Annotated in this window: 70 protein-coding genes, 1 tRNA gene and 1 pseudogene; 37 read left to right on the top strand and 35 right to left on the bottom strand. The window is 71.1% G+C overall.

The genetic code is table 11. The features are described from left to right. A partial coding sequence (locus ABZ434_RS25910; protein ID WP_359141464.1) for an HAD-IC family P-type ATPase occupies positions 1-938 on the top strand: 938 nt, incomplete at its 5' end. Between the two features lie 545 nt (positions 939-1,483). Here ABZ434_RS25910 and ABZ434_RS25905 read toward each other — a convergent pair. Beyond that, positions 1,484-2,782, bottom strand: a complete 1,299-nt coding sequence (locus ABZ434_RS25905) for a citrate synthase (protein ID WP_136325360.1) — start codon at positions 2,780-2,782, stop codon at positions 1,484-1,486. A gap of 366 nt (positions 2,783-3,148) precedes the next feature. Beyond that, positions 3,149-5,404 (bottom strand): ATP-dependent RecD-like DNA helicase, encoded by a 2,256-nt coding sequence (locus ABZ434_RS25900; protein WP_359141460.1) that lies wholly within the window; start codon positions 5,402-5,404, stop codon positions 3,149-3,151. Positions 5,405-5,608: 204 nt separating this feature from the next. On the opposite strand from ABZ434_RS25900, the gene ABZ434_RS25895 reads away from it, so the two are divergent. After that, on the top strand, positions 5,609-6,139 hold the full coding sequence (locus ABZ434_RS25895; protein ID WP_359141457.1) for a hypothetical protein: 531 nt from the start codon (positions 5,609-5,611) through the stop codon (positions 6,137-6,139). 146 nt (positions 6,140-6,285) lie between these two features. On the opposite strand, the gene ABZ434_RS25890 is transcribed toward ABZ434_RS25895, so the two are convergent. Next, complete coding sequence (locus ABZ434_RS25890) at positions 6,286-6,933, bottom strand: NAD(P)H-binding protein (RefSeq protein ID WP_359141454.1); 648 nt, start codon at positions 6,931-6,933, stop codon at positions 6,286-6,288. A gap of 101 nt (positions 6,934-7,034) precedes the next feature. Here ABZ434_RS25890 and ABZ434_RS25885 point away from each other — a divergent pair, with 101 nt between their 5' ends. After that, a complete protein-coding gene (locus ABZ434_RS25885) occupies positions 7,035-7,415 on the top strand; it encodes a helix-turn-helix domain-containing protein (protein WP_359141451.1) in 381 nt (126 codons plus the stop codon). A 31-nt stretch (positions 7,416-7,446) separates the two neighbouring features. Here the strand turns inward: ABZ434_RS25885 and ABZ434_RS25880 are convergent, their stop codons facing one another. Then, a complete protein-coding gene (locus ABZ434_RS25880; protein WP_359141449.1) occupies positions 7,447-7,845 on the bottom strand; it encodes a VOC family protein in 399 nt (132 codons plus the stop codon). 410 nt (positions 7,846-8,255) lie between these two features. Here ABZ434_RS25880 and ABZ434_RS25875 point away from each other — a divergent pair, with 410 nt between their 5' ends. After that, positions 8,256-9,299 (top strand): MarR family transcriptional regulator, encoded by a 1,044-nt coding sequence (locus ABZ434_RS25875; RefSeq protein ID WP_359141447.1) that lies wholly within the window; start codon positions 8,256-8,258, stop codon positions 9,297-9,299. Between the two features lie 505 nt (positions 9,300-9,804). Here the strand turns inward: ABZ434_RS25875 and ABZ434_RS25870 are convergent. The 4 genes from ABZ434_RS25870 to ABZ434_RS25855 all read right to left on the bottom strand — a co-directional run bounded on the left by ABZ434_RS25870 (position 9,805) and on the right by ABZ434_RS25855 (position 13,552). Then, positions 9,805-10,059 (bottom strand): hypothetical protein, encoded by a 255-nt coding sequence (locus tag ABZ434_RS25870; protein ID WP_359141444.1) that lies wholly within the window; start codon positions 10,057-10,059, stop codon positions 9,805-9,807. Between the two features lie 334 nt (positions 10,060-10,393). Further along, entirely contained in the window at positions 10,394-11,221 is an 828-nt protein-coding gene (locus ABZ434_RS25865; RefSeq protein ID WP_359141442.1) for a sugar phosphate isomerase/epimerase family protein, read from the bottom strand. Beyond that, a complete protein-coding gene (locus ABZ434_RS25860; protein ID WP_359141440.1) occupies positions 11,218-12,363 on the bottom strand; it encodes a dihydrodipicolinate synthase family protein in 1,146 nt (381 codons plus the stop codon). The genes ABZ434_RS25865 and ABZ434_RS25860 overlap by 4 nt, the downstream gene beginning before the upstream one ends. 37 nt (positions 12,364-12,400) lie before the next feature. Further along, entirely contained in the window at positions 12,401-13,552 is a 1,152-nt protein-coding gene (locus tag ABZ434_RS25855) for a Gfo/Idh/MocA family oxidoreductase (RefSeq protein WP_359141437.1), read from the bottom strand. 135 nt (positions 13,553-13,687) lie between these two features. Between ABZ434_RS25855 and ABZ434_RS25850 the strand changes: the two genes are divergently transcribed. Both ABZ434_RS25850 and ABZ434_RS25845 read left to right on the top strand, forming a co-directional pair. Then, positions 13,688-14,752, top strand: coding sequence for a LacI family DNA-binding transcriptional regulator (locus ABZ434_RS25850; protein ID WP_359141435.1), 1,065 nt, complete (start codon positions 13,688-13,690; stop codon positions 14,750-14,752). A gap of 85 nt (positions 14,753-14,837) precedes the next feature. Further along, entirely contained in the window at positions 14,838-15,626 is a 789-nt protein-coding gene (locus ABZ434_RS25845) for a sugar phosphate isomerase/epimerase family protein (RefSeq protein WP_359141432.1), read from the top strand. 21 nt (positions 15,627-15,647) lie between these two features. On the opposite strand, the gene ABZ434_RS25840 is transcribed toward ABZ434_RS25845, so the two are convergent. After that, a complete protein-coding gene (locus tag ABZ434_RS25840) occupies positions 15,648-16,544 on the bottom strand; it encodes an EamA family transporter (RefSeq protein ID WP_359141429.1) in 897 nt (298 codons plus the stop codon). A 100-nt stretch (positions 16,545-16,644) separates the two neighbouring features. Between ABZ434_RS25840 and ABZ434_RS25835 the strand changes: the two genes are divergently transcribed. Beyond that, a complete protein-coding gene (locus ABZ434_RS25835; RefSeq protein ID WP_359141427.1) occupies positions 16,645-17,553 on the top strand; it encodes a LysR substrate-binding domain-containing protein in 909 nt (302 codons plus the stop codon). 7 nt (positions 17,554-17,560) lie between these two features. Here the strand turns inward: ABZ434_RS25835 and ABZ434_RS25830 are convergent, their stop codons facing one another. Both ABZ434_RS25830 and ABZ434_RS25825 read right to left on the bottom strand, forming a co-directional pair. Next, positions 17,561-18,682 carry a hypothetical protein gene (locus ABZ434_RS25830; protein ID WP_359141424.1) on the bottom strand — a complete coding sequence of 374 codons (1,122 nt, stop codon included), beginning with the start codon at positions 18,680-18,682 and terminating at the stop codon, positions 17,561-17,563. 17 nt (positions 18,683-18,699) lie between these two features. After that, on the bottom strand, positions 18,700-21,117 hold the full coding sequence (locus ABZ434_RS25825) for a hypothetical protein (RefSeq protein ID WP_359141421.1): 2,418 nt from the start codon (positions 21,115-21,117) through the stop codon (positions 18,700-18,702). 403 nt (positions 21,118-21,520) lie between these two features. Between ABZ434_RS25825 and ABZ434_RS25820 the strand changes: the two genes are divergently transcribed. Together ABZ434_RS25820 and ABZ434_RS25815 are read left to right on the top strand one after the other, a co-directional pair. Beyond that, positions 21,521-23,365 (top strand): glycoside hydrolase family 3 protein, encoded by a 1,845-nt coding sequence (locus tag ABZ434_RS25820; RefSeq protein WP_359141418.1) that lies wholly within the window; start codon positions 21,521-21,523, stop codon positions 23,363-23,365. Positions 23,366-23,587: 222 nt separating this feature from the next. Further along, positions 23,588-25,915: a SpoIIE family protein phosphatase gene (locus tag ABZ434_RS25815; protein ID WP_359141415.1), complete on the top strand. Its 2,328-nt coding sequence runs from the start codon at positions 23,588-23,590 to the stop codon at positions 25,913-25,915. Positions 25,916-25,933: 18 nt separating this feature from the next. Here the strand turns inward: ABZ434_RS25815 and ABZ434_RS25810 are convergent, their stop codons facing one another. Together ABZ434_RS25810 and ABZ434_RS25805 are read right to left on the bottom strand one after the other, a co-directional pair. Beyond that, positions 25,934-27,409 (bottom strand): S28 family serine protease, encoded by a 1,476-nt coding sequence (locus ABZ434_RS25810; RefSeq protein ID WP_359141412.1) that lies wholly within the window; start codon positions 27,407-27,409, stop codon positions 25,934-25,936. Between the two features lie 101 nt (positions 27,410-27,510). Then, positions 27,511-27,870: a hypothetical protein gene (locus ABZ434_RS25805; RefSeq protein WP_359141473.1), complete on the bottom strand. Its 360-nt coding sequence runs from the start codon at positions 27,868-27,870 to the stop codon at positions 27,511-27,513. A gap of 242 nt (positions 27,871-28,112) precedes the next feature. Between ABZ434_RS25805 and ABZ434_RS25800 the strand changes: the two genes are divergently transcribed. Then, complete coding sequence (locus tag ABZ434_RS25800) at positions 28,113-28,601, top strand: hypothetical protein (protein WP_359141409.1); 489 nt, start codon at positions 28,113-28,115, stop codon at positions 28,599-28,601. Between the two features lie 188 nt (positions 28,602-28,789). Here the strand turns inward: ABZ434_RS25800 and ABZ434_RS25795 are convergent, their stop codons facing one another. From ABZ434_RS25795 to speB, 4 genes are all read right to left on the bottom strand, one after another. Next, positions 28,790-32,530 carry an ABC transporter ATP-binding protein gene (locus ABZ434_RS25795; RefSeq protein ID WP_359141406.1) on the bottom strand — a complete coding sequence of 1,247 codons (3,741 nt, stop codon included), beginning with the start codon at positions 32,528-32,530 and terminating at the stop codon, positions 28,790-28,792. Between the two features lie 112 nt (positions 32,531-32,642). Beyond that, on the bottom strand, positions 32,643-33,644 hold the full coding sequence (locus ABZ434_RS25790; protein ID WP_359141403.1) for a serine hydrolase: 1,002 nt from the start codon (positions 33,642-33,644) through the stop codon (positions 32,643-32,645). A 162-nt stretch (positions 33,645-33,806) separates the two neighbouring features. Continuing rightward, positions 33,807-35,492, bottom strand: coding sequence for a thiamine pyrophosphate-binding protein (locus tag ABZ434_RS25785; protein WP_359141401.1), 1,686 nt, complete (start codon positions 35,490-35,492; stop codon positions 33,807-33,809). Next, entirely contained in the window at positions 35,489-36,478 is a 990-nt protein-coding gene (gene speB, locus ABZ434_RS25780; protein ID WP_359141398.1) for an agmatinase, read from the bottom strand. Before speB ends, ABZ434_RS25785 begins: the two co-directional genes overlap by 4 nt. A 176-nt stretch (positions 36,479-36,654) precedes the next feature. Here speB and ABZ434_RS25775 point away from each other — a divergent pair, with 176 nt between their 5' ends. Continuing rightward, complete coding sequence (locus ABZ434_RS25775; RefSeq protein WP_359141395.1) at positions 36,655-38,100, top strand: PucR family transcriptional regulator; 1,446 nt, start codon at positions 36,655-36,657, stop codon at positions 38,098-38,100. Between the two features lie 100 nt (positions 38,101-38,200). Here the strand turns inward: ABZ434_RS25775 and ABZ434_RS25770 are convergent, their stop codons facing one another. Beyond that, on the bottom strand, positions 38,201-39,715 hold the full coding sequence (locus ABZ434_RS25770; RefSeq protein WP_359141392.1) for an MDR family MFS transporter: 1,515 nt from the start codon (positions 39,713-39,715) through the stop codon (positions 38,201-38,203). A gap of 27 nt (positions 39,716-39,742) precedes the next feature. Next, positions 39,743-40,339 (bottom strand): NAD(P)H-dependent oxidoreductase, encoded by a 597-nt coding sequence (locus tag ABZ434_RS25765; protein WP_359141389.1) that lies wholly within the window; start codon positions 40,337-40,339, stop codon positions 39,743-39,745. Between the two features lie 134 nt (positions 40,340-40,473). Here ABZ434_RS25765 and ABZ434_RS25760 point away from each other — a divergent pair, with 134 nt between their 5' ends. From ABZ434_RS25760 to ABZ434_RS25745, 4 genes are all read left to right on the top strand, one after another. Further along, complete coding sequence (locus ABZ434_RS25760) at positions 40,474-41,223, top strand: TetR/AcrR family transcriptional regulator (protein ID WP_359141386.1); 750 nt, start codon at positions 40,474-40,476, stop codon at positions 41,221-41,223. Positions 41,224-41,475: 252 nt separating this feature from the next. Next, positions 41,476-42,633, top strand: a complete 1,158-nt coding sequence (locus tag ABZ434_RS25755) for an acyl-CoA dehydrogenase family protein (RefSeq protein ID WP_359141383.1) — start codon at positions 41,476-41,478, stop codon at positions 42,631-42,633. Positions 42,634-42,651: 18 nt separating this feature from the next. Beyond that, a complete protein-coding gene (tesB, locus tag ABZ434_RS25750; RefSeq protein WP_359141380.1) occupies positions 42,652-43,539 on the top strand; it encodes an acyl-CoA thioesterase II in 888 nt (295 codons plus the stop codon). Positions 43,540-43,598: 59 nt separating this feature from the next. Next, entirely contained in the window at positions 43,599-44,636 is a 1,038-nt protein-coding gene (locus ABZ434_RS25745; protein ID WP_359141377.1) for a cation diffusion facilitator family transporter, read from the top strand. On the opposite strand, the gene ABZ434_RS25740 is transcribed toward ABZ434_RS25745, so the two are convergent. Then, complete coding sequence (locus ABZ434_RS25740; protein WP_359141374.1) at positions 44,633-45,805, bottom strand: epoxide hydrolase family protein; 1,173 nt, start codon at positions 45,803-45,805, stop codon at positions 44,633-44,635. The two genes, ABZ434_RS25745 and ABZ434_RS25740, sit on opposite strands and share 4 nt — an antisense overlap. Positions 45,806-45,868: 63 nt before the next feature. Here ABZ434_RS25740 and ABZ434_RS25735 point away from each other — a divergent pair, with 63 nt between their 5' ends. Next, a complete protein-coding gene (locus tag ABZ434_RS25735) occupies positions 45,869-46,843 on the top strand; it encodes a YafY family protein (RefSeq protein WP_359141371.1) in 975 nt (324 codons plus the stop codon). Positions 46,844-46,852: 9 nt separating this feature from the next. On the opposite strand, the gene ABZ434_RS25730 is transcribed toward ABZ434_RS25735, so the two are convergent. Continuing rightward, positions 46,853-47,632, bottom strand: a complete 780-nt coding sequence (locus ABZ434_RS25730) for a phosphatase (RefSeq protein ID WP_359141368.1) — start codon at positions 47,630-47,632, stop codon at positions 46,853-46,855. Positions 47,633-47,706: 74 nt separating this feature from the next. Then, positions 47,707-48,330: a TetR/AcrR family transcriptional regulator gene (locus ABZ434_RS25725; RefSeq protein ID WP_359141365.1), complete on the bottom strand. Its 624-nt coding sequence runs from the start codon at positions 48,328-48,330 to the stop codon at positions 47,707-47,709. A 132-nt stretch (positions 48,331-48,462) separates the two neighbouring features. Here ABZ434_RS25725 and ABZ434_RS25720 point away from each other — a divergent pair, with 132 nt between their 5' ends. From ABZ434_RS25720 to ABZ434_RS25705, 4 genes are read left to right on the top strand one after another with little or no spacing between them, the layout of a single operon-like run. After that, positions 48,463-50,070: a carboxyl transferase domain-containing protein gene (locus ABZ434_RS25720; RefSeq protein ID WP_359141362.1), complete on the top strand. Its 1,608-nt coding sequence runs from the start codon at positions 48,463-48,465 to the stop codon at positions 50,068-50,070. Positions 50,071-50,083: 13 nt separating this feature from the next. Next, a complete protein-coding gene (locus tag ABZ434_RS25715) occupies positions 50,084-52,162 on the top strand; it encodes an acetyl-CoA carboxylase biotin carboxylase subunit (RefSeq protein WP_359141470.1) in 2,079 nt (692 codons plus the stop codon). Beyond that, positions 52,159-53,112, top strand: coding sequence for a hydroxymethylglutaryl-CoA lyase (locus tag ABZ434_RS25710; protein WP_359141359.1), 954 nt, complete (start codon positions 52,159-52,161; stop codon positions 53,110-53,112). Before ABZ434_RS25715 ends, ABZ434_RS25710 begins: the two co-directional genes overlap by 4 nt. Positions 53,113-53,147: 35 nt before the next feature. Then, the gene (locus ABZ434_RS25705; protein WP_359141356.1) at positions 53,148-54,314 is read left to right on the top strand and encodes an acyl-CoA dehydrogenase family protein; all 1,167 of its coding nucleotides are present in this window, start codon (positions 53,148-53,150) and stop codon (positions 54,312-54,314) included. 64 nt (positions 54,315-54,378) lie between these two features. Here the strand turns inward: ABZ434_RS25705 and ABZ434_RS25700 are convergent, their stop codons facing one another. After that, positions 54,379-54,618: a hypothetical protein gene (locus ABZ434_RS25700; RefSeq protein WP_359141353.1), complete on the bottom strand. Its 240-nt coding sequence runs from the start codon at positions 54,616-54,618 to the stop codon at positions 54,379-54,381. 359 nt (positions 54,619-54,977) lie between these two features. Between ABZ434_RS25700 and ABZ434_RS25695 the strand changes: the two genes are divergently transcribed. The 4 genes from ABZ434_RS25695 to ABZ434_RS25680 all read left to right on the top strand — a co-directional run bounded on the left by ABZ434_RS25695 (position 54,978) and on the right by ABZ434_RS25680 (position 58,018). After that, positions 54,978-55,772 carry a GntR family transcriptional regulator gene (locus ABZ434_RS25695; protein WP_359141351.1) on the top strand — a complete coding sequence of 265 codons (795 nt, stop codon included), beginning with the start codon at positions 54,978-54,980 and terminating at the stop codon, positions 55,770-55,772. Continuing rightward, positions 55,769-56,437, top strand: coding sequence for a YdcF family protein (locus ABZ434_RS25690; protein ID WP_359141348.1), 669 nt, complete (start codon positions 55,769-55,771; stop codon positions 56,435-56,437). Before ABZ434_RS25695 ends, ABZ434_RS25690 begins: the two co-directional genes overlap by 4 nt. Positions 56,438-56,678: 241 nt before the next feature. Next, positions 56,679-57,236, top strand: a complete 558-nt coding sequence (locus ABZ434_RS25685; protein ID WP_359141345.1) for a hypothetical protein — start codon at positions 56,679-56,681, stop codon at positions 57,234-57,236. Between the two features lie 140 nt (positions 57,237-57,376). Then, on the top strand, positions 57,377-58,018 hold the full coding sequence (locus ABZ434_RS25680; RefSeq protein ID WP_359141342.1) for a GNAT family protein: 642 nt from the start codon (positions 57,377-57,379) through the stop codon (positions 58,016-58,018). Between the two features lie 168 nt (positions 58,019-58,186). On the opposite strand, the gene ABZ434_RS25675 is transcribed toward ABZ434_RS25680, so the two are convergent. After that, the gene (locus tag ABZ434_RS25675; protein ID WP_359141339.1) at positions 58,187-59,056 is read right to left on the bottom strand and encodes a helix-turn-helix transcriptional regulator; all 870 of its coding nucleotides are present in this window, start codon (positions 59,054-59,056) and stop codon (positions 58,187-58,189) included. Between the two features lie 79 nt (positions 59,057-59,135). Between ABZ434_RS25675 and ABZ434_RS25670 the strand changes: the two genes are divergently transcribed. The 4 genes from ABZ434_RS25670 (at position 59,136) to ABZ434_RS25655 (ending at position 62,515) form a co-directional block, all read left to right on the top strand. After that, positions 59,136-59,903: an SDR family oxidoreductase gene (locus ABZ434_RS25670; protein ID WP_359141336.1), complete on the top strand. Its 768-nt coding sequence runs from the start codon at positions 59,136-59,138 to the stop codon at positions 59,901-59,903. Between the two features lie 209 nt (positions 59,904-60,112). Continuing rightward, positions 60,113-60,325: a 4-oxalocrotonate tautomerase family protein gene (locus ABZ434_RS25665; RefSeq protein WP_359141333.1), complete on the top strand. Its 213-nt coding sequence runs from the start codon at positions 60,113-60,115 to the stop codon at positions 60,323-60,325. 263 nt (positions 60,326-60,588) lie between these two features. Further along, complete coding sequence (locus tag ABZ434_RS25660) at positions 60,589-61,620, top strand: ABC transporter substrate-binding protein (RefSeq protein WP_359141330.1); 1,032 nt, start codon at positions 60,589-60,591, stop codon at positions 61,618-61,620. Between the two features lies 1 nt (position 61,621). After that, positions 61,622-62,515 carry a siderophore-interacting protein gene (locus ABZ434_RS25655; RefSeq protein ID WP_359141327.1) on the top strand — a complete coding sequence of 298 codons (894 nt, stop codon included), beginning with the start codon at positions 61,622-61,624 and terminating at the stop codon, positions 62,513-62,515. 65 nt (positions 62,516-62,580) lie between these two features. Here the strand turns inward: ABZ434_RS25655 and ABZ434_RS25650 are convergent, their stop codons facing one another. Beyond that, positions 62,581-64,242: a beta-N-acetylhexosaminidase gene (locus tag ABZ434_RS25650; protein ID WP_359141324.1), complete on the bottom strand. Its 1,662-nt coding sequence runs from the start codon at positions 64,240-64,242 to the stop codon at positions 62,581-62,583. A gap of 329 nt (positions 64,243-64,571) precedes the next feature. Between ABZ434_RS25650 and ABZ434_RS25645 the strand changes: the two genes are divergently transcribed. Both ABZ434_RS25645 and glmS read left to right on the top strand, forming a co-directional pair. Then, entirely contained in the window at positions 64,572-64,847 is a 276-nt protein-coding gene (locus ABZ434_RS25645) for a hypothetical protein (protein ID WP_359141321.1), read from the top strand. A gap of 83 nt (positions 64,848-64,930) precedes the next feature. After that, entirely contained in the window at positions 64,931-66,760 is a 1,830-nt protein-coding gene (glmS, locus tag ABZ434_RS25640; protein WP_359141318.1) for a glutamine--fructose-6-phosphate transaminase (isomerizing), read from the top strand. 419 nt (positions 66,761-67,179) lie between these two features. Here glmS and ABZ434_RS25635 read toward each other — a convergent pair whose 3' ends face one another. Beyond that, positions 67,180-67,701 (bottom strand): universal stress protein, encoded by a 522-nt coding sequence (locus ABZ434_RS25635; protein ID WP_326662001.1) that lies wholly within the window; start codon positions 67,699-67,701, stop codon positions 67,180-67,182. Positions 67,702-68,114: 413 nt separating this feature from the next. On the opposite strand from ABZ434_RS25635, the gene ABZ434_RS25630 reads away from it, so the two are divergent. The 5 genes and pseudogenes from ABZ434_RS25630 to ABZ434_RS25610 form a co-directional block, all read left to right on the top strand. Then, positions 68,115-68,408, top strand: a complete 294-nt coding sequence (locus ABZ434_RS25630) for a hypothetical protein (RefSeq protein WP_359141315.1) — start codon at positions 68,115-68,117, stop codon at positions 68,406-68,408. 391 nt (positions 68,409-68,799) lie between these two features. Continuing rightward, positions 68,800-70,038 carry a helix-turn-helix domain-containing protein gene (locus ABZ434_RS25625; protein ID WP_359141312.1) on the top strand — a complete coding sequence of 413 codons (1,239 nt, stop codon included), beginning with the start codon at positions 68,800-68,802 and terminating at the stop codon, positions 70,036-70,038. A gap of 10 nt (positions 70,039-70,048) precedes the next feature. Then, positions 70,049-70,651, top strand: coding sequence for an oligoribonuclease (gene orn / locus ABZ434_RS25620; protein WP_359141309.1), 603 nt, complete (start codon positions 70,049-70,051; stop codon positions 70,649-70,651). Positions 70,652-70,777: 126 nt separating this feature from the next. Beyond that, positions 70,778-70,850, top strand: a tRNA-His gene (locus ABZ434_RS25615). Positions 70,851-71,646: 796 nt separating this feature from the next. Then, a pseudogene (locus ABZ434_RS25610) lies at positions 71,647-71,742 on the top strand (hypothetical protein); the annotation flags it as partial. Between the two features lie 237 nt (positions 71,743-71,979). Here ABZ434_RS25610 and ABZ434_RS25605 read toward each other — a convergent pair. The 6 genes from ABZ434_RS25605 to ABZ434_RS25580 form a co-directional block, all read right to left on the bottom strand. Further along, positions 71,980-73,011 carry a LacI family DNA-binding transcriptional regulator gene (locus ABZ434_RS25605; protein WP_359141306.1) on the bottom strand — a complete coding sequence of 344 codons (1,032 nt, stop codon included), beginning with the start codon at positions 73,009-73,011 and terminating at the stop codon, positions 71,980-71,982. A gap of 296 nt (positions 73,012-73,307) precedes the next feature. Further along, positions 73,308-74,768, bottom strand: a complete 1,461-nt coding sequence (locus ABZ434_RS25600) for a GH1 family beta-glucosidase (protein WP_359141303.1) — start codon at positions 74,766-74,768, stop codon at positions 73,308-73,310. A 125-nt stretch (positions 74,769-74,893) separates the two neighbouring features. After that, positions 74,894-75,814 (bottom strand): carbohydrate ABC transporter permease, encoded by a 921-nt coding sequence (locus ABZ434_RS25595; RefSeq protein ID WP_359141300.1) that lies wholly within the window; start codon positions 75,812-75,814, stop codon positions 74,894-74,896. Positions 75,815-75,829: 15 nt separating this feature from the next. Beyond that, positions 75,830-76,828 (bottom strand): sugar ABC transporter permease, encoded by a 999-nt coding sequence (locus tag ABZ434_RS25590; RefSeq protein WP_359141297.1) that lies wholly within the window; start codon positions 76,826-76,828, stop codon positions 75,830-75,832. Between the two features lie 383 nt (positions 76,829-77,211). Next, a complete protein-coding gene (locus ABZ434_RS25585) occupies positions 77,212-78,540 on the bottom strand; it encodes an extracellular solute-binding protein (RefSeq protein WP_359141294.1) in 1,329 nt (442 codons plus the stop codon). A 1,199-nt stretch (positions 78,541-79,739) separates the two neighbouring features. Then, positions 79,740-80,435 (bottom strand): FCD domain-containing protein, encoded by a 696-nt coding sequence (locus ABZ434_RS25580; protein WP_359141291.1) that lies wholly within the window; start codon positions 80,433-80,435, stop codon positions 79,740-79,742. Between the two features lie 219 nt (positions 80,436-80,654). Here ABZ434_RS25580 and ABZ434_RS25575 point away from each other — a divergent pair, with 219 nt between their 5' ends. After that, positions 80,655-82,394 (top strand): 2-isopropylmalate synthase, encoded by a 1,740-nt coding sequence (locus ABZ434_RS25575; protein WP_359141467.1) that lies wholly within the window; start codon positions 80,655-80,657, stop codon positions 82,392-82,394. Positions 82,395-82,605: 211 nt separating this feature from the next. Here the strand turns inward: ABZ434_RS25575 and ABZ434_RS25570 are convergent, their stop codons facing one another. The 3 genes from ABZ434_RS25570 to ABZ434_RS25560 form a co-directional block, all read right to left on the bottom strand. After that, the gene (locus tag ABZ434_RS25570) at positions 82,606-84,084 is read right to left on the bottom strand and encodes a cellulose binding domain-containing protein (protein WP_359141288.1); all 1,479 of its coding nucleotides are present in this window, start codon (positions 84,082-84,084) and stop codon (positions 82,606-82,608) included. A gap of 128 nt (positions 84,085-84,212) precedes the next feature. Next, the gene (locus tag ABZ434_RS25565) at positions 84,213-85,664 is read right to left on the bottom strand and encodes a HAMP domain-containing sensor histidine kinase (RefSeq protein ID WP_359141285.1); all 1,452 of its coding nucleotides are present in this window, start codon (positions 85,662-85,664) and stop codon (positions 84,213-84,215) included. Beyond that, positions 85,661-86,371: a response regulator transcription factor gene (locus ABZ434_RS25560; RefSeq protein ID WP_359141282.1), complete on the bottom strand. Its 711-nt coding sequence runs from the start codon at positions 86,369-86,371 to the stop codon at positions 85,661-85,663. Before ABZ434_RS25560 ends, ABZ434_RS25565 begins: the two co-directional genes overlap by 4 nt. Positions 86,372-86,461: 90 nt before the next feature. Here ABZ434_RS25560 and ABZ434_RS25555 point away from each other — a divergent pair, with 90 nt between their 5' ends. After that, complete coding sequence (locus tag ABZ434_RS25555) at positions 86,462-87,007, top strand: hypothetical protein (RefSeq protein WP_359141279.1); 546 nt, start codon at positions 86,462-86,464, stop codon at positions 87,005-87,007. Positions 87,008-87,117 lie beyond the last annotated feature (110 nt).

Here is an 87,117-nt window from a genome sequence, read left to right as displayed (position 1 = left end):
TCGACACCATCGTCCTCGACAAGACCGGCACCGTCACCACCGGAAAGATGACCCTCCACACCGTCCACACCACCCCCGGCACCACGGAGACCGACCTCCTGCGCCTCGCCGGAGCCCTGGAACACGCCTCCGAACACCCCATCGCCCAAGCCGTCGCCACCGGAGCCACCCACCGCACCACAACCCCCCTCCCCACCCCCGAGAACTTCACCAACATCCCCGGCCTCGGCGTCCAGGGCACCGTCGAGGGCCACACCGTCCTCGTCGGCCGCGAGACGCTGCTCACCGACGCCGGAATCGACATCCCCGAGGCTCTGGCCGCCGCGATGACGGAGGCGGCCGCCCGTGGCCGCACCGCGATCGCGGTCGCCTGGGACAAAGAGGCACGCGGTGCCCTCGAAGTCGCCGACGCGGTCAAGGAGACCAGCGCGGCCGCCGTCGCCGACCTCCGCGCGCTCGGCCTGACCCCGATCCTGCTGACCGGCGACAACCGGGCGGTGGCGGATTCCGTGGCCCGCGCGGTCGGGATCGACCACGTCCACGCCGAGGTGCTCCCCGAGGAGAAAGTGCACGTCATCGAGCGCCTGCAGGCACAGGGGCGGGCGGTCGCCATGGTGGGTGACGGGGTCAACGACGCGGCGGCACTGGCCACCGCGGACCTCGGACTGGCCATGGGCACGGGCACGGACGCCGCGATCGAGGCGAGCGATCTGACGCTCGTTCGTGGAGATCTCAAGGTGGCAGCCGATGCCATCCGGCTCTCCCGGCGCACCCTGGCCACCATCAAGGGCAACCTTTTCTGGGCATTCGGCTACAACGTTGTCGCCCTACCCCTTGCGGCATTTGGCCTGCTCAACCCTATGATTGCAGGAGCGGCGATGGCCTTCTCATCGGTCTTCGTCGTGACCAACAGCCTGCGCCTGCGGTCCTTCACGTAACTTCCACAAAGAGACTTAGATCACACCGGTTCAGGGGTAACCATTCGGTGGGTTCGCGAGTCTAAGAGTGCGATGCCAAAGGATGTCTTGGGGGACGTCCGACGGAGGGTCTTGGGGGACACTCCGGGCAAGCGTTGGCCGGGGCACGTGCACCGGGGAGCTTTGAGCGGCCCTCCCGTTTCGTACGTACCCCGGCAGACCGCAGGCGGCACGCGCAGGCGGCACGAGGAAAAGCGCAGGAAGCAGCAGTACCCGAGGAACCCAGGAGCTTCGGCTCCCACTGAACGCCCGGCCGGATCCCGTGGGGGGAATCCGCTCCGGGATATGGGAAGCGCCTCGTTGTCGGCCCGTGGGGGGATCGACGGCGAGGCGCTTCTCGCTTTCCGGCGGGAGCGCTCCCGTCCAACGGACACCGGGGCGCGGAGGGGGCCCGGCAAAGCAAATCGCCCCGGACACCGCGCTCTGTGCGAAAGCGCGGCAGTCGGGGCGAAGGCAACCGGCCGTCAGGCCGGGTCGTGCAGGGGTGGTGCGGGTCGGCCGGGGTGTCAGCGACCCTCGACCGGGACGAAGTCGCGCAGGACCTCGCCGGTGTAGATCTGGCGCGGACGGCCGATGCGGGAACCCGGCTCCTTGATCATCTCGTGCCACTGGGCGATCCAGCCCGGGAGCCGGCCGATGGCGAAGAGCACGGTGAACATCTCGCTCGGGAAGCCCATGGCCCGGTAGATCAGACCGGTGTAGAAGTCCACGTTGGGGTAGAGGTTGCGCGAGACGAAGTACTCGTCGTTGAGCGCGTGCTCCTCCAGCTTGAGCGCGATGTCGAGCAGCTCGTCGGACTTGCCGAGCGAGGACAGCACGTCATGGGCCGCGGCCTTGATGATCTTGGCGCGCGGGTCGAAGGACTTGTACACCCGGTGGCCGAAGCCCATCAGGCGGACGCCGTCCTCCTTGTTCTTCACCTTCTGGATGAAGCTGTCGACGTCGCCGCCGTTGGCCTGGATGCCCTCGAGCATCTCCAGCACCGACTGGTTGGCGCCACCGTGCAGCGGGCCCCACAGCGCCGAGATGCCGGCGGAGATCGAGGCGAACATGTTCGCCTGCGAGGAGCCGACCAGACGCACGGTGGAGGTCGAACAGTTCTGCTCGTGGTCCGCGTGCAGGATGAGCAGCTTCTCCAGCGCCGAGACGACGACCGGGTCCGGCACGTACTCCTGGGCGGGGACCGAGAAGGTCATGCGCAGGAAGTTCTCGACGTAGCCGAGGTCGTTGCGCGGGTAGACGAACGGGTGACCGATCGACTTCTTGTACGCGTACGCCGCGATGGTCGGCAGCTTGGCCAGCAGCCGGATCGTCGAGAGGTGACGCTGCTCCTCGTCGAACGGGTTGTGGCTGTCCTGGTAGAACGTGGACAGCGCGCTGACGACCGAGGACAGCATGGCCATCGGGTGGGCGTCACGCGGGAAGCCGTCGAAGAACCGCTTGACGTCCTCGTGCAGCAGCGTGTGCTGGGTGATCTCGTTCTTGAAGGCCGACAGCTCGTCGACCTTCGGAAGCTCACCGTTGATGAGCGTGTACGCGACTTCAAGGAACGTCGACTGCTCGGCGAGCTGCTCGATCGGGTAGCCGCGGTACCGCAGGATGCCCTGCTCGCCATCGAGGTAGGTGATGGCGGATTTATAGGCAGCGGTGTTGCCGTATCCGCTGTCCAGCGTCACCAGGCCGGTGTTCGCCCGGAGCTTCCCGATGTCGAAGCCCTTGTCGCCGACGGTGCTGTCGATCACCGGGTAGGTGTACTCGCCATCGCCGTACCGCAGTACTACAGCGTTGTTGGTGTGCTCGCTCACGTCATCCCTCACCGACGTAGTGCCTCTTCTTCGAGGTTCCCTGACTGTCTCCACCCTCCCCCATTTGGCTCAGGAGAGTGCACTCGGGGTCGTCCATTGGACCTACTCGCGGCACTGAGTGCCGCGAACTTATTCATCCTGCCCCCTTGACTGCGGTTGCGGAAGACCTCCGTGATGTTTCCCACCGATTTGATCGATCATTTTTTGGAGGGTCCGGCAATCGGGGGACGGATGAAGGAGCGGGGCTGGGTGCGTGCGGCTGCAAGGCGGAGGATTGAGGCATGGCGGAGCCATGGTGATTGACGACAACGCGGCAGATGTGCGTGCCCAGCCCCGCGACGCCGTACCCCGATTGCCGGACCCTCCTCAGGCGGATCCTCCTTCGGTGCCTCCACGCAGCCGGTAATCCAGCGCCGTACACCGTCTGCCTGCGGAAACCGTGCGGACCGCCTGACCGATCGCCTGGCGGGAGCCGACCAGCACGACCAGCTTCTTCGCCCTCGTCACGGCGGTGTACAGCAGGTTCCGCTGGAGCATCATCCAGGCGCTCTTCGTCACGGGGATGACGACGGCCGGGTACTCGCTGCCCTGGGAGCGATGGATCGTCATGGCGTACGCGTGGGACAGCTCGTCGAGCTCGTCGAAGTCGTAGGAGATCTCCTCGTCCTCGTCCGTCAGTACGCTCAGCCGCTGTTCGTCCAGGTCGAGAGCGGTGACGACGCCGACGGTCCCGTTGAAGACACCGTTCTCCCCCTTGTCATAGTTGTTGCGGATCTGGGTGACCTTGTCCCCTACGCGGAACACCCGGCCGCCGAACCTCTTCTCCGGCAGACCGGGGCGGCCCGGGGTGATGGCCTGCTGGAGCAGTCCGTTGAGATGCCCCGCCCCGGCAGGGCCGCGGTGCATCGGCGCGAGCACCTGCACGTCCCGGCGCGGGTTCAACCCGAACTTGGCCGGGATGCGGCGGGCCGCCACGTCCACCGCGAGCACCCCGGCGTCCTCCGTCTCGTCCTCCACGAAGAGGAAGAAGTCGCTGAGCCCCTGGGTGAGGGGCGGTACGCCGGAGTTGATCCGGTGGGCGTTGGTGACGACGCCGGACTGCTGGGCCTGGCGGAAGATCGTGGTCAGCCGGACCGCCGGCACCGGGCTGCCGTCGGCGAGCAGATCCCGCAGCACCTCCCCCGCGCCGACCGACGGCAGCTGGTCCACGTCGCCGACGAGCAGCAGATGGGCGCCGGGCGCCACGGCCTTGACCAGCTTGTTGGCGAGCAGGAGATCGAGCATGGACGCCTCGTCGACGACGACGAGATCGGCGTCGAGCGGACGGTCCCGGTCGTACGCCGCGTCGCCGCCCGGCTTGAGCTCCAGCAGCCGGTGCACGGTGGACGCCTCGGCCCCCGTCAGCTCGGAGAGCCGCTTGGCCGCCCGTCCGGTGGGCGCGGCAAGCACCACCTTCGCCTTCTTCGCACGGGCCAGCTCCACGATCGACCGGACCGTGAACGACTTCCCGCAGCCGGGCCCCCCGGTCAGCACGGCCACCTTCCGGCTGAGTGCCAGCCGCACGGCGGCCTCCTGCTCGGGCGCCAGCGTCGCGCCGGTACGGCCCGCGAGCCACTTCAGTGCCGCGTCCCAGTCCACGTCCCCGAAGGCCGGCATCCGCTCCTCCGGCGTCCGCAGCAGCCGTCGCACCTGGGCGGCCAGCGCGATCTCGGCCCGGTGGAAGGGCACCAGGTAGACGGCCGTGATCGGCTCACCGCCCTCGGGCGACGGCACCTTCTCCCGTACGACGCCCTCCGGCTCGGCGGCGAGCTCGGCCAGGCACTCGATGACGAGCCCGGTGTCGACCTGGAGGAGCTTGACCGCGTCCGCGATGAGCCGCTCCTCGGGCAGGAAGCAGTGCCCCTGATCGCTGGACTGCGACAGCGCGTACTGCAGCCCCGCCTTGACCCGCTCCGGGCTGTCGTGCGGAATGCCCACGGCCTGGGCGATCCGGTCCGCGGTGAGGAAGCCGATGCCCCAGACGTCGGCGGCCAGCCGGTAGGGCTGGTTCTTCACGACGGAGATCGAGGCGTCCTCGTACTTCTTGTAGATGCGGACGGCGATGGAGGTCGAGACGCCGACGCTCTGGAGGAAGATCATGACCTCCTTGATCGCCTTCTGTTCCTCCCACGCGGCGGCGATCATCTTCGTCCGCTTCGGCCCGAGCCCGGGGACCTCGACCAGGCGCTTCGGCTGCTGCTCGATGATGTCGAGGGTGTCCACGCCGAAGTGGGTGGTGATCCGGTCGGCCATGACGGGGCCGATGCCCTTGATCAGTCCCGAGCCGAGGTAGCGGCGGATGCCCTGGATGGTGGCGGGGAGGACCGTCGTGTAGTTCTCGACGGTGAACTGCTTGCCGTACTGCGAGTGGGAGCTCCAGCGCCCCTCCATCCGCAGCGACTCCCCGGGCTGCGCGCCGAGCAGCGAACCGACGACGGTGAGCAGGTCGTTGCTCCCCCGCCCGGTGTCGACGCGCGCGACCGTGTACCCGTTCTCCTCGTTGGCGTACGTGATCCGCTCGAGTACGCCTTCCAGGACGGCCAGGTTCGGCGTCGAGGAGGTCGTGGACGACGTGGTGGCCATGCCCGTGACGGTACCGGGCGGGGCTGACATCGGGTGGGCCGCTCCGGTGGCGGACACGATCGCCGCGTCGCCGTCATGTGCGGTGACGTACCCGGCGGACGAGGCATCGTCTCCGGAACCATCCCGCTGACCGGAAGAGGCGACGGAGAAGGCACCGAGGACGTTCGTGTCGGGCTTGTCAGAGGCGGTGGTTACGCTGCGGGCATGAACAGCAAGACGTGGGATGCCCTGGCGGCGACCCCCCTCCCGGAAGTCCGGCGCCGCGCGGCCGTCATGGACGAGCTCGCCCAGGTCGAACCGGTGACGGTGACCGGTGCACACCGTCTGGCCTGGAACGACCGCGGCGGCCAGTCCGCGGTCTGGTACTTCGCGGAGGACGGCCGCGTGCTGCTGCTGACGTTCGACCACGAGTCGGATCTGAATCTGTACGCCGAGGAAGATTTCGCCCTTCAGGAGTCCCTCTACGAGGGCGTCCCCGAGTCCCTGGTCGCCCTGGTCCGCGACCGTCCCGAGAACTACGAGTCGCTGAACCTCACGGACTCCGCGACGGGCCGGACGATTCACTACGCGGGCGGTGTCTTCTGGTACGACGGCACGCACTGGCACGTGTCCGACGGCCTGGCGGAACACTGCCGCCGCGAGGACGTGGACCTCTTCAACGAGTCAGGCTTCGACTACTGCCTGCGCGGCTACCTCTTCGGCGGTGACTTCGCCGCCCCGGAGGCCTCCTCGTAGGAGTCCGGGAGATACGAGGACGGCTCCGGACAAGGCACCAGGGCCGCTCCGACTGGCCGCTCTTACCTGGCCGCTCTTACCTGGCCGCTCCGACTGGCCTCTCCGACTGGCCTCTCTTGCCCGGCCGCTCTTACCTGGCCGCTCTGTCAGCCCGCCACCGCGGTGAGCGAGCGGTGGTGCTTCGGCGTCTCGATCTCGTCGATCAGGGCAACCGCCAGGTCCGCGTAGGAGAAGGACGGAGCGCCGTCGGCCAACACCTGCTCGCCACCCGTCCGGTACCGGCCGGTGCGCGGGGCCTTGTGGTCCAGCATCACGGGCGGCGGGGCGATGACCAGCCAGTCGATGTCCGTCTCGGCGGCGCGGAGCGCGTCGAGTTCCGCGGTGTGGCCGAGCGAGAAGGCCCGCGCCTCCGCCGGGAAGCCGGGGGCGTCATGGACCGCGACGCCGGGGGCGGTCTCCAGCGTGCTTCCGATCCCGATCAGGACCAGCCGGCCCACGCCCGCACGGGCCAGGCCGTCCAGCAGGGCGTGGGCGGCGCTCACGTAGAACTCGTCCGAGGGCATGTCCAGCCGGCCCGCGGCGCTGATCGCCGCGTCGTGCTCCGCAGCGACCTCGGCGACGCTGTCCGCCCGGGTGACGTCACCGGCGACCACGCTCACACCGGCGCCCAAGTCCCCGTACTTGTCCGGATCCCGCACCACCGCGGTCACTTGGTGCCCACGCGCCACAGCCTCCGCGACCGCCCGCCTGCCGGCCCGTCCGCCCGCTCCGAAAACGACGATTCTGCTGCTCATGGGGTTCCCCTCACCAAGGCCCGCGGACCGCCGGCCGATGCAGCGGACGCTAGCCCCGCACCCCATGGTTTCCGCAACGATAGTTACGTACGCTCACGAGGGTGAGCCAACCACTTGATCCCGAAATATTCACGGACTGTTCCCACGCCACCTCGCCGCTCCGACTCGGCGGCAAGTGGACCGCGAAGATCATCAGGTGCCTGGAGGACGGCCCCCGCCGCTTCTCCGAACTGGAGGTCCCGCTGCGCGGCATCACACCGAAGGTGCTGACCGAGACCCTGCGGTCGATGGAGCGCGACGGACTCCTCACCCGTACGGTCGGCGGCGGAGTCCCGCCCAGGGTGGACTACGAACTGAGCGTGCTCGGGCGGACGTTGCTCGCACCGATGGCGGCCTGTTGCGCGTGGGCGGCGGAGCATCTGCCCGAACTGGAGGGCGCGCGGGAGTCGTACGGGGGCCCCGCGCGCAGCTCCGCTTCGTGAGGGACTCCCCCTCGGGACGGTGCCGGGCGGATCAGACCGTCGGCCTGTCGCCACCGCTCGGCGCGTGACTCAGGTCCACGACGCAGAAGATGTTGCCGTCCGGATCGGCGAGCACCACGAAGTCGGGGTCGGGCGGGTAGTGGTCCCAGTCGACGGTTCGCGCGCCGAGACCGACCAGCCGCCGGACCTCCGCCTGCTGCTCCTCGGCCGTGTCCGTGAAGAGGTCGAGGTGGAGACGGGGGTGCGGCTCGACCGGGGAAGCGCTGCGCAACAGGCCAAGGGCTCGGGCGGAGCCGTCGGGGTGAACGAGCGTCCGCCAGGTCTCGCTCTTCCACTCCTCGGCGGCGACCAGGTTCAACGCCGCGGTCCAGAAGGCCACTGCGCGGGGAAGGTCCGTGACACCGATGACGGGGATTCCTAGTCTCAGCATGAGCGCGAGCCTAGTGGCTGCCCCGTACCCACCCTTGTTACGAGAGCAGTCGGCTGCGACCACCGCCGGAGCTCGGAGCTCGGAGCTCTCCGGCTTCGAACGCAGTGCGGACCTGTTCACTCTCTCGTGGGTACGGGAAGGAGCGCGGGCCCGACGCTTGAGCTCCGGGATTCGAGGGTCGAGGGGCAAGCTCCGAGATTCGAGCGGTCCAGTTACCCGGAAGGAAAAGAAGGGTTTGGGCAAACCCTCCCCACCTACCTGACCCGTAACGCTCAGCAAGTGTGACTATTCGTGATCAAGTTGCGGCGTGCTGTCACGGCTGCATACGTTGCCCTCAACAAATCGACCCCGACACGGTGTTGTTAGCGCCGGCCGGGGTCTCACCCCAAGATCGATCGGACCTCGACCCCGTGGCTACCGAGAAGCTTAGCCCTGCCCTGCGCGCACCCGCAGTTTCGCGCCCGTACACCAAAGCCAACCCCAGTTACGGCAAGCGCGCCGCACCCGACCAACGCCCGCCCGGCGCACACGACTTCGCGCTGCTCCCGGCACGGGAGCGGTACGTCGCCGGGTACGTCGACCGGCTTCCCGACGGAAGCGCCATGGACATCAAGTCGCTGGCCAAGGCGCTCCCCCTGTACGGCCAGATGGCCGTCGGCAGCGCCCTCCGAGCCCTGAGCACAGCCGGTCACCTGCGTCGCGTCCGCTGCCAGGTCGTCGACGCGGACAGCCAGAGCCGCTGGGTCACCCGAACCTTCTGGTCCCGTACCGCACGCGACAGCGAGTGGTGGAACGCCTTCGCCCATGCCGGGGCTGCCCCGCCGCCCCGGTCCGCCGCGCCATCGAATGAGCCCGCGGCTGAAGAGGTCCGGACAGGTCAAGCCGAGCCGGTGCGGCCACCCGAGCGCCCGCAGCCCGCTCCCGCTCCTGCCCCGCCTGCCACACCCCTCGTGCCCCAGCAGCGGTCCGTGACCGAGGGGAGCCCGGCCGCGCCCTCGCCCGCGTACCTCGCCCTGGCCCAACTCGGCCGCAGGGAGCCCCGGCTGACTCTGTCGGCCGCTGACTGCACGGTGCTCGAAGAGCTGGCTTCCGCATGGCTGGACCGGGGCGTGAACACGGACTACCTCACCCAGGCCCTCACCGCTGGACTCCCCGCGCAGGTCGACTCCCCCGTCGGCTTCGTACGCCGTCGACTCATCGACAAAGTCCCGCCCGCGCTGCCGGTGGCTGTGTCACATCGGGTACCGGACAACCCGGTTCGCCGCCTCATGATGGAGTGCACCGAATGCGGTGCACCCGGCCCGCCCGAAGCCCTCCCCGACGGCCTCTGCCGCGCCTGCCGGACGCCTGCCCAGGTCACCGCCGACGCCCCGGAGACCATCACCGAAGCACCCGTCGAGCGCGACATCAACGCGCTGGTCGGCAACCTCCGCAATCTGATGCGGGCACCCTGACTCTGCCCCCGTCTACTCGTCGAGTACGTGCGCGGCCCCGCAGAAGCCCGAGGGTTTCCCCCTCGCCATCGAAGAGCGGATCAGGCTGCCAGGTGGCCGGGTGGCCGGACTGACGGAACAGTGCGGCCAAGCCATGCGCAAGCGGCCGGTTCCAGGCGATCCGAACCCCCTGCGCCGCCTTGCTGTACTGGCCCCGATCTGCGGCGAAGCGCCACAACTCGACCGACTGCGGACGCGCCGTCGCTCGGTGGAGTGCGGCCACGGGCGTGCCGCCGCGCCCTTCCGATCCTCCTCGGAAGCCTGCTCCCCTTCCCGCGTGTACACCTTCCGCGGGAGGCGGACGAGGGACTCGACGGGAAGGCTCCTGCCGAGGGAGGAGCCGGGCGGTGGACGGGCGCCGTCCCGGCCCGGGCGCGGCGCGCCTCGGCGCCGCCCCGATGCCGGACCCTGACGGGCTGACGGATCCGCCGGCCCTCGACGGGGCGGGCGCGCCCGGTACGCGGTCTCAGTCGGTCCCGGCGGTGCGCAGTTCCTCGACGGCGGCCTGATAGGCGTCCGAAGCGCGGGCGAAGTAGTCGCACAGTACGGCGAGTTGCTCGGGCGTGTAGTCCGCCAGGAGCTCACCGATGCGCTGCCGGGCGGGCGCCATCGCCCTGTCCAGGCCCGCGGGTTTACCGACGGGCTCGACGATCACCTTGCGCCGGTCGTCGGGGGACGGCGCCCGACGCACGTCGTCGCGGCAGCCCTGCGCGCCCTGCACAAGAAGAGCGGTCCGACCACGGTGCCGGGCAGGGCCAACCGTCTCCTCACCCTGGCGGCCCGCTTCCTCCCCCGCCGCGGGACCCTCGCCCTGCTCGCCGACGACCGCCCGGCGCGGACCAGCCCCGCGTAGTGCCCCGGACAGCGAAACGGGGCCCGGTCTCCCGACCGGACCCCTCTCGCTCTCCCCCATGTCAGGGCTTCCCCATCCCCCCGGATACCCCCCGGAAGCTCCTGACTACAGATACGACCGCGCAGAGCCCGGAAGGGTTGCACGCCCGAACCAAGTTTTTTGCCCCGGGGGCCGGTTCGGCGGGATGCGCCTGCTCAGGGAGTCAGCAGGCGTGCTCCCCGTACCGCGCGGCGACCTCGGCCAGGACCTCGGCGCCGTCACGCGCCCACAGGTCCTCGTTGAAGATCTCCACCTCGATGGGGCCGTCGAAGCCGGTGGCCTCCACCGCCGTGCGGAAGGCACGGAAGTCCACGCTTCCGTCGCCCAGTTGACCGCGGCCCAGCAGGACGCCCGCCGGGAGCGGGGTGATCCAGTCCGCGAGCTGGAAGGAGTGGATCCGGCCCGCCGCGCCCGCGCGGGCGATCTGGGCGGGCGCCCGGTCGTCCCACCAGAGGTGGTACGTGTCGACGACCACACCGACCTGATCGGCCGGGAAGCGTTCCGCGATGTCCAGGGCCTGGGAGAGGGTGGAGACCACGCAGCGGTCCGAGGCGAACATCGGGTGCAGAGGCTCGATGGCCAGCCGTACACCCCGTTCGGCCGCGTACGGGGCCAGTTCGGCCAGGGCGTCCGCGATGCGTTCGCGGGCGCCGTACAGGTCCTTGCTGCCCTCCGGGAGGCCGCCCGAGACCAGGACCAGGGTGTCCGTGGACAGGCCCGCCGCCTCGTCGAGTGCCGCGCGGTTGTCGTCCAGGGCGCGGGCCCGCTCGGCCGGGTCGAGGGCGGTGAAGAAGCCGCCCCGGCAGAGGCTGGTGACCGACAGGCCGGAGTCGGAGAGGAGCCGGGCCGTGGCCTCGACGCCGTACTCCTGGACGGGGGCCCGCCACAGGCCGACCTTGTCGATGCCCGCCTTCACGCAGCCCTCGGCCAGTTCGGGCAGCGACCACTGCTTGATGGTCTCCTGGTTGATGGAAAGACGGCCGTCGCTCATCGGGTGCCTCCGTTGACCGTGAGGAACGCGCGCATCCGGGACTCGGCCCGTTCCGGATCGGGGAACAGACCGAGGCCGTCCGCCAGTTCGTACGCCTTCGCCAGGTGCGGCAGGGAGCGTGCCGACTGCAGGCCGCCCACCATCGTGAAGTGGTCCTGGTGACCGGCCAGCCAGGCGAGGAACACCACGCCCGTCTTGTAGTAGCGGGTCGGTGCCTGGAAGAGGTGCCGGGACAACTCGACCGTGGGGTCGAGGAGTTCGCGGAACCCCTTCGTGTCGCCCGTGTCCAGGACCCGCACCGCGTGCGCGGCCAGGGGCCCGAGCGGGTCGAAGATGCCGAGCAGCGCGTGACTGAAGCCGCGGTCGTCACCGGCGATCAGTTCGGGGTAGTTGAAGTCGTCCCCGGTGTAGCAGCGGACCCCGCTAGGGAGACGGCGGCGGACATCGATCTCGCGCTCCGCGTCGAGGAGGGACATCTTGATGCCGTCGACCTTGTCCGGGTGTTCCGCGATGACCTGGAGGAACGTGTCGGTGGCCGCGTCCAGGTCCGTGGAGCCCCAGTAGCCGTCCAGTGCCGGGTCGAACATCGGGCCCAGCCAGTGCAGGACGACCGGCTCGGTGGCCTGGCGCAGGAGGTGCGCGTACGTCTCCAGGTAGTCCTGCGGGCTCTTCGCCGCGGCGGCGAGCGCGCGGGAGGCCATCAGGATGGCCTGGGCGCCGCTCTCCTCGACGAGCGCGAGCTGCTCCTCGTACGCGGACCGCACCTCGGCGAGCGTGGCCGGGCCGGCGGGGAGCTGGTCGGTGCCGACGCCGCAGGCGATGCGGCCGCCGACCGACTTCGCCTCGGCGGCCGAGCGGCGGATGAGCTCGGCCGCGCCGGCCCAGTCCAGGCCCATGCCGCGCTGAGCGGTGTCCATCGCCTCGGCGACGCCCAGGCCGTGCGACCAGAGGTGGCGGCGGAAGGCGAGGGTGGCGTCCCAGTCGACGGCGGCCGGGGCGTCGGGGCTGATGTCGGCGTACGGGTCGGCGACGACATGCGCGGCGGAGAAGACCGTACGCGAGGCCAGGGGCGCCTCGCCGGGTGCGAGGGCGAGCGGGGTGGTGCGGGGCTCGTACGGGCCCTGGGGAAGGTGGATCGTCATGAGGTCAACTCCGGCGTCGCCTGCGACAGGTGGCTGGTCACAGGGTCAGCTCCGGGACCTCGAAGCGGCGGCCCTCGGCGGAGGACCTCAGGCCGAGCTCGGCGAGCTGGACACCGCGGGCACCGGCCATCAGGTCCCAGGTGTAGGGCTCGTCGAGCACGATGTGGCGCAGGAACAGTTCCCACTGGGCCTTGAAGCCGTTGTCGAAGACCGCGTTGTCCGGGACTTCCTGCCACTGGTCGCGGAAGGACTCGGTGACCGGCAGGTCCGGGTTCCAGACCGGCTTGGGGGTGGCCGAGCGGTGCTGGACGCGGCAGTTGCGCAGGCCCGCGACGGCAGAGCCGTGGGTGCCGTCGACCTGGAACTCGACGAGCTCGTCGCGGTTGACGCGGACCGTCCAGGAGGAGTTGATCTGTGCGACGGCGCCGCCCTCCAGCTGGAAGATGCCGTACGCGGCGTCGTCCGCGGTCGCGGCGTACGGCTTGCCGTGCTCGTCCCAGCGCTCGGGGACGTGCGTCTGGACGTGGGCCTGGACGGTGGTCACCCGGCCGAACAGCTCGTGGAGCACGTACTCCCAGTGCGGGAACATGTCGACGACGATGCCGCCGCCGTCCTCGGAGCGGTAGTTCCACGACGGGCGCTGGGCCTCCTGCCAGTCGCCTTCGAAGACCCAGTACCCGAACTCCCCGCGCACGGACAGGATCTCGCCGAAGAAGCCGCCGTCGATGAGGCGCTTCAGCTTCAGCAGGCCCGGCAGGAAGATCTTGTCCTGGACGACGCCGTGCTTGATGCCGGCGTCGCGGGCGAGGCGGGCGAGGTCGAGGGCGCCCTCGACGTCGGTGGCGGTGGGCTTCTCGGTGTAGATGTGCTTGCCGGCCGCGATGGCCTTCTTGATCGCCTCCACCCGGGCCGAGGTGACCTGGGCGTCGAAGTAGATGTCGATGGTGTCGTCGGCGAGGACCGCGTCCAGGTCGGTCGACCACTCGGTCAGGCCGTGCTGCTCGGCGAGTGCCTCCAGCGCGTGGGCGCGGCGGCCGACGAGGACCGGCTCGGGCCACAGCACATCGCCGTTGCCGAGATCGAGGCCGCCCTGCTCGCGGATCGCGAGGACCGAGCGCACCAGGTGCTGCCGGTATCCCATGCGACCCGTGACGCCGTTCATGGCGATGCGCACTGTCCTGCGTGTCACGAAAGTTCCTCCATACAGCCGTAGCAAGCGCTTTCTATGCGGTATGACGCTAGCCTGCCGACAGCGGCCTGGACAAGAGGGGGCGCGCTGATTGGTTTGGTCCACTCCCCCTCACCACTCCTCGGAGGAAATGCGATGACAGTCACCCTGGCGGACGTGGCGGCTCGCGCCCGGGTGTCCCCGGCCACCGTCTCCCGCGTGCTGAACGGCAACTACCCGGTGGCCGCGTCCACCCGGGAGCGGGTCCTGCGTGCGGTGGACGACCTGGACTACGTACTCAACGGGCCCGCGAGTTCGCTCGCCGCGGCCACGTCCGACCTGATCGGGATTCTGGTCAACGACATCGCCGACCCGTTCTTCGGGATCATGGCGGGCGCGGCCCAGACGGAGATCGGCGGCCCGGGCGACGGTTCGGGCCGGGCGGGCGGCGAGAAACTCGCGATCGTCTGCAACACCGGCGGCACCCCGGAGCGCGAGCTCACCTACCTGACCCTGCTCCAGCGCCAGCGCGCCGCCGCGGTCGTCCTCACCGGCGGCGCGGTCGAGGACCCGGCCCACCAGCTGGCGATGTCCGCGAAGTTGGCGAGGCTCGCGGACGCCGGCACCCGGGTGGTGCTGTGCGGGCGGCCCCCGCTGGCCGACAACACCTCCGTGGTGGCCGCGCTGGCCTTCGACAACCGGGGCGGCGGGCGGCGCCTCACGGAGCACCTGCTCTCGCTGGGCCACCGCGACATCGGCTACGTCGCGGGCCCGGTGGAGCGGACCACGACCCGTCACCGGCTGGAGGGCCACCGCGACGCGATGAAGGCCGTGGGGCTCGTGGGCGACGAGGAGCGGCTCACCGTGCACGGCTCGTACGACCGGCGCTCCGGCTACGACGCCACCGTCGAACTCCTGCGCCGCGAACCGGGGATCACCGCCGTGGTCGCGGCGAACGACACGGTCGCCCTGGGCGCCGCCGCGGCGATCCGCGACCGCGGACTGCGGATCCCCGAGGACATCTCGGTGGCCGGCTTCGACGACCTGCCGTTCTCCGTGGACGCGGTCCCGGCCCTGACGACCGTGCGGCTGCCGCTCTTCGAGGCGGGCGCCCGGGCGGGCCGGCTGGCGACGGGCAAGGAGGCACCGCCGCCGGGCGGCATCGCCACGATCGCCGCGGAGCTGATGGTGCGCGGGTCGACGGCGGCACCCCGGGGGTGATGCACACCCCGGACCGGGGTACGCGCTGTACGTGCCCCGGTCCGTACGGTGCAGGGGCACGAACCGACACGGAAGGGACACGCACGTGAAGCTCGCTTTCTCCACCCTCGGGGTTCCGGGGCTGCCGATGGCCGAGGTCGTCCGGCTGGCCGCCGAGCACGGCTACCAGGGGGTGGAGCTGCGCGCCCACCCCGAGGAGCCGGTGCACCCCGGGCTGTCGAAGGCCGAACGGGGCGATGTGGTCGCCGCGTTCGAGCGGGGCGGGGTCGAGATCCTGACCGTGGCCGGTTACGTACGGACCGCCGCCGAGGGGGACGACCAGCCGGTGCTGGACGAGCTCGCCGGGCTGGTCGAGCTGGCCCGGGACCTGGGGGCGCGGAACGTCCGGGTCTTTCCGGGCGGTGGCGACCAGAAGCCCGCCACCGCTGACGCGACCGCCGCCCGCCGGCTGGCCGCCGCAGCTCCCTACGCCGCCGACCTGGGTGTACGCATCCTGCTGGAGACCCACGACTCCCACCGCGCGGGGGCCGATGTGGCCCGGGTGGTCGGCACGGTGGGGCACGGGAGCATCGGCGCGCTGTGGGACGTCATGCACACCTGGCTGGCGGGTGAGGAACCGGTGGCGAGCCATGCGGTGCTGGCCCCGCACCTGGGATACGTACAGGTGAAGGACATCGCTTCCACCGAGGACACCACGCCGGTGGCACTCGGTGCGGGGGTGCTGCCGCTGCGGGCGTGCCTGGACACGCTCGACGCGGACGACTGGGTCTGCTGGGAGTACGAGAAGCGCTGGTACCCGCAGGCGGCGGAGCTGCCCGGGATGCTTGCCGCGGGGCGCGAGCACCTGTTGCGGCTGGGTGCGCCGAAACAGTAGGGCGGCCCGGGAGCCGGCCCCTCAGACGACGGGGGCCGGCTCCGGCACGGGCCCCCGGGTCCGCTGTGCCCCGGCGAACGAGGTGAGCGCCACCCCGCCCACCAGCAGCGCGGCCGCGCACCACCGCAGCGGACTCACCGACTCGTCGAGCAGCAGCGCGGCCGACGACATCCCGAAGACCGGCACGAGCAAGGTGAACGGGGCGACGGACGAGGCCTGGTAGCGGCTCAGCAGGAAGCCCCATGCCCCGAAGCCGAAGATCGTGACGACCCAGGCGACGTACACGATGATTCCGGCGCCGCTCCAGTCCAGAGCGCCGAGCGCCTCCCGGTCGCGGTCCCAGCCCTCGAAGACCAAGGAGAGGCCGAGGAGCGGCAGGACGGGCACGGTCGAGACCCACACCATGAAGTTGAGGGAGTCGGGCGGGGCGGCCCTGCGGGTCAGGACGTTCGACACGCCCCAGCAGGCCGCTGCGGCGATCACCAGGACGAAGGCGAGCACGGGCCCGCTCGCCCCCTCGTCGACGGCGGCCACCCCGATGCCGGCCAGGGCCACCGCCATCCCCGCCAGCTTCGCCTTCCCCGGCCGTTCCGCCAGCACGATCGCCGCGAAGAGCGCGGTGAAGACCGCCTGCACCTGGAGGACCAGGGAGGAGAGTCCGGCACCCATCCCCCGGTCCATCCCGATGAAGAGCAGGCCGAACTTGGCCACGCCCAGTGCCAGCCCCACCCCCACGATCCATTTCCACGCCACCTTGGGCCGGCCGACGAAGAACACCGCGGGCAGGGCCGCGACGAGGAAGCGCAGGGCGGAGAAGAGCAGCGGCGGGAAGTGGTCGAGCCCGAGCTCGATGACGACGAAGTTGACGCCCCAGAGGGCGGTCACCAGGACGGCCAGGGCGATGTGGAGGGGACGCATGCACCGAGGGTCGCGCGTGCGGACCATGTAGCACCAGCGCGGATTTCTTCATGGTGAAATTGAGCGTTGCTAATGAATCGACGGAACCCCGGAGGCTCCGGTGCTCGACCTCGCCCGGCTGCGCGCCCTGCACGCCATCTCCGTCCACGGCTCCGTCGCGCGTGCGGCCGCCGCGCTCGGCTACACGCCGTCGGCGGTCTCGCAGCAGATCACCAAGCTGGAGCGGGAGACCCGCACGACGCTGCTGGAGCGGCGCGGCCGAGGGGTCGCGCTCACCGAGGAGGCGGTTCGTCTGGCCTCCACCGCCCAGGAGTTGCTGGCGATCGTGGAGCGGGCCGAGACCTCACTGGAGGAGCGCCGGGGGCTGCCGACGGGCCGGCTGTCGATCGGCGCGTTCGCCTCGGCGGCGCGCGGGCTGCTGCCCGGGGTGCTGGCGGAGCTGGGCCGCGAGCACCCCGAGCTCGACGTGCGGCTGACCGAGGTCGACCCGCACCTCTCGGTGGACCTGGTGGCCAAGGGCGTGATCGACCTGGCCGTCGCGCACGACTGGGACATCGCCCCGCTGCCCGCTCCGGAGGGGGTGGCGCAGGCGGTGATCGGGGAGGACCGGTGCGATCTGCTGGTGCCCGCGGGCCACCGGCTGGCGGGGCGGGACGGGGTGCGGCGCGAGGAGCTCGCGAAGGAGCGGTGGATCTGCCAGCCGCCGGGGACGGTCTGCCACGACTGGCTCGTACGGACGCTGCGCACGGCGGGCTACGAGCCGGACATCCGCCACCAGGCGGAGGAGAACCACACCCAGCTCGCCCTGCTGGCAGCCGGTCTCGGGGTCGCGATGATCCCCCGCCTGGGGCGCGGGCCGCTGCCGGACGGGGTGGTGGCGGTGCGGATCGATCCCGTACCGGTGCGGCGGCTGTACGCGCTGTGGCGCACGGAGGCGGCCCGCCGCCCGGCGATCACAGCGGCCGTCTCGGCGCTTCAGGCGCATGGGGCGGGCGTGGGGCTGCGGTGACGTCCGCTCAGATCGCTCCCGACTCCCTGAGGCGGCCCAGCGCGGCCACGCTGCGCGGGTCGATGTCCGTGGAGAGGTCCAGGAAGCGCTCGGCGTCCTCGGCGGCGAATCCGCGGAGCACGTACTGCTCCGCGAGGTCCACGGCCCAGGGGGCGAGGTCGACCGGCTCCCGGCTCGCTGCGCAGAGCCAGGAGAACATCTGACCGGCGAGCCATGCGCCGATGCGCGTCGTCCACCGCTCGGCGAAGTCGACGCAGGTCTCCAGGCCCATGCGTTCGGCCTCACGGCGCACTTCGGCCAGGCGCTCCCGGGTGACGGTCCGCGGGTGCGGCGTGAGTGCCCGCAGCAGCATCCTCACGCGGACCCAGTCGGGCGGAACCTCCGGTTCCTCATCCCCCCTGGTCACCATCTCGGGCGGGGGCTCGGGGACGGCCGCCCGCCGGGCCGGCAGAAGCGCCTCCAGCGCGGCGCGGACAGCGGCGACGTTCTCCCGGTTGATCGCGGCCTGAACCCATCGGCCGTCCATTCCCCAGGCATCGGCCAGGCCGCGCACCGCCGGTGGCAGCAAGGGGGCCTCGTCCTCCTGGGGCTGTTGGCCCAGCGCGCGATTGCGCGGTTTGCGCAGCATCATGAGCGGTTCGCGGACGACCTGCCGGTCTTCACGGTCCAGCGTGTCGTCGACCACGAGACGAAGCAGCGCCGCCTCGCCGTGCGGCGCGCCGAGTTCGGACAACAAGCGCACCGCGGGATGGGCCGGCAAGGTCGTCCTCACCCAGCGTTCAGCCAGGTCGGCCGCGCGCGCGGGTTCCCGCAGCCCGGTGCTTTCCAGCCGCTCCCTCAGGGTTTCCAGCAGATGCTGCAGTGTGGAAGCCCGGCGTTCCCGGTCACGCTCCTGAGCGAAGAGCTCCTGCTGCTCCTGGGTCAGCGGCGCATGCGGTTCAGGAACCTCCGTGCTCCGGTACTGCTCCCACAGCTCGTCCGTCCAGTCGTCCGGTCTGGCGCGCAGCACATGCTCTTCCGCCTCTGTGCGCTCGTACAGGTCCCACAGTTCGTCCGTCCACTCGGCCGACGGCGGCTCGTACGCGTCGAGCGCTGCCGCCAAGGCCTCCAGATCCGACCGCTCACTCATGACTCCGCCGCCTTGCCTCACGAAACTCCCAAGTATTCCATCGCCGTCTTGGGATCCTTCAACTTGCCGGTCATGCGTGCCTCGTACTTCTCGCTGTCGCTCTTGGCGTTCCAGGCCTCGTCCATTCTCCTGAGCTGATCCGGGGAGAGGTCCTGGCCTGCGATACGCGCACCGACGTCGTTCTTGGCCATCTCGGTGGCAGGGGTGCCCTCGGGCCGCGACTTGTTCTTGTTGGACGGCTTGTTGAACCTGTCGAAGATCTTGTACCAGCCGTCGCGGCTCTCGATCTCGTAGCGGGCCTTCCTGCCGGGCTTCGCCTTCTGCCAGTCGCCGAGCCTCTGCACCTGGCCCGGGAGGGAGGGGGACGTCGTCGCCGTGCCGCGATTCTTCACTTCCACGATGTTCACCGTGCCGTCCTTCCCCCGGTACACGACGTCGGCGTCATCGATGCCCTCGATGTCGAACTCTCCACCGTTTCCGTCGTCGAGCTTCGTCTGCTTGAACTTGTCCCCGACAGCCGAGTAGACGACGGACCCTTCGGCTGCCTCGTGCCGAGCGACCCGGCCGACGGTGTTGGCCTCGGCCAGGTTCTCGGCAAGTTCATCGCTGCTCTTGGAGTTCAGCACCTTGGCGCCGAGCTTCTGGCGGCTCATTCCGTCGACGTTCTTCTGCCTCAGCAGCTCCGTCACGTCCTTGAGCGCGTCCGCCGCTTCCTTCTTGCCTATTTCCTTACGTGCCGGATCGGGATCGTCCTTGGCCCGGTCGAGGAGCCGCTTCAGCTCATCGTCCTGGAGGCGGACGCCCTCCCCCTTCGCCTGCTTCATCGCCTCGCGCAGCACTGCCTCCTGTGCGTCGAGGGCCTCCTGCTGGGCCTCCCGGGCGGACTTGACGGCCTCGTCGTCCGGACCGCACTCCGCGGCATTCGTACGGACGACGGTTCCGGTCCCGCCACCACGGAACACCGCTGGTGTGGCATGCAGCCCCTGGCCACCCGAGCGAACGCCTCCGCCGGCGGTCCGGGTGACAACTACGTGCCCCGGGGCCATCGCGATGTTCTTGCAGGCCTTCTTCTGGCTCTCACGCGCCTTCTCGGCCGCGTCGTCCGCGTGCTTCTGCGCCTCGTCGGCGAACTTCTGGGCCTCGCTCAGGTCCCCGCGCCTCGCCGCCTCGTCGGCCTTGCCGGCCGCTTCGGCTGCCCGTCCCACCGGCGTGTCCGGGAACTTCGGCTTCTTGATCTTGCCGAGCTTGGTGAACTTCTTGAAGGTCTTGGGGGAGAGAATGCCCACGACCCCGAGGATCGTGTTCCCGCCGGCCGCCCCGTAGTTGCCCTTCTTCCAGTTCTCCTTGTCGACGAACATGTCGATACCCAGGTCCTTGGCGAAGCCGAGCCCCTTCTTCGTGCCCTCCCAGGCGGCACCGAGCTTGTCCCCCTTCTTCCACTTCTCGGAGACGCCGCCGCCCTTCTTCTTCCACCAGTCCTTGGTGTAGCCCGTCAGGCCGTTCCAGCTGTCCGTGACCACCTTCTTGGGATTGGTGACCAGCGCGAACGTGTCATTGACGAGCCCGGTGAACGGAGCGACGAAGAAACCCCGGGTGTGATCCCACCAACTGCGGTCATGCCGCTCGTCGGGGATCAACGGCTCATCGGGGTCGTCCTTGAAGTCGTCGTTGTCGACCTCGCGCTCCAGCGGGCCGGGCGCGACCGGGCGGGTGCCACCGTCACTGCTCACCACGACTACATCGCCCGCATCACCCGAACCATCGGTGCCGCCCGAAGCGTCTGTGTCGCCCGAACCGCCACCGGAGCCGGTCCCGCCGCCCGCGTCACCGGTCTCCGCCGGATCCCCCGCTTCCACATCCGCGCCACCGCCACCCCCGCAGTCGCCGCCCCCGCCGATCCGGCACACCTGGGCGCCGATCTTCCCCGTCAGCTCCTGGCCGATCCCCGTCGCCACCAGCCCCCCGACGACCGCCACGACCACCAGGACGAGGCCCAGGTACTCCATGGCCGTCTGACCCAGATCACGCCGCCACAGAATCATCCGCTCGACACGGAAGGCCCTCGGCATCTCGCGCTGCCCGACCGGCAACGCCAACCAGTCGCGCAGCTCCGGCTTGCGCAGCAACACCAGCACCGCGACCGGAATGGCCGTCTGCGTGAACCCGCGGTAGTCCATGTGCAGCAGCGACACGAAAGACAGCCACAGCAACCAGCACTGCACCGCCACCAGGCCGCGCGCCACCCACACGCCGCCCCGCACCGCACGCCGGGCCAGCACCACGCCGACCACGCTCGGCAGCGAGTCGTACACCAGCACGCCGAGGAGCTCGCCGTTGACGTACGACACCATCGACAGCACGGTCATCACGTAGAGCAGGGTCAGCCCGGCCTGGACCCACTGCAGCCCCTGAACCCACAGCAAAGACCTCGGCAACGGGACGTACCCCGCACCCGACGGGCCGTCAGCCCCCGCCCCCGGCCCGCGATCTGCCCCACCTGCGGCAACAGATCTCACCCCCGCGTTCGCCGCGCGTTCGACGGACTCCGCCCAACCCCCACCCGCACCATTCATACTCGTACACTAATGCGAATATCGTGAGTTCCGCATGGGCCCCTGGGCCCAACGACCAGCAGATGTGCCCCAGTTCACGTGCGCGGCCGTCCCGCTCGCCGCAAGTGCGTCCCGGCCACCCCCTCAACCCCGGACCGGTTTCGGGTCCGGGGGCGCGCTCAAAACGGTCCGGACCCTTGACCGGAAGTTATTTTCTGGATATCCGTGATCCTTGGAAGTTTCTTTCACCACCCCCTCGTCATCGAGTACGGCCGAAGGAGCTCACGTGCACGACCGCACCTCCAGACGCACCCTCCTCACCGCCACCGCGGCGACCGCCGTCGCGGCGGCAGCGGGCATGGCAGTCGCCCCCGGCGCCGTCGCCGCCCAGAAGTCCGCAAGCAGCAGTCACACCTCCGCCGCCACCACCCGTCGGCTGAAGCGGCTCATCTCCCGGATGAGCCTGGAGGAGAAGGTCGGCCAGCTCTTCGTCATGCGGGTCTACGGGCACTCCGCGACCGAGCCCGACCAGGCGGACATCGACGCCAACCTCGCCGAGATCGGGGTGCGTACCGCCGCCGAGATGATCGCCAAGTACCACGTGGGCGGCATCATCTACTTCGCGTGGGCGCACAACACCCGTGACCCGCACCAGATCGCCGAGCTCTCCAACGGCATCCAGCGGGCCGCGCAGGCCGGGCCCAACTCCGTCCCGCTCCTCATCTCCACCGACCAGGAGCACGGCATCGTCTGCCGGGTCGGCGAGCCGGCCACCCTGATGCCGGGCGCGATGGCGCTGGGCGCGGGCGGGTCACGTTCCGACGCGCGGCAGGCCGGGCAGATCGCGGGCGCCGAACTGGCGGCGATCGGCATCCGGCAGAACTACGCGCCGGACGCGGACGTCAACGTCAATCCGGCCAACCCGGTGATCGGCGTGCGTTCCTTCGGCTCCGACCCGCAGTCCGTGGCCGGGATGGTCGCCGCCCAGGTGAAGGGGTATCAGAGCGCCGGAATCGCGTCCACGGCCAAGCACTTCCCGGGCCACGGCGACACCAGCACCGACAGCCACACGGGTCTCCCGGTGATCAACCACACCCGCGAGCAGTGGGCCGAGCTGGACGAGCCGCCGTTCCGGGCGGCGATCGCCGCAGGGATCGACTCGATCATGACGGCGCACATCGTGGTGCCCGCTCTCGACCCGGCGGAGGACCCGGCGACCCTGTCCAGGCCCATCCTCACCGGCATCCTGCGCGAGGAGCTCGGCTACGACGGCGTCGTGGTCACCGACTCGCTCGGCATGGAGGGCGTGCGGACGAAGTACGGCGACGAGCGGGTGCCGGTGCTGGCGCTGCAGGCGGGCGTGGACCAACTGCTCAACCCGCCGAGCCTGGAGGTGTCCTGGAACGCCCTCCTGGCGGCCGTCAAGAGCGGCGAGGTGAGTGAGGCCCGACTCGACGAATCGATCCTGCGCGTCCTGCGGCTGAAGACGAAGCTGGGGCTGTTCGACGACCCGTTCGTCAGTGAGCGGGGTGTGGACCGTACCGTCGGCACCCGGTCCCACCTCGCCGCCGCCGACCGGATCGCGGAGCACACCACCACTCTGCTGGCCAACACCGGTGGCCTGCTGCCGCTGTCGCGCCGCTCGCACAAGAACGTGCTGGTGGTGGGGGCCGATCCGGCCTCACCCTCCGGTACGACCGGGCCGCCGACCACCACCCTGGCCCAGGCATTCAACGAGCTGGGGTACGCGGCCACGGCCCTGTCCACCGGTACCGCCCCGACCAGGGCGGCCATCGACGCGGCGTTGGCGGCCGCGCAGGGCAAGGACGCGGTGGTCGTGGGGACGTACAACGTCTCGGCGACCAGTTCGCAGCGGACCCTGGTGAGCGAGCTGGCCGCGACCGGGGTCCCGGTGATCACGGTCGCGATCCGCAACCCCTACGACATCGCCAGGCTGACCGGGTACGCGGCAAGCCTGGCCTCGTACTCGTGGACCGATGTCGAGTTGCGGGCGGCCGTCCGGGTGATCGCCGGGCGGGCCGAGCCGGAGGGCAGGCTCCCGGTGCCGGTGCAGCGCGCGGACGATCCCACGCAGGTGCTGTATCCGGTGGGCTACGGGCTCACGTACTGACCAGCGGGTACTGACCGGCCGGTGAGGCCTCGGGCGGTGCGGGCGGCTCCGTGTCCGTACCGCCCGAAGGGCTGTTCCACGGGCGTCGGGCGAGCCGCCGTCCACCGGCCCGTGGGACGTCCCCGGTGGCGGACAGCCGGGGCAGGGCTGATTCTGGTGCCGTAGCCGTTGTCGCGCGGACGCCTGGCGCGGGTCCCGTCAGGGGGCGAAGGAGCTGGCGTGGTGGCTGATTCCCCCCTGATCGTCGTGGACGGCGGCGGCATCGTCACCGGCTGGAGCGCCGGCGCCGAGCAGCTCTTCGGGCTGCCGGCCGCCGATGCGACGGGGCGCCCCGTCGCGGACCTGCTGGCGGCCGGCGGGTGGCTGCGGAAGCGTGACGGGGCGGCAGGACTGTGGGTGCAGCCGCTGGCCGGGGCGGACTGGGGATGGGGGATCTGGGCGTCCGACGGGGACGTCGGAGCCGTCGGGCAGGCCCTCCTGGACATGATGTTCTCCCAGGCGTACGTCCCCGTCCGGGTGCTCGATCCGCACCTGCGTGTGATGCGCGCGAGCGTTCCGCCCACCGTCGGCGGGGACGGGCCCGAGGAGCTGCGGGGGCGGCTCTTCACCGAGTCGTGCGGCTTCGAGGAGCCCGATGCGGTGGACGCCTACCTGCGTGAGGTTCTGGAGACCGGTGTGCCCGGAATCCGCCGACTGTTCCACGCCCGCCCCGACACCGCGCCCGACGACGCCCCGGACCCCGGACCACGCCCAGCACCGGGCGGGCGACGCGCGCTGTCCGTCACGGCTCTCCGGCTCCAGCAGCGACCGGAGGACCCGGAGGGCGAGGCCGGCCCGGTCCTCGGAGTCGCCGTGTCCGTGACCGACGTGACCGAGGAGACCAGACACCGGCACCGGGAGGAAACCCTCACGGCGGTGCGCATCAACGTGGGCGCGACCCTCGACATCGAGGCCACCTGCCGGGAGCTCGTCGACACGCTGGTCCCCGCCTACGCCGATGTCGGCGTGGTCGAGGTCGTCGAGGCGCTCCTGCGCGGCGAGGCCCCCCAGCCCGGGCCGATGCGGGGCGACGTACCGATGCGGCGTGCCGCGTACAAGGGTCGGCCCGAACCGGTCCGCCAGGTGGGGGACGTCCGCACCCTCGTCCAGGGAACCCCCTATCTTCAGGCCCTGTCCGACCTGCGGGCGCGTCTGATCCCCCTGACGGGCGAACTCTGGGCCGACGTCGACCCGGAGCACGCGCGCGTCATCCGGGCCGCCGGTGCGCACTCGCTCCTGCTGGCGCCACTGACACTCCGCGGTGCGGCCCTCGGGCTGGTCAGCCTCTACCGGTACGGCGACTCGGAGCCGTTCACCGAGGAGGACATCCCGGTCGGGGCGGCGGTGGCCTCCCGGGCCGCGCTCGGTATCGACAACGCGCGCCGCTATGTGCACGAGTACACCGTCGTCAGCGCGCTCCGCAGAGCCCTGCTTCCGCAGCGGCAGGCGGAGCAGCCCGCCGTCCGGACGGAGCACCTGGTGCTGCCCGGACGCGACAGCACCAGCTGGTTCGACACGATCTCCCTGCCCGGGGCCCGGACCGCCCTGGTGATCGGGGAGGTGACCGAACACGGTATCCACGCGGCCACGGCCCTGGGTCAGTTGCGCACCGTCGTCCAGGCCCTCGCCGCGCTGGACCTGGAACCGGACGAGTTGATCGCCCGCGTGTACGACACCGCGTCGATGCTGGTGCAGGAGCGGAACCAGCTGCCGCCGGACCACCCGCTGCACCGCAGGCCGCTGTCCGCATCGTGCATGTACGCCGTCTACGACCCCTTCAGCGAGACGTGCGTCGTGGCCTCGGCCGGGCATCCCGCCCCGCTCGTCGTCGACCCGGAAGGCGCTGCCTGTCTCGCCGACGTGCCGGTGGGACCGCTTCTGGGCGCCGAGGACCGGGAGCTCGTGGCCGCTGCCACGGTGCCGCTGCGCGAGGGGAGCCTCCTCGCCCTGTACAGCAGCGCGTTGCGCGACTACGCCGAACCGTCCGCGGGGGTTCTGCGCGGGGCGCTCGCGCACCCGGACCGTCCGCTGTCGCGCCTGTGCGACGCGGCCGCGGACGCACTGCCCGACTCCCCCGAACTCCAGGGCTCCGTCCTGCTCCTGGCCCGGACCCGGACCATGCCCGCGGAGCGGTACGCCGTCTGGGAACTGCCGCACGACACGTCCGCACCGGCTGCCGCGCGCCGCCTGGTGTCCGAACGGCTGGCCGCCTGGAACGTCTCCGACGAAACCGGCGACGCGACCGAGCTGATCGTCAGCGAACTGGTGACCAACGCCGTGCGCTACGGAAGCCCGCCGGTGAGGCTTCGCCTCATCCTCGACCGCGGACTGACCTGCGAGATCTGGGACGGCAGCACCACCGCCCCGCACATGAAGTACGCCGGGGCGGTGGACGAGGGCGGGCGGGGGCTGTTCATCATCTCCCAGCTCGCCACCCTGTGGGGCACCCGTTACGCCCCACAGGGCAAGACCGTGTGGTCCGAGCAGACGCTGCCTCCCGACGGGGAGTGAGCGGCTGCGCCGGGTCCCCTACGGGCGCCTGGTGCCGAGCCGGTGCTCGGTCGTCAGGTCCTTCTTGTCGAGCCGCGCGTCGAACGTGGCGAGCGGCTTCGCCTTGGCCGGGTCCGCCTGGACCGCGGCCGGGGCGACGCCCGCCCAGCGCAGGATGGCCGCGGTGGCCTTGGCGTTCAGCGCAGGTGCCAGACCGGCGACGTTCGAGCCGTGGTTGCCTCCTGCCACCGTGAAGACGTAGCTGTCACGGGCGCCCGCGCCGAGCCGGAAGCGCTCGGCGCCCCACGGGTCGTTCTCCCCGTAGACGTACAGCATGTGGTTGGCGTGGTGCTTCACCCACGTGTCGACGTCCCGCATCACCGAGGGCTGGAACTTCATCGGGATGGAGCGTGGCACGAAGTTGCGCGGCGGCTGGTAGCCGTAGCGGCTCAGCTTGCCGAGCCAGGGCTGCTCGATGTCGGGCGAGCCGAGCTGGGTGCCGGCCTGGTAGTAGTACGGCGTGTAGTTCGCGAGCCCCTGGTCCGCGTAGGCGGAGAAGCCGGAGATCGAGTCGATCGAGTCCCAGATCGCCTGGTCGGGGGCGCTCTTCGCGTCGGCTGGAATGGAGTCGCAGTCCGCGAGCAGGCTGTACTGCCAGAACGCCCAGATGTAGTCCATGACCACGGCCTCGTAGGCCTTGTCCAGGGTGCCGACGGTGGTGAAGGTGTAGCCGTTGTCGGCGGCGTACTGCTCGTACTTCTTCTCCAGCGGCTCCCGGCGGACCAGCGCCTCGCGCTGTACGCCCTCCAGCCGGGTGCGGCACTCCTTGGTGCCGACGGTGGCGAAGAACCGGTCGTACGCCGAGTCCTCCTTGTTGACCACGTCGTTGGGCGCGACGTAGGCGACGACGCCGTCCATGTCCTTCGGGTAGAAGCGCTCGAAGTACGTGGCGGTCATGCCGCCCTTGGAACCGCCGGTGGTCAGCCAGTTCTTGGAGTAGATCCGCTTCAGCGCGGTGAAGACCCGGTGCTGGTCACTGGCCGCCTGCCAGATGTCGAGCTTGGACCAGTCGGCGGGCGACGGGCGCGACGGGGTGAAGAACCGGTACTCCAGCGAGACCTGGTTGCCGTCGATGATCCGGGTCGGCTCCGAGCGGCTGGGGTTGGTGGAGACGTTGTAGCCGCTGGTGTAGAAGACCGTCGGGCGGGACGTGTCCTTGTGCAGCAGGGTGATGCGCTGCTGGAACGTTCCCTTGGACGGGTGCCGGTGGTCGACCGGCTGGGTGTAGTTGAGTACGAAGTAGCGGTAACCCGCGTACGGCTTCTCCTCGATGAGACTCATGCCCGGGATGGCCAGGATGCGGTCCTTGATGTCCGTGCTCGTACCGCTGTCACCGACGGCGGAACGGACCGCGGCCGGTTCTGCGGCGGTGGCCGCTCCGGCCGAAGCACCCGTCGCACTCACTGTGCCGATCAGCACCGCGAGCGACAGGAACCCTCTGAGCGCCTTACGCATTCGCTGCCCTCCCCTTGATTCACAACAGACGTCGTGAACCTAGCGGGGCGATACCCGTACCACCAGACCCTGTTGCCCGTCCGTGCACTCGCGTCACCCGGTCAGCACAGGATCCAGCTCGTGGTCACGGTCCTTCCGGCGATCGTGCCCGAGGCCCGGACGCAGCGGTTCAGCGCATGGACGGTCACCGGCCCGGCCCGCTGGGTGAAGGTGCCGCTGTCGACGACGGGCCGGCCGCCGCGGGGCTGGATCTGTACGGACATCCGGCGGCGCTTGCCGGGCGCGGTGGCGACGGCGGTGGCGCAGGCGTAGTCGCGGGTCCGGTAGACGCGCAGCTCACCCGTCGCGAACTTCACCGTCTTCGCGGGCCGTCCGGCGCATACCGAGGCGGCCTCGGCGGTGCTCGCCTCCACACCGCCGACGAGGAGCCCGAGGGCCGTCGTCAGAGCAAGGGCGAACAGACGGAACGCGGCCCCGCGTCCCGTGCGCCCTCCGTGTCCTTCGGTCCCTCTGGTCACCAGCAGCCCCATCGCCTCATCGAACGCTCAAGCCCTTACCCGACACCTGTACGCACACACGTGTATCTGCCTACGACGCGGGAGGCCATCCGGAGGTTGCACCGGCGCGCTCCGCATTCCGCGCGGCCGGGTCGGCACACGATGGGCACCACAGGACAGAGCAGCACGAAAGGCAGGAACCGCACATGCCCCGACTCCGCACCCCTGGGCGCCCTCACGGCCGGCACCTCATCGGCCGCACGCTGCTCGCCGCCGCTCTCCTGACCGGCGCGGCCGCCGTGCCGGCCGCAGCCGTCGTGCCACCGGCCGCGGGGACCGCCCGCGGCGGGCTTGCGGCCCCGGCGCATCAGCAGCTCGCCCACTTCTACGGCGCCTACATCGACGCGGTCGCCGCCGAGGGAGGCGGTGGACTGGCCGCCTCGCTGCGGGAGTTCTACCTCACGCCGCGGCTGCGGGCCGAGCTGGGCGACTGGGAGGCGGCCAACCATGCCGACGGGGTGTTGCACGCCCAGAACACCCCGGCCGGCTTCCGGGTCACCGAGGGCGACAGCGGCGCCGGCCACACCTGGTCGACGGTCCGGCTCACCTGGGGACCGGCGGACGGCCCGACGTACACGTATCTGAAGGTGCGGTCGGACCTGGCGACAGGGAAGATCTCCGGCATCCGCGAGTAAGGGCTGTGCCGCCATTCCTGGTGGATCAGCGCGCGGCGTCGGATGCGGTGCATCGCAAGGCGGAGAGGCGCCCGCACACGGGATGTATTCGGGCGTTTCGACAACGCGGCCAGGTGGCGTAGCTGTCGTCGTGCGCCCGCCAGGAAGTGCGGGACAGCCCTTGGGGGAGCCGGCCGGGGCGCTGCCGCTCAGACGCCCGCGGGCTCGTCCTCCCCTATGAAGGTGCGCCACAGCACGGCGTAGTGCCCGTCCCTGGCGAGGAGTTCGTCGTGGGTGCCGTCCTCGACGACACGGCCGTGGTCCATCACCACGACCCGGTCCGCGCGGGCGGCGGTGGTGAGGCGGTGGGCGACGACGAGGGTGGTGCGCCGGCCCGCGAGGCGGTCCGTGGCCTGGTTGACCAGGGCTTCGCTGGCCAGGTCCAGGGACGCGGTGGCCTCGTCGAGCAGCAGGATGTCGGGGTCGACGAGTTCGGCTCGGGCGAGCGCGATCAGCTGGCGCTGGCCGGCCGAGAGGTTACGGCCCCGCTCGGCGACCTCGTGGAGGTAGCCGCCGTCCAGGGTGGCGATCATGTCGTGCGCACCGACCGCCCGGGCGGCCGACTCCACCTCGGCGTCGGTGGCCTCGGGCCGTCCGTACGCGATGGCGTCGCGCACCGTGCCGGCGAAGAGGTACGCCTCCTGGGGTACGACTCCGAGACGGTGCCGGTACGCGGTCATGTCCAGCGCACGCAGATCGGTGCCGTCCGCGGTGACCCGGCCGCCGGTCGGGTCGTAGAACCGGGCGACGAGCTTGACGAGGGTGGACTTCCCCGCACCGGTCTCGCCGACGAACGCGACCGTCTGCCCGGCCGGGATGCGCAGGTCGATGCCGGTGAGCGCGGCCTCCTCACCGCCGTACGCGAAGGACACGTCCTCGAAGGCGATGTCGCCGCGCAGCGACGGAACGGCCATCGGTTCGTCCCGGTCGGCGGTGGACGTCGGCTCCCGGAGGAGCTCCTGGATCCGGCCGAGGGAGACGGTGGCCTGCTGGTAGCCGTCGAAGACCTGGGAGAGCTGCTGCACGGGGGCGAAGAACAGGTCGATGTAGAGCAGGTAGGCGACCAGCGCACCCGTGGTGAGCGTGCCGTTGTCCACCCGGCCCGCTCCGACGATCAGTACGGCCGCCGCGGCCACCGACGACAGCAGCTGCACGAACGGGAAGTACACCGAGATCAGCCACTGGCCGCGGACCCGGGCCTCTCGGTAGTGGTCGCTCCGCGCGGCGAACCGGTCGGCACCGTCCCGTTCGCGGCGGAAGGCCTGCACGATACGCAGGCCGGAGACGGACTCCTGGAGGTCGGCGTTGACGACGCTGATGCGCTCACGGGCCAGCTCGTACGCCTTGACGCTCCTGCGGCGGAAGAAGAACGTACCGATGACCAGTACCGGCAGCGTCGCGAAGACGACCAGGGCCAGCTCCACGTCGAGGACCAGCAGGGCGACCATGATGCCGAAGAACGTGACGACGGAGACGAAGGCCGTGACCAGACCGGTCTGGAGGAACGTGGACAGGGCGTCCACGTCCGTCGTCATCCGGGTCATGATCCGGCCGGTCAGTTCGCGCTCGTAGTAGTCCAGACCGAGGCGCTGGAGCTGCGCGAAGATCTTCAGCCGCAGGGAGTAGAGCACGCGCTCGCCGGTGCGGCCCGTCATCCGGGTCTCACCGATCTGGGCAGCCCACTGCACGAGGACGACGACGAGGCCGAAGGCGGAGGCCGCCCAGACGGCGCCGAGCGCCAGCTGGGTGACGCCGTCGTCGATGCCGTTCCTGATCAGCACCGGGAGCAGGAGCCCCGCCCCGGCGTCCACGGCCACCAGCGCAAGGCTGACCAGCAGCGGCAGCCCGAAGCCGCGCAGCAGCCGGCGGAGCCCGTAGGACTCCTCGGCCTGCACGGCGCGGGCCTCGTCGATGTCGGGGGTGTCGGTCGCCGGGGGCAGGGCGTCGACCTGGGCGAGGAGCTCCGGGGTGGCGGGTGTGCCGGCCGCGTCGGTCTCGCGCGCCTCCTCCTTGCGCACCCACAGCTCGGGCGTGATGCCGCGCTCGGCGTCGAATTCGGCGTCGAGCTCCTCCTGGAGTGCGCGGTCGTCCTCGGGCTCCGTGGCGGCCGCCTTGGACAGATGGCCGGGCGAGGTGCCGCCCAGCTCGTCCGGGTCGGTGAGCAGGCGCCGGTAGAGCGCGGAGCGACGCTCCAGCTCCTCGTGGGTGCCGATGTCGGCGAGCCGGCCGTTCTCCAGGACGGCGATCCGGTCGGCGAGGCCCAGGGTGGAGCGGCGGTGGGCTATCAGCAGGGTGGTGCGGCCGGCCATGACCTGGCGCAGCGCGTCGTGGATCTCGTGCTCGACGCGGGCGTCGACGGCCGAGGTGGCGTCGTCGAGGAGGAGCAGCCGGGGGTCGGTGAGGATCGCGCGGGCGAGCGCGACGCGCTGGCGCTGGCCGCCGGAGAGGGTCAGACCGTGCTCGCCGACCTTGGTGTCGTAGCCCTCGGGCAGTTCGGCGATGAACCGGTCGGCCTGGGCGGAGCGGGCGGCCTGCCGGATCTGTTCGTCGGTGGCGTCCGGGAGCCCGTAGGCGATGTTGGCGCGGATGGTGTCGGAGAACAGGAAGCTGTCCTCCGGCACGAGGCCGATGGCGGCCCTCAGCGAGTCCAGGGTCAGTTCGCGTACGTCGTGTCCGCCGACGAGGACTGCGCCGTGCGACACGTCGTAGAACCGGGGCAGCAGCAGCGAGACGGTGGACTTCCCGCTGCCGGACGCGCCGACCACGGCGACGGTCTCGCCGGGTTCGATGGTGAGCGAGAAGCCGTCGAGGACGGGGCGGTCCTGGTCGTAGCCGAAGCGCACGTCGTCGAATTCGACGCTCGCGGGGGCGTCGGCGGGAAGTTCCTTGGTGCCGTCCCGCAGCGACGGTTCGGTGTCGATCAGTTCCAGTACGCGCTCCACACCGGCACGGGCCTGCTGGCCGACGGTGAGGACCATGGCGAGCATGCGGACCGGGCCGACGAGCTGGGCGAGGTAGGTCGAGAACGCGACGAACGTACCGAGGGTGATCTCGCCGCGGGTGGCGAGCCAGCCTCCGAGGGCCAGCATCGCGACCTGGCCGAGCGCGGGGACGGCCTGGAGCGCGGGGGTGTAACGGGAGTTCAGCCGGATGGTGCGCAGCCGGCCGGCGAAGAGCCTGCGCCCGACCTGGCGCAGTTTGCCGGTCTCCTGGTCCTCCTGTCCGAAGCCCTTGACGACGCGGACGCCGGAGACGGCCCCGTCGACGACTCCGGCGACGGCCGCGGCCTGCGACTGGGCGTACCAGGTGGCGGGGAAGAGGCGGGTGCGGGAGCGGCGGGCGATGAACCAGAGGGCGGGGGCGACGGCGACGGCCACGAGGGTCAGCAGCGGCGAGAGCCACGCCATGATCACCAGGGAGATGAGGAAGAGCAGGACGTTCCCGATGGTCATCGGGAGCATGAAGAGCAGGCCCTGGATCAGCTGCAGGTCGCTGGTGGCGCGGCCGACGACCTGTCCGGTGGAGAGCTCGTCCTGGCGTCTGCCGTCGAGACGGGTGATCGTCCCGTACATGTCGGTCCGCAGGTCGTGCTGGACGTCGAGGGCGAGCCGGCCGCCGTAGTAGCGGCGGATGTAGGTGGAGACGTACACGAGAGCGGCCGCGACGATCAGCAGTCCGGTCCAGACGGCCAGGGACCGGGTGTGGCCGACGACCACGTCGTCGATGATCACCTTGGTGACCAGCGGGACGAGCGCCATCACGGCCATTCCGGCGAGTGACGAGCCGAGCGCCAGCAGCACGTTGCGCCGGTAGCGCCACGCGTAGCCGCTCAGCCTCCGCGCCCAGCCGCGCGGCTGCTGCCCGCTCTCCTGCTGCCCTGCGTCCGACACGCGGTGCCTCCCGATCGACCTGCTCTACCGGAAGGCACCAACGCGGTGTGCTGCGGATTTCATCCCGCCGCAACAAATACGGGACCTTCGTCGTAGGTCCTGCGGACGGTCCCTACCGGGGTGTCACGGTGAGCATCCGGCCGGCCGGTGCCTCGGGCACCGGCGGGATCGCCTCCTGGAGGAGGGGCGTCTCGGTGGGGGCGTCCGCCCGGTGCAGGCTGCGGGCGGCCAGGTCGTGCATGATGCGCGGTGGCGCGGGCGGCAGGTTCAGGTCCTTGTGCACGGCCTTGGCGACGGCCTGGATGGTGTTCACGCCGTCCGTCATCGTCGCGTTGTCCTGGGTGAGCACCGTGAGCACGTAGTCGTGGCCCTTCCCCGTGAAGGCGCCGATGCTGTGCACCCGCCAGCCGTGGGTGGCGCGCTGCAGCCAGCCGTTCTTGACCTGCACGGTCACCGAGGCCGGGGCCCCGGCCGGCGTGCCCCAGCGCTGTGAGGAGACGACCTTGCGCATCAGGCCGAGCTCGTAGGAGCGGGCGCTGTCGGTGAGCACCGAGTTCTTCGCGGTGAGCAGCGTCAGCAGTCGCTGCTGGTCCTGGGCGGTGATCTGGGTGAGCCCCCAGTAGCCGCCGGACCCGGGCACGGTGTGTGTCATCCCGGCCGCCTTGAGGAAGCCGTTGACCTTGGTGACACCGAGCTGCTTCCACAGGGCGGTGGTCGCGTCGTTGTCGGACTTGGTGATCATCGCGGTGCTGAGGTCGGCCTCGCGCTGAGTGAGGTGGCGGCCCTGCTTGGCGTTGTCCCAGAGCAGCGTGGCCAGCACGGTCGCCTTCACGATGCTGGCGGAGTCGTACTTCGACGTGGCCCGGAGTGTGCACGTGGTCTTCGTGGTCCGGTCGTAGAGGGCCACCGCGGTGGTCGAGCTGCGCCCCTTGAGCGCGGCGGTGATGTCCTTCGACAGCTGGGCGGCGAGTCCGGCCCTAGCCGAGGTGCAGCTCGCCGTCGGTGTGGCGGCCGCGGCGGGCGCCGCTCCGACCGCCACGGGTGCGAGCACGCCGACAGCGAGCGCGGCACCGAGTGCGCCGCGGACGCGGCGGGATATGCGGGGTGTCGTCATGTGTGTGGTTCCCGTCCCCTGAGGTTCAGTGGGCGCGCCCCCCGGCGTGCCCACTGGGTTGACTCGCGGACGGGCGGAAAGTTGTACGGGGCAGCGTCCTGGAACTGCCACAACACGTCTGTGCCCGGGACCGCGGCGGTCCCGGGCACGGACGTGAGGCCGTCAGAGGTGCGTCGGCTCGAACATCCGCAGGAGCGCCGGGAGTACGACGACCGAGGGGCCGGGCTGTGCGAGGGCGCCGGCCAGGTCGTCGGTGAGCGCCTCCGGGCTCGTGCGGACCGCGGGGACGCCGAAGGACTCGGCGAGGGCGACGAAGTCCGGGCCGGTCAGTTCCGTCGCGCTGGTCTCACCGAAGGCGTCGTTCATGTACTCGCGCAGGATGCCGTAGCCGCCGTCGTCGACGATCAGCCAGGTGACCGGGAGGTCGTACTGGCGGGCGGTGGCGAGCTCCGCGAGGGAGTACATCGCGCCGCCGTCGCCGGAGACCGCCAGGACCGGTTTCGTCCGGTCGGCGGCGGCCGCGCCGATGGCCGCCGGGAAGGCGTAGCCGAGGCCGCCCGAGCCCTGGGCGGAGTGCATGGTGTTGGGGTGGCGGGCGTCGAAGGCGGCCCAGGCCCAGTAGGCGAGGATCGTCATGTCCCAGAAGCTGGGGGACGTGTCGGGCAGGGCGGTCCGGATTGCGGCGAGGAGGCGCTGTTCCAGGGTGAGTTCCTGGGCGGCGATCCGGTCCCGCACCCGGCCGAGCACCGCCGTGACGCGCTCGGCGGCGGCCGGGTCCTTGCGCGGGGTGACCGCTTCGAGGAGGTCGGAGAGTGCGTCGCGGGCGTCGGCGTGGAGGCCGAGGGCCGGGTGGTTGGCCTCCAGCTTCCCGGCGTCGGCCTCGATCTGTACGACGCGGCCGCGGGGGGCGAACGTGTAGTAGTTCGAGGAGAGTTCACCGAGGCCGGAGCCGACGACGAGCAGGACGTCCGCGTCCTCCAGGAAGTCCGTCGTGTGCCGGTCCTCCATCCAGGACCGGAGCGAGAGCGGGTGCTCCCACGGGAAGGCGCCCTTCCCGCCGTACGTGGTGACGACCGGGGCGCCGATCCTCTCGGCGAGGGCGCGCAGCTTGCCGGACGCGTCGGACCGTACGACGCCGCCGCCCGCGATGATCGCAGGACGCTCCGCGTTCGACAGCAGGTGCGCCGCCACCGCGATGAGTTCGGGGCGGGCGTGCAGCTCGCGCGGGGTGGCGTCCATCGCCGTGACGACGGGCAGCGTCGTCACGGTGCCGAGCACGTCCTGCGGGATCTCGATCCAGACCGGGCCGTGCGGGGCCGTGAGCGCCGACTCCCAGGCGGCCGCGATCGCGGACGGGATCTGCGAGGCGGTACGGACGGTGTGCACGGACTTCACGATGTCGCGGAACGACGCCTTCTGGTCGCGCAGTTCGTGCAGATAGCCGTGCCGGCCGCCGCCGAGGCCCGCGGTCGGGATCTGGCTGGAGATCGCCAGTACGGGGGCGGAGGCGGCTGCCGCCTCCTGGAGTGCGGCGAGCGAGGTGAGCGCACCGGGTCCGGTGGACAGGAGGAGCGGGGCGACCTCACCGGTGATGCGCCCGTAGGCGTCGGCGGCGAAGCCCGCGTTGTTCTCGACGCGCAGGCCGACGTAACCGAGGGACGAGCGGCGCAGCGCGTCGAACATGCCGAGGGCGTGCTGCCCGGGCAGACCGAAGACCGTGGTCGCGCCGAGGCCCTGAAGGGTCTCGACGACGAGGTCGCCGCCGTTGCGTCCGGGCGGAGGGTTCAGGGCGGCGGCGATCTGGGCGGGAGTGAGCTCGGGCCGCTCGTCGTGGTGGTCGTGGCTCACTTCTGTCCGGCCTCCGCGACCGGCTTCCGGGCCTCGGCGATCTGACGGGTCATGATCGTCGTCAGTTCGTACGCGGTGTGCGAGGCGGCGACGGAGGTGATCTCGGCGTGGTCGTACGCGGGGGCGACCTCGACCAGGTCGGCGGAGACCAGGTTGCAGGAGGACAGCCCGCGCACGATCTCCAGCAGCTCGCGGGAGGTGAGCCCGCCGGCCTCGGGAGTGCCGGTGCCGGGGGCGTGAGCCGGGTCCAGGACGTCGATGTCGATGGAGATGTAGAGCGGCCGGTCACCGATGCGCTGCCGCAGCTGGTCGGCGATCTCGTCGACGCCGCGCCGCATGACGTCGGCGGAGGTGACGATGCCGAAGCCCATCTTCGCGTCGTCGGTGAGGTCCTGCTTGCCGTACAGCGGGCCGCGGGTGCCGACGTGGGAGAGCGCCGAGGTGTCGAGGATGCCTTCCTCGACGGCGCGGCGGAACGGGGTGCCGTGGGTGTACGCGGCGCCGAAGTAGGTGTCCCAGGTGTCGAGGTGCGCGTCGAAGTGGAGGAGCGCGACGGGGCCGTGCTTCTTGGCGACGGAGCGCAGCAGCGGCAGCGCGATGGTGTGGTCGCCGCCGAGCGTCATCAGCCGGGCGCCGGTGCCGAGGAGATCGTCGGCCGCGGCCTCGATCGTCTCGACGGCCTCGTTGATGTTGAAGGGGTTCGCGGCGATGTCCCCGGCGTCGGCGACCTGCGCGAGGGCGAACGGCGAGGCGTCCTGCGCCGGGTTGTACGGGCGGAGCAGCCGCGAGGCCTCCCGGATCGCGTTGCCGCCGAAGCGGGCGCCGGGCCGGTAGGAGACGCCCGAGTCGAAGGGCACACCGACGACGGCGACCTCCGCCGTGCCGACCTCGTCGAGGCGGGGCAGCCGGGCGAACGTCGCGGGTCCGGCGTACCGCGGGACGCGGGACGAGTCGACGGGGCCGCGCGGCGTTTCGTTGCTGCTCATGGGGCGGGTGGCCTTTCCTTCGGTTCCATCACTGACGCGCTGCTTCGAGTGTGCCGGATCCCCCGGAACGGCACGGAATCAGGCGTACGGGTCCGCTGACGACGCTAGGCGGCGGTGCGCCGACCCTGAAGTGTATGTTTCCTCCATTTCTGACTCACGGAACGGATGAAACGTCCATGCCCGACTCTCCCGCGGGGCCACCCACCCCACCCGTCGCGCTGGCCGGGCTGCTGGCCCTGGAGGAGCTCGGGCTCCGCAGGATCGCGGGGCCGGCCGACGCCGAGCTGTTGTGGGTGCACACCTCGGAGATGGCGGACCCGTACCCCTACCTGCTCGGCGGAGAGCTGTTGCTGAGTGCCGGGGTGCTGCTCACGGACCCGGACACCTATGTGGCCCGGCTCGTGGAGGCGGGGGCCGCGGCGCTGGGCTTCGGGGTGCGGCCCGTGCACGAGACGGTGCCGCCTGCCCTGGTCGCGGCGTGCGACCGGCACGGGCTGCCGCTGGTGGAGGTGCCGCCCGAGACCCCGTTCACCGCGATCGCGCGGGCGGTGTGGGGGCTGATGGCCGCCGCCCGCCACCGTGAGCTGCGCCGGGTGACCCGGGCCCAGCAGGCCCTGGCCTCGGCGGCGGCCAGGCCTGATCCGATTCCCGCGGTGCTGCACCAGCTGGCGGTCCGGCTGTCCGGGCGGGCGGCCGTGCTGAGCGCCGACGGCGAGGCGCTGCACGCGGCGGGCCGCCCGCCGGCCCCGGAGGTGCGGGCGGCGCTGTCCCGGCTCGCCCGGGTGCTCGCCCCGACCGAGCGCCCCTCCCCCGCCTCGGCCACCGACACCCTGGGCGAGGCCCAGCTGTCGGCGTACGCCCTGGGCGGCGGGCAGGGGCTCGCCCTGACCCTGGCCACGGACCGACGCGAGCCGGGCGACCACACCATCGCCGGAATCGCGGTCGTCCTGCTCTCGCTCCTGGCCGCCCCGCACCAGGGCGCGGACGCGGCGAACCGCTCGGCGGCCCTGGTCCGGCTGCTGCTCGGCGCGGACCCGGCGGCCGTCGCGCCGATGCTGGACGGCGACGGGCGGTGGACGGTGGTGCACGCCCGCCGCAGCGACGGCGGTGCGCCGGACCCGCTCTCGGCGGGCGCTCTCGGTGCGGCCCTGGGCTCGGCGCTCGTGGACGTGGACGTGGACGGCGAGGCGGTGCGGGTCCTGGTCCCGGGCGGCGCCCGGGTCACCCCGCAGCCGGGCTGGACGCTCGGCGCCTCGGCCCCCGTACCGGCCGACGCCCTGGAGGCCGCGGGCACCCAGGCCGCGCGGGCACTCGGCCGCGCGACGGCCACCCGCACCCCGCTGGCGGTGGACGCGCCGCTTTCCGGCCTCGCCGCCCTGCTCCCGCCGGGCCCGGCTGCGGCCCGTGCCCACGAACTCCTCGCCCCGCTCAGCGCGCCGCTCGCGGAGACCCTGCGCTGCTGGCTCTCGCTGCACGGCAGCTGGGACCGCACGGCGGTGGCCCTGTCCGTCCACCGCAACACCGTCCGCCAGCGCATCGCGAGGTGCGGGGTGTTGCTGGGGGCGGACCTGGACGACATGGACGTGCGTACGGAGTTGTGGCTCGCCCTGCGGCAGGAGTGAGGCATGCCGGATCCGTGACCGTCTTCCTCTTCCGGTTCACCGCGATCCGGAACCCGGCCCCGGACCGGCGTCGCCGAGGGTCCGGCGCTCCCGCCCCCGGTCACTCCTTCCGCAGCGGCACCTCCCGCATCAGCCAGGCCGCCAGGAAGATCACGGCCCCCAGAAGCGCCGCCCCGGCCAGCACCCCGTGCAGGCCCTCCGTGACCGCTATCCGTACCGCGTCCCGGACCTCGTCCGGCATCCCTCGCACCGCTTCAGGCGTCCAGGCCGTAGCGCCGTCGGGCATCCCGCCCGCGTGGAGGCGGCTCGTGTAGACGGCGCCGAGCACCGCGATGCCCAGTGAGCTGCCGATCGTACGGACGAGGGTGGCGGTTCCCGTGGCCGCGCCCATGTCGCGTGGCGTCGCGCTGTTGATGGTGACGAGCAGGGTGCTCTGCATCAACAGGCCCATGCCCACGCCCGGTACGAAGGTCAGCGCGGAGGTCACCGCGGTGGGGGTGCCGGGGCCCACCGTCAGCAGGACGAGTGCGCCCACGGCCGTCAGCGCTCCGCCGATGACGGGGTACGGGCGGTAGCGGCCGCCGCCCGCGAGGAGCTTGCCCACCAGGAGTTGGGCGCCGAACATCCCCGCCATCAACGGGAGCAGCAGCATGCCGCTGGCCGTCGAGGACGCGCCGCGCACGAACTGCATGTACTGCGGCAGATAGGCGGACGCCCCGAGCATGGCGGCCCCCACCAGGAAGGTGAGGACCTGGGCGAGGGTGAAGTTGCGGTCGGCGAACAGGCGGGGCGGGATGATCGGTTCGGCGGCCCGCCGCTCGACCCGGGCGAACCACGCCAGGGTGAGGGCGCCCGTCGCCCCGAGGCCGATGATCTGCGGCGACGACCAGGCGTACCGCGTCCCGCCCCAGCTGCCCACCAGGGTGAGGGCCAGGATCGCGGCGCAGAGCAGGCCGGCGCCCGCGTAGTCGATCCGCGCCTTGACCCGCTCGGTGTGCAGGCGCAGGCGCAGCCCGACGACGAGCAGGGCGAGCGCGCCGACGGGGACGTTGACGTAGAAGACCCACCGCCAGCTCAGCTGGTCGGTGAGGAAGCCGCCGAGCAGCGGCCCGCCGACCAGCGCGACCGGCATCATGGCCCCGATCATCGCCTGCGAGCGGCCCGCCTGGGAGGGCGGCAGCATCACGCCGATGATGGAGATGGCGCCGACCATGAGGCCGCCCGCGCCGAGTCCCTGGACGGCTCGGAAGGCGATCAGCTGTCCCATGTCCTGGGCGAGTCCCGACAGTACGGAGCCCACGAGGAACACCGTGATCGACGAGAGGAAGCTGCCCTTGCGCCCGTACAGGTCGCCGAGCTTGCCCCAGAGGGGGGTGGAGAGGGACGCGGTGAGCAGGTAGGCGGTCACCACCCAGGACAGGTGGTCGAGGCCGCCCAGGTCGCCGACGATCGTGGGCAGGGCGGTGCCGACGATCGTGCCGTCGAGCAGGCCGAGCATCAGGCCCAGCAGGAGACCGAACAAAACGAGTTTCGAGGGGCCGCCGCCTTCGCCCGAGGTGGGTGGGGCGGTGCTGGGCCCCTGCTGGTCATGGGTGTCGTTCGCGTACTGGCTCATCGTCGTCCCCGGCTGCCCGAGGCGTTCTCAGGCGGCGTACGGGGCGGTGGCCCTGGCGTCCCGCAGCGCGTGCGCCCACCACGCGAGCTGGTCCAGCAGCGCCTTGGCGGCCGTGTCGACCTGGGCGTCGTCGACGGTGCCGTCCGTGCCGAACATGCCGTAGGCGTTGTGGAAGCTGACCGTGTTGCGAATGGTCGTGGCGTTCAGCTCGGCCATCACGACCCGGAGCTGTTCCACGGCGCGCAGACCGCCGGACAGGCCGCCGTAGGAGACGAAGGCGACCGGCTTGGCGTGCCACTGCTCGTTGTGCCAGTCGATGGCGTTCTTCAGGGACGCGGGAAAGCTGTGGTTGTACTCCGGCGTGACGAAGACGAACGCGTCGGCGGCCGCGAGGCGCGGTGACACCAGGGCGAGGGCCTCCTCCGTGCCCGGCGCCGGCGGCCGGCCGAACGCGGGCAGGGTCGTGGGGAGCGGGGTCTCGGCGAGGTCGACGACATCCGTGGTCATGTCGTCGCGCTGGGACAGGTGCCCCTTCAGCCACTGGGTGACGACGGGCGCGAACCGGCCCTCACGGGTGCTGCCGACGACTACGGCGACGCGGAGCTGCGGACGGGTGCTGGACATGGGATCCCCCTGGAAGCATGGAAGCGAGCGGCTGTGTACAACGTATTTCTGTGCGTACAACGTATCCGCCCATGTGTACGTTGTCTACTGCCGCATACGTTGTACGCTGGCTGCCCGTCGAGAGGAGCCCGTCCGTGGCCGGCCAGAAGAAGGACAGTGGCAAGAGCGGCAGCGCGGGGCCCGACACCTCCCTGTGGCAGCGCCTGGAGCGGCCCGCGGCCGCGCCCCGCACCTCGCTGACCCTGGAGCGGATCGGGGCCGTCGCCGTGGAGATCGCCGACGCGGAGGGCTTCGCCGCCGTCACCATGCGCAGGCTCGCCACGGAGCTGGGCGTCGCCCCCATGGCCGCCTACCGCCACGTCTCCGGCAAGGACGACCTGTGGGCGCTGATGGCGGAGCGGGTGACCACGGAGATGCGGATCCCCGACGAGGTGACCGGATGGCGCGAGGTGCTGCGCGCGTTCGGCCTGCTCACCCGGGACGTGATGCTGCGGCACCCCTGGGTGGGGCAGCTGCCGACCCACCTCTTCGTCCTCACCCCGGGCCGGCTGGCCGTCGCCGAAAGGCAATTGGCGGCGCTCGACGGACTCGGCCTCGACGAGGACGCGATGATGGTCGCGTTCCGCACGGTCAGCGCCTTCGCCCACGGCTCGGTGCAGTCCGAGGTGGCGGTGCGGGAGTGGACACGGTCCGCGGGCTGGTCCTCCGGCGACGAGACACGGCTGGGCCTGGCGCCGCAGATGATGTACCTGATGGACACCGGCCGCTATCCCACGTACCAGCGGTACGGACTGCGGGCGACCCGCAAGGACGACGCGACCTGGGCGTTCGAGACGGGACTGGACTGCGTACTCGACGGGATCGCGGCACGGTTCGGCATCTGAGGCGAGCCCCGGGACGGCGTTCGGCACCAGGGGGCCCGAGTCACGGGAAGAGCCGTCGGCACCCGGCGGCCCCGGGCTCTGCGTGACTGCCGGCACCTGGATACCTCAGCTCCGGGCGCAGTACCGGCGGCACCCTCCCCACCGGCGTGCTCAGCATCACCCTGGACAGCTCCGGTGACCGCCGGGTAACTTTTAACCAAGGCTGAGCAAGCGCTTAGCCAAGCCGAGCGAAGCCGACCAGGGAGGCACCCCGTGCGCCGTACGGTATTCAACGAGGACCACGAGGCGTTCCGGGAGACCATCCGCGCCTTCATCGCGGCCGAGGTCGTGCCCGTGTACGACGAGTGGTTCGCGGCCGGCCAGGCCCCGCGCGACTTCTACCTGAAGCTCGGCGAGCTGGGCGTCTTCGGCATCACCGTGGACGAGGAGTACGACGGCGCCGGCATCGAGTCGCACAAGTACGAGGCGCTCATCTACGAGGAGACCGCGCGCGCGGGCGTCTCCTTCGGTGGCTCCGGCGTGCACACGCTGCTCGGTCTGCCCTACGTGAAGATGCTCGCCACCGACGAGCAGAAGAAGCGCTGGCTGCCGAAGTTCGTCACCGGCGAGGAGATGTGGGCCCTCGCGATGACCGAGCCGGGCACCGGCTCCGACGTCGCGGGCATGAAGACCACCGCCAAGCTCTCCGAGGACGGTACGCACTACGTCCTCAACGGCTCCAAGACCTTCATCACCGGTGGCGTGCACGCCGACCGTGTGATCGTCTGCGCCCGTACCTCCGCCCCGCGCGAGGACGACCGCCGCTTCGGCATCTCCCTGTTCGCCGTCGACACCAAGTCCGAGGGCTACTCGATCGGCCGCAAGCTCGACAAGCTGGGCCTTCGGGTCTCCGACACCGCCGAGCTGGCGTTCGTCGACGTGAAGGTCCCGGTCGAGGACCTGCTCGGCGAGGAGAACAAGGGCTTCGGCTACCTCGGCACCAACCTTGCCTCCGAGCGCTGGGGCATCGCCTTCGGTGCGTACGCGCAGGCCGCTGCAGCCGTGCGGTTCGCCAAGGAGTACGTGCAGGACCGCACGGTCTTCGGCAAGACCGTCGCCTCGTTCCAGAACACCAAGTTCGAGCTGGCCGCCTGCCAGGCCGAGGTGGACGCGGCCCAGGCCGTCGCCGACCGCGCGCTGGAGGCGCTGGACGCCGGTGAGCTGACCGCCGCCGAGGCCGCCTCCGCGAAGCTGTTCTGCACCGAGGTCGCGCACCGCGTGATCGACCGCTGCCTCCAGCTGCACGGCGGCTACGGCTTCATGAACGAGTACCCGATCGCCCGCCTGTACGCGGACAACCGGGTCAACCGCATCTACGGCGGCACCAGCGAGGTCATGAAGTCGATCATCGCGAAGTCCATGGGCCTGTAGAGCGGCTACGTTCTCTCCATGAGCTCAGAACCGGACGCCCTGCTCGATCTGCTCGACCTGCTCGACCTGGAGCAGATCGAGCAGGACATCTTCCGGGGCACCAGCCGTTCGGCGATCGTGCCCCGCGTCTTCGGCGGACAGGTCGCGGCCCAGGCGCTCGTCGCCGCGGGCCGCACCGTCCCCGCGGACCGGCCCGCCCACTCCCTGCACTCGTACTTCCTGCGGGCGGGGGACCCGGGCGCGCCGATCGTCTACAGCGTCGACCGCATCCGGGACGGCCGCTCCTTCACCACCCGGCGGGTCGTCGCCGTCCAGCACGGGCAGCCGATCTTCCACCTCTCGGCGTCCTTCCAGACGCATGAGGAGGGGTTGGAGCACCAGGCCGGCATGCCGGCCGCGCCCGACCCCGACACGCTGCCCACGGCCGCCGAGATGCTGCCGCGGTACGCGGACCGGTTCAGCGACCCCACGGTCGTGGACCGGCTGATCGAGGCGCGCGCCGCGGTCGACCTGCGGTACGTGGACGCCCCGCCGTTCGGCACGGTCGGGGAGCCGCGCGAGCCCCGATCGCAGGTGTGGTTCCGCACCAACGGGAAGCTCGCCGACGACCCGCTGCTGCACGTCTGCATGGCGACGTACGTCTCCGACATGACGCTGCTCGACTCGGTGCTCCTCGCCCACGGGCGCGGCGGCTGGGCGGTCGGCGACGTGGTGGGCGCGAGCCTGGACCACGCGATGTGGTTCCACCGGCCGTTCCGGGCCGACGAATGGCTGCTGTACGACCAGGAGTCGCCGTCCGCGTCCGGTGGGCGCGGGCTCGGCCAGGCCCGTATCTACACCCAGGACGGCCGGCTGGCGATCACCGTCATCCAGGAGGGCGTCGTCCGGGTCCCCCGGCGGGACTGAACGGGACGCACGGCCGCGCGTCGGACATGCCTGTCGCGGCTGCGGACATACTCCCCACCATGAGTGACGAGAAATCTGCTGGTGGGGAGTCCACTTTCACCGTCATCGTCGCGGCGGCGGCCAACCTCGGCATCGCCGTGGCGAAGGCCGTCGCCGGGATGATCAGCGGATCGAGCGCGATGCTCTCCGAGGCGGCCCACTCCGTCGCCGACACGGTCACCGAGGTACTGCTGCTCACCTCGCTCAAGCGCAGCGAGAAGCCCGCCGACGAGGACCACCCGCTGGGCTACGGCCCCGAGCGGTACATCTGGGCCATGCTCGCCTCCGTCGCCACGTTCGTCGGCGGTGCCGTCTTCTCGCTGTACGACGGCATCCACACCCTGACGCAGGGCGAGGAACTCGGCGATCCGCTCATCTCGTACATCGTGCTGGGCGTCGCCTTCCTCCTGGAGGGCTACTCCCTGCGCACCGGGCTGCGGCAGGTGCGCGGTGAGGCCGCCCGGCTGGGCGCCGCCCCCGCCCGGTACCTGCGCCGCACGCCCGACACCGCGGTCAAGGCCGTGGTGATGGAGGACTCGGCGGCTCTGGTCGGACTGCTGCTGGCCGCGGGCGGGCTGCTCGGCGGCCAGCTGACGGGCTCCGGTGTCTGGGACGGCATCGCGTCGATCCTGATCGGCGTGCTGCTCGTGTACGTGGCCTGGGTGCTCGGCCGCTCCAACGCCCAGCTGCTGATCGGCCGTCCGGTGCCCCCGTCGATGCGGACGGGGGTGCGGGAGGAACTGCTCACGGTGCCGCACATCATCGACGTGCTGGAACTGACCACGCTCATCCAGGGACCGGCCGAGGTCCTGATCGCCGCGAAAGTCGACTTCCGGGACGTGGCCAGCGCCGAACAGGTCGAGTGGGCCTGCGAGGAGGCGGAGCAGCAGTTGCGGGAGCGGTACCCGTCGATCAAGCGGGTCTATCTCGACCCGACTCCGGGGGTGGCACAGCGGCGCCGGGCCCGGGCGGAAGGGAATCCGGTGGTCGGGCCCGGCGACGGGAAGGGCAACGGGGACGGCGGAGGGCTGTTCACCGACCGCCTGGACAACGGCTAGCCGAGGGTGCGGAAGAACTCGGTGACGTCCTTGACCAGCAGCTCCGGCTGTTCCAGCGAGAGGAAGTTGCCGCCGCGGTCGAGCTCGGTCCAGCGCACCACGTGGTGGTCGCGCTCGGCGAACCGGCGGATCGCGACGTCGGCCGGCAGCGCGACGGCCACGGCGGTCGGGACCGTGCCGCGGTCCTTCGGCGCCCACGCGGACGGGTCGTGTGCCATCTCGTAGTAGAGGTGCGCCGAGGAGCCCGCCGTACCGGTGAACCAGTACACGCTGATGTTGGTCAGCAGGTGGTCGCGGCCGACGGCGTCCTCGGGGAGCTCGCTCGCGGGGTCGGTCCACTCCTTGAACTTCTCGGTGATCCAGGCCAGCTGCCCCACCGGGGAGTCGTGCAGGCCGAAGGCCAGGGTCTCGGGGCGGGTCGACTGGATGGCGTTGAAGCCCATCTTGTCGTCGCGGAAGTTCTGCAGGCGCTCCAGCCGGGTCTGCTCGGACTCCGTGAGCCCGGCGAAGTCCGCCGGGTCCTCGGAGGGGAAGGTGACCAGGCCGTTCACATGGATGCCCGTGACGGCGTCGGGGGCCAGGCGGCCCATCTCCGCGGCGATCCAGGCACCGCCGCCGTTGCCCTGCACGCCGTAACGCCCGTAGCCGAGCCGGTCCATGAGGGTGGTGAAGGCCGCGGCGATCCGGCCGGTGCTCCAGCCGGTCGAGGTGAGCGGTCCGGAGAAGCCGACGCCCGGGGTGGAGGTGACGACGACGTCGAAGTCGCGCGAGAGCGGTTCGATGACGTCGATGAACTGGACGAACGAGCCCGGCCAGTCGTGGATCAGCAGCAGCGCCGGGGCGTCGGCCTTCGCCGAGCGGGTTCGGACGAAGTGGATGTCCTGGCCGTCGATCTCCGTGAGGAACTGCGGGAACTCGTTCAGCCGGGCCTCCGCCGCGCGCCAGTCGAAGCCGTCGGCCCAGTACGCGGCCAGGTCCTTCAGGTAGTCGGCGGGCACGCCCCGCGTCCAGCCCTCGACGCCCGGCAGACCGGTGTTCCAGCGGGTGCGGGCGAGACGGTGGCGCAGGTCGTCGACGTCCGCCTGCGGGATCTCGATGCGGAAGGGGCGGATCTCCGTGGCGGTGGCGTCCTGGACGGTGCGGGCTGCGGTGGCGCTGCTGTTCTCCATGGACAGAACTCTAGGATGGCATCAGGAAAGCTTCGTTCCTAATGAAGGGGCAGTGTTCGGACCATGCTGGAAACCTCCGCACGCCTGCTCAGACTGCTGTCCCTGCTCCAGTCGCCGCGCGAGTGGCCGGGCACCGAACTCGCCGAACGGCTGGGGGTGAGCGGCCGCACGGTGCGCAACGACATCGAGCGGCTGCGCACCCTCGGCTACCCGGTGGACGCCACCCGGGGCTCCACCGGCGGCTACCGGCTGGCCGCCGGCGCGGCGATGCCGCCCCTGCTGCTGGAGGACGACGAGGCGGTCGCGGTGACGATCGCCGTGCGCACGGTCGCACGGAACGCGATGCCGGGCATGGAGGAGACCTCGCTCCAGGCGCTGGCCAAGCTCGAGCAGGTGCTGCCGTCACGGCTGCGCCGGCGGGTGCGGGCCTTGCAGGAGTACACCCTGCCGGTGCCCGCCGACCGGCCCGATTCGGGCATCGGCACCGAGCTCCTGATGACACTGGCAACGGCCTGCCGGGACCGCGAACGCCTCCGGCTGGACTACCGGGACCATGCGGGGACCCCGACCCGCCGGCTGGTCGAACCCCAGCGCGTCGTCAACTGGGGGCGCCGCTGGTATCTCGTCGCCTGGGACGTGGACCGTGACGACTGGCGGATGTTCCGGGTGGACCGCATCACGCCGCGCACGCCGTCGGGCCCGCGCTTCGCGCCGCGCGAGGACCCGGAGGGGGACGCCGCCGTCTACGTGGCGGGCAAGGCGTCGGCGGCGGCCTGGCGCCACCGGGCGCGGGTCACGGTGCACGCGCCCGCGGCAGCCGTGCTGGAGCGGATCAACCCGGCGGTGGGCGTGGTGGAGGCCGTCGACGAGAGCACCTGCGTGCTGGCCACGGGGGCGGACTCACTGGACAGCCTCGCCGTCCATCTCGGGATGCTCGGCCATGACTTCACCGTGACGGAGCCCGCCGAGCTGGTCGCGCATCTGCGCGACCTGGCCGCGCGGTACGCCCGCGCCACCCCCGTACCGCCCGGGCCCTGAGCCGCCCGTTCAGAGCAGCCCGGCCGCGTCCAGCAGGTACTCGGTCAGCGGGTCGTAGAAGCGCGGGTCCAGCACGTGGTCGTCCAGTGGGACGGCCACCTGGAGGGTGCCCTCGGCCTCCCCCAGGAACAGTGCGGGGTCGTTGCAGTCCGCGTATCCGATGGCGTCCAGCCCGCGCTGCGCCGCGCATCCGGCCCAGCCGTGGTCGGCGACGACCAGGTCGGGCAGGGGGCGCCCCTCCCGCTCCAGGCCGTCCAGGATCGCCGCCATCGGGGCCGGGGAGTGGGTGTGCCAGAGGGTCGCGCCGCGCTCCTGCACGGCTACGTCGGCGAACTGGAAGACCATGCCCTCGTCGGCCGTGAGCCCGGACGGGATCCGCATGATCTCGCAGCCGGCCGCCCGCAGCGCGGCGGCGGTCTGCCGGTGGACGTCCAGGAGCCCACCCGGGTGACCGGTGGCGAAGAGCACCCGCTCCGTGCCGTCGGCCGCCTTGCGCAGTCGGGCCGCGGCCCGGTCCAGGGCGGCGACGGTGAGCTCGGGGTCGATGGTGTCCTGGCCGAACCGGTGCTCCGGGTCGTCGCTGACACCGCACCTCTCGGCCATCACCGCGAGGACGTCCTGTTCGTCGCGCCACCGGTCGCCGAGTTCCAGCCCCAGCCAGAAGTGGCGGTCACCGTTGGCCAGCTTGCGGTAGTGGGACAGGTTGTTGTCGCGCGGGGTCGCGACGTCTCCCGCTATGCGCGTACGGACGAGGTGGTCGACGAGGGCGGAGCGGCTGGGTATCGGCATGAACCCATTGTGCCGTGGGATGTGCGCAGCGTGCTGGCCGTATTGAGGGGTGGGCGACCCCGGTCCGGAGCCGCTCAGCCCTCTTGGCGGGCTCCCGCCGCGGCGAAGGCCCCCCGGGCCAGCCGGTGCAGCAGCGCCGCGGTGTCCGTGCGGCCGGGCAGCGCGCCGGGGCGACCGAGGTGGGGGGTGGAGTTCAGCAGGCCGAAGACCGCGTGGACGGTGGCGCGGGCCTCGTGCTCGGGGAGGGCCGGGTAGAGGTCGCGGACGACGGCGACCCACACCTCGACGTACTCACGCTGGAGGCGGCGCACCCGCTTGCGGTCGGCTTCCCGCAGGCGGTCCAGCTCGCGGTCGTGCAGGGTGATCAGGGGGCGGTCGTCGAGTGCGAAGTCGATGTGGCCCTCGATGAGCGCGTCCAGGAGCGCTTCGGGGGAGCTGTCCCCGGAGGCGTCCTCGGAGACCCGCAGCTGCCCGCCGGCCAGCAGCCGCTCACTGATGCCGACGAGCAGCTCGGCGAGCATCGCGTCCTTGCCGGGGAAGTGCCGGTAGAGGCCGGGGCCGCTGATGCCGACGGCGGCGCCTATCTCGTCGACGCCGACACCGTGGAAGCCGCGCTCGGCGAAGAGGCGGGCGGCCTCCTTGAGGATCTGCTCGCGGCGGGTGGGGGCCGCGACGCGGGCGGCGGCATGGGTGCTCATGTTGAGTCATTCTAGACAGGCGCGTTAGCGGTCGTTAACCTGTGAGGACGTTAACGCTCACTAACAACTTCTCCCGCTGACGATCACGGGTGAGGTCGTCACACTGCGGTACGGGCAAGGGGGCTCGACAGGATGCAGCAGGCACCGGTGCTGGCGAGCGCGGCCGATCCCGCCTCGGAGGCCTGGCAGGCCAACGAGGCGGCGCATCACGCGCTCGCCGACGAGCTGCGCAAGCGGCTCGCCACGGCCAGGCTCGGCGGGGGTGAGAAGGCCCGCGCCCGGCATGTGGCGCGCGGCAAGCTGTTGCCCCGGGAGCGGGTGGACACCCTGCTCGACGCGGGCTCGCCCTTCCTGGAGCTGGCCCCGCTGGCGGCCGAGGGGCTGTACGGGGGCGCCGCACCGGCCGCAGGGGTGATCGCAGGGATCGGCCGGGTCAGCGGCCGGGAGTGCGTGATCGTCGCCAACGACGCGACCGTCAAGGGCGGCACGTACTACCCGATGACCGTGAAGAAGCACCTGCGGGCCCAGGAGGTGGCGCTGGAGAACCGGCTGCCGTGCCTGTACCTGGTCGACTCGGGCGGCGCCTTCCTGCCGATGCAGGACGAGGTGTTCCCGGACCGCGAGCACTTCGGGCGGATCTTCTACAACCAGGCCCGGATGTCCGGGGCCGGTGTCCCGCAGATCGCGGCGGTGCTGGGGTCCTGCACGGCAGGCGGGGCGTACGTCCCGGCGATGAGCGACGAGGCCGTGATCGTCCGCAACCAGGGGACGATCTTCCTGGGCGGGCCGCCGCTGGTGAAGGCCGCGACCGGCGAGGTCGTCACCGCCGAGGAGCTGGGCGGCGGCGAGGTCCACTCCCGCACGTCGGGGGTCACCGACCACCTGGCGGAGGACGACGCGCACGCGCTGCGGATCGTGCGGAACATCGTGGCCACGCTTCCGGACCGGGGCGCGCTGCCCTGGTCCGTACAGGCGGTGGACGAGCCGAAGGTGGATCCCGCCGGTCTCTACGGGGCCGTGCCCGTCGACTCCCGGACTCCGTACGACGTGCGCGAGGTGATCGCCCGGGTCGTGGACGGCTCGCGGTTCGCCGAGTTCAAGGCGGAGTACGGGACGACGCTGATCACCGGTTTCGCGCACATCCACGGCCACCCGGTCGGCATCGTCGCCAACAACGGCATCCTGTTCTCCGAGTCCGCCCAGAAGGGCGCGCACTTCATCGAGCTGTGCGACCAGCGCGGCATCCCCCTGGTCTTCCTGCAGAACATCTCGGGCTTCATGGTCGGCCGCGACTACGAGGCCGGCGGCATCGCCAAGCACGGCGCCAAGATGGTCACCGCCGTCGCCTGCACCCGCGTGCCGAAGCTGACCGTGGTGGTCGGCGGGTCCTACGGGGCGGGCAACTACTCCATGTGCGGCCGGGCCTACAGCCCCCGCTTCCTGTGGATGTGGCCCAACGCGAAGATCTCCGTCATGGGCGGCGAGCAGGCCGCGTCCGTCCTCGCCACGGTCAAGCGCGACCAGCTGGGCGACGACTGGAGCGCCGAGGACGAGGAGTCGTTCAAGGCCCCGATCCGCGAGCAGTACGAGACCCAGGGCAACGCGTACTACGCCACCGCCCGGCTCTGGGACGACGGCGTGATCGACCCGATGGAGACCCGCCAGGTGCTGGGGCTCGCCCTGACCGCGTGCGCCAACGCCCCCTTGGGCGATGCCGGCTTCGGCGTCTTCCGGATGTGAGGAACAGATGACGATGTTCGACACGGTTCTCGTCGCCAACCGCGGCGAGATCGCGGTCCGGGTCATCCGGACCCTGCGCGAGCTGGGGGTGCGCTCGGTCGCGGTCTTCAGCGACGCGGACGCGGATGCCCGGCACGTACGGGAGGCCGACACGGCGGTACGGATCGGGCCCGCACCGGCGGCCGAGAGCTATCTGAGCGTGGACCGGCTGCTGGAGGCGGCCCGCCGCACCGGCGCGCAGGCCGTCCACCCCGGCTACGGCTTCCTCGCCGAGAACGCGGGCTTCGCGCGGGCGTGCGAGGACGCGGGGCTGGCCTTCATCGGGCCGCCCGCCGCCGCCATCTCGCTGATGGGCGACAAGATCCGGGCCAAGGAGACGGTCGCCGCGGCCGGTGTCCCGGTGGTGCCCGGCTCCTCGGGCAGTGAGCTGACCGACGGCCAGCTCGCCGAAGCAGCGCATGAGATCGGCATGCCGGTCCTGCTGAAGCCCTCGGCGGGCGGCGGCGGCAAGGGCATGCGGCTGGTCCGTGACCCGGCGCTGCTCGCGGACGAGATCGCCGCCGCGCGGCGTGAGGCGCGCGCCTCGTTCGGCGACGACACGCTGCTCGTGGAGCGGTGGATCGACCGGCCGCGCCACATCGAGATCCAGGTGCTGGCCGACGGACACGGCAACGTGGTGCACCTCGGCGAGCGCGAGTGCTCGCTCCAGCGCCGCCACCAGAAGATCATCGAGGAGGCGCCGTCGGTCCTGCTCGACGGGAAGACCCGCGCGGCGATGGGCGAGGCGGCCGTGCAGGCCGCCCGCTCCTGCGGGTACGTCGGCGCGGGAACGGTCGAGTTCATCGTCCCGGGCAACGACCCCGACTCGTACTACTTCATGGAGATGAACACCCGCCTCCAGGTGGAACACCCGGTGACTGAGCTGATCACCGGCCTCGACCTGGTCGAGTGGCAGCTGCGGGTCGCGGCAGGGGAGCAACTTGCCCACGGGCAGGACGACATCACCCTCACCGGTCATGCCGTCGAGGCCCGGATCTGCGCCGAGGACCCGGCGCGCGGCTTCCTGCCCTCGGGCGGCACGGTGCTGGCGCTGCACGAGCCGCAGGGCGGCGGGGTGCGGACGGACTCGGGGCTCGGCGAGGGCGGCGAGGTCGGCAGCCTGTACGACCCGATGCTGTCGAAGGTGATCGCGTACGGCCCCGACCGGGCGACGGCGCTGCGCCGGCTGCGGGCGGCGCTCGCGGACACGGTGGTCCTCGGCGTCCCGACCAACGCGGGCTTCCTGCGCAGGCTGCTCGGGCACCCCGCCGTGGTGGCGGGCGACCTGGACACCGGCCTGGTGGAGCGCGAGGTGGAGGCGCTGGTCCCGGAGGGGGTGCCGGAGGAGGTGTACGCGGCCGCCGCACTGCTGCGGCAGCACTCCCCCGCCGGCGCCCGTACACCCGGGACCTGGTCCGACCCGTTCTCGGCCGGTGACGGCTGGCGGCTCGGCGGCACCCCGGCGCGCACGGTGCGGCACTTCCGGATCCCGGGCCACGACCCGGTCCAGGTCGGCCTGCGGCCGCGCGGCGCGGGCGCGGAGCTGACGTTCGGACATGTCGGGGAGGGCGCGCAGCCGCCGGCCCCCGAATCGGGCGCCTGCGGTCCGCTGGGGCCGCTGCCCGGCAGCGCGGAGACGGCCAGGGCCCTGTCCGTCGACGAGAGCCGGATCACTCTCGAACTCGCCGGTGTCACGCACTCGTTCGCGTACGCCGTGGCCCCGGAGGGCCACTGGCTCGGCCGGGACGGCGACACCTGGCACGTCCGGGACCACGACCCGGTGGAGGCGTCACTGTCCGGCGCCGGCCGCTCCGGCGCGGACACGCTCGCCGCGCCCATGCCCGGGACGGTCACCGTGGTGAAGGTGGCCGTCGGGGACGAGGTCGTGGCCGGACAGAGCCTGCTGGTCGTGGAGGCGATGAAGATGGAGCACGTCATCTCCGCCCCGCACGCCGGCACGGTGACCGAACTCGACGTGACCGCCGGGACGACGGTGGCCATGGACCAGGTCCTGGCCGTGGTCACCCCCTCGGCCGCCGGGGAGGAAGCATGACCGCCACCGACCGCCCCCTGCCGATGACCGTGGCCGCGCCGGACCTGCCCGCCCGGGTCCGCATCCACGAGGTCGGCGCCCGCGACGGGCTGCAGAACGAGAAGACGGTCGTGCCGACCGAGGTGAAGGCGGAGTTCATCCGCCGGCTCGCGGTCGCCGGTCTGACCACGATCGAGGCGACGAGCTTCGTCCACCCCAAGTGGGTGCCCCAACTGGCGGACGCGGAGCAGCTCTTCCCGATGCTCGGCGACATCGCGGACGTGGGCGACGTCGCGCTCCCGGTCCTCGTACCGAACGAGCGGGGACTCGACCGGGCCCTGGCACTCGGGGCCCGGAGGATCGCCGTCTTCGGCTCGGCGACGGAGACGTTCGCGGCCCGCAACCTCAACCGCACCATCGACGAGTCACTCGCCATGTTCGAGCCCGTGGTGGCCCGCGCCAAGGCGGACAAGGTGCACGTGCGCGGCTACCTGTCGATGTGCTTCGGCGACCCGTGGGAGGGATCCGTCCCGGTCCACCAGGTCGTCCGGGTCGCCAAGGCGCTGATGGACCTCGGCTGCGACGAGCTCTCGCTCGGCGACACCATCGGGGTCGCGACCCCCGGCCACGTACAGACCCTGCTGTCCGGGCTGAACGAGGCGGGTGTGCACACCGACACGATCGGGGTGCACTTCCACGACACGTACGGGCAGGCCCTGTCCAACACCCTCGCCGCGCTCCAGCACGGCGTCTCCACCGTGGACGCCTCCGCGGGCGGCCTCGGCGGCTGCCCGTACGCGAAGAGCGCGACCGGCAATCTCGCCACCGAGGATCTCGTGTGGATGCTCGAGGGCCTCGGCATCGAGACCGGGGTCGATCTCGACGAGCTCACCGCCACGAGCGTGTGGCTCGCCGGGCACCTGGGCCGGCCCAGCCCGTCCCGTACCGTCCGCGCACTAGCGGCGCAGTGAACACCTTGAACACCCCACAAGGAGTGAACGTCCCCATGTCCCTGGACCACCGGCTGACCGCCGAGCACGAGGAACTGCGACGCACCGTCGAGGAGTTCGCCCACGACGTGGTCGCGCCGAAGATCGGCGACTTCTACGAGCGTCATGAGTTCCCGTACGAGATCGTGCGGGAGATGGGACGGATGGGCCTGTTCGGGCTGCCGTTCCCGGAGGAGTACGGCGGGATGGGCGGCGACTACCTCGCCCTCGGTATCGCCCTGGAGGAACTGGCCCGGGTCGACTCCTCGGTGGCGATCACCCTGGAGGCCGGGGTCTCCCTCGGCGCGATGCCGGTGTTCCGCTTCGGTACGGAGGAGCAGAAGCGGCAGTGGCTGCCGAAGCTCTGTTCCGGCGAGGCTCTCGGCGCCTTCGGCCTGACGGAGCCTGACGGCGGCTCGGACGCGGGCGGCACCCGCACGACCGCCGTGCGCGACGAGGCGACGGGCGAGTGGGTGATCAACGGCTCCAAGTGCTTCATCACCAACTCCGGTACGGACATCACGGAGTTGGTGACCGTCACGGCGGTGACGGGCCGCAAGGAGAACGGCGCGCCGCGCATCTCCTCGATCATCGTCCCGTCCGGCACCCCGGGCTTCACGGTCGCCGCCCCGTACTCCAAGGTCGGCTGGAACGCCTCGGACACCCGGGAGCTGTCCTTCACCGACGTGCGTGTCCCTCTGGAGAACCTGCTGGGCGAGGAGGGCCGGGGGTACGCGCAGTTCCTGCGGATCCTGGACGAGGGCCGTATCGCCATCTCGGCACTCTCGACGGGCCTGGCGCAGGGCTGTGTGGACGAGTCGGTGAAGTACGCCGCCGAACGGCACGCGTTCGGGAAGCCGATCGGATCCAACCAGGCGATCCAGTTCAAGATCGCGGACATGGAGATGCGGGCCCACATGGCCCGGATCGGCTGGCGGGACGCGGCGTCACGGCTGCTGGCGGGCGAGCCGTTCAAGAAGGAGGCGGCGATCGCCAAGCTGTACTCGTCGACCGTGGCCGTGGACAACGCCCGCGACGCGACCCAGATCCACGGCGGCTACGGCTTCATGAACGAGTACCCGGTGGCGCGGATGTGGCGCGACTCGAAGATCCTGGAGATCGGCGAGGGCACGAGCGAGGTGCAGCGGATGCTGATCGCGCGGGAGCTGGGCATGTCGGCCTGAGGGATTTCGGTACGGACGGGGCGGATCCGGATGCCGGGTCCGCCCCACCGGCTGTCGCGACCGGTCACCGGGCCAGGCTCTTGTGCTGCTGCTGCCACAGCGCGGCAATTGCACGCAGCTGCCTGTGCTCGTATGCCGTACCGGGCCGCAGGGAAGCGGACCGGCTCCGCCAGGAGACACCGGTAGGACGCGACAACGTGACGATCGGCCCGCCGAACGCGTCGACAACGCCGACCATGTCATGGGCTCGGTCGAAGACGACCATCCCGATCCGGATCGCCGGCGGGCTCGGCCGAACCCTCACGCCTCGCTCTCCGGAATTCTGTAATCGGGGCACAGCGAGTGCCCGCACTCACACGGTGGCCAGCGAAGCGCCGCGCCGGGCACGAGGTCGGCTCCCTCCGCCCCGGGCTCGGCCTTCGGAACGATGAGGACGCCATCCGTTCCGGACCTTCCCGTCAACAGGGAAAGACGCTGCCGCGCCTTGCTGGCACCTGTCATGCCACGACACCTCTCAGTTGACCCACGTCTGGAAGCCGCACATACGGAACCGCAGTCCTGGGACTGCCTCAACGGATCGTTGATGACTCACAGTCCTAGGACTGTCAACAGTCTTGGGACTGTGTTTGACTGCTCCTTGAGAGGTTGCGAGAGGAGTTACGCATGGCGCCCAAGTGGCGAGAACTGGCGGACAGGCTGGCCGGTCAGATCCGGAGCGGCGCCTACTCGCCGGGGGAGCAACTGCCGCACATCAGGGATCTCGTCGAGGCCGGCGAGGGCTCAAAGTCCACCGTCCATGCGGCGTACAAGGCCCTGGAAACGGAGGGGCTGGTCACCTCGTCACGCGGGCACGGCACCGTCGTACGGCAGACGCCCCCTCTCAAGCGCCTCGGCACCGATCGGTACGACAAGGCCAAGTGGCGCGACGGCGACGAGGTGGCCTTCATCGCCGACCGCGTGGCTTCCGGGCGTGGTCACAGCCGCGACGACCAGACGCAGACGGTGAAGCGTGTCGAGGCGCCACCGGCCGCCGCTGCCGCACACGGGCTGCCCCCCGGCTCCTTCGTGTACGCCCGCGCACGGCTCGTGAAGGAGGCCGGGCAGCCGACGCACGCACTGACCAGCTACTACCGTCCCGATCATGTCGAGGGCACGCGCCTCATCGATCCGGCCCCGGGCCCCGCGGGCCGCGGTGGCGGCTTCCGCGTGCTGTACGACGCGGGTTACGAGATCGACCACATGCGAGAGGAACTGTTCGCGCGCGCTTCGACGCCCGAGGAGTCGAAGCTGCTCATGCTGCCCAGCGGTGAACCAGTCGTCGAACTGCACAGGACCGCGTACACGGCCGACGGAACCGTCGTGGAGTTCGCGATAGGCGTGCACGCCGCCTCACGATTCAGATGGTCGTACGACTTCGACGTTCCGGACTCGTCCCACGGCAAAGGTGAGCCGCGTTGATCTCCGCTCAGTCCCGTTCGGACGCCCAACTCGTCTGGGACCACCACCTGATGCACCACGATCCACGCCCCTGCTCGGTCGCGATCGGGCTCGGAAGCCATGACCTCGGGGTCGCGGATGCGGCCGTGGATCTCTACCAGCGGGGCATGATGCCCCTCATCGTCTTCACCGGCGCCACCAGCCGCACCACCCGAGCACGCATGCCCCGTGGCGAAGCCGTGCACTACCGGGAACGGGCTCTCGAACTCGGCGTCCCCGACAGCGCCCTGCTCACCGAACCGCATGCCCGCAACACGGGCGAGAACATCAAGTTCTCCCGTGCGTTGCTCGACGAGGCCGGCGTCGTGGTCTCTACCGCGCTGCTCGTCAGCAAGCCATACGAGGAACGGCGCGTCAACGCCACCGCGCGCAAGCTGTGGCCGGGAGTCGAGTTCGTGAGCGCGTCGGCCCCTGTCACGTTCCAGGAGTACCTGGAATCCGTGAAGGACGACCGCATGGTCATCGACATGCTGGTCGGCGCATTGCAGCGCCTGATGATCTACCCGGCACAGGGCTTCATGGCATCCGACCCCGTGCCCGACGAGGTGGCTGCCGCGTACGAGCGGCTGCGCCGAGCGGGTTTCACGAGCCGGCTGGTCGCGGACGGCGCCGGTACGCCTTTCTGAGGCGTCCGTACATTCGACGGCTGCGCGCCCGGGATGGCAGAAAGCGAGGGGCGACCGCGAGGCACGGGCAGAACACGCAATCCCCGTGGACAGCCGCGATGCTGCGTCGTTCCGGCACCCTACGAACACGTACATTGCCGGAGTGCGGCATGCCGCGAGCCGGTGAACCCGCCTTAACGTGACCCGTGTTCGCCACCGACACCGGCCGGCCGGGCGAAAGCGCATCGGGAAGGGGGACCGTATGTTCTCGGTCGCTTGGGGGGTGTTCGCGACGGCTTTCGGCTGGATCATCGCGACCGATTTCCGGGGAGCCGCCCATCGCTTTCACGCGTACTCCCACGCCGCCACGCCGTTCAGCGGTGCGGTGGAGCCGCCGCTGGGCGTCGGCTTCTTCCGCGTACTGGCAGGGGTGTTCGGCCTGATCGGCCCGGTCGCCCTGGTCAGCGGACTCACGGACATGTGGCGCGGCAGGGCGGGTCCGGGCGATCTCCCACCGGCTCCCGCCTGGTTCGTTGCGGCAGAGGTGATGGTCCTCGGTGCCGTCCTGCTGAGTACCTGGCGGCGTTCCGGAGTGCTGCGCCGCGCGTGGGAAGCCGGCAACGTCCTGCAGCGTACGGCTCTTGCCGTTCTCACCTCATCGGCGGTCGCCTTCACCGTAACTTTGGGCTTCGGCTCGGACATGTGGATGATGGCCAGCTGGCTGGCCGGTGGCTTGTGCGGGCTGGTCCTCGTGACGAGCAGCCGGTCAGGCACCTCGCCGGAAACCGGATTCACCACCAGGGACTCGTCGGATTCCTGAACACGCGACACCGCTGCGTCGGCGCATCGAGCGGATACCGACGGCGTCGGCGCAACGACTCGGGAATCGGTCCCCCTACGGCCGGACCGGCCTCCGCAATTCGTTCGACAGCCGTCCTCCGTCCCCGGCAGAGTCGATCCATGAAGCCGCAGCACTGGCCCCTGTACGGGCTCCGCATCCGCACCCCTCGCCTGGAACTGCGTGTGCCGGACCTGGAGTTGCTCGACGAGCTGGCCTCGGTGGCCGCAGACGGGGTGCATGCCCCGGACGCCATGCCCTTCACCGTTCCCTGGACCGACGGCCCGCCCGCCGAACGCGGCCGGGCGGTGTTCCAGCATGTGCTGGGCACGGTCGCCAACTGGCAGGCGACGGACTGGTCGTTGAGCCTCGCCGTCCTGCACGAGGGCCGGGTGGCCGGCCGGCAGGACCTGATGGCGAGGAACTTCGCGGTGACCGGGGAGGTCAGCACCGGCTCCTGGCTGGGGCTCGCCCACCAGGGCCGGGGCATCGGCACCGAGATGCGGGCCGCCGCCCTGCAACTCGCCTTCGCCGGGCTCGGCGCCGGTGCGGCCGTCTCGTCGGCGATGACGGACAACCCACGCTCACTGGGCGTCTCGCGGCGGCTCGGCTACCTCCCGGACGGACTGACGGTCGCCGCACTGCGGGGCGAACGGGTCACGCTCCAGCGGCTGCGTCTGGAGCGGGACCGGTGGGAGAAGCACCGCACGAGCGGGATCACGGTCGAGGGGCTCGACGGCTGCCGGGAGATGTTCGGCGCATGACTCTCCCGGTGCATCCCTACGTACGGGGCCGGAGCGGCCAGGACCACTTCCTGGACGATCCCGACCACGGGCACACGCCGGCCGGGTCGGAGAGCAGCCGGACCAAGCCGTAAGGCTCGCAGCCCGTGCGCGGCGGGTACGTCGAACCGCTGCGCGGCGGAGCGGCTGTCAGCGTGCCGGTCCGGCGACTTCCTGGGTACCGAGGACGGCGAGCAGGTCCAGGAGCTCGGCGCTGTCCGTGCCGACTGCGGGGGTGAACCAGAGCAGCCGCTGCCGGCCGTCCTCGCTGAACAGGTTGAGGCAGTTGACCTCGATCAGGCCGAGTGCGGGGTGGTTGAGGCGTTTGCGGTCGTTGCGCCGGAACGCCACGTCGTGGTCGGCCCACAGGGCGGCGAACTCCGCGGAGGTGCCGAGCAGCGAGCTGATCATCGAGGCGGCTTCGGTGTCCTTGCCCTCTCGTCCGGCGGCGGCCGCCCGCAGGTCGGCGACGAAGGCCCGGGACTGGTGAGCATGGTCGGCTTCGGGATACAGCTGCCGGGCGTCGGGTTCGGTGAACCACCGGTGGACGAAGCTGGCCCGGGCGCCCCGGAAGCCGGACTGGTCCCCGAGCAGGGCCACCGCCAGGGGGTTCTGTACGAGGGTGACATGCAGGTCGGTGATGACCTGTGCGGGTGTGGACGTCAGACGGGTGAGCAGGTCGAGCATGCCGGGGTGGACGTGCGAGGCCGGGCCGCCGGGCGCGGGCACCGGGCGGTCGGCCAGGTGGTAGAGGTAGTCGCGCTCGTCGGCGGTCAGGCGCAGGGCTCTCGCCAGCGCGGCGATCATCTGTTCGGACGGCTGCGATCCGGCGCCGCGCTCGAGTTCGTTGTAGTAGTCCACCGACGCGCCGGCGAGCTGGGCGACCTCGTCGCGGCGCAGCCCAGGCACCCGGCGGCGCGGCCCGTGGGGAAGTCCCACGTCGGCCGGGCGGATGCGTGCACGCCGCGAACGCAGGAAAGCTCCCAGCTCGGCGTATTTCACAGAACCCATACCTGCCATTGTGCGTCCGGCCGGGATGGCGGACACAGGGGATGACATCCCCTGGTTCCGCCGGCCGGCGCCGCGCATCGTGGAGGGCATGACGACGAACCAACCCCCGACCACTCCCCCTCCGGCGGCCCTGCGGACCGCCGTCGTGACCGGCGGATCACGCGGCATCGGCCGGGCGGTCTCCCTCCAGCTCGCCCGGAACGGCCTCGCCGTCGTGGTGAACTACGCCCGCGACGCGGTCGCCGCCGAGGAGACGGTGGCGGCGATCACCGCCGCCGGCGGGCGGGCGGTCACCGCGCGGGCGGACGTGGCGGACGAGCACGCGGTCGCCGCCCTGTTCGACCGGGCGGAGCAGGAGTTCGGCGGCGTGGACGTCGTCGTGAACTGCGCCGGCCGGCTCGCTCTGTCGCCCATTGCCGACCTCGACCTCGCGGTGCTCGACGCGGTGCACCGCACCAACATCCGCGGCACCTTCGTCGTCGCCCAGCAGGCCGCCCGGCGGCTGCGCGCGGGCGGCTCGTTCGTGGCGTTCTCGACCTCCGTGGTCGGTACCCAGTTCCCTGCCTACGGTGCGTACGCGGCGAGCAAGGCGGCTGTCGAGTCGATCACGCTGATCCTCGCCCGCGAGCTGCGCGGGCGGGACATCACGGTGAACACCGTCGCCCCCGGCCCCACGGCGACGGACCTGTTCCTGGAGGGCAAGACGCCCGAGCAGATCGACCGGCTCGCCAAGAGCCCGCCCCTGGAGCGTCTGGGCACCCCGGAGGACATCGCCCGGGTGGTCGCCTTCCTCACCAGCCCGGCAGGGCACTGGGTGAACGGCCAGATCCTGCGGGCCAACGGGGGCATGGTGTGAGGACGCAGCCGAAGGCCATGCTGCTCACCGGCGCATCCGGTTGTTCCACGCGGCGTTCCTCCGCCGTGCCCGCACCAACCACCCTCTGACGCCGCCGCCCGGCCTCCGACCACGCCGGCCTCAGCCGGGGATCGGCCCCCGTGGGCCACACCTCCACGGACCTCTGCCTCCGCGTCGCGGAGAAACCCACTCAAGGAGACAAGACACCCATGCCCTTCGCCCATTTCAAGGTCCCCGCGGGCACCCTCACCGCCGAGGACAAGAAGAAGATCGTCGAGCGCACAACCGACCTGTACGCCGAGATCTACGGTGAGCGGGCCCGCCCCACCACCGTCGTACTGGTCGACGAGGTCCCCGACGGCGGCTGGGGCGTCGCCGGCAACGTCCTGACCGCCGCCATGCTCAACGGCGACAACGCCTGACCTCCGCCTGCTGGTTGGGCCCGGCGCCACGGCGCCGGGCCCCGGCATCATGATGGCCGCCGAGCCGGTGGCCGCAGGCGGGGCACGCATGCCCGGAGGCGATCGCCCAGCGGTTCCTGGAAGACGACGGCGTCATCGTCCGGTGAGCCCGGGTGTGCGGGCCCGGGGGGCATCCTGAAGCTCGACAGTTCGTGAGGTTAGGCTAACCTTCGCTCGAACTTGTCACCGGCCGGTCTCCGGCTCGTACGAAAGCGGACTCCGTCATGCGCACTGCCCGAGTGTCCCGTCCCACCCGTCGCGGCCTGCTGGCCATGGGCGGCGCCGTTGGTCTCGGCGCCGTGCTCGCGGCCTGCGGCGACGGCGACTCCAAGGACTCCGGTTCGACCGGCTCCAAGAGCGCCGACGCCGGGCCGTGGAGCTTCAAGGACGACCGCGGGCAGAGCGCCGAGGCCAAGTCCGTCCCGAAGAACATCGTCGCCTTCACCGGCGTCGCCGCCGCGCTCCACGACTACGGCGTCGAGGTCAAGGCCGTGTTCGGCCCGACGAAGACCAAGGACGGCAAGCCCGACGTGCAGGCCGGCGACCTGGACATCAGCAAGGTCGAGATCCTCGGCAACGTCTGGGGCGAGTTCAACGTCGAGAAGTACGCCGCACTCGGCCCGGACCTGCTGGTCACCGCGATGTGGGAGAAGGACGCCCTCTGGTACGTGCCGGACGCGTCCAAGGACAAGATCCTCAAGCTCGCCCCGAGCGTCGCCCTGTGGGCCGCCCAGACCACGATCCCCAAGGCGATCCAGCGCCACGAGGACCTCGCCGCCTCGCTCGGCGCCGACGTGAAGGCCAAGGCGGTCACCGACGCCAAGGCGCGCTTCGAGAAGGCCGCGGCCCGCCTGCGCGCCGCCGCGAAGTCCAAGCCGAACATCAAGGTGATGGTCGGCTCGGCCAGCCAGGACCTGTTCTACGTCTCGCTCGCCAAGACCTCCGCCGACACCCTGTACTTCCAGGAGCTGGGCGTGAAGTTCGTGGAGCCGAAGGTGAACGCGGCGGGCTTCTTCGAGGAGCTGAGCTGGGAGAACGTCGACAAGTACGAGGCCGACATCATCATGATGGACAACCGGTCCTCGGCCCTGCAGCCCGACGCCCTGACCTCCAAGCCCACCTGGGCGCAGCTGCCCGCGGTGAAGGCCGGCCAGGTCGTCCCGCGCACCACCGAGCCGATCTACAGCTACGACAAGTGCGCGCCGATCCTCGAAGACCTCGCGAAGGCCATCGAGGACGCGAAGAAGACCGCCTGACATGCCGACCGCGCCCGAGGCCGACCCCTTCCGGCTCTTCCGGCTGACCGTCCTGCGCACCCGGCGGCTGGGGCCGTCCATGCTGCGGGTCACCTTCGGCGGGCCGGGGCTCGACGGGTTCGCCTCCGGGGGCCGCGATCAGAGCCTGTCGCTGTTCCTGCCGCACCCGGGCCAGCCGGAACCAGTCGTTCCGGTCGATAACGAGGGCAACTGGTTCGAGCCCTGGCGGGCGCTTCCGGCCGAGGAGCGGGCGGTACTGCGCTCGTACACGGTGCGCGCACAGCGTCGTACGGAAGGCGGTTCGGCCACCGAGGTCGACATCGATTTCGCGCTCCACGAGGACGGCGGTCCGGCATGCCGCTGGGCCGCCGCGGCCTCCCCCGGTGACGTCCTGAAGGCGCTCGGACCGGCGGTCGAGGACAACACTGCCGTCCGTTTCCGTCCGCCCGAGGACACCGACTGGGTGCTGATCTGGGCCGACGAGACGGCACTGCCCGCCGCGACGGCCGCCCTGGAGTGGCTCCCGGCCCCGCTGCGGGCACGGGTCTGGCTGGAGGTCCCGCACGCCGGGGACCGCCAGGAGATCGACACCGCGGCCGACGCCCGGATCAGCTGGCTGGTGCGGGACGGGGCGGACACGCCGGATGTCGTGGCGGCCGTGCGGGCCACCGGACTGCCCGAGGGCACCCCGTACGTCTGGATCGCGGGCGAGGCGTCCACGGTGCGGGCACTGCGGCGGCACCTGGTGCGCGAGCGCGGCATCGACCGCAAGCGGGTGACGTTCGTGGGGTACTGGCGTCGCGGCCTGAGCGAGGACCGGCTCCGCGAGGAGGCCGCGTCGCCCCCGTCCGACTCAACAAGCCCGTCCGACTCAACAAGCCCGTCCGGCGATTGAGGACGACACCCGAGCCGCCCGGCGGCCAGGGGCCTCACACCCCCCACCGCCGGACGGCTGCACGCTCAGCCCGCCGCAGCCGGCTCAGCCGGCCACGGCACCTGGGGCGACCGGTAGTAGTCGATCCCCATCGCGGTGAACCGCGGCCCGAGCGCCGCGAGCCGCAGCTTGTACGTCTCCCAGTCGTGCGTCTCGGCCGGTGACCAGCCCAGCTCCGCCGCCCCGGGCAGCCGCGGGAACGCCATCACGTCGATGTCGTCGCTGTCCGTCAGGGTCTCGGCCCAGATCGGCGCCTCCACCCCTAGCACCGCGTCGGCCGGGGTGTCGGCGAGGTAGGTCGCCGGGTCCCAGTCGTACGAGCGCTGCACCTCGACCAGGCCGGCCCACTTCAGGCCCAGTTCGGTCTGCTCGTTGTACTTCATGTCGAGGTACACGCGGTCCGCCGGCGACAGCACGAGCTTGGTGCCGTTCTTCGCCGCGTCCGCCACCTGCTTACGGTCCGCGGCGCTCGTCTTGTCGTAGCCCCAGTACTGGGCGACGGCACCCTTGACCGGGGTGGCTCCGGTGAGCTGGTGCCAGCCCATGACGGTCTTGCCGTACGTGCCGACGACGGCCTGCGCCTTCTCCATGATCTTGGCGTAGTCCTCGTGGCTGGTGGAGTGCGCCTCGTCACCGCCGATGTGGATGTACCGCCCGGGGGTCAGCTCGGCGAGCTCACGGATGACGTCGTCGATGAAGCGGTACGTGACGTCCTTGGCGGCACACAGCGAACTGAAGCCGACCTTGGTCCCGGTGTAGAGCGGGGGTGCGACGCCGTCGCAGTTCAGCTCCGCGTACGAGGCGAGGGCCGCGTTGGTGTGGCCGGGCATGTCGATCTCCGGCACCAGCTCCAGATGGCGGGAGGCCGCGTACCGCACGATCTCCTTGTACTGGCCCTTGGTGTAGTAGCCGCCGGGCCCTCCTCCGACCTCCGTGGAGCCGCCGTACGTGGCCAGCCTGGGCCAGGAGTCGATGGCGAGGCGCCAGCCCTGGTCGTCGGAGAGGTGCAGGTGGAAGGTGTTCATCTTGTAGAGCGCGATCTGGTCGATGTAGCGCTTGACCTCGTCGACCGAGAAGAAGTGCCGCGAGACGTCCAGCATCGCGCCCCGGTAGGCGTAGCGCGGCGTGTCCGTGATGCTGCCGCCCGCGACCTTCCAGGGGCCCTTCTGGCGGCTGTCGCGCTCGACCTGGGCCGGCAGGAGCTGACGCAGCGTCTGGACGCCGTGGAAGAGCCCTGCGGGCTTGCGGGCGGTGATGGTGACCGAGCCGCGCCCGGAGGTCAGGGTGTAACCCTCGGCGCCCAGCTTGCTGTCGTGGGAGTGGAGCCGGAGCCGGATGCCGTCGGAACCGGCCCGTTCGGTGACCGGCAGGGCGTAGCCGGTGGAGGGGCGCAGCACGTCCGCCAGGTATTCGCCGACCTTTCGGGCCTCGCCGGACGAGCCGTCGACGCGGATCCGGGTGGCGCCGGTGATGGAGTACGGGGATCCGCCCGGCCTCACCGCGGCGGGGGCGGGCACGACCTGGCCCAGCGGCCGGGGCGCCGATGCGGCGGAGCCGCTGCCCGCAGCGGACGCCGTGGGGGCCGCGCAGGCGGTGGAGATGCCGGCCGCCGTGACGAGAAGCAGCGAGCCGAGAAGTCGGGGTAGAGCACGGGGAAGAGCACTGCGCTGCGTCGTGTGCAGTCTCACAGCCGGGTCCCTTTCTGCTGGTTCACACCTGGATCTCCTGACCATTCGCACCGTCGCCATGCGTACCGCGTGCCTCACGGATGGTCAAGGTTTAGACCACTTCCCCGCGCCGTCCGCGCCTCAACGTGGCCGACCGTCCGGGGCGTATGGCCGAATTCATCCCGTCGGCCCGCACCGCTCCTCCGCGTCCGGGCGACTTGGGGCCCTACACGGCACCAAGGCGCTCCGGAATCGCCCAGAACGGAAAAACAAGCGCCACTCGACCCCATATCTGCCCGATATCGGGCAGGATTGTTGCGCCGGGGCGCCTTCCGCCGCAATATCGACGGGTGCTCGAACGCCGCTCGTCGCATGACGACCTCATTGACCACCTGGTGCGCAGCACCGCGCTCCCACGCGGTGAGGCAGCCCGGGTGATCCTCGACGTACTGGCCTACTTCGACGAGACGACCGACACGTTCGTCCGCCGCCGCCACCGCGAACTGCAGTCCGGCGGCCTGGTCAACACGGAGATCTTCGAGCGGATCTCGGCCGAGCTGCCGCACCGCGCGGTCGCACCGCCGGAGCTCTCGCTCCGCCAGCTGCGCCGCATCGTCTACGGCTGAGACCGGCGGAACGTCAGGCCGGTCCACGGCCGGGCACCCACTTACTTGCTTGTACCTGTACGTCGATGGAGGGCAGAGACTCTATGTGCGGAATCGTCGGTTATATCGGAAAGCGTGATGTGGCCCCGCTGCTGCTGGAGGGCCTGCAGCGGCTGGAGTACCGGGGTTACGACTCCGCGGGCATCGTCATCACCGGCAAGCCGGCGGCCGGCAAGCCCGCCGCGCTGAAGATGGTCAAGGCCAAGGGCCGGGTCCGCGAGCTGGAGTCCCGGGTACCCAAGCGCTTCACCGGCACCACCGGTATCGCCCACACCCGCTGGGCCACCCACGGCGCCCCCAGCGACGAGAACGCCCACCCCCACATGGACGCCGACAACAACGTCGCCGTCGTTCACAACGGCATCATCGACAACGCCTCCGAGCTCCGCGCGAAGCTCGTCGCCGACGGCGTCGTCTTCCTCTCCGAGACCGACACCGAGGTGCTGGTCCACCTGATCGCCCGCTCGCAGGCCGTGACGCTGGAGGAGAAGGTCCGCGAGGCGCTGAAGTCCGTCGAGGGCACGTACGGCATCGCCGTCATGCACGCCGACTTCAACGACCGCATCGTCGTCGCCCGCAACGGCTCCCCGGTCGTGCTCGGCATCGGCGAGAAGGAGATGTTCGTCGCCTCCGACGTCGCCGCCCTGGTCGCGCACACCCGCCAGATCGTCACCCTGGACGACGGCGAGATGGCCACCCTCAAGGCCGACGACTTCCGTACGTACACGACCGAGGGCTCGACCACGACGGCCACGCCCACCACGGTGGAGTGGGAGGCCGAGTCGTACGACATGGGCGGCCACGACACGTACATGCACAAGGAGATCTCCGAGCAGGCCGACGCCGTGGACCGCGTGCTGCGCGGCCGCATCGACGACCGCTTCTCCACCGTGCACCTGGGCGGCCTGAACCTGGACGCCCGCGAGGCGCGCGGGGTCCGCCGCATCAAGATCCTGGGCTGCGGCACCTCGTACCACGCGGGCATGATCGGCGCCGGCCTCATCGAGGAGCTGGCCCGCATCCCCGCGGACGCCGAGCCCGCGTCCGAGTTCCGCTACCGCAACCCGGTCGTGGACCCCGACACCCTGTACGTCGCCGTCTCCCAGTCCGGTGAGACGTACGACGTGCTGGCCGCGGTCCAGGAGCTCAAGCGCAAGGGCGCCCGTGTCCTCGGCGTCGTGAACGTCGTCGGTTCGGCGATCGCCCGGGAGGCCGACGGCGGCATGTACGTGCACGCGGGCCCCGAGGTCTGCGTCGTCTCCACCAAGTGCTTCACCAACACGGTGGTCGCCTTCGCCCTGCTCGCCCTGCACCTGGGCCGCATCCGCGACCTGTCGGTCTCCGACGGCAAGCGCATCATCGAGGGGCTGCGCAAGCTGCCCGAGCAGATCGGTCGGATCCTCGAGTCTGAGGACGAGATCAAGAAGCTGGCCGAGGAGTACGCGGGCGCGCAGTCGATGATGTTCATCGGCCGGGTCCGGGGCTACCCCGTCGCGCTGGAGGCCTCCCTGAAGCTCAAGGAGATCTCGTACATCCACGCCGAGGCCTATCCCGCCTCGGAACTGAAGCACGGCCCGCTCGCGCTCATCGAGCCGGCGCTCCCCACGGTCGCGATCGTCCCGGACGACGACCTCCTGGAGAAGAACCGTGCGGCCCTGGAGGAGATCAAGGCCCGCAGCGGCCGCATCCTCGCCGTGGCCCACCGCGAGCAGGAGAAGGCCGACCACACCATCATCGTCCCGAAGAACGAGAACGAGCTGGACCCGATCCTGATGGGTATCCCGCTGCAGTTGCTCGCCTATCACACGGCCCTGGCCATGGGCCGGGACATCGACAAGCCGCGCAACCTGGCGAAGTCCGTCACCGTCGAGTAGTCACCCCCGGACGCCGCAGCGGCCCCGTACCCACTTCCCGTGGGTGCGGGGCCGCTGCCGTATGCCAACGGCGGCACTCCGGGGGCGAGATGGGACCGCCGCGGCATCGCATGCGATCGCCCTGCCGCCCGTGACGCTTATGCACCCTTCACACACGCACAATCCACGTCTACAGACCGGTAGCTTCGGTTTTTCCGCTGTTTCCGTAGTCGAGTTGACGCCACGTCCGTCCGTTCCGGACGGAAAGAGACCGGCCGTCGGCCCGAGCGGGACCACCACGGACGGAAAAGCGGACCTGAAACAGACCGCCCGCTCCCGGCCTGCGCGGGAACGGGCGGTACCGGCACCACGGATGTCGAGGGCGACTGCGCACACGGGTGCGCGCGGCAGGTACTCAGGAACTACGGGAGCTACAGGAGCTACGGGATGACGACGACCGGGCGCTGCGCGCGCCGTGCCAGCCGGCCCGCCACCGAGCCGAAGATCCGCCCGACGATCCCGTGCGTGGATCCCACGACGATCGCGTCGGCCGAGTACTCCCGGCCGACCTCCTCCAGCTCGTGGCAGATGTCCCCGCCCCGCTCGACGAGCACCCACGGCACCTCGGAGAGGTAGTCCGCGCAGGCGAGCTCCAGCCCGAGTACCTCGGTGCGGTGATCGGGGACGTCCACGAAGACGGGCGGCTCGCAGCCCGCCCAGACCGTGGTCGGCAGCCGGTTGGCGACGTGGACGATGATCAGGCCGGAGCCCGTCCGCCGGGCCATGCCGATGGCGTAGGCGAGAGCCCGCTCACTGGAGGTCGAGCCGTCGAAACCGACGACGACACCGTGCCGGAAGGCGGGATCGCAGGAATGGCGTGCGTCTTCGGCCGCCTGCTGGTCCGACCGAGGGTCGGCTACCTGCTTGCGGTCCGCGGGTTCGGGGATTTCGTGACCGGCCATCGGTGTCTCGGCGAAGAGAGTCCTCGTGAGGAGAGCGACGTGGGAAGCTGCGTCAGCGGGCGGTGTTGCGGTGTCCGGGAATCATCTTCCCAACCCCTTACCCCCAAGGGTACGGCGCCACTCCTCCACTGCCCAGACCCGCGCACAGCGCGTGCGACGTTTCACGGAGCATGCCCGACACCGCCCCGTATGGCAATGCCGGTTGCGCGGTACACCGACGTCGCGGGCCCCGGACGGCCGCAATCGGTGACCCCGCGGGGCCCCGTCCGTTAGGGGCTGTGAGGAGTTGTCGTCCCGCGGCGGGTGCGCGGGACAGGCCCCGCCACGTGTCCGTGCCCCGCGCACCCGCCGCGGGGTCCGCCGCCGTTCCGTACCGACCGGAACGGTGGCCGAGCCGCTCCAGGGAGCACCCCGTGCCCGCACGCGTCCCGCCCGCCCATCCGGAACCCGCCGCGCAGCCGGCGACCGACGTGGTCCGCTGGGCGGTATTCGGCTGCCTGCTGGTGCCGGTCGTCCTCCTGGCACACGGCGACTCCCCCGGCGGCGCCGCGGTCGTGGCTCTCGGCCTGGCAGCGGTCACCGTGGCCTGCCGGGTGCTGCTCCGCCGATCCGCCCGGACGGGCGCCCGCGAGAACGCCCGCCCCGGCTCCCGCCCGGCCGAGGGGGCGCACAGGAGTGACCGCCCCAGTCGGGTCGTGCGCCGGTAGAACGACTGATTTCCGCACACGCGACCGTATATTTTCAGCCAACTTCAGGACTCAGTCGATTCCTTGTCGAATTGGCCGATCAACCCCCTTGCCAGCAGGCAGGAAGAGACCAAGCGGTACGCTTCCACCCCATGGGGACGGGCCATGAACGCCCGGCGCACTTCCCTGCACGACTCACGAGTGAAACGCTTCGTGATCGAATGCTTCCCGCCAGGTTGCCTTGTCGACATAAAGCCGGTTGGTGAACTTGTCACGACGGCACCACGGGACGCAGTAGATTCGATCTTGGGTGTCGAAGGCTGGGGACTCGTGCACGACCGAGGGGACATGTGCAGGTGCGACAGGCCCGTAAGGACCAGGAAGACGCGAACACCGAGGGGGGCTTAGCGTCATGAGCCAGGACTCCGCCACCGCAACGGAGGCTGTACGGAAGCTGAGCGGGCGCCGACGTCGTGAGGTCGTCGCCGTGCTGCTTTTCAGTGGTGGCCCCATCTTCGAGAGCTCCATTCCGCTCTCGGTGTTCGGGATCGACCGCCAGGACGCGGGAGTTCCGCGTTATCGGTTGCTCGTGTGCAGCGGCGAAGAGGGACCGCTGCGCACCACAGGGGGACTCGAACTGACCGCGCCCTACGGGCTGGAGGCGATCAGCAGGGCCGGCACCGTCGTGGTGCCCGCCTGGCGGTCGATCACCTCGCCACCGCCCGTGGAGGCGCTCGACGCGCTGCGCCGTGCCCACGAGGAGGGCGCACGCATCGTGGGGCTGTGCACGGGGGCCTTCGTGCTCGCCGCCGCCGGCCTGCTGGACGGCCGCCCGGCCACCACGCACTGGATGTACGCACCGACGCTGGCCAAGCGCTATCCGTCGGTGCACGTCGATCCGCGCGAGCTCTTCGTCGACGACGGCGATGTGCTCACCTCCGCCGGGACGGCGGCCGGCATCGACCTCTGCCTCCACATAGTCCGCTCGGACCACGGCACGGAGGCCGCCGGGGCACTGGCCCGCAGGCTCGTCGTGCCGCCGCGGCGCAGTGGCGGTCAGGAGCGCTACCTCGACAGGTCTTTACCGGAGGAGATCGGCTCCGACCCGCTCGCCGAGGTCGTGGCCTGGGCGCTGGAGCATCTGCACGAGCAGTTCGACGTGGAGACGCTGGCCGCGCGCGCCTACATGAGCCGGCGGACCTTCGACCGGAGATTCCGCTCGCTCACCGGCAGCGCACCGCTCCAGTGGCTGATCACCCAGCGGGTGCTGCAGGCGCAGCGGCTGCTGGAGACGTCCGACTACTCGGTCGACGAGGTCGCGGGCCGCTGCGGCTTCCGCTCGCCGGTCGCGCTGCGCGGGCACTTCCGGCGCCAGCTGGGCTCCTCCCCCGCCGCGTACCGGGCCGCGTACCGGGCCCGGCGGCCGCAGGGCGCCGGGCCGGAGCAGGTCCTCACGGCGACCGAACCGGTGGTGCCCACCCAGGGCACCTCGGCGAGCCGTCGCCCCCCGGGGCCGGCTCCGACGGGCCAGTCGCAGTCGGGCCCGTCCACGGCTGTCGCGGACGGGCTCCGCGGGGAGCACGGGAAACCGGGCTCCGAGGCGTACGCCACGGGCCGCCCGGCCCTGCCGGGGCAGCGGAGCGCCCCGTAGGGTGGGGCGCATGAACGACCGCATGGTGTGGATCGACTGCGAGATGACCGGGCTCTCGTTGACGGAAGACGCACTCATCGAGGTGGCCGCACTGGTCACCGACTCGGAGTTGAACGTGCTCGGCGAAGGGGTGGACATCGTGATCCGCCCGCCGGACGCGGCGCTGGAGACCATGCCCGAGGTGGTGCGGCAGATGCACACCGCCTCGGGCCTCCTCGACGAGCTGGCCGGGGGCACCACCCTGGCCGACGCCGAGGAGAAGGTCATGGCCTACATCCGCGAGCACGTGAAGGAGCCCGGCAAGGCTCCGCTCTGCGGGAACTCGGTCGGCACCGACCGCGGTTTCCTGTCGCGGGACATGCCGACGCTGGAGGGCTACCTCCACTACCGGATCGTCGATGTCTCCTCGGTCAAGGAGCTGGCCCGCCGCTGGTTCCCGAGGGCGTACTTCAACAGCCCGGACAAGAACGGCAACCACCGGGCGCTCGCCGACATCCGTGACTCCATCACGGAGCTTCGGTACTACCGCGAGGCGGTCTTCGTCCCGCAGCCGGGGCCGGACTCTGAGCGCGCCAAGTCGATCGCTGCGCGCCTGTCGCAGCCCTCGGCCTAGGTCCTCGCGAAAGCCGCTGGTCACGGCCCTTTCGAGGGCCGGGATCGGCGGCTGAACAATGAGGGCGCGAGCACCCTCTCGGACCCTGTACACTTTTTCTCGGCCGGTCGGAAACGCCCGGACATGGTGGGTATAGCTCAGATGGTAGAGCACCTGGTTGTGGTCCAGGATGTCGCGGGTTCGAGTCCCGTTACTCACCCTGAATGATCAAGGGCCGATCCGTGAAAGCGGGTCGGCCCTTCGTCATGTCCCCGCGCACGGGACGCATCAGGTCCCGGGCGGGACCGGTGCGAGCCGATCCACGTCGCCCCCTCACGACGAGCAGCGTGGAACCGAGGCCGAACCCCCGGCAGCAAGATCTTTCTGCAACTGTGGACCACCGACACCGCTGTCGACGGGGTGCCGCGTAACGGCCGGCAGGCCGGCCGCTGGATCATCTGGACGAGGAGCGCAAGCGCGTCGTCGAGGACCTCGCCGAGCCCTGCGTGGAGGCGGGCGAGCCCCGTTCCGCACTGCGCGAGCTGCATGCTCTGCTCGCCGCCGATCCCTTGCGGGACCGGGCTGGGCACTGCGCATGCGCGCCCACCACAGCCTGGGGAGCCCGGCGGGGTGAGCGACAGCTGCCGGGCCGCCGTCCGGGCCTTCCAGGATCAGCTAGGAGGGCGGCCCGGTATCGCACGGGACAGACTCCACCGCGCGCTCAAGACACCCCTCGCCCGAGAGCCCTCAGGTGGCCTCGGTACGGCCGGCCGGCCCGCCGGGGCCGGCCCCGGGAGGTTCCGTACTCTCACGGGCGAGGCCGTGTGGTGGTACGAGTACCGCTGCTACAACGGCAGGATCCAGCGCAACCGGTGCTGGGACAGCTCGCTCTGCAACGGCTGGGAATACACCGGCGAAGCCTGCAACTGATCTACTGCCGGCCCTGACGGTCATCGACAACGTCCTGGCCCCCGTGCTGCCCCGCCGAGCCGGCTTCGAGGCCACCGCGCGCGCCCGTGAGCCGCTGGAGGCCGTGGGCCCGGCCCGACCGCGAGAACGCCCACCCCGCGCAGCTCTCCGGCGGTCAGCAGCAGCGCGTGGCGCTCGCCCGCGCCCTCATCGCAGCGCCCCGGCTCCTGCTCGCCGACGAACCCACCGGAGCGCTGGACTCGGCCCACCGGGACCGCGGTCGTGGACCTGATCGTGCGGCTCGGGCACGCCCACGGGACCACGGTCCTGATCGCCACGCACGAGGGCCATGTGGCCGCCACCTGCGACCGGGTGATCGGCCTGCGGGACGGACGGACGGTCATCGACTCGACCGGCGGCTGTTCAGGCCCGTACGGACCTCACGACGAGTCCCGGACCACCAGTTCGGTCGGCAGCACGATCTGCGGGCGCTCGGTGTTCTCGCCCGCGATCTCCTCCAGGAGCACCCGGGTCATCGCCCGGCCCATCTCCTCGATCGGCTGTCGCACGCTCGTCAGCGCGGGGTCCATGTGCCGGGCCACGGCCGAGTCGTCGAAGCCGATGAGGGCCACGTCGTCCGGGATGCGCCGGCCGGCCTCGCGCAGCACCTGGCGGGCGCCTGCGGCCATCAGGTCGGACGCGGCGAAGACCGCGTCCACGTCCGGCCGGCGGGCGAGCAGTTCGCGCATGGCGCGGACACCGCCCTCCTCGGAGAAGTCGGCCGGGGCGATCAGCCGCTCGTCGGGTTCGTGGCCCGCGTCGGAGAGGGCCTTGCGGTAGCCGTCGAGGCGCCGCTGGGAGGCGTACACGTCCAGCCGGCCGGTGATGGTGGCGATGGAGCGGCGGCCCCGGGAGACGAGATGCTCGACGGCCCCGCGCGCGCCCTCGAAGTTGTCCGAGTCCACCGAGGGCAGCGGCTCGGTGGCGGACCTGCGGCCGTTCATGACGGCGGGCATCCCGAGCTGTTCCAGCAGATCGGGCAGCGGGTCGTCCGCGTGCACGGAGACGAGCAGCACGCCGTCCACGCGGTGAGCGGTCAGGTACTGGGCCAGTCTTCGGCGTTCCCGGTCGCTGCCGACGAGGGTGAGCAGCAGTTGCATCTCGGTGTCGGCGAGAGCCGCGCCCACTCCGCGGACGATGTCGGAGAAGTAGGGCTCCGCGAAGAAGCGGCTCTCCGACTCGGGAACGACGAGCGCGATGGCGTCCGTCCTGTTCCCGGCGAGGGCGCGGGCCGCCCTGTTGGGTACGTACCCGAGCTCGGCGACGGCCGCCTCGACGGCTTCCCGCGTGTGTGCGCTGACCCGTGGTGAACCGTTGATGACCCGCGAGGCGGTGCCGCGCCCCACCCCCGCCCGTGCCGCGACCTCTTCGAGCGTGGGCCGGCCCCCGCTCCGTACTCGCGCTGCCGTCATGGCTGCCTCCCGTTCGCGGTCAATTTCTCACAGTCGGATAACCAAACCAAGTCCTGGTGTGGAATCCCTTGACACTCGACGGGACCGGCCCGCGACCCCACGGCCCGCATCGTGGGAGCGCTCCCACTCTACGCGCGTGGTCAAGCGGGTGGCGCGGGCCCCGGTGACGGGGCGCGGGAGCAGGCCGCGCACACGACCGAGACCCGGCACGGGGCCGGGTCTCGGTGGTGGTGGTGCCGGGGTGCTGCGTCAGGCCGGGCGCGGGCCGGCGCCCGGCCTGAACGAGCGCTCAGAGGTCAGGAAAGACCCGCCTCCGGCAGTGCATGACGGCGGATCACGTCGGAGTACCAGTGGGCACTCGCCTTGGGAATGCGGCGCTGGGAGGCGTAGTCCACGTAGACGGTTCCGAAGCGCTTCGAATAGCCGTACGCCCACTCGAAGTTGTCCATCAGCGACCACAGGAAGTAGCCGCGGACGTCCGCTCCGTCGGCCACCGCCCGCTGCACGGCGTCGAGATGGCCGTGCAGGTAGGCGATGCGCTCGGGGTCCTCCACCCGCCCCTCGGGCGATACGTAGTCGTCGAAGGCGGCGCCGTTCTCCGTGACCATCAGCGGCATGCCGGGGTGGTCACGGGTGACGTCCATCAGCAGGTTGTACAGCCCGTTGGGGTCGATCGGCCAGTCCATCGCGGTGCGCGCCTTCCCCTCCGCGAGGTGGAAGGCCACGTGCTCGGAGCCCGGCCACGGGGAGAACGCGCTGGAGCCGTGGACATCGTTGCCAGAGCCGCTCTCGCCCTTCGCCGGCATGGAGACCAGCGTCGGCGTGTAGTAGTTGATGCCCAGGATGTCGACCGGACGGGAGATGGCGGCCAGATCGCCGTCCTGGACCAGCTTCGACCAGTCCACCAGGTGCGCGGTGTCGGCGAGCAGGTCCTCGGGGTACTCACCGCGCAGCATCGGACCGGTGAAGATCCGGTTGCCGACCGCCTCGATCCGGCGGGCGGCGTCCGCGTCGGCCGCGCTCGCGGTCAGCGGCCGGACCTGGTGGAGGTTGAGGGTGACCGAGGTCTGCGCGCCAGCGGGGAGTTGATCGCGCAGAACCTCGATCGCCCGGCCATGGGCGAGGTTGAGGTGATGGGCCGCCCGCAGGGCGGAGGCGGGCTCGGTGCGGCCGGGAGCGTGCACACCGGAGCCGTATCCGAGGAAGGCCGAGCACCACGGCTCGTTGAAGGTGGTCCAGGTCGCGACCCGGTCGCCGAGCGCGCCCGCCATGATCGCGGCGTAGTCGGCGAACCGGTCGGTGGTGACCCGCTGGGGCCAGCCGCCGGCGTCCTCCAGCTCCTGGGGCAGGTCCCAGTGGTAGAGGGTCGCGACGGGGGCGATGCCGGCTTCGAGCAGTTCGTCGACGAGCTTGCGGTAGAAGTCCAGTCCGCGTTCGACGGCGGGGCCGCGGCCGGTGGGCTGCACCCGGGACCAGGAGATGGAGAAGCGGTACGCCTTGAGCCCCAGCTGCTTCATCAGCGCGACGTCGTCGCGGAAGCGGTGGTAGTGGTCGGCGGCGATGTCACCGGTGTCGCCGTTGTGGACCTTGCCGGGGGTGTGGCTGAAGGTGTCCCAGATGGAAGGGGTGCGGCCGTCCTCGGCAGCGGCGCCCTCGACCTGGTAGGCGGCGGTGGCCGCTCCCCAGACGAAGCCCGTCGGGAATTGCGTGGCCTCGGGCGCCTGCTTCGGGGCGATGTCGGGTCGTACGGCAGTCATGCGGGAGCGCTCCCAGGGGTGGACGGACAGGGGCGGGACGTGGAACTCCGGAGCCCGTACGGTCCGCGGGGCGGACGCGGGCCGTGACGGGGCTGCCGGGAGTAGCGGGGCGGGCCGACCAGAGGTCAGCCCTTGACGGCACCGGACATGATCCCGCCGACGATCTGCTTGCCGAAGACGACGAACACCGCGAGCAGCGGCAGCGTGCTGATCAGCGCGCCGGCCATCACGATGCTCTCGTCGGGGGTGTAGGAGGCCTTCAGCTGGCCGAGGGCCACCTGAAGGGTGGGGTTCTGCTGGTTCAGTGCGAGGTAGGGCCAGAAGAAGTCGTTCCACGCCTGGACGAAGGTGAGCATGCCCAGCACCATCATCGCGGGGCGGGCCACCGGGAGGACGACGCTCAGCACGATGCGGAAGTTGTTGGCACCGTCGATCTTGGCGGCCTCGATCAGCTCGTACGGCAGCGCCTCGATGAGGTACTGCCGCATGAAGAACACGCCGAACGCGCTGACCAGGGTCGGGAAGATCACCGACTCCAGGCTCCCGCTCCAGCCGAGGTCGGACATCATCATGAACAGCGGGACGACGCTGAGCTGCGGCGGGATCGTCAGGGTCGCGATGACCCCGGTCATCAGCGCCCCGCGGCCGCGGAAGCGCATCTTGGCGAAGGCGTAGCCGGCCAGGGTGCAGAAGAAGAGCGTCGCCACCGTGATGCAGCCGGAGACGATGAAGCTGTTGACGATCGCCTTGCCCAGGTGGGCCTGGTTCCAGGCGGCGTCGAGGTTGTGGAACAGCCGGCCGCCGGGCAGGAACGGCGGGGTGGAGGCCAGTACTTCGTCCTGGGTGTGGGACGCGGCCACCAGGGTCCAGTACAGCGGCAGCAGTGAGCCGATGCCGACGACGGTCAGCGCGATGTAGGCGAACGGACCGCCCTTCAGCTGCTGCCCGGCACCGGGCTTGAAGCGGCTCGGACGCTTCGGCGCGCGGTGCGCGGTGCGCGCCGGGAGGACGGAGTCCGGGACTTTGGTGGGGCTGGTGATGGTCATGGATATCGCTCCCGGTCAGACCGCGGATTTGCGTACGAAGCGGCCGATGAGCCAGTTGACCGCGGCGATGATCAGCAGGAGGGCGAGCATCGCCCAGGCCACTGCGGCGGCCGGACCGAGATGCCCCAGGTTCCAGCCGTAGTTGTAGAGGTAGATGCTGAGGGTCTCGTACTGGTTCTCGTTGCCGCCGGTCGCACCGAGGGTGCCGCCCTCCAGCAGCAGCGGCTCACCGAACAGCTGCATGGAGCCGATGGTCGAGATGACGATCGTGAACAGGATCGTGGGCCGCAGCGAGGGGATGGTCACCTTGAGGAACTGCTGCCAGCGCGATGCGCCGTCGAGCGAGGCGGCCTCGTACAGGTCGGACGGCACGGCCTGCATCGCGGCGAGGTAGATCAGGGTGTTGTAGCCGGTCCAGCGCCAGATCACGATGACGGAGATGGCGATCTTGGACGTCCAGTGCCCGTTGGCCCAGTTGGTGTCACCGAAGCCGACGAACTCCAGCGCCCAGTTCAGCAGACCGCCGTCGGCCCGGAACACCAGGGCGAAGACGAGGGCCGCGGAAGCCACCGAGGTGGCGTACGGGGTGAGGATGACCGTCCGCCAGAAGGTGCTGGCGCGGAGCTTGTAGTTCAGCAGGTGCGCCAGGCCGAGGGCCACGAGCAGCTGCGGGACGGTCGACATGACACCGATCAGGAAGGTGTTGGTGACGGCCGTCCAGAACTCGGAGTCGTGCAGGATCTTGTCGAAGTTGTCCCAGCCGACCCATTCCATCTGGTTCAGGCCGGTCATCTCGACCCGGTGCAGGGCGATCCAGCCGGTGTAGATCAGCGGGTAGAGCCCGAAGGCGCCGAAGACGAGGAAGAACGGGGCTATGTAGGCGTACGGCGACGCCTTGTCGTCGAACCGCCAGAGGCGGCTCCGCCAGGCCTGCCGGCGGGTGTTCGCCGGCTTCCGCTGGGAGCCGGGGGGCGGCGGGGCGTATACATCCCGGGTGGGAGACGAGGTGGCCACGGGCGATATTCCTTCCCTGGATTGCTTGGGTTACCCGGGTGGAAGCTGTTGTCCCGCCTCCGACGGACCGGCTCGGGAAGGCCGGTGCGGTCGATCGCAAGGCGCCGGAGTGACCTCATGGGGGGAGCCATGCGGGCAGTTCGGCAACGCGGCGAGCGGCTGCACCGGGCTCCTGCGGGCCGGATGGGTGCCGGACGACAGCATCTGAGGGGGCCGGCCGGGCCGACGGCGCGTGCGGTGGGCTTCCACGGGGCGGCCGGGAGGTGGCCGGCCGTTCCGTGGAAGCCCACCGGCACGCGTGCCGACGCGGGCCCCGATGCCCCCGCGAGGGGGCTGGAACACGCAGGTGCGGGCGGCCCGGGGGCCGCCCGCTGCTACGACCGTCAGCCGATCGCCTTCTCGATCGCGTTGGTCGCTGCCTTCCACGCGTCGTCAGGCTTGGTGCCGCGCTGCTCCATGTTGTTGATCTGGGTGGAGATGCTGTCCTTGATGATGCCGTCCTTCGGGCCGATGACGGCCTCGGGGATGGACTTGGCCTCGTCGGCGTACAGCTCGCCGATCGGCGCGTTGTTGAAGTACTCGAGCTTGGCGGTCTTCACGTCGGCCAGCTCGTACGCGCCCTTGTTGGACGGGAAGACGCCGATCGCCTTGAAGACGGCGGCCTGCTGCTCGGGGGCGGTCAGCCACTTGACGAGCTCGCCGGCCTCCTTGACGTGCTTGCCGGACTCCGGGACTCCGAGGAAGGAGCCACCCCAGTTGGCGGCGGTCGCACCCGGGGCGGTGGTGATGTCCCACTTGCCCTTGTTGCCGTCACCGGCGGCGATCGAGATCTGACCGGCCATCCAGGCGGGGCAGGCCACGGTGGCGATGGTGCCCTTGCGCAGGGCGGCCTTCCACGGGTCGCCGAACTGGGCGAGGCCCTGGGTCAGCTTCTTGTCCGCGGCCTCGGCCGCCAGACCCCAGCCCTGCTCGACGCTGGGGCTGTCCTCGTAGATCGCCTTGCCGCTCTCGTCGTAGTACTGCTTCGCGTTCGAGCTGACGACGGCGTTGAACATCGCGCTGGCGGAGTCCATGAAGTACGTGCCCGCGGGCGCCTTCTTCTTGTACTCCTCACCGAGCTTGAGGTAGTCCTCCCAGCCCCCGGCGATCTTCGCGGCGACGTCCTTGCGGTCGGTCGGCAGGCCGGCCTTCTTGAAGAGCTCGCTGTTGTAGCAGAGCGACATCGGGCCGATGTCGGTACCCGCGCCGATCACCTTGCCGTCGGCCGTGGTGGCCTGCTTCGCCTTCCAGGAGACCCACTCGTTGACGTCGATGACCTTGCTCAGGTCGGCGAACTTGTCCGCCTGCGTGTCAGCGAGCTCCTTGACGCGCCCGACCTCGATGCCCTGGACATCGGCGAGACCACTGCCCGAGTTCAGCTGCTGGAGCAGCTTGGGGTAGTAGTTCTTCTCCTCGGCGGTGGTGTCTTCCTTCACCGTGATGTTCGGGTGCAGCTCGTGGTACTTCGCGAAGAGGCCGGCTTCCTTGTAGCCGAACTGCCCGAAGTCCGCGACGGTCAGCGTGATCTTCCCGTTCGCATCGGAGGACGTGTCGTCCGACGAGTCGGAGTCGCTGCTGCAGCCGGTCAGCAACAGCGCCGTGGCTGTCAGGCCCGTGGTGGCCAGAACCGCGACTCTGCGGCTCCGACCGGCGGCGGTGCGGGTGATACGCATTCCACTACTCCTTGTTCCAGGGTGGGACTGGCTCACTGCGTGGCATACGCGCTGGTGAGTGCGGGTGCCGGATGGTTCAGGGGGGAGGACACGGGCAGTGCCGTTCACGCGAGATTTCCTCGTGCGATGTGGGAGCGCTCCCATGCGTCGATGTCGGAAGGTTGCTGCCTGGGAGGGGTGGGTGTCAAGAGTTGAAGACGCTTCCGTTGCGCGAGCGTGTCCTGCAAGTCACGAGACCGTGTCCGGCCGAAGGCTTGCCAAAGCGCACAACCCGGGGAAGCGAATTGATCGATTCCCGAATTCCCGCAGGTGACAGGCCTGTTGGTAGTCGATCTTGGCGCCGGGGCCGCGAAGCCACCCCGATCGCGCCGGTTTTCCGGCACACCCCGGAAACGCCCCTCGCGACCCCCGATTCCCGCAGCAGCGCCCGCCGGAAGGTGAACGGGGCGTCGCACCCAGGGGGCACCCAGGGGCACCTCCGCGTTCTTTCCCCGAACCCGAGCGCCGGACGGTGGCCGGATCGACGGCCCGGCGGGTGACCGGAACAACACCTGCGCAGAAGCCGCACGACCGGCCAACTCGGGCCATAGGGGCGGTTCGGATCGCCATGACGATCCGGGCCGACTGGGCGCATCCGGGCACACGTTGCCGCCCTGACGGGCACCCCTGAGGGCCGGTCGCGCACCCCTGCGGGCGGGTCGCGCGCCCCCGCAGGCCGGGGCGCGTCGCAGCGCCGGGGGTACCGCCTCGCCCCGCCGGCCGGGCGCGCGTCGCAGCGCCGGGGGTTACGCCTCGCCCCACCGGCCGGGCGCGCGTCGCAGCGCCGGCCGGTCGGGCTGCGGACCGGTCAGGCGCGCCACCGGCCGCCGAACGCACCGCCGGGCCCGCCGGACGCACCGGCGGGCCCGCCGGACGCACCGGCGGCCGGTCAGACGGTGCAGGCCGTCAGGTGGCGCGCAGACGGCCGGTCCGGCGGTGCGGGGGCGGCCGGTCCGGCGGTGTACAGGCGGCCGGTCCGGCGGTGTACAGGCGGCCGGTCCGGCGGTGCAGGCGGTCAGGTGGCGCGCAGGCGGCCGGTCAGGGGGCGCAAGCGGTCAGGCGGTGTGCAGGCGTCCGGTCAGGCGGTGTGCAGGCGGTCCGGCGGTGTACAGGCGGCCGGTCAGGGGGCGCAAGCGGTCAGGCGATATACAGGCGGCCGGTCAGGCGGTGTGCAGGCGGTCCAGGGTGTGCTGCAGCTCCTCCTGGGCGACCCGGCCGGCGGACTCCGCGTCGCCCGCCACCACGGCCGTGACCAGTGCCCGGTGCTGCGCGTCACCGTGGTGGGGGTCGCCGCGGCGCAGCCCGAGCAGGTCCACCAGGTCGATCAGCGCCTGCCGGAGCGCCGGGGCGAACTCCGCGAAGAGATCGGTGAGTACGGGGTTGTGGGCGGCCGCCACGACCGTCCGGTGCAGGGCGATGTCCGCGTCCACGAACGCGGCGTCGTCCGGCCCGGCGCCCGCTTCCCGCCTGGCCGCGAGCGCCGCGTCCAGGGCGATCAGGTCTTCGTCGGTGCGGCGCCGGGCGGCGAGGCGGGCCGCCTGGACCTCGATGAGCATCCGGACCTCGTAGACATCGGTGACCGCGGCCCGCCGCAGCCGGACCGGCCACTCCTCGGCCTCGTGGTCGGCGATGACGAAGACCCCGGCGCCCTGGCGGGACCGGAGCAGCCCGAGCGTGGCGAGCGTGCGCACCGCCTCGCGCACGGTGGAGCGGCCCACGCCCAGCGTCCTGGCGAGCGTCGTCTCGCCGGGGATCCTGGTGCCGACCGGCCAGTGCCCCTCGGTGATCTGCGCGCGCAGATGACGCGTGGCCTGTTCGACCAGGGGGCTGGGGCGGAGCGGGCCGAGCGAGGACACGGGATTCACCTGTCAGGTTGTCTGAGGACTTGGTTCTGGCTACTGTACCGATCATGACGTACGGCGGTCTCCTCCTTCTCGGCTGCCGCGGCGGGGCCTGAAGCGATCGGCACCCCGCCGCGGGGTGCCGTGCTGTGCCGGTCGCATCCGGCGATGCGAAACGAGACCGTGTTCATGTCCGAGCTCACGTCCGAGTCCCTGTCCGACGTCATGTCACCGATGCACAGCTTCCCCACGATCTGCACGCCCCGCGGGCCCGTGCCCGAGGCCGCGCCCCGCTGGAATCCGCAACGCTCCAGCTCGATGCCGTCGCACCGCTACCGTCCGGCGTTCGACCGCGTGGATGTTCCGCTGACCGGCCGGAGCTGGCCGCAGGCCCGTATCGACCGCGCCCCCCTGTGGGTCCCCGTCGACCTGCGCGACGGCAACCAGGCCCTGGCCGAACCGATGGACACCCCGCGCAAGCGCCGGATGTTCGATCTGCTCGTCTCGATGGGCTACAAGGAGATCGAGATCGGCTACCCGTCCGCGAGCCGGACCGATTTCGGCTTCGTACGGCATCTGGCGGAGAGCGGGGCCGTACCCGACGACGTGACCGTGGTCGTCTTCACCCCGGCCAAGCCCGAGCTGATCGAGCGGACCTTCGAGTCCGTCGCGGGGATGGACCGGGTGGTCGTCCACCTCTACATCCCCACCGCGCCCGTCTGGCGCGACGTCGTCCTCGGCCGCAGCCGGGCCGAGGTGCACGGCGTGGTGCTGGACGCCGCGCGGCAGATGGACCGGCTGGCCCGGGCCAGGCCCGGGGCGGACATCCGGTTCGAGTTCTCTCCCGAGGTCTTCGTCCTGACCGAGCCCGACTACGTCCTGGAGATCTGCAACAGCCTCACCGAGCTGTGGGACGCCTCGCCGGAGCGGCCGGTCATCCACAACCTGCCGGCCACGGTGGAGATCGCGACACCGAACGTGTACGCGGACCAGATCGAGTACATGCACCGCCATCTGGACCGGCGCGACTCCGTGATCCTCTCCGTCCACCCGCACAACGACCGCGGGACGGGCGTGGCCTGCGCGGAGCTCGCCGTACTGGCGGGGGCGCAGCGGGTGGAGGGGTGCCTGTTCGGCAACGGCGAGCGCACCGGCAACGTCGATCTGGTCAACCTGGCCCTCAATCTGCATGCCCAGGGTGTCGACCCGATGATCGATTTCTCGGACATCGACGAGATCCGCCGCACGGTCGAGCACTGCAACCGGCTGCCGGTGCCGCCGCGCCATCCGTACGGCGGCGACCTGGTGTACACCGCGTTCTCGGGCACCCACCAGGACGCGATCAGCAAGGGCTTCGCACACCACGCGAGCAGCGGTTCAAAGCTGTGGTCCGTGCCGTACCTGCCGATCGATCCGGCGGACGTGGGGCGTACGTACGAGGCGGTCATCCGGGTCAACAGCCAGTCCGGCAAGGGCGGCATCGCCCACCTGCTGCGGAACAACCACGAGGTGGACCTGCCCGCCCGGATGCGGGCGGACTTCTCCCGTACGGTGCAGGACGCGACGGACGACAGCGGTCTGGAGGCCACGCCCAAGGACCTGTGGGACCTGTTCGACGCGACGTATCTGGCCCCGGGCCGGGACGGCTCGGTCGCCCTGACCTCCTGGTCGACGGACCGCGGCCCGGCCGGTGAGCACCGCTTCGTCTGCACGCTGCGGGTGAACGGGCGCGAGGGCGATTACGAGGGCACGGGCAGCGGTGCGGTGTCCGCGTTCACGGACGCGCTGGAGGGTGCCGGGTTGAAGGTCACGGTCCTCGACTTCGCGGAGCACGGGGCGCCCGGGGGGCTGGTCACGGCGTACGCGGAGTGCCGGGTCGGCGAGCGGGTGTGCTGGGGCGCGGGCCAGGACGCGTCGGGCGTGGCGGCGTCGGTGGCGGCGGTGCTGTCGGCGGTGAACCGGGCGGACCACTGAGCACGTCGGGGCGGAACCGGAGCCCGTACCGGCAGAGAACCGAGCCCGTCGGCGATCGAGGACGTCTCCGAGCCCGTCCGGCGATCGAGGACACCCGGACGGGCCGCGCGGGCAAGGGGGCGCGCACCCCGGCCGGGTGGGGGGAGTGTGGGGGCCGGCCGGGGTGCACGGGCGGGGGAAGGTGGCTGCGGGGTTACGCGGGCTGCTGCGGCTACTTGTAGGCGCCGAACGCCTTCGTGAAGGCGAGCGGCTCCTGCGCGATCGAACTGCACGACGCGTCCGCCGACGGCTTGGGACCGCCCGCGCACTCCTTGTCCCGCGTGCCCGACCACATCGCGAGCCAGGCGAGGCCCTTCTCCTTGGCGAAGGCCACCAGCTGGGTGGCGTCCTCCACCTTGAAGATCTCCGTGGCCACGTCGTTCACGCCGATCATCGGCGTGACGGCGACGGCCTTCCACGCGTCCGCGTCGCTCAGGCCCAGCACACCCTTGATCTGGGCCTGGGTGGCCGTCGCCGCCTGGATGGCGTACGTGCCCATGTCGCCGCTGTACGAGGCGCCGTAGTCCATCGCCATGACGTTGACCGCCCCGACGTCCACGCCGTTCTTCTTCGCGTCGGCGATCAGGTCCACGCCGGGCTGCGTCAGGCCCTCCGGCATCACGGGGAGGGTGAAGGAGACGTCCAGGCCGGGGTGGGACTTCTGGAGCTGGGCGATGGCCTGGGAGCGCCGGGAGTTGGCCGCCGTGTCGGGCAGCGCCCCGCCCTCGATGTCGAAGTCGACCTTGGTCAGCTTGTACGTGTCGACGACCTTGCCGTACGCCGCGGCCAGATCGGTGGCCGAGGTGCAGTTCAGCGCCAGCTCGGAGCCGGCGGCACCGCCGAAGGAGACCCGGACGTCGCCGCCGGCCGCACGCAGGGCTCCGATCTGGGAGGCCACGTGGTCGTCTCCGAGGCCGGTGACCCCGCCCCAGAGCGGGGCGCAGCTGCCGCCGGAGGTGATGAAGGCGAGGTTGAACTGCTTCACACCGGTCTTGGTGGCGGTGTCGACCAGGTCGTACGCCGGGTAGAGCGAGGTGTCGACGTAAGGGGCGAAGCCCGCACCGCTCGCCGTGCCGCCGCCGTCGGTCTTGGTGGGCGTCGGCGTGGGGGTCGGCTTCGCGGTCTCGGTGGGCTGTTCGGTGGGGGTGGCCGAAGCGGTCGGGGTGGGGGTGGCGGTCTCGGTGGGGCGGCCGCTCGGCTCCGGTGTCGCGCCGGTGTCGACGGAGCACTTGGCGCCGTCGATCAGGCAGCCGGTGGGGTCGGCGGCCGTGCCGTCGGAGCTGGTCACGAAGCCGACGGTGACCGACTTGCCGGGCGCGAGCTCCTTGTCCCAGCTCGCCGGTCCGACGGTGACGTGGCCGCCGCTGACGGTGTGCTCGCCGTTCCACAGCGAGCTGATCCTCGTGCCCGCCGGCAGGTCGAACTCGAGCGTCCAGTCGGACTTGACCGTGCCGGTGTCGTTGGTGACGACGTACTGCCCGGTGTATCCGCCGGTCCAGCCACTGGTCCTCGTGTACGCGGCGCCTACGGCTGCCGCCTGGGCCGTGCCGGTGAGGGCGAAGACCGTGCCGCCGATCACGGCCGCGGCGACGGCCGCGCCGACCGCCTTGGTCCTGTTGCTCGCCGTGCGCCGGTGCGTACTGGTGCCCATCGCGTTCCTGCCTCGTCGTACGGAAGTGGGGATGCGGGAGCACGCTAGCCGCATCGAATCCGACAAACGGCATGATCCGGACCGGAGTTGATGTTCTTAGGGTTGGCTTAAGGAGCCCATCGGCCGCGCTAAAGGTTGGGGCCCGCGCCGGAGCGGAATCGGAGCTTCGCACCGCGTCCGGACACTCCGCGCCGCTGCCGCCCCACGCGGTGTCCGCGCCCGCGCCGCTGCGGACGCTGCCCGTCGAGCCCGATCCAGATGCGTACCTCCGTGCCGCCGAGCACCGAGCGTCCGATCCGCACATCGCCGCCGGTGGACTCGGCGACCCGGCGGACGATGTCGAGTCCCAGCCCGGTCGAGCCCACCGCCCCCTTCATCCCGCCGCGCCCGCTGCCGCCGCGTGCCAGTGCGGCCTTCGGGTCGGCGATGCCGCCGCCGGCGTCCGAGACGAGCACGATCACCGCGTCACCGCTGTGGTGGACGTCGACGGCGAAGGCGGTGCCCTCCGCGGTGTGCCGGAAGACGTTGCCCAGCAATGCGTCGAGTGCGGCGGCCAGTTCGGGCCGGGCGACCGGGATGCGCACCGTGCGGTCGACCCCCGCGAGGCGCACCTCGCGGCCCTCGTCCTCCGCCAGCGCGGACCAGAAGTCCATCCGCTCCCGGATCACCTCGGAGACGTCGCAGCCGGCCCCGGGCCCGGTGTTCTGCCCCTGGGTCTGGGGGCGCTGTTCGCGGGCGGTCCTGATGATCGTGTCGACCTCGCGCTCCAGTTGCTGGACGGCCGCCCTGGTCTGCTCGGCCGCCGGTCCTTCGCCGAGCGAGGCGGCGTTGAGCCGGAGCACGGTGAGGGGGGTGCGCAGCCGGTGCGAGAGATCGGCGGCCAGTTCGCGCTCGTTGGCGAGGAGCTGGACGACCTGGTCGGCCATGGAGTTGAACGCGACGGCCGCGGACCGCAGTTCGGTCGGCCCGTCCTCCGGCACCCGGGTCCCGAGCCGCCCCTCCCCCAGGTCCTGGGCCGCGCCCGCCAGGCGGCGGGCCGGTTCCACCATGCGTACGCCCAGCCGGTCGGCCACCGCGACCGAGCCGACGATCAGCGCGACGCCGACGCCCGCCAGCATCAGCCAGGCCGTGGCGACCCCGTTGGAGACCTCGTCCTCGGGCACGAACACCTCGACGACGGCGGCGCCGCCGGAACCCAGCGCGGTCGGCTGGAGCAGCGCGGAGCCGCCCGTCACCTCGGTGATGGAGGCGCGCCCCGATTCCCGTACCGTCTCCAGGTCCTTGCGGGTCGCGCGCCGGCTGCCGATCTCCACCGCCACGCTGTCGGCCTCGGCGGTCGCGGGCACGTGCACGGCCATCCGGCCCGCGGCTCCCGGTTCGGTGGTGAGGACGGCCTTCTCGAGTTCGGCGCGGTCGGTGGTGATCGAGAGCGTGGGGCCGATCGTCGCCGCCTGCCGTTCGGCGTCGGAGAAGGCGCGGTCGCGCGCCATCTCCTTGACGACGAGTCCGAGGGGGACGGCGAAGGCGACCACGACCATCACGGTGACGGCCAGGCAGACCTTGACCAGGGCCCATCTCATGCGGGCTGCTCCGGGGGTGCGACGGGCGGCTGGAGCTTCACACCGACGCCCCGCAGGGTGTGCAGATAGCGGGGCCGGGCTGCGGTCTCGCCCAGCTTCCGGCGCAGCCAGGAGAGATGGACGTCGATGGTCTGGTCGTCGCCGTAGGACTGCTGCCAGACCTCCGCGAGGAGTTCCTTGCGCGGGACCACGACGCCCGGCCGCCCGGCCAGGAACGTCAGCAGGTCGAACTCGCGCCGGGTGAGGTCGAGTTCCGTTCCGTCGAGTTCGGCCAGGCGCCGCAGCGGGTCGATGGAGAGCCCCCCGACCTGGATGACGCGCGGCGGCGGGGCCTCGCCGCCGGCCGCCCGCGAGCGGCGCAGCACGGCGGCCATCCGGGCCGAGAGGTGCTCCACGGAGAACGGCTTGGTCAGGTAGTCGTCGGCACCGTCGTTGAGCAGCCGGACGATCTCGCTCTCGTCGTCGCGCGCGGTCGCGATGATGACCGGCACGTCGGTGATGCCGCGCAGCATCTTCAGCGCCTCGGCGCCGTCGAGATCGGGCAGCCCGAGATCGAGGATGACCACGTCGAACCGGAAGTGGGCGACCTCGCGCAGCGCTTCGAGCGCGGTGCCCACGCTCCGCACCGTGTGGGAGGCCTCGGTCAGGTGCCGGATGAGGGCGGAACGTACGAACTGGTCGTCCTCGACCACGAGCACACTTGGCATGGGCGGCACCGTACGCCATCGGGGCCCGCGCAGTCCGCCCGGTGGCGGTGGTGGGGACAGCGCACGGGGTCGTGGTGCAGGATGTGGCCGATGCAACGAGGACTCGTACACGCGCTCGCGTGGTCGCTCGCCACCGGCGCGGCGGTCACGCTGTCGTGGTGGGGTGTGCACACCGTGATGGCGGGCACGGCTTACGATCCGCCGCGCGCGGTACCGATCGCGGCGGGTGCCCGGAGCGACCGAGACATCACCGAGAACCTTTCGTCCTCGACGCACCGCCCGCAACCGTCCCCGTCGAAGAGCCCGGCGGCTTCCCGCCGGCCTGCCCCGAAACCGTCCGCGTCCCCGTCCCGGACGCCGTCGCGCGCCCCGGCGGCCACTCCGCGGCCGACGGCCACGGCCACCGCGTCCGGGACGGCGAGGAGTTACCGGACGGACGGCGGCCGGATCGTCTTCGAGCTCGGCACGGAGTCGGCGAAGCTGGTGTCGGCGACTCCGGAGCAGGGCTGGTCGGTGCAGGTCTGGACGAACACGACGTGGATCCGGGTGAACTTCACCAAGGACGACAACACGACGGTGTCGGTCTACTGCACCTGGAACGACCACCCGCCGATGGTCGAGATCGTGAATTCGTGACGCCGTTCGCGTCGCGGATGCTCCTATAGACGTCAAGCTGCAGGAGCAAGGTCGTTTTGGGTGACTTGTTCTGTTGGTGTGACGGTCAGAGCGCGGTAGACCTCGCGGGC

This window comes from Streptomyces sp. NPDC005761, from assembly GCF_040630635.1.
Lineage (GTDB): Bacteria > Actinomycetota > Actinomycetes > Streptomycetales > Streptomycetaceae > Streptomyces.
Note: the sequence above shows the minus strand (reverse complement) of the source record. Positions and strands in the feature narration are given on the sequence as shown.

What these genes read in the sequence shown, in the direction of transcription:
- ABZ434_RS25900 (WP_359141460.1), bottom strand. Translation starts at nt 5,404, where the DNA reads ATGGCCACCACGTCGTCCACGACCTCCTCGACGCCGAACCTGGCCGTC.
- ABZ434_RS25895 (WP_359141457.1), top strand. Translation starts at nt 5,609, where the DNA reads ATGAACAGCAAGACGTGGGATGCCCTGGCGGCGACCCCCCTCCCGGAA.
- ABZ434_RS25890 (WP_359141454.1), bottom strand. Translation starts at nt 6,933, where the DNA reads ATGAGCAGCAGAATCGTCGTTTTCGGAGCGGGCGGACGGGCCGGCAGG.
- ABZ434_RS25880 (WP_359141449.1), bottom strand. Translation starts at nt 7,845, where the DNA reads ATGCTGAGACTAGGAATCCCCGTCATCGGTGTCACGGACCTTCCCCGC.
- ABZ434_RS25865 (WP_359141442.1), bottom strand. Translation starts at nt 11,221, where the DNA reads ATGAGCGACGGCCGTCTTTCCATCAACCAGGAGACCATCAAGCAGTGG.
- ABZ434_RS25860 (WP_359141440.1), bottom strand. Translation starts at nt 12,363, where the DNA reads ATGACGATCCACCTTCCCCAGGGCCCGTACGAGCCCCGCACCACCCCG.
- ABZ434_RS25850 (WP_359141435.1), top strand. Translation starts at nt 13,688, where the DNA reads ATGACAGTCACCCTGGCGGACGTGGCGGCTCGCGCCCGGGTGTCCCCG.
- ABZ434_RS25840 (WP_359141429.1), bottom strand. Translation starts at nt 16,544, where the DNA reads ATGCGTCCCCTCCACATCGCCCTGGCCGTCCTGGTGACCGCCCTCTGG.
- ABZ434_RS25830 (WP_359141424.1), bottom strand. Translation starts at nt 18,682, where the DNA reads ATGAGTGAGCGGTCGGATCTGGAGGCCTTGGCGGCAGCGCTCGACGCG.
- ABZ434_RS25810 (WP_359141412.1), bottom strand. Translation starts at nt 27,409, where the DNA reads ATGCGTAAGGCGCTCAGAGGGTTCCTGTCGCTCGCGGTGCTGATCGGC.
- ABZ434_RS25800 (WP_359141409.1), top strand. Translation starts at nt 28,113, where the DNA reads ATGCCCCGACTCCGCACCCCTGGGCGCCCTCACGGCCGGCACCTCATC.
- ABZ434_RS25790 (WP_359141403.1), bottom strand. Translation starts at nt 33,644, where the DNA reads ATGACGACACCCCGCATATCCCGCCGCGTCCGCGGCGCACTCGGTGCC.
- speB (WP_359141398.1), bottom strand. Translation starts at nt 36,478, where the DNA reads ATGAGCAGCAACGAAACGCCGCGCGGCCCCGTCGACTCGTCCCGCGTC.
- ABZ434_RS25775 (WP_359141395.1), top strand. Translation starts at nt 36,655, where the DNA reads ATGCCCGACTCTCCCGCGGGGCCACCCACCCCACCCGTCGCGCTGGCC.
- ABZ434_RS25770 (WP_359141392.1), bottom strand. Translation starts at nt 39,715, where the DNA reads ATGAGCCAGTACGCGAACGACACCCATGACCAGCAGGGGCCCAGCACC.
- ABZ434_RS25765 (WP_359141389.1), bottom strand. Translation starts at nt 40,339, where the DNA reads ATGTCCAGCACCCGTCCGCAGCTCCGCGTCGCCGTAGTCGTCGGCAGC.
- tesB (WP_359141380.1), top strand. Translation starts at nt 42,652, where the DNA reads ATGAGCTCAGAACCGGACGCCCTGCTCGATCTGCTCGACCTGCTCGAC.
- ABZ434_RS25745 (WP_359141377.1), top strand. Translation starts at nt 43,599, where the DNA reads ATGAGTGACGAGAAATCTGCTGGTGGGGAGTCCACTTTCACCGTCATC.
- ABZ434_RS25740 (WP_359141374.1), bottom strand. Translation starts at nt 45,805, where the DNA reads ATGGAGAACAGCAGCGCCACCGCAGCCCGCACCGTCCAGGACGCCACC.
- ABZ434_RS25735 (WP_359141371.1), top strand. Translation starts at nt 45,869, where the DNA reads ATGCTGGAAACCTCCGCACGCCTGCTCAGACTGCTGTCCCTGCTCCAG.
- ABZ434_RS25730 (WP_359141368.1), bottom strand. Translation starts at nt 47,632, where the DNA reads ATGCCGATACCCAGCCGCTCCGCCCTCGTCGACCACCTCGTCCGTACG.
- ABZ434_RS25725 (WP_359141365.1), bottom strand. Translation starts at nt 48,330, where the DNA reads ATGAGCACCCATGCCGCCGCCCGCGTCGCGGCCCCCACCCGCCGCGAG.
- ABZ434_RS25720 (WP_359141362.1), top strand. Translation starts at nt 48,463, where the DNA reads ATGCAGCAGGCACCGGTGCTGGCGAGCGCGGCCGATCCCGCCTCGGAG.
- ABZ434_RS25715 (WP_359141470.1), top strand. Translation starts at nt 50,084, where the DNA reads ATGTTCGACACGGTTCTCGTCGCCAACCGCGGCGAGATCGCGGTCCGG.
- ABZ434_RS25710 (WP_359141359.1), top strand. Translation starts at nt 52,159, where the DNA reads ATGACCGCCACCGACCGCCCCCTGCCGATGACCGTGGCCGCGCCGGAC.
- ABZ434_RS25705 (WP_359141356.1), top strand. Translation starts at nt 53,148, where the DNA reads ATGTCCCTGGACCACCGGCTGACCGCCGAGCACGAGGAACTGCGACGC.
- ABZ434_RS25695 (WP_359141351.1), top strand. Translation starts at nt 54,978, where the DNA reads ATGGCGCCCAAGTGGCGAGAACTGGCGGACAGGCTGGCCGGTCAGATC.
- ABZ434_RS25685 (WP_359141345.1), top strand. Translation starts at nt 56,679, where the DNA reads ATGTTCTCGGTCGCTTGGGGGGTGTTCGCGACGGCTTTCGGCTGGATC.
- ABZ434_RS25680 (WP_359141342.1), top strand. Translation starts at nt 57,377, where the DNA reads ATGAAGCCGCAGCACTGGCCCCTGTACGGGCTCCGCATCCGCACCCCT.
- ABZ434_RS25675 (WP_359141339.1), bottom strand. Translation starts at nt 59,056, where the DNA reads ATGGCAGGTATGGGTTCTGTGAAATACGCCGAGCTGGGAGCTTTCCTG.
- ABZ434_RS25670 (WP_359141336.1), top strand. Translation starts at nt 59,136, where the DNA reads ATGACGACGAACCAACCCCCGACCACTCCCCCTCCGGCGGCCCTGCGG.
- ABZ434_RS25665 (WP_359141333.1), top strand. Translation starts at nt 60,113, where the DNA reads ATGCCCTTCGCCCATTTCAAGGTCCCCGCGGGCACCCTCACCGCCGAG.
- ABZ434_RS25660 (WP_359141330.1), top strand. Translation starts at nt 60,589, where the DNA reads ATGCGCACTGCCCGAGTGTCCCGTCCCACCCGTCGCGGCCTGCTGGCC.
- ABZ434_RS25655 (WP_359141327.1), top strand. Translation starts at nt 61,622, where the DNA reads ATGCCGACCGCGCCCGAGGCCGACCCCTTCCGGCTCTTCCGGCTGACC.
- glmS (WP_359141318.1), top strand. Translation starts at nt 64,931, where the DNA reads ATGTGCGGAATCGTCGGTTATATCGGAAAGCGTGATGTGGCCCCGCTG.
- ABZ434_RS25635 (WP_326662001.1), bottom strand. Translation starts at nt 67,701, where the DNA reads ATGGCCGGTCACGAAATCCCCGAACCCGCGGACCGCAAGCAGGTAGCC.
- ABZ434_RS25625 (WP_359141312.1), top strand. Translation starts at nt 68,800, where the DNA reads ATGAGCCAGGACTCCGCCACCGCAACGGAGGCTGTACGGAAGCTGAGC.
- orn (WP_359141309.1), top strand. Translation starts at nt 70,049, where the DNA reads ATGAACGACCGCATGGTGTGGATCGACTGCGAGATGACCGGGCTCTCG.
- ABZ434_RS25605 (WP_359141306.1), bottom strand. Translation starts at nt 73,011, where the DNA reads ATGACGGCAGCGCGAGTACGGAGCGGGGGCCGGCCCACGCTCGAAGAG.
- ABZ434_RS25600 (WP_359141303.1), bottom strand. Translation starts at nt 74,768, where the DNA reads ATGACTGCCGTACGACCCGACATCGCCCCGAAGCAGGCGCCCGAGGCC.
- ABZ434_RS25595 (WP_359141300.1), bottom strand. Translation starts at nt 75,814, where the DNA reads ATGACCATCACCAGCCCCACCAAAGTCCCGGACTCCGTCCTCCCGGCG.
- ABZ434_RS25585 (WP_359141294.1), bottom strand. Translation starts at nt 78,540, where the DNA reads ATGCGTATCACCCGCACCGCCGCCGGTCGGAGCCGCAGAGTCGCGGTT.
- ABZ434_RS25575 (WP_359141467.1), top strand. Translation starts at nt 80,655, where the DNA reads ATGCACAGCTTCCCCACGATCTGCACGCCCCGCGGGCCCGTGCCCGAG.
- ABZ434_RS25570 (WP_359141288.1), bottom strand. Translation starts at nt 84,084, where the DNA reads ATGGGCACCAGTACGCACCGGCGCACGGCGAGCAACAGGACCAAGGCG.
- ABZ434_RS25565 (WP_359141285.1), bottom strand. Translation starts at nt 85,664, where the DNA reads ATGAGATGGGCCCTGGTCAAGGTCTGCCTGGCCGTCACCGTGATGGTC.
- ABZ434_RS25560 (WP_359141282.1), bottom strand. Translation starts at nt 86,371, where the DNA reads ATGCCAAGTGTGCTCGTGGTCGAGGACGACCAGTTCGTACGTTCCGCC.
- ABZ434_RS25555 (WP_359141279.1), top strand. Translation starts at nt 86,462, where the DNA reads ATGCAACGAGGACTCGTACACGCGCTCGCGTGGTCGCTCGCCACCGGC.